This window comes from Stenotrophomonas sp. CASM110 (assembly GCF_049384345.1).
GTDB classification, from domain to species: Bacteria; Pseudomonadota; Gammaproteobacteria; order Xanthomonadales; family Xanthomonadaceae; genus Stenotrophomonas; species Stenotrophomonas muris.
In genome coordinates this window covers 1-100046 of the sequence record NZ_JBMRGI010000017.1, presented here as the reverse complement: position 1 = coordinate 100046, position 100046 = coordinate 1, and the positions used below count along the sequence as shown (strand labels likewise).

General features: G+C 65.5%; 122 protein-coding genes and 1 other RNA gene. 40 read left to right on the top strand and 83 right to left on the bottom strand.

All coding sequences use genetic code 11. The annotated features are described in order from the left end of the window. Window positions 1-165: 165 nt before the first annotated feature. Window positions 166-1365 (bottom strand): MFS transporter, encoded by a 1200-nt coding sequence (locus tag VG561_RS15425; protein WP_041863321.1) that lies wholly within the window; start codon window positions 1363-1365, stop codon window positions 166-168. Between the two features lie 72 nt (window positions 1366-1437). Here VG561_RS15425 and VG561_RS15420 point away from each other — a divergent pair, with 72 nt between their 5' ends. Continuing rightward, window positions 1438-2235: an AraC family transcriptional regulator gene (locus VG561_RS15420; RefSeq protein ID WP_423179788.1), complete on the top strand. Its 798-nt coding sequence runs from the start codon at window positions 1438-1440 to the stop codon at window positions 2233-2235. A gap of 60 nt (window positions 2236-2295) precedes the next feature. On the opposite strand, the gene dnaJ is transcribed toward VG561_RS15420, so the two are convergent. The 4 genes from dnaJ to hrcA form a co-directional block, all read right to left on the bottom strand. After that, a complete protein-coding gene (dnaJ, locus tag VG561_RS15415) occupies window positions 2296-3420 on the bottom strand; it encodes a molecular chaperone DnaJ (protein WP_014036853.1) in 1125 nt (374 codons plus the stop codon). A 154-nt stretch (window positions 3421-3574) separates the two neighbouring features. Beyond that, window positions 3575-5497, bottom strand: coding sequence for a molecular chaperone DnaK (dnaK, locus tag VG561_RS15410; protein ID WP_014646813.1), 1923 nt, complete (start codon window positions 5495-5497; stop codon window positions 3575-3577). 182 nt (window positions 5498-5679) lie between these two features. After that, window positions 5680-6195, bottom strand: a complete 516-nt coding sequence (grpE, locus tag VG561_RS15405; protein WP_014646812.1) for a nucleotide exchange factor GrpE — start codon at window positions 6193-6195, stop codon at window positions 5680-5682. Between the two features lie 63 nt (window positions 6196-6258). After that, window positions 6259-7323 (bottom strand): heat-inducible transcriptional repressor HrcA, encoded by a 1065-nt coding sequence (gene hrcA / locus VG561_RS15400; RefSeq protein WP_014646811.1) that lies wholly within the window; start codon window positions 7321-7323, stop codon window positions 6259-6261. Window positions 7324-7438: 115 nt separating this feature from the next. On the opposite strand from hrcA, the gene recN reads away from it, so the two are divergent. Then, window positions 7439-9100, top strand: a complete 1662-nt coding sequence (recN, locus tag VG561_RS15395; protein WP_111206254.1) for a DNA repair protein RecN — start codon at window positions 7439-7441, stop codon at window positions 9098-9100. A 110-nt stretch (window positions 9101-9210) separates the two neighbouring features. Here the strand turns inward: recN and VG561_RS15390 are convergent, their stop codons facing one another. Beyond that, the gene (locus VG561_RS15390; RefSeq protein ID WP_032959114.1) at window positions 9211-10128 is read right to left on the bottom strand and encodes a LysR family transcriptional regulator; all 918 of its coding nucleotides are present in this window, start codon (window positions 10126-10128) and stop codon (window positions 9211-9213) included. Between the two features lie 97 nt (window positions 10129-10225). Here VG561_RS15390 and VG561_RS15385 point away from each other — a divergent pair, with 97 nt between their 5' ends. After that, on the top strand, window positions 10226-11533 hold the full coding sequence (locus VG561_RS15385) for an SGNH/GDSL hydrolase family protein (RefSeq protein WP_049407705.1): 1308 nt from the start codon (window positions 10226-10228) through the stop codon (window positions 11531-11533). A gap of 63 nt (window positions 11534-11596) precedes the next feature. Here the strand turns inward: VG561_RS15385 and fur are convergent, their stop codons facing one another. Further along, the gene (gene fur, locus VG561_RS15380) at window positions 11597-12013 is read right to left on the bottom strand and encodes a ferric iron uptake transcriptional regulator (protein ID WP_014646807.1); all 417 of its coding nucleotides are present in this window, start codon (window positions 12011-12013) and stop codon (window positions 11597-11599) included. Between the two features lie 103 nt (window positions 12014-12116). Here fur and VG561_RS15375 point away from each other — a divergent pair, with 103 nt between their 5' ends. Continuing rightward, on the top strand, window positions 12117-12509 hold the full coding sequence (locus tag VG561_RS15375) for an outer membrane protein assembly factor BamE (protein WP_014036847.1): 393 nt from the start codon (window positions 12117-12119) through the stop codon (window positions 12507-12509). A gap of 33 nt (window positions 12510-12542) precedes the next feature. On the opposite strand, the gene VG561_RS15370 is transcribed toward VG561_RS15375, so the two are convergent. After that, window positions 12543-12800 (bottom strand): RnfH family protein, encoded by a 258-nt coding sequence (locus tag VG561_RS15370; RefSeq protein WP_197575328.1) that lies wholly within the window; start codon window positions 12798-12800, stop codon window positions 12543-12545. A 3-nt stretch (window positions 12801-12803) separates the two neighbouring features. Further along, on the bottom strand, window positions 12804-13229 hold the full coding sequence (locus tag VG561_RS15365; protein ID WP_032959119.1) for a type II toxin-antitoxin system RatA family toxin: 426 nt from the start codon (window positions 13227-13229) through the stop codon (window positions 12804-12806). Between the two features lie 57 nt (window positions 13230-13286). On the opposite strand from VG561_RS15365, the gene smpB reads away from it, so the two are divergent. Together smpB and VG561_RS15355 are read left to right on the top strand one after the other, a co-directional pair. Further along, complete coding sequence (gene smpB / locus VG561_RS15360) at window positions 13287-13790, top strand: SsrA-binding protein SmpB (RefSeq protein WP_005409231.1); 504 nt, start codon at window positions 13287-13289, stop codon at window positions 13788-13790. Continuing rightward, window positions 13787-14218 (top strand): GNAT family N-acetyltransferase, encoded by a 432-nt coding sequence (locus VG561_RS15355; protein ID WP_014646804.1) that lies wholly within the window; start codon window positions 13787-13789, stop codon window positions 14216-14218. Before smpB ends, VG561_RS15355 begins: the two co-directional genes overlap by 4 nt. A gap of 26 nt (window positions 14219-14244) precedes the next feature. Here VG561_RS15355 and VG561_RS15350 read toward each other — a convergent pair whose 3' ends face one another. Then, entirely contained in the window at window positions 14245-14817 is a 573-nt protein-coding gene (locus tag VG561_RS15350; protein ID WP_180835871.1) for a hypothetical protein, read from the bottom strand. Between the two features lie 220 nt (window positions 14818-15037). Here VG561_RS15350 and ssrA point away from each other — a divergent pair. Both ssrA and VG561_RS15340 read left to right on the top strand, forming a co-directional pair. Then, window positions 15038-15391, top strand: a transfer-messenger RNA (tmRNA) gene (gene ssrA / locus VG561_RS15345). Between the two features lie 165 nt (window positions 15392-15556). Then, on the top strand, window positions 15557-16762 hold the full coding sequence (locus VG561_RS15340; RefSeq protein ID WP_423179787.1) for a tyrosine-type recombinase/integrase: 1206 nt from the start codon (window positions 15557-15559) through the stop codon (window positions 16760-16762). 845 nt (window positions 16763-17607) lie between these two features. On the opposite strand, the gene VG561_RS15335 is transcribed toward VG561_RS15340, so the two are convergent. Then, window positions 17608-18108, bottom strand: coding sequence for a hypothetical protein (locus VG561_RS15335; RefSeq protein ID WP_423179786.1), 501 nt, complete (start codon window positions 18106-18108; stop codon window positions 17608-17610). 270 nt (window positions 18109-18378) lie between these two features. On the opposite strand from VG561_RS15335, the gene VG561_RS15330 reads away from it, so the two are divergent. After that, window positions 18379-18864: a hypothetical protein gene (locus tag VG561_RS15330; RefSeq protein ID WP_258391567.1), complete on the top strand. Its 486-nt coding sequence runs from the start codon at window positions 18379-18381 to the stop codon at window positions 18862-18864. A 45-nt stretch (window positions 18865-18909) separates the two neighbouring features. Here the strand turns inward: VG561_RS15330 and VG561_RS15325 are convergent, their stop codons facing one another. Continuing rightward, window positions 18910-19524, bottom strand: a complete 615-nt coding sequence (locus VG561_RS15325) for a hypothetical protein (protein WP_423179785.1) — start codon at window positions 19522-19524, stop codon at window positions 18910-18912. A 62-nt stretch (window positions 19525-19586) separates the two neighbouring features. On the opposite strand from VG561_RS15325, the gene VG561_RS15320 reads away from it, so the two are divergent. Further along, a complete protein-coding gene (locus tag VG561_RS15320; protein WP_423179784.1) occupies window positions 19587-19856 on the top strand; it encodes a hypothetical protein in 270 nt (89 codons plus the stop codon). A gap of 161 nt (window positions 19857-20017) precedes the next feature. Here VG561_RS15320 and VG561_RS15315 read toward each other — a convergent pair whose 3' ends face one another. Continuing rightward, window positions 20018-20443 (bottom strand): BLUF domain-containing protein, encoded by a 426-nt coding sequence (locus tag VG561_RS15315; protein ID WP_423179783.1) that lies wholly within the window; start codon window positions 20441-20443, stop codon window positions 20018-20020. A 206-nt stretch (window positions 20444-20649) separates the two neighbouring features. On the opposite strand from VG561_RS15315, the gene VG561_RS15310 reads away from it, so the two are divergent. After that, window positions 20650-21315: an SOS response-associated peptidase gene (locus VG561_RS15310; RefSeq protein ID WP_423179782.1), complete on the top strand. Its 666-nt coding sequence runs from the start codon at window positions 20650-20652 to the stop codon at window positions 21313-21315. 32 nt (window positions 21316-21347) lie between these two features. Here VG561_RS15310 and VG561_RS15305 read toward each other — a convergent pair whose 3' ends face one another. The 40 genes from VG561_RS15305 to VG561_RS15110 form a co-directional block, all read right to left on the bottom strand. Beyond that, on the bottom strand, window positions 21348-21590 hold the full coding sequence (locus VG561_RS15305) for a hypothetical protein (RefSeq protein WP_423179781.1): 243 nt from the start codon (window positions 21588-21590) through the stop codon (window positions 21348-21350). Beyond that, window positions 21587-21922: a hypothetical protein gene (locus tag VG561_RS15300; RefSeq protein ID WP_423179780.1), complete on the bottom strand. Its 336-nt coding sequence runs from the start codon at window positions 21920-21922 to the stop codon at window positions 21587-21589. The genes VG561_RS15305 and VG561_RS15300 overlap by 4 nt, the downstream gene beginning before the upstream one ends. 123 nt (window positions 21923-22045) lie before the next feature. After that, window positions 22046-22765: a hypothetical protein gene (locus VG561_RS15295; RefSeq protein ID WP_423179779.1), complete on the bottom strand. Its 720-nt coding sequence runs from the start codon at window positions 22763-22765 to the stop codon at window positions 22046-22048. 17 nt (window positions 22766-22782) lie between these two features. Beyond that, window positions 22783-23172, bottom strand: coding sequence for a hypothetical protein (locus tag VG561_RS15290; protein WP_423179778.1), 390 nt, complete (start codon window positions 23170-23172; stop codon window positions 22783-22785). Beyond that, entirely contained in the window at window positions 23172-26684 is a 3513-nt protein-coding gene (locus tag VG561_RS15285) for a host specificity protein J (RefSeq protein ID WP_423179777.1), read from the bottom strand. Before VG561_RS15285 ends, VG561_RS15290 begins: the two co-directional genes overlap by 1 nt. Further along, window positions 26681-27298 carry a tail assembly protein gene (locus VG561_RS15280; protein ID WP_111206226.1) on the bottom strand — a complete coding sequence of 206 codons (618 nt, stop codon included), beginning with the start codon at window positions 27296-27298 and terminating at the stop codon, window positions 26681-26683. Before VG561_RS15280 ends, VG561_RS15285 begins: the two co-directional genes overlap by 4 nt. Then, on the bottom strand, window positions 27291-28031 hold the full coding sequence (locus tag VG561_RS15275; protein ID WP_423179776.1) for a C40 family peptidase: 741 nt from the start codon (window positions 28029-28031) through the stop codon (window positions 27291-27293). Before VG561_RS15275 ends, VG561_RS15280 begins: the two co-directional genes overlap by 8 nt. Before the next feature lie 90 nt (window positions 28032-28121). Beyond that, complete coding sequence (locus tag VG561_RS15270; protein ID WP_423179775.1) at window positions 28122-28814, bottom strand: phage minor tail protein L; 693 nt, start codon at window positions 28812-28814, stop codon at window positions 28122-28124. Then, window positions 28811-29194, bottom strand: a complete 384-nt coding sequence (locus VG561_RS15265; protein ID WP_423179774.1) for a hypothetical protein — start codon at window positions 29192-29194, stop codon at window positions 28811-28813. Before VG561_RS15265 ends, VG561_RS15270 begins: the two co-directional genes overlap by 4 nt. 2 nt (window positions 29195-29196) lie before the next feature. Then, window positions 29197-29748, bottom strand: coding sequence for a hypothetical protein (locus VG561_RS15260; RefSeq protein ID WP_423179773.1), 552 nt, complete (start codon window positions 29746-29748; stop codon window positions 29197-29199). Window positions 29749-29757: 9 nt separating this feature from the next. After that, entirely contained in the window at window positions 29758-30087 is a 330-nt protein-coding gene (locus VG561_RS15255) for a phage tail protein (RefSeq protein WP_111206221.1), read from the bottom strand. Next, the gene (locus tag VG561_RS15250) at window positions 30084-32951 is read right to left on the bottom strand and encodes a phage tail tape measure protein (protein ID WP_423179772.1); all 2868 of its coding nucleotides are present in this window, start codon (window positions 32949-32951) and stop codon (window positions 30084-30086) included. Before VG561_RS15250 ends, VG561_RS15255 begins: the two co-directional genes overlap by 4 nt. Further along, complete coding sequence (locus tag VG561_RS15245) at window positions 32951-33265, bottom strand: phage tail assembly chaperone (protein WP_414934956.1); 315 nt, start codon at window positions 33263-33265, stop codon at window positions 32951-32953. Before VG561_RS15245 ends, VG561_RS15250 begins: the two co-directional genes overlap by 1 nt. A gap of 28 nt (window positions 33266-33293) precedes the next feature. Beyond that, entirely contained in the window at window positions 33294-33686 is a 393-nt protein-coding gene (locus VG561_RS15240) for a hypothetical protein (protein ID WP_423179771.1), read from the bottom strand. A 102-nt stretch (window positions 33687-33788) separates the two neighbouring features. Beyond that, complete coding sequence (locus VG561_RS15235) at window positions 33789-34259, bottom strand: hypothetical protein (protein ID WP_423179770.1); 471 nt, start codon at window positions 34257-34259, stop codon at window positions 33789-33791. Window positions 34260-34798: 539 nt separating this feature from the next. Continuing rightward, on the bottom strand, window positions 34799-35041 hold the full coding sequence (locus tag VG561_RS15230) for a hypothetical protein (RefSeq protein ID WP_329768958.1): 243 nt from the start codon (window positions 35039-35041) through the stop codon (window positions 34799-34801). 5 nt (window positions 35042-35046) lie between these two features. Then, on the bottom strand, window positions 35047-35415 hold the full coding sequence (locus VG561_RS15225; protein WP_423179769.1) for a hypothetical protein: 369 nt from the start codon (window positions 35413-35415) through the stop codon (window positions 35047-35049). A 35-nt stretch (window positions 35416-35450) separates the two neighbouring features. Beyond that, window positions 35451-35855 (bottom strand): phage tail terminator-like protein, encoded by a 405-nt coding sequence (locus VG561_RS15220; RefSeq protein WP_423179768.1) that lies wholly within the window; start codon window positions 35853-35855, stop codon window positions 35451-35453. Further along, window positions 35852-36277, bottom strand: a complete 426-nt coding sequence (locus VG561_RS15215) for a hypothetical protein (protein ID WP_423179767.1) — start codon at window positions 36275-36277, stop codon at window positions 35852-35854. The genes VG561_RS15220 and VG561_RS15215 overlap by 4 nt, the downstream gene beginning before the upstream one ends. Further along, window positions 36267-37343, bottom strand: a complete 1077-nt coding sequence (locus VG561_RS15210) for a phage minor head protein (RefSeq protein WP_423179766.1) — start codon at window positions 37341-37343, stop codon at window positions 36267-36269. The genes VG561_RS15215 and VG561_RS15210 overlap by 11 nt, the downstream gene beginning before the upstream one ends. Beyond that, complete coding sequence (locus VG561_RS15205; RefSeq protein ID WP_423179765.1) at window positions 37343-37699, bottom strand: hypothetical protein; 357 nt, start codon at window positions 37697-37699, stop codon at window positions 37343-37345. The genes VG561_RS15210 and VG561_RS15205 overlap by 1 nt, the downstream gene beginning before the upstream one ends. After that, window positions 37696-38208 (bottom strand): DnaT-like ssDNA-binding protein, encoded by a 513-nt coding sequence (locus VG561_RS15200; protein WP_423179764.1) that lies wholly within the window; start codon window positions 38206-38208, stop codon window positions 37696-37698. Before VG561_RS15200 ends, VG561_RS15205 begins: the two co-directional genes overlap by 4 nt. Before the next feature lie 2 nt (window positions 38209-38210). After that, the gene (locus VG561_RS15195; protein WP_111206209.1) at window positions 38211-38561 is read right to left on the bottom strand and encodes a hypothetical protein; all 351 of its coding nucleotides are present in this window, start codon (window positions 38559-38561) and stop codon (window positions 38211-38213) included. Window positions 38562-38606: 45 nt separating this feature from the next. Continuing rightward, entirely contained in the window at window positions 38607-39545 is a 939-nt protein-coding gene (locus tag VG561_RS15190) for a DUF2184 domain-containing protein (protein ID WP_169410801.1), read from the bottom strand. 12 nt (window positions 39546-39557) lie between these two features. Next, the gene (locus VG561_RS15185; protein WP_423179763.1) at window positions 39558-40010 is read right to left on the bottom strand and encodes a structural cement protein Gp24; all 453 of its coding nucleotides are present in this window, start codon (window positions 40008-40010) and stop codon (window positions 39558-39560) included. Window positions 40011-40013: 3 nt separating this feature from the next. Further along, on the bottom strand, window positions 40014-41147 hold the full coding sequence (locus VG561_RS15180; protein ID WP_423179762.1) for a DUF2213 domain-containing protein: 1134 nt from the start codon (window positions 41145-41147) through the stop codon (window positions 40014-40016). A gap of 2 nt (window positions 41148-41149) precedes the next feature. Further along, window positions 41150-42934 carry an anti-CBASS protein Acb1 family protein gene (locus VG561_RS15175; protein WP_423179761.1) on the bottom strand — a complete coding sequence of 595 codons (1785 nt, stop codon included), beginning with the start codon at window positions 42932-42934 and terminating at the stop codon, window positions 41150-41152. Beyond that, window positions 42934-44463, bottom strand: coding sequence for a phage terminase large subunit (gene terL, locus VG561_RS15170; RefSeq protein ID WP_423179760.1), 1530 nt, complete (start codon window positions 44461-44463; stop codon window positions 42934-42936). Before terL ends, VG561_RS15175 begins: the two co-directional genes overlap by 1 nt. Then, window positions 44378-44839: a terminase small subunit gene (locus VG561_RS15165; RefSeq protein WP_169410790.1), complete on the bottom strand. Its 462-nt coding sequence runs from the start codon at window positions 44837-44839 to the stop codon at window positions 44378-44380. Before VG561_RS15165 ends, terL begins: the two co-directional genes overlap by 86 nt. A 66-nt stretch (window positions 44840-44905) precedes the next feature. Beyond that, window positions 44906-45937: a hypothetical protein gene (locus tag VG561_RS15160; RefSeq protein WP_283241187.1), complete on the bottom strand. Its 1032-nt coding sequence runs from the start codon at window positions 45935-45937 to the stop codon at window positions 44906-44908. A gap of 83 nt (window positions 45938-46020) precedes the next feature. Beyond that, window positions 46021-46494: a hypothetical protein gene (locus VG561_RS15155; protein WP_169410786.1), complete on the bottom strand. Its 474-nt coding sequence runs from the start codon at window positions 46492-46494 to the stop codon at window positions 46021-46023. Next, window positions 46491-46742, bottom strand: coding sequence for a hypothetical protein (locus VG561_RS15150; protein WP_169410784.1), 252 nt, complete (start codon window positions 46740-46742; stop codon window positions 46491-46493). The genes VG561_RS15155 and VG561_RS15150 overlap by 4 nt, the downstream gene beginning before the upstream one ends. Window position 46743: 1 nt before the next feature. Continuing rightward, window positions 46744-46956: a hypothetical protein gene (locus VG561_RS15145; RefSeq protein ID WP_099497968.1), complete on the bottom strand. Its 213-nt coding sequence runs from the start codon at window positions 46954-46956 to the stop codon at window positions 46744-46746. Continuing rightward, window positions 46953-47282 (bottom strand): hypothetical protein, encoded by a 330-nt coding sequence (locus VG561_RS15140; protein ID WP_169410782.1) that lies wholly within the window; start codon window positions 47280-47282, stop codon window positions 46953-46955. Before VG561_RS15140 ends, VG561_RS15145 begins: the two co-directional genes overlap by 4 nt. Next, entirely contained in the window at window positions 47279-47791 is a 513-nt protein-coding gene (locus tag VG561_RS15135) for a glycoside hydrolase family 19 protein (protein ID WP_423179759.1), read from the bottom strand. Before VG561_RS15135 ends, VG561_RS15140 begins: the two co-directional genes overlap by 4 nt. A gap of 323 nt (window positions 47792-48114) precedes the next feature. After that, on the bottom strand, window positions 48115-48276 hold the full coding sequence (locus VG561_RS15130) for a hypothetical protein (RefSeq protein ID WP_423179758.1): 162 nt from the start codon (window positions 48274-48276) through the stop codon (window positions 48115-48117). A gap of 15 nt (window positions 48277-48291) precedes the next feature. Further along, the gene (locus tag VG561_RS15125) at window positions 48292-48825 is read right to left on the bottom strand and encodes a hypothetical protein (RefSeq protein WP_423179757.1); all 534 of its coding nucleotides are present in this window, start codon (window positions 48823-48825) and stop codon (window positions 48292-48294) included. After that, window positions 48812-49027 carry a hypothetical protein gene (locus VG561_RS15120; protein WP_423179756.1) on the bottom strand — a complete coding sequence of 72 codons (216 nt, stop codon included), beginning with the start codon at window positions 49025-49027 and terminating at the stop codon, window positions 48812-48814. The genes VG561_RS15125 and VG561_RS15120 overlap by 14 nt, the downstream gene beginning before the upstream one ends. After that, complete coding sequence (locus tag VG561_RS15115; RefSeq protein ID WP_423179755.1) at window positions 49024-49485, bottom strand: RusA family crossover junction endodeoxyribonuclease; 462 nt, start codon at window positions 49483-49485, stop codon at window positions 49024-49026. Before VG561_RS15115 ends, VG561_RS15120 begins: the two co-directional genes overlap by 4 nt. After that, entirely contained in the window at window positions 49482-49718 is a 237-nt protein-coding gene (locus VG561_RS15110; protein ID WP_423179754.1) for a hypothetical protein, read from the bottom strand. Before VG561_RS15110 ends, VG561_RS15115 begins: the two co-directional genes overlap by 4 nt. A gap of 95 nt (window positions 49719-49813) precedes the next feature. Here VG561_RS15110 and VG561_RS15105 point away from each other — a divergent pair, with 95 nt between their 5' ends. Continuing rightward, the gene (locus tag VG561_RS15105; RefSeq protein WP_423179753.1) at window positions 49814-50419 is read left to right on the top strand and encodes a hypothetical protein; all 606 of its coding nucleotides are present in this window, start codon (window positions 49814-49816) and stop codon (window positions 50417-50419) included. Between the two features lie 8 nt (window positions 50420-50427). Here the strand turns inward: VG561_RS15105 and VG561_RS15100 are convergent, their stop codons facing one another. The 4 genes from VG561_RS15100 to VG561_RS15085 form a co-directional block, all read right to left on the bottom strand. After that, window positions 50428-50970, bottom strand: a complete 543-nt coding sequence (locus VG561_RS15100) for a hypothetical protein (RefSeq protein ID WP_423179752.1) — start codon at window positions 50968-50970, stop codon at window positions 50428-50430. Then, window positions 50967-52451: a replicative DNA helicase gene (dnaB, locus tag VG561_RS15095; protein ID WP_423179751.1), complete on the bottom strand. Its 1485-nt coding sequence runs from the start codon at window positions 52449-52451 to the stop codon at window positions 50967-50969. Before dnaB ends, VG561_RS15100 begins: the two co-directional genes overlap by 4 nt. Beyond that, window positions 52448-53293 carry a hypothetical protein gene (locus tag VG561_RS15090; RefSeq protein WP_423179750.1) on the bottom strand — a complete coding sequence of 282 codons (846 nt, stop codon included), beginning with the start codon at window positions 53291-53293 and terminating at the stop codon, window positions 52448-52450. The genes dnaB and VG561_RS15090 overlap by 4 nt, the downstream gene beginning before the upstream one ends. Window positions 53294-53564: 271 nt before the next feature. Next, the gene (locus VG561_RS15085; RefSeq protein WP_289213959.1) at window positions 53565-54008 is read right to left on the bottom strand and encodes a phage regulatory CII family protein; all 444 of its coding nucleotides are present in this window, start codon (window positions 54006-54008) and stop codon (window positions 53565-53567) included. Between the two features lie 147 nt (window positions 54009-54155). On the opposite strand from VG561_RS15085, the gene VG561_RS15080 reads away from it, so the two are divergent. Next, the gene (locus VG561_RS15080; RefSeq protein WP_401728058.1) at window positions 54156-54635 is read left to right on the top strand and encodes a hypothetical protein; all 480 of its coding nucleotides are present in this window, start codon (window positions 54156-54158) and stop codon (window positions 54633-54635) included. A gap of 149 nt (window positions 54636-54784) precedes the next feature. Here VG561_RS15080 and VG561_RS15075 read toward each other — a convergent pair whose 3' ends face one another. Then, window positions 54785-55093, bottom strand: a complete 309-nt coding sequence (locus tag VG561_RS15075; protein ID WP_423179749.1) for a YdaS family helix-turn-helix protein — start codon at window positions 55091-55093, stop codon at window positions 54785-54787. Here VG561_RS15075 and VG561_RS15070 point away from each other — a divergent pair. From VG561_RS15070 to VG561_RS15000, 15 genes are all read left to right on the top strand, one after another. Continuing rightward, complete coding sequence (locus VG561_RS15070; protein ID WP_414934575.1) at window positions 55092-55577, top strand: helix-turn-helix domain-containing protein; 486 nt, start codon at window positions 55092-55094, stop codon at window positions 55575-55577. The genes VG561_RS15075 and VG561_RS15070 overlap by 2 nt on opposite strands. A gap of 133 nt (window positions 55578-55710) precedes the next feature. Next, entirely contained in the window at window positions 55711-55875 is a 165-nt protein-coding gene (locus tag VG561_RS15065) for a hypothetical protein (protein ID WP_249327206.1), read from the top strand. Window positions 55876-56109: 234 nt separating this feature from the next. After that, the gene (locus VG561_RS15060; RefSeq protein ID WP_414934576.1) at window positions 56110-56487 is read left to right on the top strand and encodes a hypothetical protein; all 378 of its coding nucleotides are present in this window, start codon (window positions 56110-56112) and stop codon (window positions 56485-56487) included. A gap of 158 nt (window positions 56488-56645) precedes the next feature. Further along, window positions 56646-56987, top strand: coding sequence for a hypothetical protein (locus tag VG561_RS15055; RefSeq protein ID WP_423179748.1), 342 nt, complete (start codon window positions 56646-56648; stop codon window positions 56985-56987). After that, window positions 56984-57220, top strand: coding sequence for a hypothetical protein (locus VG561_RS15050; protein WP_099497979.1), 237 nt, complete (start codon window positions 56984-56986; stop codon window positions 57218-57220). The genes VG561_RS15055 and VG561_RS15050 overlap by 4 nt, the downstream gene beginning before the upstream one ends. Continuing rightward, a complete protein-coding gene (locus VG561_RS15045) occupies window positions 57217-57426 on the top strand; it encodes a hypothetical protein (RefSeq protein WP_099497980.1) in 210 nt (69 codons plus the stop codon). The genes VG561_RS15050 and VG561_RS15045 overlap by 4 nt, the downstream gene beginning before the upstream one ends. After that, window positions 57423-57563 carry a hypothetical protein gene (locus tag VG561_RS15040; protein ID WP_289213953.1) on the top strand — a complete coding sequence of 47 codons (141 nt, stop codon included), beginning with the start codon at window positions 57423-57425 and terminating at the stop codon, window positions 57561-57563. The genes VG561_RS15045 and VG561_RS15040 overlap by 4 nt, the downstream gene beginning before the upstream one ends. Further along, window positions 57560-57817, top strand: coding sequence for a hypothetical protein (locus VG561_RS15035; protein WP_423179747.1), 258 nt, complete (start codon window positions 57560-57562; stop codon window positions 57815-57817). The genes VG561_RS15040 and VG561_RS15035 overlap by 4 nt, the downstream gene beginning before the upstream one ends. A gap of 39 nt (window positions 57818-57856) precedes the next feature. Further along, entirely contained in the window at window positions 57857-58378 is a 522-nt protein-coding gene (locus VG561_RS15030) for a hypothetical protein (RefSeq protein ID WP_423179746.1), read from the top strand. 84 nt (window positions 58379-58462) lie between these two features. Next, window positions 58463-58756, top strand: coding sequence for a KTSC domain-containing protein (locus VG561_RS15025; RefSeq protein ID WP_423179745.1), 294 nt, complete (start codon window positions 58463-58465; stop codon window positions 58754-58756). A 206-nt stretch (window positions 58757-58962) separates the two neighbouring features. Then, window positions 58963-59814: a hypothetical protein gene (locus VG561_RS15020; RefSeq protein WP_423179744.1), complete on the top strand. Its 852-nt coding sequence runs from the start codon at window positions 58963-58965 to the stop codon at window positions 59812-59814. Between the two features lie 2 nt (window positions 59815-59816). Then, window positions 59817-61523, top strand: a complete 1707-nt coding sequence (locus VG561_RS15015) for a YqaJ viral recombinase family protein (RefSeq protein ID WP_423179743.1) — start codon at window positions 59817-59819, stop codon at window positions 61521-61523. Beyond that, window positions 61520-61813, top strand: a complete 294-nt coding sequence (locus VG561_RS15010) for a hypothetical protein (protein ID WP_414491378.1) — start codon at window positions 61520-61522, stop codon at window positions 61811-61813. The genes VG561_RS15015 and VG561_RS15010 overlap by 4 nt, the downstream gene beginning before the upstream one ends. Further along, window positions 61810-62031: a hypothetical protein gene (locus VG561_RS15005; RefSeq protein ID WP_423179742.1), complete on the top strand. Its 222-nt coding sequence runs from the start codon at window positions 61810-61812 to the stop codon at window positions 62029-62031. The genes VG561_RS15010 and VG561_RS15005 overlap by 4 nt, the downstream gene beginning before the upstream one ends. Continuing rightward, window positions 62028-62285: a hypothetical protein gene (locus tag VG561_RS15000; protein ID WP_423179741.1), complete on the top strand. Its 258-nt coding sequence runs from the start codon at window positions 62028-62030 to the stop codon at window positions 62283-62285. The genes VG561_RS15005 and VG561_RS15000 overlap by 4 nt, the downstream gene beginning before the upstream one ends. A gap of 17 nt (window positions 62286-62302) precedes the next feature. Here VG561_RS15000 and VG561_RS14995 read toward each other — a convergent pair whose 3' ends face one another. Beyond that, the gene (locus VG561_RS14995; protein WP_423179740.1) at window positions 62303-62905 is read right to left on the bottom strand and encodes a hypothetical protein; all 603 of its coding nucleotides are present in this window, start codon (window positions 62903-62905) and stop codon (window positions 62303-62305) included. Between the two features lie 64 nt (window positions 62906-62969). Here VG561_RS14995 and VG561_RS14990 point away from each other — a divergent pair, with 64 nt between their 5' ends. The 4 genes from VG561_RS14990 (at window position 62970) to VG561_RS14975 (ending at window position 66030) form a co-directional block, all read left to right on the top strand. Further along, window positions 62970-64040, top strand: coding sequence for a hypothetical protein (locus VG561_RS14990; RefSeq protein ID WP_423179739.1), 1071 nt, complete (start codon window positions 62970-62972; stop codon window positions 64038-64040). A gap of 35 nt (window positions 64041-64075) precedes the next feature. Further along, on the top strand, window positions 64076-65008 hold the full coding sequence (locus VG561_RS14985; RefSeq protein ID WP_423179738.1) for a DNA-methyltransferase: 933 nt from the start codon (window positions 64076-64078) through the stop codon (window positions 65006-65008). Between the two features lie 55 nt (window positions 65009-65063). After that, entirely contained in the window at window positions 65064-65282 is a 219-nt protein-coding gene (locus VG561_RS14980; RefSeq protein WP_065183319.1) for a helix-turn-helix transcriptional regulator, read from the top strand. Window positions 65283-65544: 262 nt separating this feature from the next. After that, entirely contained in the window at window positions 65545-66030 is a 486-nt protein-coding gene (locus VG561_RS14975) for a hypothetical protein (protein ID WP_423179737.1), read from the top strand. A gap of 14 nt (window positions 66031-66044) precedes the next feature. Here VG561_RS14975 and VG561_RS14970 read toward each other — a convergent pair whose 3' ends face one another. Further along, window positions 66045-66506, bottom strand: coding sequence for a methyltransferase family protein (locus VG561_RS14970; protein WP_049420521.1), 462 nt, complete (start codon window positions 66504-66506; stop codon window positions 66045-66047). A 146-nt stretch (window positions 66507-66652) separates the two neighbouring features. Here VG561_RS14970 and VG561_RS14965 point away from each other — a divergent pair, with 146 nt between their 5' ends. Beyond that, window positions 66653-68674 carry an esterase/lipase family protein gene (locus VG561_RS14965; RefSeq protein WP_046430027.1) on the top strand — a complete coding sequence of 674 codons (2022 nt, stop codon included), beginning with the start codon at window positions 66653-66655 and terminating at the stop codon, window positions 68672-68674. Between the two features lie 18 nt (window positions 68675-68692). Here VG561_RS14965 and VG561_RS14960 read toward each other — a convergent pair whose 3' ends face one another. Further along, window positions 68693-69916, bottom strand: coding sequence for a cytochrome P450 (locus VG561_RS14960; RefSeq protein ID WP_423179736.1), 1224 nt, complete (start codon window positions 69914-69916; stop codon window positions 68693-68695). A gap of 379 nt (window positions 69917-70295) precedes the next feature. Between VG561_RS14960 and hchA the strand changes: the two genes are divergently transcribed. Both hchA and VG561_RS14950 read left to right on the top strand, forming a co-directional pair. Further along, window positions 70296-71168 carry a glyoxalase III HchA gene (gene hchA / locus VG561_RS14955; RefSeq protein ID WP_049404683.1) on the top strand — a complete coding sequence of 291 codons (873 nt, stop codon included), beginning with the start codon at window positions 70296-70298 and terminating at the stop codon, window positions 71166-71168. Between the two features lie 4 nt (window positions 71169-71172). Then, window positions 71173-71877 (top strand): PA1136 family autoinducer-binding transcriptional regulator, encoded by a 705-nt coding sequence (locus VG561_RS14950; protein WP_053495142.1) that lies wholly within the window; start codon window positions 71173-71175, stop codon window positions 71875-71877. Between the two features lie 20 nt (window positions 71878-71897). Here VG561_RS14950 and VG561_RS14945 read toward each other — a convergent pair whose 3' ends face one another. Further along, the gene (locus VG561_RS14945) at window positions 71898-73124 is read right to left on the bottom strand and encodes a cytochrome P450 (RefSeq protein WP_423179735.1); all 1227 of its coding nucleotides are present in this window, start codon (window positions 73122-73124) and stop codon (window positions 71898-71900) included. Between the two features lie 399 nt (window positions 73125-73523). On the opposite strand from VG561_RS14945, the gene VG561_RS14940 reads away from it, so the two are divergent. Beyond that, window positions 73524-74381 carry an endonuclease/exonuclease/phosphatase family protein gene (locus VG561_RS14940; protein ID WP_197561310.1) on the top strand — a complete coding sequence of 286 codons (858 nt, stop codon included), beginning with the start codon at window positions 73524-73526 and terminating at the stop codon, window positions 74379-74381. Between the two features lie 19 nt (window positions 74382-74400). On the opposite strand, the gene VG561_RS14935 is transcribed toward VG561_RS14940, so the two are convergent. Beyond that, a complete protein-coding gene (locus tag VG561_RS14935; protein ID WP_032959134.1) occupies window positions 74401-74664 on the bottom strand; it encodes a hypothetical protein in 264 nt (87 codons plus the stop codon). A 140-nt stretch (window positions 74665-74804) separates the two neighbouring features. Here VG561_RS14935 and VG561_RS14930 point away from each other — a divergent pair, with 140 nt between their 5' ends. Continuing rightward, window positions 74805-75182 carry a VOC family protein gene (locus VG561_RS14930; RefSeq protein ID WP_423179734.1) on the top strand — a complete coding sequence of 126 codons (378 nt, stop codon included), beginning with the start codon at window positions 74805-74807 and terminating at the stop codon, window positions 75180-75182. A gap of 41 nt (window positions 75183-75223) precedes the next feature. Here VG561_RS14930 and VG561_RS14925 read toward each other — a convergent pair whose 3' ends face one another. The 6 genes from VG561_RS14925 to VG561_RS14900 form a co-directional block, all read right to left on the bottom strand. Further along, complete coding sequence (locus tag VG561_RS14925; protein ID WP_134808748.1) at window positions 75224-76645, bottom strand: efflux transporter outer membrane subunit; 1422 nt, start codon at window positions 76643-76645, stop codon at window positions 75224-75226. Next, entirely contained in the window at window positions 76639-77376 is a 738-nt protein-coding gene (locus VG561_RS14920) for an SDR family oxidoreductase (RefSeq protein WP_423179733.1), read from the bottom strand. The genes VG561_RS14925 and VG561_RS14920 overlap by 7 nt, the downstream gene beginning before the upstream one ends. A 64-nt stretch (window positions 77377-77440) precedes the next feature. Beyond that, on the bottom strand, window positions 77441-80611 hold the full coding sequence (locus VG561_RS14915; protein WP_014646788.1) for an efflux RND transporter permease subunit: 3171 nt from the start codon (window positions 80609-80611) through the stop codon (window positions 77441-77443). A gap of 127 nt (window positions 80612-80738) precedes the next feature. Beyond that, window positions 80739-81962 carry an efflux RND transporter periplasmic adaptor subunit gene (locus VG561_RS14910; protein ID WP_014646787.1) on the bottom strand — a complete coding sequence of 408 codons (1224 nt, stop codon included), beginning with the start codon at window positions 81960-81962 and terminating at the stop codon, window positions 80739-80741. 91 nt (window positions 81963-82053) lie between these two features. Beyond that, on the bottom strand, window positions 82054-82824 hold the full coding sequence (locus VG561_RS14905) for an SDR family NAD(P)-dependent oxidoreductase (protein ID WP_014646786.1): 771 nt from the start codon (window positions 82822-82824) through the stop codon (window positions 82054-82056). Then, on the bottom strand, window positions 82821-83048 hold the full coding sequence (locus VG561_RS14900; protein WP_041863314.1) for a hypothetical protein: 228 nt from the start codon (window positions 83046-83048) through the stop codon (window positions 82821-82823). The genes VG561_RS14905 and VG561_RS14900 overlap by 4 nt, the downstream gene beginning before the upstream one ends. A gap of 147 nt (window positions 83049-83195) precedes the next feature. On the opposite strand from VG561_RS14900, the gene VG561_RS14895 reads away from it, so the two are divergent. Continuing rightward, window positions 83196-84227, top strand: coding sequence for a LysR family transcriptional regulator (locus tag VG561_RS14895; protein ID WP_032959145.1), 1032 nt, complete (start codon window positions 83196-83198; stop codon window positions 84225-84227). Window positions 84228-84490: 263 nt separating this feature from the next. Here VG561_RS14895 and VG561_RS14890 read toward each other — a convergent pair whose 3' ends face one another. The 6 genes from VG561_RS14890 to VG561_RS14865 all read right to left on the bottom strand — a co-directional run bounded on the left by VG561_RS14890 (window position 84491) and on the right by VG561_RS14865 (window position 92449). Continuing rightward, window positions 84491-85186, bottom strand: a complete 696-nt coding sequence (locus tag VG561_RS14890) for an OmpA family protein (protein ID WP_014646784.1) — start codon at window positions 85184-85186, stop codon at window positions 84491-84493. Between the two features lie 140 nt (window positions 85187-85326). Then, a complete protein-coding gene (locus tag VG561_RS14885) occupies window positions 85327-86742 on the bottom strand; it encodes a cryptochrome/photolyase family protein (protein WP_423179732.1) in 1416 nt (471 codons plus the stop codon). Window positions 86743-86831: 89 nt separating this feature from the next. Beyond that, the gene (locus VG561_RS14880) at window positions 86832-87446 is read right to left on the bottom strand and encodes an inorganic diphosphatase (protein WP_134808745.1); all 615 of its coding nucleotides are present in this window, start codon (window positions 87444-87446) and stop codon (window positions 86832-86834) included. 10 nt (window positions 87447-87456) lie between these two features. Continuing rightward, window positions 87457-88824, bottom strand: coding sequence for a metallophosphoesterase (locus tag VG561_RS14875; RefSeq protein ID WP_423179731.1), 1368 nt, complete (start codon window positions 88822-88824; stop codon window positions 87457-87459). Continuing rightward, the gene (locus VG561_RS14870; RefSeq protein ID WP_423179730.1) at window positions 88821-89936 is read right to left on the bottom strand and encodes a phytase; all 1116 of its coding nucleotides are present in this window, start codon (window positions 89934-89936) and stop codon (window positions 88821-88823) included. The genes VG561_RS14875 and VG561_RS14870 overlap by 4 nt, the downstream gene beginning before the upstream one ends. After that, window positions 89936-92449 (bottom strand): TonB-dependent receptor, encoded by a 2514-nt coding sequence (locus VG561_RS14865; protein WP_414615654.1) that lies wholly within the window; start codon window positions 92447-92449, stop codon window positions 89936-89938. Before VG561_RS14865 ends, VG561_RS14870 begins: the two co-directional genes overlap by 1 nt. A 218-nt stretch (window positions 92450-92667) precedes the next feature. On the opposite strand from VG561_RS14865, the gene upp reads away from it, so the two are divergent. After that, the gene (gene upp, locus VG561_RS14860) at window positions 92668-93300 is read left to right on the top strand and encodes a uracil phosphoribosyltransferase (protein ID WP_005409099.1); all 633 of its coding nucleotides are present in this window, start codon (window positions 92668-92670) and stop codon (window positions 93298-93300) included. Window positions 93301-93414: 114 nt separating this feature from the next. Here upp and VG561_RS14855 read toward each other — a convergent pair whose 3' ends face one another. Together VG561_RS14855 and VG561_RS14850 are read right to left on the bottom strand one after the other, a co-directional pair. Beyond that, window positions 93415-93894 carry an SRPBCC domain-containing protein gene (locus VG561_RS14855; protein ID WP_197606404.1) on the bottom strand — a complete coding sequence of 160 codons (480 nt, stop codon included), beginning with the start codon at window positions 93892-93894 and terminating at the stop codon, window positions 93415-93417. Next, window positions 93875-94300: an ArsR/SmtB family transcription factor gene (locus tag VG561_RS14850; RefSeq protein ID WP_229653747.1), complete on the bottom strand. Its 426-nt coding sequence runs from the start codon at window positions 94298-94300 to the stop codon at window positions 93875-93877. Before VG561_RS14850 ends, VG561_RS14855 begins: the two co-directional genes overlap by 20 nt. Before the next feature lie 57 nt (window positions 94301-94357). Here VG561_RS14850 and VG561_RS14845 point away from each other — a divergent pair, with 57 nt between their 5' ends. Beyond that, window positions 94358-94651, top strand: a complete 294-nt coding sequence (locus tag VG561_RS14845; protein ID WP_046430010.1) for a PsiF family protein — start codon at window positions 94358-94360, stop codon at window positions 94649-94651. 85 nt (window positions 94652-94736) lie between these two features. On the opposite strand, the gene VG561_RS14840 is transcribed toward VG561_RS14845, so the two are convergent. The 6 genes from VG561_RS14840 to rsmD form a co-directional block, all read right to left on the bottom strand. Next, entirely contained in the window at window positions 94737-95624 is an 888-nt protein-coding gene (locus tag VG561_RS14840) for an MBL fold metallo-hydrolase (RefSeq protein WP_019338337.1), read from the bottom strand. A gap of 120 nt (window positions 95625-95744) precedes the next feature. Next, on the bottom strand, window positions 95745-97475 hold the full coding sequence (gene ggt / locus VG561_RS14835) for a gamma-glutamyltransferase (protein ID WP_423179729.1): 1731 nt from the start codon (window positions 97473-97475) through the stop codon (window positions 95745-95747). After that, on the bottom strand, window positions 97472-97753 hold the full coding sequence (locus VG561_RS14830; protein WP_004153175.1) for a YfhL family 4Fe-4S dicluster ferredoxin: 282 nt from the start codon (window positions 97751-97753) through the stop codon (window positions 97472-97474). The genes ggt and VG561_RS14830 overlap by 4 nt, the downstream gene beginning before the upstream one ends. A gap of 132 nt (window positions 97754-97885) precedes the next feature. Then, window positions 97886-98377, bottom strand: coding sequence for a hypothetical protein (locus VG561_RS14825; protein ID WP_005409092.1), 492 nt, complete (start codon window positions 98375-98377; stop codon window positions 97886-97888). A 60-nt stretch (window positions 98378-98437) separates the two neighbouring features. Continuing rightward, complete coding sequence (coaD, locus tag VG561_RS14820; RefSeq protein WP_262094222.1) at window positions 98438-98947, bottom strand: pantetheine-phosphate adenylyltransferase; 510 nt, start codon at window positions 98945-98947, stop codon at window positions 98438-98440. Window positions 98948-98973: 26 nt separating this feature from the next. Continuing rightward, a complete protein-coding gene (gene rsmD, locus VG561_RS14815; RefSeq protein WP_014646773.1) occupies window positions 98974-99552 on the bottom strand; it encodes a 16S rRNA (guanine(966)-N(2))-methyltransferase RsmD in 579 nt (192 codons plus the stop codon). Window positions 99553-100046 lie beyond the last annotated feature (494 nt).

Below are 100046 nucleotides of genomic sequence, written 5' to 3'. Positions count from 1 at the left end.
GTTGCAGGGGTGTCCGCGGCATGGATGCCGCGGCCAAGCCCCCAGGGATGGGTTTACGGCGTCCCCTGCAACCGGACCCACCCCGCCAACCCACGGATAGCCCGCTTCTGCTGTTGACGTTGCCTCTGCAGGTGCAGGGCTGCAAGCCCTGCAAACCCAAACCCCTCAGTGAGCAGCAGGCCGCGACGGTGGCAGCCACGCTGCGACGATACCGAGCAGCGGCAGGAACGCGGTCAGCTGATAGACGAATTCAATGCTGGTCCTGTCTGCCAGCATGCCCAGCACGGCCGCGCCAAGCCCGCCCATGCCGAATGCAAAGCCGAAGAACAGGCCGGACACCATGCCGATGCGGTGCGGCATCATCTCCTGCGCGTACACCACGATGGCCGAGAACGCCGAGGAGAGCACGAAGCCGATCAGCACTGCCAGCACTGTGGTCCATAGCAGATCGGCGTGCGGCAGCATCAGCGCGAACGGGGCCACGCCGAGGATCGAGGTCCAGATGATCGGCTTGCGGCCGATGCGGTCACCCAGCGGGCCGCCGAGGAAACCACCGGCGGCAGACGCCACCAGGAACGCGAACAGATGCAGTTGCGCCTGTGCCACCGGAATGCCGAAGTGGTGGATCAGGTAGAAGGTGAAGTAGCTGCCGATGCTGGCCATGTAGAAGTACTTGCTGAAGATCAACACCAGCAGGATCGCCAGCACCTTGGCCACGGTGCGCGACGAATGCCGCGGGGCCATAGACGCGGTGCTGGCCGGACGCGGTGTGCCCAGGTGCAGTGCATACCAGCGGCCAACATAGGTCAGCAGCGCGATGCCGATCAGCGCGGCGCCGGCAAACCATGATGCGGCACGCTGGCCATACGGCACGATCACGGCCGCAGCGATCAACGGCCCCAGCGCGGTACCGAAGTTGCCACCCACCTGGAACACCGACTGCGCGAAGCCATGGCGACCGCCCGAGGCCAGCCGGGCGATGCGCGAGGCCTCCGGGTGGAAGATGGCCGAACCAATGCCGACCATCGCCGCAGCCATCAGCACCACCGCGTAGTTCGGCGCAAAGCCGAGCAGCAGCATGCCGCACAGGGTCGAGGCCATGCCGATCGGCAGCGAGTACGGTGCCGGGCGGCGGTCGGTGGCCATGCCGATCAACGGCTGGAAGATCGACGCGGTGAGCTGGTAGGTCAGCGTGATCAGGCCGATCTGGGTGAAGCTGAGGTTGAAGCCGCCCTTGATCACCGGATAGATGGCCAGGATCAGCGACTGCATCATGTCGTTGACGACATGCGAGGTGGAGATGGCGGCCAGCACGCCGGGAGCCACCGGGCGTGAGGTCGTTGCGGGAGAAGCCAGGGTCGACATGGACACAGTCAGGTTGGGGGCGAGCCACGCATGCTACGGTGGGCCCCCACTCCCTTCTGCCGCGTTCGGGTCATGACCTATCGCAAAAAGGACACTCCCTGCCCAATCCGCGAGACCGCGCCGTGGAACGAAGTGCCGGTACACCGCCCGGTGACCAGCCGCGCCCGGCACTACCCGCCCGGTACCCACATCGCGCCACACCGGCATCGCCGTCACCAACTGGTCTTCGCCATGTCCGGCCTGATGGTGGTGCGCGCGGACGGTGGCCGCTGGGTCGTGCCCTCCACCCGCGCGATCTGGGTTCCGGCCGGTATGGTGCATGCGGTGGACTGCATCGCCGAGGTGCACATGCGCAGCCTGTACGTGGAACCGGACTTCGCGCCGCAACTGCCGGATGGGGCGTTCGCAGTACAGGTGGCGCCGCTGCTGCGCGAACTACTGCTGGCGGCCAGCCTGATCGAGTCCGCGCACGTGGACGACAGCCGCGACGGTCGCGTGGTGCGCCTGCTGCTGGACGAGCTGCACCGCATGGACGTGCTGCCGCTGCACCTGCCCTCGCCCACCGACCCGCGCCTGCAGAGGATCTGCCAGCACATCCAGAAGCATCCCGCCGACGACGCCACGCTGCAGGACTGGGCCCAGGCGCTGCAGGTGGACGTGAAGACCATCCAGCGCCATTTCGCCGGCGAACTGGGCATGACCTTCGGGCAGTGGCGGCAGCAGGCGCGGCTCCTGGCCGCCCTGGAGCGATTGGCAGTCGGCGACAAGGTCATCGATGTGGCGCTGGCGATGGGCTACGACAGCCCCAGCGCGTTCACCAGCATGTTCAAACGCCAACTGGGGCAGACGCCCGCGGCGTTTTTCCGCTGATCGCAAACGAAAACGCCGGGCATGGCCCGGCGCTACCGCTCAACGCTTCGGTTGAAAAACTCAGGACGTCATCCGGTCCCAGAAGCCCTTCACGCCATCCATGAACGTCGCCGACTTCGGCGAATGCTTGCGTGCTTCCTCGCCGACAAAGGTGGCTTCGAACTGCTCCAGCAGCTTGCGCTGTTCGTTGGTGAGGTTGACCGGGGTCTCCACCACCACGCGGCAGTACAGGTCGCCCTCGCTGCGGCTGCGCACCGAACGCACGCCCTTGCCACGCAGGCGGAACAGCTTGCCGGTCTGGGTCTCGGCCGGGATGCGGATTTCCGCTTCGCCGCCGAGGGTCGCCACGCGTACGGTGTCGCCAAGCGCTGCCTGCGAGATGCGGATCGGCACTTCGCAGTGCAGGTCGTCGCCATCGCGCTGGAAGATCGCATGCTCGCGCACGCGCACTTCCACGTACAGGTCACCCGGCGGCGTACCGGCCGGACCCGCCTCACCTTCACCCTGCAAGCGGATGCGGTCGCCGGTATCGACGCCCGCCGGCACCTTCACCGACAGCACCTTGTCTTCCTCGACACGGCCGTTGCCGTGGCAGGTCTTGCAGGGCTTGGCGATGATCTGCCCACGGCCGCCGCAGTTGTGGCAGGCCTGCTGCATGGCGAAGATGCCGCGCTGGATGCGCACCTGGCCGCGGCCATGGCACACATTGCAGGTTTCGACCTTGCCGTCTTCGGAGCCACTGCCATCGCAGTCGCCGCACTCGGCCAGGGTCGGGATCTCGATGCGGCGCTCAACGCCGCGTACCGCTTCTTCCAGGTCCAGCTCCATCACGTAGCCGATGTCGGCGCCGCGACGGGCCTGGCGCGGCCCACCGCCGCCCCCGCCAAAAATGTTGCCGAAGATATCGCCGAAGATATCGTTCATGTCCGGGCCGCCCGGACCACCCCCGCCCATGCCGTGCTCGAACGCGGCGTGGCCGTGGCTGTCGTACATGCGGCGCTTGTTGCCATCGGACAGCACTTCGTAGGCTTCCTTGCACTCCTTGAAGGAGGCTTCGGCCGCCGCATCACCCGGGTTGCGGTCCGGGTGGAACTTCATCGCACAGCGACGGTAGGCCTTCTTCAGCTCGTCGTCGGTGGCGGTGCGGGCAACGCCCAGCACTTCGTAGTAATCGCGCTTGCTCATATGGTGAATCTGGTTCCGGAAAGTCGGGATTCGTCAAAGCGGAAGAGCGGAACCAGGTCCGCTCTTGCGTCGGGCGCCCCGACACGCCGGTGGGCGGTCAGGACCCTGATGCGACAACGGGACGCTGATGGCCAGCGTCCCGTGTCGGTCCGGATCAGGACTTCTTGTCGTCCTTGACTTCGGTGAACTCGGCGTCGACCACGTCGTCCTGCGCCTTGCCGGCGTTGCCGGCGTCGGCACCCGGGGCACCGCCCTGGTCGGCCGAAGCAGCGGCGAACAGCGACTGGCCGGCTTCCTCCAGCACCTTCGACTTGGCTTCGATCTGTGCCTTGTCGTCACCCTTCATCGCGGTTTCCAGGTCGGCCAGGGCCGCCTCGACCTTGCCGATGACATCGCCGCCGACCTTGCTGCCGTGCTCGGTGATGGCACTGCGGGTGCCGTGGATCAGGGCATCGGCCTGATTGCGGGCCTGCACCAGCTCCTGGAACTTCTTGTCTTCTTCGCGGTTGGCTTCCGCGTCGGCGACCATGCGTGCGATCTCTTCCTCGGACAGGCCCGAACCGGCCTTGATCTCGACCTTCTGTTCCTTGTTGGTCTTCTTGTCCTTGGCCGACACGTGCAGGATGCCGTTGGCGTCGATGTCGAAGGACACTTCCACCTGCGGCAGGCCACGCGGGGCCGGCTCGATGCCGGACAGGTCGAACTTGGCCAGCGACTTGTTGAAGCGGGCCTGCTCGCGCTCACCCTGCAGCACGTGCACGGTCACGGCCGACTGGTTGTCCTCGGCGGTGGAGAACACCTGCGAGGCCTTGGTCGGGATGGTGGTGTTCTTCTCGATGATCTTGGTGAACACGCCGCCCATGGTTTCGATACCCAGCGACAGCGGGGTCACGTCCAGCAGCAGCACGTCCTTGACGTCGCCGCCCAGCACGCCGCCCTGGATCGCAGCGCCCAGTGCCACGGCTTCGTCCGGGTTGACGTCCTTGCGCGGTTCCTTGCCGAAGAATTCGGTCACCGCCTGCTGCACCTTCGGCATGCGGGTCTGGCCACCGACCAGGATCACTTCGCTGATGTCGCTCGAACGCAGGCCGGCATCGTTCAGGGCGACGCGGCACGGCTCGATCGACTTCTTGATCAGGTCTTCCACCAGTGCTTCCAGCTTGGCGCGGGTCAGCTTGATGTTCAGGTGCTTCGGACCCGAGGCGTCAGCGGTGACGTACGGCAGGTTCACTTCGGTCTGCTGGGCGCTGGACAGCTCGATCTTGGCGCGCTCGGCAGCGTCCTTCAGGCGCTGCAGGGCCAGCGGATCCTTGCGCAGGTCGATGCCCTGGTCCTTGTTGAATTCTTCAACCAGGTACTCGATGACGCGGTTGTCGAAGTCTTCGCCGCCCAGGAAGGTGTCGCCGTTGGTGGCCAGCACTTCGAACTGCTTCTCGCCGTCGACGTTGGCGATCTCGATCACCGAGACGTCGAAGGTGCCGCCGCCCAGGTCGTACACCACGATCTTGCGATCCTTGTTGTCGCCCTTGTCCAGGCCATAGGCCAGCGCGGCCGCGGTCGGCTCGTTGATGATGCGCTTGACGTCCAGGCCGGCGATGCGGCCGGCATCCTTGGTCGCCTGGCGCTGGCTGTCGTTGAAGTAGGCCGGCACGGTGATGACCGCTTCGGTGACCTTCTCACCGAGGAAGTCCTCGGCGGTCTTCTTCATCTTCTCCAGCACCTTGGCCGAGATTTCCTGCGGGGCCATCTTCTTGCCATCGCTGGTCGACACCCAGGCATCGCCATTGTCATGGGCCAGGATGCTGTACGGGACGTGGGCGATGTCCTTCTGCACTTCGGCGTCGGTGAACTTGCGGCCGATCAGGCGCTTCACCGCATAGAAGGTGTTCTTCGGGTTGGTGACGGCCTGGCGCTTGGCCGAGGCGCCCACCAGGACTTCGCCGTCCTTGGTGTAGGCGACGATCGACGGGGTGGTGCGATCGCCTTCCGAATTCTCGATGACGCGGGCCTTGCCGCCGTCCATGATCGCCACGCACGAGTTGGTGGTGCCGAGGTCGATACCAATGATCTTGCCCATGGGGGAGACTCCTGAGGATGCTTGTTGGGGTCAGTCCGGCCGTTCGGCCGGTGGATGAATACGATGTGGGGGAGGCTCGTGGAACATTCAAGCCATCTCCCGAACGCTGTGTTTCCGGTCGCCCGGCGCGTTCAGCGTCGGGCCGGGTGACGGGACATTCCCGCCTTCCGGCCCTGGAGGGGTCAGTCGGCGGCCACCACCACCAGCGCCGGCCGCAGCAGGCGCTCGTTGAGCAGGTAACCCTTCTGGAACACGGTCACCACGCTGCCCGGGGCGGCGTCTGGGGCCGGCACCTGGCTGATGGCCTGGTGGTGTTCCGGGTTGAACGGCTGGCCGATCGGGTCCAGCAGGACCAGCCCGTTGTCGGCGGCAACCTTCAGCAGCTGCTTGTAGGTCAGCTCCAGGCCCTCGCGCAGCGGATGCGGGTCATCGCCGGCCGCCTTCAAGCCGGCATCCAGGCTGTCGAACACCGGCAGCAGCTCGCCCAGCAGCTTCTCGTTGGCGAACTTGCGGGCCTGCTCGATGTCACGGGCAACGCGCTTGCGCTGGTTCTCGAGGTCGGCGCGCTCACGCAGCGCATCGGCCTTGATCTGCTCGACCTCGGCGCGCAGGCGCTCCACTTCGTCGTTGACGCCGGCGGCGGCGGCCGCATCGGCGGCAGTCTGCTGGGATTCGATATCTGGATGTTCGTGGTTCATGTCTGGGTCCCTGGCGGTCAGTCTCCGCCTCCACCCACCCTAGTGTGGGCGGGATGCTGCGTTTCAAGCGTCGGATGTTCCAGGAGTGCGCCCGGCTGGCGAAAACGCCGCGCCGAGTACATCGGCAGTAGCCTGGACCAGCGGGATCATCCGGTCGTAGGCCATCCGCTTGGGGCCGATCACGCCCAGCACGCCCAGCACCTGGCCATTGGCGGCATAGGGGGCGGTGACCAGCGAGACCCCCTGCAACGGCATCATCCCGGTCTCTTCGCCAATGAAGATGCGCACCCCCGGGGCCTGGATGGTGCGCTCCAGCAGCTGCAGGATCTCCCGCTTGCTGGAGAACAGCTCGAACAGCTCGCGCAGCCGCTCCAGGTCGGACAGGTCCTGCACCCCCATCAGACGGGTCTGCCCGGCCACCAGCATGTCATCGGCCGCCGGCTGCAGGGCCTGCTCGGCCAGCTCGATGCTGTGCGCCAGCAGCTGCTCCAGCTCCGAACGGGCATCACGCAGTTCCAGCAGCAGGCGGGTGCGGATCTCGGCCATCGGCAGGCCGGCGAAATGCGCGTTGAGGTAGTTGGCGACCTGTTCCAGCTGGCCCGGCGCGAACTCCTGGCGGGTCTCGATGACCCGGTTCTGCACCTCGTTGTCGGCGAACACCAGGATCGCCAGCACCCGGCGCCCGTCCAGCGCCACGAAATCGATCTGGCGGAACGCGAACTGCTCGCGCCGCGGCGCGCTGACCACGCCGACGAAGTGGCTCATCGCCGACAGCAGCTCCGAGGCGCTGCCAAGCAGGGCCTGGGTGCTGCCGCCGCTGGCCAGTTCCTGCCGTAGCCGGGCCAGCTCGCCTTCGCCCGGCGGCTGCATCTGCAGCAGGCTGTCGACGAACACCCGGTAGCCATGTGCGGTCGGGACGCGCCCGGCCGAGGTGTGCGGCGAAGCCAGCAGCCCCAGGTCTTCCAGGTCACCCAGGATGTTGCGGATGGTGGCCGGACTGACCTCCAGCCCGGCCACGCGCGCCAGCGTCTGCGAGCCGACCGGCTCACCGTCCTGGATGTAACGCGCGATCAGCGTGCGCAGCAGATGGCGCGCACGCGGGGCAAGCTGGTCGGGAGAACCGTGCATGGAATCAACCTGTGAGACACGGACACTAGATAATGGCGGCGGATCACCTTGGCAAGTCATTGGACCTCCCGCGCCCGCGTGCTAGCGTTGCGCGGCTGCTGACACCCCCTTACCCATGCTCAGACATCTTTCGATCAAGGATTTCGCCGTCGTCCGCGCCACCGAACTGGAGTTCGGGCCAGGCATGACCGTGGTTTCAGGCGAGACCGGCGCCGGCAAGTCACTGATGGTCGACGCGCTGGGCTTCCTGTCCGGCCTGCGCGCCGACAGCGGCGTGGTCCGCCACGGCGCCGCGCGCGCCGAGCTGTCGGCCGAGTTCGCGCTGGACCAGCTGCAGGCCGCGCGCCAGTGGCTGGCCGACAACGAGCTGGACGACGAGGAGCAGTGCCAGCTGCGCCGCGTGATCCGTGCCGATGGCGGCTCGCGGGCCTGGATCAACGGCCGCCCGGTGACCCTGGCGCAGCTGGCCGACCTGGCCTCGCTGCTGGTGGAGATCCACGGCCAGCACGAGCAGCAGGCCCTGCTGGCACGCCCATCACAGCTGGCCCTGCTGGATGCCTATGCCGGCAACGAGGACGAGCGCCGCCAGGTGCGCCGCGCCGCTGCGGCCTGGCAGGCGCTGGTCGATGAATCACTGGCGCTGTCGCAGCAGGGCGACGTCAGTGACCGGATCGGCTTCCTGGAGCACCAGCTGCGCGAACTGGACCGCGAGGATCTGGAACCGGAGTCGATTGCCGCGCTGGGCGCCAGCCACCGCCGCCAGGCCCATGCCAGTGCCCTTCTGAGTGCCTGCCAGGCGGCCAGCAACCAGCTCAACGGCGACGACGGCAGTTCCGCGCTGGACCTGCTGCAGCAGGTGCGCCACGAGCTGTCGCGCCTGATCGAGCACGACCCGCGCCTGGGCGAGGTGGACGGGCTGATCGAGAACGCCTCGATCCAGCTGCACGAAGCCCTGTCGCTGCTGGACCGCGTGCATGACGACCTCGACGCCGACCCGGAACAGTTCGAGGAGAACGAGCGTCGCCTCGGCCGCCTGCACGACCTGGCCCGCAAACACCGCGTGCCGATGGACGAACTGGGCGCGCAGCGCGAGCGCATGCACGCCGAAGTGGAACAGCTGCGTGGGGCTGACGAACGCCTGCAGCGCCTCGCCGGCGAGATCGACAAGGCCGCTGCGGCCTGGCGCGTGCAGGCCGGGCTGCTGACCGCCAGCCGCCGCGCCGCCGCTGCCGAGCTGTCGGCCACCACCACCGGCATCATCGCCGAGCTGGGCATGGGCGGCGGCCAGTTCCTGATCGAGCTGGAACCGCAGGACGCCGGCAAGCCCGACCCGCAGGGTGCCGAGCGCGTGGAATTCCTGGTGGCGGCCAATGCCGGGCAGCCACCGCGTGCCCTGCGCAAGGTGGCCTCGGGTGGCGAACTGTCGCGCATCTCGCTGGCCATCGAAGTGGCCGCGCTGGACCTGGATGCAGTGCCGACCATGGTGTTCGACGAAGTCGACTCCGGCATCGGTGGCGCGGTGGCGGACATCGTCGGCCAGAAGCTGCGCGCCCTTGGCGAGAAGCGCCAGGTGCTGTGCGTGACCCACCTGCCGCAGGTCGCCTCCAAGGGCCATGCCCATTACCGGGTCAGCAAAGCCCCGGTGGAAGGCATGACCCAGAGCGCAGTGGAAAAGCTGGACAGCAAGGCGCGCGAGGAAGAACTGGCGCGCATGCTCGGCGGCGTGGAAGTGAGCAAGGAAGCGCGCGCCGCCGCACGCAAGCTGCTCCAGGTGTAACGCCGGCCGAGCCGAGCATTGGCTCGGCTTCCGCACGGTAGTGCCGGCCGCTGGCCGGCACCCCGATGCGGGTGGATGAAGATCATGAGGTTGCCGGCCAGCGGCCGGCACTACCCCTGTGGCTGCGTCAGATCGACGTTCTCCACCAGGAAATCAAGAAACGCGCGCACCCGCAGCGGCAGGTAGCCGCCCTGCCCCAGGAACACCGCGTGCACCTCTTCCAGGTCACCGGGATTGGCGTCCTCCAGCACCGGCAGCAAGCGCCCGGCGGCAATGTCCTGCTGCACCTGGAATGCTGCCAGCCGCGCCATGCCCAGCCCACCCAGCACCAGCTGGCGCAGCGCATCGCCGTTGCTGGCGCGCGCGTTGCCACTGGGCAGCAGCATGCGTTCGCGCCCGTCCTGCAACAATGGCCAGCCCTGCATCGCGCGCGCATGGCCGATATCCAGCCGGTTGTGCGACTGCAGCTCCTCGGCAGTGCGTGGCAGCCCGTGCCGCTGCGCGTAGGCCGGTGCAGCCACGATCATCATCCGCGTCGCACCCAGCCGCCGCGCCACCAGGCTGGAGCTCTTCAGTGGACCGGCCCGCACCGCCACGTCGGTGCGCTGCTCAAGCAGGTCGATCACCTCGTCATTGAGGGTCAGGTCCACGCCTACCTGCGGGTTGCGTTCGAGGAATGCCGGCAGCAGCGGCAGCAGGAAATGCTGGCCGAACGGCACGTTGGAGTTTACCCGCAGCCGTCCGCGCGGCTCGGCATGGGCACTGGCACAGCGCTCGGCCTCCTCCAGGTCGGCCAGCACGCGCAGGCCGCGCTCGTAGAACGCGCAGCCTTCCGGGGTCAGCTGCAGCTGGCGGGTGGAGCGTTGCAGCAGGCGCGTACCCAGCCGCTGCTCCAGCCGGGCCACCAGCTTGCTCACTGCTGACGGCGTCATGTCCAGGGTGCGTGCGGCGGCGGAGAAGCCACCGGTCTCGATCACCCGCACGAACACTTCCAGTTCGCCGGATCGGTTGATGTCGGGTCGCGCCATGGCGATGAATCCAGTTCACAGATGATTGTCCATACGCAGTCTAGTTCACAGATGACCCCGGAATCACCATGGCGTTCCCTCCCACCTGGATTGCCCGATGAACCGCTTGAGCCAGCTCACCGCCACCGCCCTGCTCGCCCTGTCCGGCGTCGCCAGTGCCGCATCCGCCCCGCACTGGGTCGCCAGCTGGCAGGCCAGCCCGCAACCGGTCTGGGACGCGGATTTCCTGTTCCCGACCCTGGTTCCGGCCACGCTGCAGGACCAGACCTTCCGCCAGACCGCGCGCATCAGCCTGGGCGGGTCCCGGCTGCGGGTGCGGCTGAGCAATGCCTACGGCACCCAGCCGCTGCGGATCGGGGCGGCCAGCGTGGCCGCGGGCGCGGGCGCCACCCCGCAACCGCTCAGCTTCGACGGCCAGCCCGGGGTGTTGATCGGTGCCGGTCAGGAACGGCTGAGCGATCCGCTGGCGGTGGCCACGGAAGACCACCAGGCGCTGCAGGTCAGCGTCTTCGTGCCGGGGCCGACGCCGGTGCAGGCGTTCCATTGGGACGGCCGCCAGACCAGCTGGATCGCCGGCGGCAATCAGGCCCGGGCGCGCGACCTGCAGGGTGCCAGTTCCACTACCGCACGCCTGTTCCTCACCGGGATCGAGGTCGAGGCCGCCGCCAGTGCGCGTAGCGTGGTGGTGATTGGCGACTCGATCACCGACGGCGCCACCGCCAGCCTCGACCAGGACCAGCGCTGGACCGACCATCTGGCCGCGCGTCTGGCACCGCGCGGCGTCGCGGTGGTCAACGCGGGCATTTCCGGCAATCGGCTGCTGAGCGACGGCATGGGCGAGTCGGTTCTGGCCCGCCTGCGGCGTGACGCACTGGATCAGCCCGGCGTCGCCAGCGTCATCGTGCTGATCGGCATCAACGACATCAGCTGGCCCGGTACTGCCTTCGCCCGCGCGCAGCCCCGGCCCAGCCTGCCCGAGCTGCAGGCCGGCTATCGTGCCCTGGCCGAACAGGCCCACCGGCGGGGTCTACGCATATTCGGCGCCACCCTGATGCCGTTCGCGGGCGCCCTGCCCGGCACGCCGCTGGACGACTACTACCACCCGGACAAGGAGGCCCTGCGCCAACAGCTCAATGCATGGCTGCGCAGCAACAGCCCGTTCGACGCGGTGATCGACCTGGACGCGGCGCTGCGCGACCCGGCCGATCCGTCACGGATGGCCGCCGCCTACGACTCCGGCGACCACCTCCACCCGGGGGATGCCGGCAACCGGGCGATGGCCGAGGCGGTGGACCTGGAGATCCTGCTCGGTTGCAAGGGGTCAGAGCCCTTTGCTGGCGCAAAGGGATCCGACCCCGCAGAGCGCCCGGGGCCGGCCCCCTTTCCTGGAGGGAAAGGGCCCTGACCCCGGCAACGAAAAACCCCGGGCAAGCCCGGGGTTTCGTCGCTAGCGGCTGGCCGGAACGGCCTACTTGCGCTTCTTGCGCACGTAGAGCACCAGCGAGTGTTCTTCCAGCTCATAGCCGTGATCGGCCGCGATCTTGCGCTGCAGCTCCTCGATCTCATGGCTTTCGAATTCGATGATCTTGCCGCTGTCCACGTCGACCATATGGTCGTGGTGGCCACCACGGTCCAGCTCGTAAACGGCCTGGCCACCCTCGAAATTGTGCTTGAGCACGAGGCCGGCGGCCTCGAACTGGGTCAGCACCCGGTAGACCGTCGCCAGGCCGATCTCGTCGCCATGCTCGAGCAGCTGGCGGTAGATGTCCTCGGCGGTCATGTGGTGCTGGTGGTGCTGGGCATTGCGCTGTTCGAGCAGCGCCAGGATCCGCATCCGCGGATGGGTCACCTTCAGGCCGACTTTACGCAGGTCGTGGGTTTCCATAGGTCTCCGTTCATTGGCGATTTAGCGCCAGCTGCCTCGGATTGGGTCGCGGTGGCACGCCGGGAGTGTATCATCGGTTTGATTTCCCCAACCGCCAGTCCCGATGCGCAATCTCCTGTTGGTCGCCGCCGTCGCCCTGTCCACCACCGGGTGCGGCATCATCTACAAGCAACCCATCTATCAGGGCAACCTGATCCGGGAAGATGCCGTGGCCAAGCTGCAGGTCGGGCAGAGCAAGCAGCAGGTCACCGCGCTGCTGGGCACCCCGTCCATCCCCGACCCGTTCCACGCCCAGCGCTGGGACTATACCTCCAGCCAGCGCGTGAACCGCCTCGGCCGCACCGAAGTGAAGAACTTCGTGGTGTTCTTCGAGAATGACGCCGTTACCCGCTGGGAAGGCGACTACTTCCCGGGCAACGACAAGGCCCTGGCCCAGCAGACGGTGCGCCAGTTCGGCCGCAACCTGCCGAAGGACAAGAAGAAGAAGGGCCGCTGAGGCCTGCCCGTCCGCAGGGACGGGTTGCCGGGATCAACCGCCGAGCGCGCGACGCCGGCGGTTGTCCTTGGGGTCGGCCAGCAGCGGGCGCAGCAGCTCGATGCGGTCCCCGTCCAGCAGCGCCTGCTGTGGACGGGCCAGCACGCCATGCACCGCGGCGGCAGGACAGTCGACACTACCTTCCAGCGCAGCGGCGGCGATGGCGTCGGCCACGGTCGCTCCCTCTTCCAGCTGCAGGTGGCGCGACAGCACGCGCTCCGGCCAGGCCAGCACCACCTCGACCTCGATCATCGCTCAGCCCTCGTCGGCGACGCGGACGAAATCATTGACCATGCGATCGGCCAGTCCCTGGAAGCCGATCGCCAGGGCCGGACCGAGCAGGCGCGAGCTGGGTTCGAACTCCAGGGTCAGGGTGACCTTGCACGCATCCTCGGCCAGCGCATGGAATTCCCAGCGGCCGTGCAGCTGCTTGAACGGGCCATCGCGCAGCTGCATGTCGATGCTGTGCGGGCGCTGCAGGGTGTTTTCAGTCTGGAACCAGGTACTGAACGACCCCAGGCCCAGGTCCAGGCGCGCCACCAGGCGGTCCTCGCCCTGCTCCAGGATCTGGGCAGCCGAGCACCAGCGGAAACGGCGCGGATAGGCCTGGACGTCGTTGACCAGGTCGAACATGCGCGCGGCCGAATGTTCGACCAGGGCGCTGCGGCGGATAGTAGGCATGAATACAGGACGTTTCGGCAATCGACCGGGCGGGCCCGAATCGGAGACAATACGGAAATGAGCAAGAACAGCGGCAAGGATAAAGCAAAGAGCGCGACGGCCAACAAAACCATCGCGTTGAACAAGCGTGCCCGCCACGAGTACCACATCGAAGAGCGCTTCGAGGCCGGCCTGGCCCTGCAGGGCTGGGAGGTGAAGTCGATCCGCGCTGGCCGCGGCAACATCATCGACGCCTACGCCTATGTGAAGCACGGCGAGATCTTCCTGATCGGCGCGCAGATCACCCCGTTGATCCAGGCCTCCACCCACGTGGTGGCCAATGACCGGCGCGAGCGCAAGCTGCTGCTGCACCGGAGCGAGATCGACAAGCTGGTCGGCAAGGTCGAGCGCGATGGCTACACGATCGTGCCCACTGCGATGTACTGGAGCAAGAACAAGATCAAGCTCGAAGTCGCGCTGGCCAAGGGCAAGCAGACCCACGACAAGCGCGATGCCGCCAAGGACCGCGACTGGGCGATCGAGAAGCAGCGTGTGATGCGTCGCGGCAACCGCGACGCATGACCGCCCCCATCGGCGCCATGGTGACTGCCAGCGCCGATGAAACGCGCACGTTGTGCGCGCGCCTGCTGGCCTTCAACCAGGCCCACGGCGGCGATTCACTCGATGAGACTCCAGTCCGCCTGGCCTGGCATGACGAGCACGGCGCGCTGCGCGGTGGTGTGCTGGCCGACGTCTGTGCTGGCTGGCTGCAGGTACATGTGCTGTGGGTGGATCCGGAACTGCGCGGGCAAGGCATCGGCCAGCGCCTGCTGGCGGAAGCAGAAGCCGCCGCGCGCCAGCTTGGCGCCCGCAACGTGATGCTGGATACCTTCGACTGGCAGGCCGAAGCTTTCTACCTGCGGCAGGGCTACACCGTCTATGGGCGGCTGCCCGATTGCCCGCCCGGGCACGAGCGGATCTACCTGCGCAAGCCATTGTCAGGTTCCTGACCGCGGCCGCGGAAACCGCCGACCGGTCACCCTGCCAGCACGCCCTGCCCGCGCATGCGCGGTGCCAGCGCTGCGTGCATCACGGCCAGCTGCATCACCACTGCCAGTTCCGGCGCATGCCGGTCATCGCCGGCGCGCCACCGCTGCGCCAGCTGGGCCGCGTCGGCCGGCAGCAGGGCCAGCAGCTGGGCGTCATCCAGCGAATCGGCCGCGCCCTGGAGCTGCCGCGCCATCTGTCGCGCCTGCCATACATGCACGCCGATGCTGAGGCTGGCCAGCGACATCAGGACCACGGCCAGCCCGTGCTCGAACCATTGCGACAGCACTTCCGGCCCCCACAGCAGGGCCGCCAACACGGCCAGGCCCGGCAGGCGCCAGCCCAGCCAATGGATGCGACCGCGCTGCGACCAGTGCACAACCACCGCACTGGCCACCAATGCCGCGGCCGCAGTCGCCGGCAGCTCGGTCAGTGCGGTGGCCGCAAGCAACACCGCCAGCACCACCCAGACCCAGCCGGGCGGCAGGGCGCGCCGCTGGTAGTCGGCACCGACCGGCCCGATCAGCTGCCGCAGGCTGCGTTGTTGGCTTGCATCGGTCACCCACAGTCTCCGTGTCTGTCCTGGCCCGGATGGTCGCCGCCAGTGTGTCGCAAATTCGTGCCAGTGACGTTACCAATCCGCTATGCCGCTGGCTCTACAACATGTTGTGGATTGCCACGGTGACTGTTCAGCTGTTTTGGCGTAGCATTGGCAGCGTTGGGCAGGCACTGGCCGTGGCGACACGAAACAGGCCTTGTACCTTGCAGAACTTGAAGAAACCGGGGGTGCATTGGTTTCGACGGGGGTTGTGAAGTCGCCTGGCGCATGCCGAGGGGGTAGCTTTCCTCGTAAATCCAGCTGCAAAACTCTAGTTGCCAACGACGACAACTACGCTCTGGCCGCTTAAGGCCTAAGCCTCGAAACCGCTTGTGTCCATGCTCGCGGTGTAGAGTCACTATCATGGAATCGCGCTGGATGGCTGCCTGTCAGTCCGGCACTAGAACACAACAGGCTGGTTCCCGGATGCGCTTTGCGCACCGTGCTGTTCGGGGACGAGATCCAACGGTGAGCTAAGCATGTAGTGCTGGGGATGGAGTGCCTTCGGACGGCGGTTCAATTCCGCCCACCTCCACCAACGAACGGTCCGTAAAGGACCGGAGAAGCCCGGAAACCCCCGCATCACAAGGGTTTCCGGGCTTTTTTACTGTCCGCGGTAGACCGGGGCAATCCGTTTCAATCCATGAGACGGTGGGGGTATATCAAGGGGTATCCGACCGCACCCACTGAAGCGATACCCCCAATGCCTCTGACCGACGCAGCCATCAGGCGTGCCAAGCCCAGCGACAAGCCGCAGAAGATCACCGACGGCGGCGGCCTGTACCTCTACCTCACCCCGACCGGCGCGCGCAGCTGGCGCTGGAAGTACCGCATCGCCGGCAAGGAGAAGCTGCTATCGATCGGCCTGTACCCGGATGTCTCCTTGGCGCGCGCGCGCGAGGCCCGCGAGGAAGCCCGCCGTCTGCTGGCCAGAGGCGTCGACCCGGGCGCGCAGAAGAAGGCTGCCGCCCTCGCCCACTCCGCCCTCGGCTCTGACAGCTTCGAGACCATCGCCAATGAGTGGCTGGCCACACGCCCATGGGTGCCCAGCTATGCGGAGAAGGTCGAAGCCTGGATGAAGAACGACGTAGTCCCGTGGCTCGGGTCGCGCTCTGTAGCTGACCTCACCGCGCCGGACTTCCTCCGGGTGGCCCGGCGCATCGAGGAACGCGGCGCGATCGAATCCGCGCATCGGATCATGCAGAACTGCGGCCAGATCATGCGGTACGCCGTGGCTACTGGGCGGGCCGAGCGGAACCCGGTTGCCGACCTGAAGGGAGCGCTCGCGCCGCCGAAGGAGGCCCACCATGCGGCGATTACCGACCCCGTGCAGCTGGGTGGCCTGCTGCGCTCGATCGAGGCATACAGCGGATCTGCCATCACCCGCGCGGCTCTGCGGCTGGCGCCGCTGGTGTTTCTGCGTCCTGGCGAACTGCGACATGCGGAATGGGAGGAATTCGACCTCGACGCGGCCGTGTGGACCATCCCTGCCAGCAAGATGAAGATGCGTGCTGCGCACCTAGTGCCGCTGTCCAGGCAGGCGCTGCAGATTCTGGAGGACATCAAGCCGATCACCGGCCGGCACAAGTGGGTGTTCTCTGGCGCCCGCGATTCCAAACGCCCGATGTCGGAGAACGCCGTTACCGCAGCGCTGCGCAACATGGGTTACGACCGAACGATGATGACCGGCCACGGCTTCCGCGCGACGGCTCGCACCATTCTGGACGAGGTCCTGCACTTCCGCCCGGACATCATCGAGCACCAGCTTGCTCACGCGGTGAAGGATCCCAACGGCCGGGCCTACAACCGCACATCGCATCTGCAGGAGCGCGTGCGGATGATGCAGGTCTGGGCGGATTACCTCGGTGGCCTGCGCGATGCCAACGTGGTGAAGCTGCGGGCTGGATGATGCCTACACGCCGCGCTGCATCTGCTGCAGCCCTGCCCTGGCCCAGGCCATGCGGGCGCCTTTCGGACAGGGACTGACGCCGGCGGCGGCGGGTAGCACTACAATCGGCGTCCGCACGAAAGGGTGATCGTCCGATGCTGCTTTACAAATTTAAGTCGGCCCAAGACGCGTTGTATGCGCTGGATATCGCTATCCACGAGCGGATCTTCTGCGCCCCTTATGCCAGCTTGAACGATCCGTTCGAAGGTCAGTTCCGCACACTAATTGGGGACCCCAGTCTCGGGTTCCCATCGCTCTTCACGCACGGATTCGGTCAACAAAACACGCGAATTGCATACAGCGGCCTGGACACCATAGCCCTGGAAGGCCCCTCAAGAGTCTGCAGCCTGTCAGCGGACTGGCGTGACGTAAGAATGTGGGCTCTGTACGCAGATAGCTTTCGGGGACTAGCTTTTGAATTCGACGTCAATCCTGATGAACCCGAGCTCCACCAAGTCGTCTACGGGGCGCAGCTGCCAAAGCTGGATGTAGGTCTGCTCATGCCGTCAGACACAATAGATGCACTGACCCACAAAACGGACCACTGGAGCTACGAAACTGAGTGGCGCTATATTTCAGAGCGACAGTACATCGACCTACCTGGGCGCTTACGAAAGATCTATCTCGGGAGCCGCGTCGCGCCAGCAGTCAGGGACGCCGTGCTGAAGGTCGCTCCCAGCCATACGAAGGTGCACCTGGTTGGCCTCGACCCGGTAAACGTTCGAATGACATTGGGACCTGAGCTACCCCGATCGTCATAGGCGGCAACAGGCATCAGCGACTTGTTCCCCTAAAGATGACATGCGCTAAGGAATATGGCCGAGCTGGCGTCTCCCGGCCTTCAGCCATAACTTGATTGGATCCCTTGCTCTTGGCCTGGTCTCCTTCGGCGGTCGGCGCGGTTCCAGCGCTTCCTTGATCCGCGCCAGTTCCAACCGCCCGGCCTCGGCTAGGCGCCGGGCCTGTTGCTGCTGCTCACGAGTCGGAGGCAGCCCGGGCAATGGCGGCGGCGGCTGGGTCGGGGTGCTGTCGGTCAGCCGGGCGACTGCCTGGCGCAGGGGCAGATCGGGATAGAGCCTGGCCGCACACCAGCGCTCGGCGTACCGCTTCGCCTGCCGGACGTTGGCCGCGCGCACTTCCTTCACCTGCCACATCTTCTGGCCTTCCATCCATAGCCGGACCCCGAGACCGCCATCAGGCGTGACGCTGGCCGTCTCGCGGCCGTTGTACCAGAGCGCCCAGCGCTCGCCGGTCTGGACCCAGCCAGAGGAGATCGGGGCGGTGCGGAAGCCGTGGGAGTACTGCATGGCCGGAAGGATACGGCTGGCCGTCGCAGATCCTGCGAAGCAGGCGGGCACATGTCTGAACCGGTCACATTCGGATCCCTGTCACATCCCTCGCCTCGGTGGGGCTTTACCTACACCGAACTGGCCGGTTTTCCGATTGCACCTCAGGCGAGGGGTTGCGACCGTGCCCGGGCAGTGCAGCACTACCCTACTCATGGAGAGATGGAAGTGAACTCAATGCAAAGCGATTGCAGGACTGCCCGCTCGACCCCTCGCCGCCTGATGCTGGGCATGTCACTTGCTCTGTTGTCAGCCGGCTTTGCCCAGAGCGCCTTCGCCGGCCAATGGGTGCCGACGGGCCGCGTACTCTGGGTGGATTCGGAAACTATCCAGCCTTACCCAGTGGCCTATACCAACTTCTGCCAGGGCGGCGTGGATGGGCCGAGCGGCGTCTACCTGTACGGCGACTGGGGTTCGGAAGGGTTCGGCTCGTGCCCAACCGACCCATACACCGGTTTTCAGGAGATGAAGGGCTCCGGCGGCACATGCAGACCGGATCCCCAAGGCGTTGGTGGCGGCTACTCCTGCGAAGAGAATCACCACACCTTCGGCGGTCAGACCTACCAAGGCCCGATGCCGGCGACCTGTAGCTCGCCTGGGATCTATGGCGTAAGCCACCTCTACCGTAGGGAACTCGTCTACTTCGGCTCCGGCCATATGCCCGATGACTTCTACGACAGGTTCTACGATAGCTCCGAAGAGTATGTCTGCCAGTAGTTCGCACGTTGCTCTATACGTCCCCGCGCGAGCGGGGACGTTGCGTTACATGAGCCCGAGGTCCTTCAGCACCGTCTGGCCCTTCTGCAGGAACCCGGCCAGCAACCGCCCGCCCGCTACCTCACGACCCATCTGCTCATTGAGGTAGCCGGCCTGGAGACGCGCATGGGCCATGAGATCGGCTTGGGCCATGCTCGGCGTCAAAGCCTGGAGCGGCTCCCCGGGCGACGCAAGCTGGCCTTCGATCGCCTGGACCAGGCAGGGCCGCTGGCTGTCGCTCTTGGCATATCCAGTGGCCATCATCCGGCCGTTCCTGGGCGACCAGCCTCCCAGCACTAATTCGGTCCCCAGTTGGGCGAGCGGCAGGCCGGCCTCGGCTGCTGCCTTCTCGTAGTTCGGCCATAGCTGATCCACTACCAGCCCGAGCTCGGCGGACAACTGCTCCATCGTGAAATCTGCGCGGAAGCTGGCCTGCAGCGCCAGCTCATAGATGCGAAGGAAGAACTGAGTGGAACCGCGAGTGGCCAGTACCAGGTTGTGCTGAGGGATCAGCAGCAGCTTCGCCCCCGCGGAATGCGCCCCTGTCCGGGCATCCTCTGCCAGAGTGTCTACTGCGACGACCAGGTGGTCGCGAGTGAGCAGAACGTTGAGGATGCTCATAGCGGACTCGTCCAGAGGTCCGCAGACTATCGCCTTCCCCGCCCCAGCCTGTCGAGATCGCCATGACCGCCGAAATCACCGAGATACTCGAGCGCCTCCAAGCCTGTGAGGCCGGACTCGAGATGCACCGCGGCTACCTCAAGGCGATGGAGTACGCATTGCGGGTCTGCGTATTGACCCACCCAGCACCCAACGATCTCGCCAACGCGTGGCATCAGCTTCTGCCGAACATTGCGGCCAAACACAGGCCTGACAGCAGCGATCTCTTCGCTGCCGCCTTCGAGCAGTCACTGAGGCTTCTCACCGAGCAAATCGGCGACGCTCGCCCCTAATCGTCACTTGGCTAGTGCCGGCGCGGCGCAGCTCACGCGCCCCCGGGTTGAGCGGCCATTGGCCCCGGATCCGGCATGGTCAGCTTACCCATCTGGCGACACCGGCGCCATCCCAAGAACGGCCGCTGCCCTACCAGATTACAGCCCTGCGCCCAGGGGCATCAGCCATTCACCTGCGGAGTGACGATGTCCGCAAGCTGGACCATAGCGCTTCCGAGGGCGCCTGCATTTGCCTCGTAGCGGCGCAGCCCGTCCCAGTCCTGACGTATGAGATCCCGGAGGTCATCAGACACAACAGGGACAAGTCGCATTGCCCAATAAGGGAAGCGCCGAATGGACGCACGACCACGCCCAAGCTCAACAATCTCTCTATGACTGGCTGCCGCGAGAATTCGACCGTAGACGGCTTCTACTCCATCTTCAGGGCCTTCAAAGTACTGCACGAAGCGCTGGCCATCGAAAAGAAGAACACCCGTCACCCCCGCCTCGACATTGAAGCGTGCCGCATCACGCGTCAGCCTTTCGACTTGCTCCGCAGTTACACCACTGCTCGCCTCGCTGGCGTAGGCGATAGATTGAAGCGGCACTGAAGTTCCCCCTGTCGCAGGAGTATCCCTGCACGTCAGGATGACAGATTTACGGCAGAAGGGACGATCTGGCTTTGACGAAAGTTCCTAGACAGCTCATACCGCAAACCCAGGCGCCGCTGGCTGGCTCGCGTGGGTGACTTCGCTACACCAGCCGCGCTGTCCCTACACACGCCGGCCACAGCCGGCAGGGCTACCCTCCGACCATGTGCGGCCGGTTCGTCCAGCTCCCCGTGATCGACTTCGGCCAGCCGGGGCTGGCTGACCTTGCCCCCGGCCTGGCCGAGATCCAGCCCAGCTACAACCTCGCGCCGACACAGCGCGCATCGGTGATCCTGGACCGGGGCGAAGGCCGTCAGGTGACCCGGCTGGCGTGGGGCCTGCTGCCGTTCTGGGCCAAGGCCAGAGGCCTGCAGGGCTCGACCATCAACGCCCGCATCGAGACGGTGGCCACCAAGCCAGCATTCCGGTCGGCGTTCAAGAAGCGCCGCTGCGTCATCCCCATGGCCGGCTACTACGAGTGGTCGGTGAGTCCGATCGACGAGAAGAAAGATCCCTGGTTCATCCACGCCAAAGGGCCGCTGCTGGCCGCTGGCCTGTGGGAGGACACTAGTCCGCTACTGCCCGAAGGCAACCTGGGCACCTTCACCATCATCACCGGCGACAGCAGCGGCGTGTCGGCCGACATCCACGACCGCATGCCGGTGTGGCTACAGGCCGGGCAGATCGATGAGTGGATGGCCGCCAGCCCTGACGACGCCATGGCCATGCTGCTGGCCAGCGAGCCTCCGGCGATGGAGGCGTACCGCGTCAGCCGCGCGGTGAACATGCCGCAGAACAACCGCGAGGAATTGCTTCTCGCTGTAGGGTGAGCCGCCCAGCCAACAGCTAGGCGGCCACTCAATCACATGAAGACGTAGCCTTGCGGCCCGTCGTTGTGGGCGCCCGAGATCCCTTCGCAGCCGATATCACGGGTGTCGAAATGACGCAGTTTTCCCTTCCAGGCGTAAGCGCATCGATACAGTGGCGCGGTGCCTGGCAGCTGGACCGTCGAAAGGTAGCCGATAATCCCTCGATAGGGAGGAATAACTTGCCCCTCGCAGTTCATGTCAGTTGAGGTGAAATCGTCATAGGGCGTGTGGCTCAAACACGCCCTGATCGCATGCCCCCCTCAAATGGAGTCGAGGACACAAATCCAATGACACCTTCGTCGACATACCCCGATCGCAACCACGACGCAATGTCGTAGTGAATGATCATGTGCGTGTTGTTCCTGGGGTGATACAGGCGATGCAGTTCCGCCAGCGTGACGCCTGCTGGCACAGCGAGACTGGGATCCATCTGCACCGCCGCATTCGCCACGGATGCAAGGTCAGTCCCGCTTGCATGGGCGACGGATGCGCCGCCAACTGCGAGAAGCAAAGAAATACTCAGAAGACTCGATTTCACGAAATGCTCCATTTCTTCGAACGCGAACATCTTGCTCGCCGCTCGATCCTATCCAGTCTTGCGAGGCCACAAAGTGACAACGCTCACATCGATTGCCTTCAATCAGACTTTAGGCAGATAGCACTGAATTAAGATTGGGCCCTGGCTGACTCTTCAACCGAACCCCAGCGGAACCTCTGTCAGGTCCACAATGAAGATCGTGGCGTTCTGCGGCCCCATCGTCACACCGCCCACCGGGAAGGTGTTGGTGATCAAGGTCTGTTGAGTTACCTGCAACCGCGAGAGGAAGATCCGGTTGTCGCTGGTCATGTGGAAATGGTCGGCATTCATGGTGCACCGATCCTGTGACTGCGAGAAGTAGTAGAAGCGCGGCGACGGGATGGCAATGCCGATCTTCGTCCCTGGGAAGAACTGGCCGATCTCTACGGGAGGCCCTGGGACTGTTGGCAGCGCCACCACCTGGAGTACCCGCAGACCCTTGCGTCGGGAGTCGTAGAAGACCGTTCCGTCTTCGCCACGCATGCGCAGACCAACCGGGCCACTGGCCGCACGCTCGGTGGCATTGAACGTGTAGTACTCCAGCGTCTTGTTCGGCGCTTGGTTGGAAGCGTAGACGAAACACGTCACACCGGTCTGAACCAGAGTGAATCCCGTCGTAGTTGCCACGCTGTCATTGATGTAGCGGCAGACATGGAGGTTCGTTGTCCCGTTCGTTGAAGCCAAGACCCCGCTCGGCGACCACGAGGCAAACGGAGGTGAGCCGCCGGTCCCGCCGCCGGAGAAGGATCCAGTATTCAACGTCCCCGACTTGGCCAGCTGCAGATTCCGATAGCCAGCCCCAATCTGGATCTGCCCGGTTCCTTGGTTTCGCACGCGTAGTCCGGCGGCCATCAGCTGTATACCCCGTAATGAAGGGTGATGCCGCCGACGGTGTCCGTCGTGGGCTTGCTCGGAAACATCTCCATCCTGACGTGGTAGTTCACCACGTCAGGATCCCAGTTCCAGTTGATGCTGTTCCCCGATATGGTCACCGAAGGGACCAGCATTCCGTACACCGATCGTTGGCCTTCGCAGGTGAAGTAGTAGTAAGGCTCGCCGCCAAGGAAGTCGTTGACGACGAGCCCTCCATTTGCCTCGGGTGGCGCGACCCACTTGTTGTTGGAATTGACAGGGTTGTAGAGCGGGAACGTGTAGGACCCGATCCTCTTCGACAGCTTGGTGGTAACCGAAGTCTCCACGTACCCGCTCTCGGTCCGAACCCTCAGCCCAATGTCGACCATTACTGCAGCACTCCAAGCTCCACGGCGAGATTGCCGTTCGGGTAGCGGATGTAAATACCTTGGTTCGTGATGTTCAACTGATATCCGCCGGCGACGGCGCCATTGAACTCGAATCCACCACCAGGCGCCTTGTTGATTCTCCAGCCGCTTTGCCCCGGCACGTAATCATCGGATTGGATGGCGCCACTGATCTTCGCGTTGGTGATCGCGGCATCGGCAATATTGGCGCTGGTAATCCACGCAGTGCCGATCAGAGCCTGGTTGATGAAGGTCTGGCCGCCCTGGATCACGAACGGCGAGGTCAGCTGCCCGTTGACCAGGTTGACGAACGCGAAACGGTCGGCGGTAAACAGCACCTGGCTCTGGTAGCTGCCGTCCGGCTGGTTCTCGATGCCGATGCCCATGCCAGCTGCGTAGTACTGGCCGTTGGCTGCAATCTGCAGCTTCAGGCTGTACGAGGCGCTGATCTGTCCGTCCAAGTCGACCAGAGCTTGCGAGGTGGCCTGCACCATCGCCTGGGTCTTGCCTACCGCTGCTTCGGTGGTATCCACACGCCGGCCCAGCGCGTAGTCTCCGCTGGCGATGACCGTAAGCGTGGTGATCGTGCCGGCAAACGCGTCCTCATCGCCCGCGTTCCAGTCCCCATCGCCGGCGTGCTCCGCGCTGTATTGCGCCACCAAGCCATCTACGCGGCTGCCCACCGCCGTGACCTTGCCGTCCACCTCCGTAACATCCAGCTCCAGCTGATCGATCCGCCCGGCCAACGCACCGGCCTCGGCCACCGCATCGCCGACGCTCTTCCACTTCGTGCCCGGGGGCTCCTCGTTGCCGGGGGCGGCGTCGGTCCACAACCAGATCTTGCCGTTGTGCACCACCGTCTGGTCCGATTCATACGTGGCATCTGCGGCCCAGATCAACGGCGCGATACTGCTGATGCTCTCGATCTCCGACAGCAGCTCCCGCCCCAGCGCGCTCTTGTTGATGAGGCCGGAGAAGTAGGCGTCATACTCGGTCACGTCGGTGCTCGCCTCGCCCACGACACCAGCGCCAGCGGGATACCACGGCCCGATGTTGCCACTGCGGTCCACCAACCGACCCCAGAAGTAGAACTTCGCGCCGGCGGCCAGGCCATCGAGCCGGTGCCGGTTCTGCGGATAGGCGAAATCGCCCAGCTTCGTCGCGTTCTCCAGGTTCGGGCCAGCGCTGCGCCAGATCTCGGTGCGTTGCGTGTCGGTTGCCCCGGGCGGGAACGCCCAGGCCAGCTGGATGCCGAACACCACTGACGCTGCCGTCAGGGAGGTCAGCGCCGGCGGCGGCTCCGTCTTCCCCTGAATGTCGGTGAGGACACTGAGGGCCGGCTGCGACACCGCATTGAGCGCATTCACCGCACGCACCCGGGCCAGGTACTTGCCCGCATAGACCCCGCGCACCTCCGCGCTGGCCGTGCCCACGCGCCCCACACGCACCCAGTTCAGATCGTCCCGGCGCCATTCCACGTCGTAGGCAATCGCCTTGTCGGCCGCATCCCATTCAATAGTCAGCACCGGCGTGGCAATGCCCTGGTCGATCACCACATGCGAGGACAGGCGCACGTTCGCCGGCGGCGGCTGCACGCTGGGCGGTACGATGCTGATGGGCGGCGGCTCCAGCCGGGTGCCGTCATCGATGGCCGCGAACTTGTCCGGGCGGTGCTGCAGCGCGGTGACGCGATAGGTCAGCCCCTCTTCCTCGGTGATGCTGATCACTCGGAACTGCTGCATCACCAGGTCGGTCGACTCCGTCGCCCAGATCGACTGCACCACCGGGATCGCGCTCCAAGGCGCAGAGACGGTCACCACGCGCGTCTCCGGGTTGACCGCGCTGATGGTGCGGGCCTCGGTCTTCCCGCCCGGCAGCGTCGCCCGCAAGAGGTCCCCGGCCTGCATCGAGGGCGGCACCACATCCAGGGTAAGGCTGCTCGCCGCGGCCGCGCTGATGCGACCGGAGTTGCGCCGCCCCGCGCGCTTGGCATCGGCGACCTGGATCACGTCACCGGGCATGCAGTTCAGGGCATCGAGACCCACGGCGAAGTTGACGGTCTCCGTCTCCAGATTCTCACTGTAGAGGATGTGCAGCCCCACGCGCTGGGCCTGCGACTTGGAGTGGCAGCCGAAGGCCGTCACCTCGATCTGGTTCACGCCGTAGCGGGCAATCCCTTCCTGCAGCTGGACCGGCTCGACCTTCTGCCGGCCGAAGTCGTCCGGGTCGGACCAGGACACCAACGCCACCGTGTGCCGTGCCTTGCTGCCGCTGCCGGTGTACGTGAACTTCCCGTCGACCACGTTGGCCTGGCTGTAGGTATAGACCGGGTCCTTAGGCATGTCCGCGGAGGCCATGATCTGCCCCGCCGCGTAGAAGCTGATGCCGCGGAACATGCTGGCCAGGTCCTGTAGCACCTTGTGGGCCGACTCCCGGGTCTGCAGGTACAGGCTGCAGGTGAAGCGCGGCTCCAAGCCGCCCATGCCATCGCTGACCAGCTGATCGCAGTACTGCGCGATCTCATACAGGCGATACCGGTTCACCCAGTCCAGCGGGATGCGATCACCAAGGCCGAAACGATCGTTGGTGACCATGTCGAAGAAGACCCAGGCCGGGTTGTTCGTCCAGGCCGACTTGAACGTCCCATCCCACACCCCGGTGTAAGTGCGCGCGATCGGGTCGTAGTTGCTGGGCACGCGGATGATCCGGCCCCAGATGCGGTAGGCCGTGGTCGGCTTGCCCTGGAACTGGCTGCCGTCGATCTGGATCGCGGCCAGTGCGCAGTTCGGGTAGCGCAGCTTCACGTCGATGATCTCCGTCATGGAGATCACGTTCACGGTGTCGGCGACGGTGGAGCTGTTCGCGTTCGGCGTAAGGCGGCGGATCCGCGCCTGCCACTGATTGCCCGGCGGCAGGTCGATGCGATGGCTGCGCTGGTACTCGGTGGTGGTCTTGCCGCGGAAGGCGTTGCTCAGCACCGTGCTGAAGGCGCCGCCGTCAGTGGACAGATCGATGGCGTACTCGACGGCATAGCCCTCGGTGTCACCGTTCTCGGTGTTCTGCCTTTGCAGGGCGGGAACACCAAACCGGATCCGAACCGCAGACAGATCCTGCCCGGAGGCTGCTCGCACCACCGGTGTGTCGCGCAGCTCGACGCCGACGCCGATCTCGTTCTCGACCGACGGGAAGCCCGGGATGTACTCCTGGTCCTGCGTGCCCGAGCGCGTCTCGACCTTCACGCCGTTGAAGTTGAAGCTGCCGTCGCTGTTCTGGATCGGCACCTCATTGAGGTAGATGGACTGGTTGCCGGCCACCAGACCCCGGATCTCGCCCTCGCTGACCAGGTCCAGCACCTTGGCATAGGAGATCGAGTGCAGGCTGTCCGGGGTCTCCACCGGCGTGCGGGCGTTGGTGCTGCTCTTGCCGCCTGCGCCGATCACATCAACGCACGCCAGGGCCAGCGGATCGTGTTGATAGCTGACGGCTCGGTTCACTGCTGGTCCTCCGCGTAGATGCCGCCGCTGATCACCACGGATCCGACGACCATCCCCTTTGTGTCGTGGCCGCCGTAGGCGACGGGCACGGGGTTGCCTTGGGCCTGCACGTTCACAGGCCCGTTCATGCTGTAGTTCGGCGTGTTCTCGGCGGCCTCCTTCGTCCCTAGGCCACGGGGCTGGGGCGACAGCATCTGCACCACGCCGCCGATCGCCAGACTCCAGCCGGCCGCGCCGACAGCGCCCCAGAACTTGGCCGCTGCGGCGCCGGCGCCCGGACCGCCGTAGATGGAGGCCACCACGATCAGGGCCACACCGACGATGGTCTGCAGGGCACCCCCACGTTTGGAGCCGACCAGCACCGGTGCAATGCGGATATCATCGGCACCCGGCGGATCGTGCAGCTGCGCCTTGCTCAGGTTCTCCCGCCCGATGAACACGGCAAACTCGATGCCCTGATCCTTGCAGCCTGTCAGGAACTGCCGGAAGCCGGGCAGCAGGATGCCGAGCGCGAAAATGGCCTCGGCCGGGCTGTTCACCGCCAGCTGGAACTTGCGGCCAAAGCGAGCGCCGAGGCGGCCGTACAGCCGGACAGTACGCAGGCGATCAGTCATGGCCGGCCTCCTTGTGACGGACGATGTAGCGGGTGCGCTCGGCCCACATGCCGCCGTAGACCACCGTTTCAGACAGGCGCCCGTGCATGTGGTGCAGCATCTTCCCGTCGCTCAGGTAGACGCCGGCATGATTCGGTACAGGTGAGCGGATCTGCATCAGGATCATGTCGCCGCGGCGCGGCTCGCCCTGGATGACCGCGAAGCCCTCCGCCTGCAGCCGGTCCAGGCTGTAGAGGTCCTGCCCCTTCTCCCACCAGTCGTCCTCCCGCTCGTACTGGCTGAGCTGGATGCCCAGCTCGCGGGCGTAGAAATCACGCACCAGGCTGTAGCAATCCAGCACGCCGTGGGCGAACTGCCGGCCCACCAGCGGCGCCTCGTAGCCGCAGGGCACTATGGTCTGCAGGTCGCCACATTCGGGATCAGCCCCAACGCACTGCCCCACGCTCACGATGTGCCACGGCAGGCCGCTGGCCTCGCACATGACGCGGTCGGCATCAGAGGCAGCCGCGGACGCGTTCGGGTGGCTGTGCACGACGGCCAGCACTTCGCCGTTGTCCTCGGCGTCGGCAAAGTCCTCTGCCGGCAGCCGGAAGTGCTCGCTGGGAGTTGTGGCCAGGTTGCGGCACGGGACGTATATCTCCCCATCGCAGCCGGCCACGATGAGGCCGCAGCACTCGCGCGGGTAGTCGGCCACGGCATGCGCCTGGATGGCCTGCAGGGTGCTCTGTTGCATGGATCTCGCCCATAGAAAAGGCCCGTGCCTGGCGAGCCCTGTGGTGCTGCTGGTGCAGCGCGAATGGTCTGGAGCTTGGGTATGGGGGCGTCAGGTCCGCAGCAGGCCGGCGGCGGGGAATCCACCGTGCGGAATCGGCTTGTCCTGGCCGAACCGCAGCTGGCAGCTCCGGACCAGGCCGGCGCACACGTCCCTGGCCGGGTCGTCGACCGGCTGGTCGTTGATATCGAAGTAGGCCGAGCCGGTGTAGCCGCAGTAGGGACCGCGATAGCCCCCGTGCAGCAGGGCGCTGCAGATCCTCGTGCATTGCCGCGCGGGCAGCTCCCGCCCGTTGAAGTCGGCCACCGTGGTCAGCTCGAACTCAACCGTTTCGTCGTCCTCGCCCACCTTGCGCTCGATGTACCAGATCTCATCCGGGAAGTGTTCGCCCGGATCAGCCAACGGGTTCCCCGCGGGGAAGTTGGCCGCGTCCAGGTACTTCACCAGCGTCTGCCGGCGGATCAGCTTGGCGCCAGCCAGATCCTGGAACATGCGGCACAGAGCGCCGATCCGGCCATCGATGTTGCTTACCCTAAGCCGTGGGTTGGGCTGCTGCTCGCTGGTGCGCTCGAAGCCGGTAGCGTTGATCGGCCAAGGTCCATATTCCTGGCCCTGCCACCAGATCACCCCCGACTGCAGGTGCTGGTGGAACCAGAGCTGATCAGCACCGAAGCTGGTGCAGTCCAGTTCATAAACGGTGACGCGGCCGCCCGGCTCGAGCTGCTGGGCATCGGCGGTGATCATGGCGCATCGACCTCCGCGTCCTCGGCTTGTTCGAGCTCCGGAGCGTCAACGACGACACGTACCGTCAGCAAGTAGACAATGTCCCTTCCCTCTCCGGTCGCCGGATCGGTACACGTGTAGAGCACCGCACCCGCCTCCTGCTGGATGGCCAGGCGGATGGTCTGCTCGTCGTTCTCGTCACGGTATACGCTCGCGCGCCACCCGGTAGCCGGTTTGATCCCCGGACCAGCTACCCGATACACACCAGTCGCAACCCGAGCGCACGCGATGCCCAGAGCATCAAACGAGCAACCGATGCTTGTACCAGGAGCATGGTCTCCATCGAGCACGATCCCGCCATCAGGCTGGATGTTGAACGCTGCGGTGCAGGTGGGCTCCATGTTCAGGCTCTCTTGATGAAGTTGTTGGCATCCACCGTCGTGTTCCCCGCGTGCCATAGGGCATTGCCCCGGAAAGAGACAGCTGTTCGGGTGACCGTGAGCGCTTGGATATAGGCCGAGTTGAAGAAATCGCCATCCTTCAACCAGACTTGGAGCTGAGATTCGAATCCGTTGGCTCCCGTAGGGACCAAGAACATGCCGGCCAGATCGCTGTTGCTGGCGTTGTAGGACAGGGTGAGCTTGGCTCCGAAATCGTTCGTAGCATTCGCGTTGTGGAAAAAGTTCGCGCGACGAACTGCCGTTCCGCCGCCTCGCATAACGAGCGTCCCCGTCATGGCGCCGGCTTCACCGCCAGACTTCGGAACAGCCGCCGCAGCTGCGGAACCAGCATTGGTCGCCTTCGTGTCCGCGGTGGCCGCAGCTGTGGCGACGGTACTGATCCGACCATCGAGGTACGCGTCGTTATCGTTGACCTTCCCGAAGGCGATCCTGGCTGGATCGCCCTTCTTGCCGTTCGGCTGGACTGTATCGATATTGATTGGCTGAAGTGCCATGTTCTCTCCTTACGGCTGGAACGTCTGTTCGAAGGTGGCCGTGACGCTGTAGGTAAGACCACTGGGGAATGGCTCACCCTGCGCTGTGCACTCGAACAGCAGCAGGCCGCGTGGGCTCTGCCACAGGAACGAGCGGCCGACGTGCGTATCGAGGAAGGCGATGATCTGCTCGATCGTCGCCAACGTGCCGGTGAAGGTGAGCTGATAATTGCGGCTGCGCGGGTTGATTCCGTCCGGCGCCACCTGGCGGTAGCCATCGCCGAACTGCACGCGGTGCACCACGTCCTTGATGGTGCTCCCGCCCGTGCTGGTCGGCTTCCAGATGAAGGTGTCGGTCATCGCCCTGCTCCCATGACCCGCATCGCACCACCGTCCTTCATGGACCTGACCTGCGCATCGTTGATCTTCATGTCGATCAACTGCCCAATTTCCTTGCCGAACCGCTGCCACACCGGGGTATCTGCAGACACGTCGGTAGAGCCGTCGCTGTTGACGACCACGCGCACGTTCACCACGGATCCGCTGCCGGTGGACGTGTTGCCACCGCCGCCAGTCGGGGCCGCAGGGATCACCGCTCCGTTGTCGCCAGGGATGAGGTACGTCCTGCCGTTCTGTCGGAACAGCTCAGGCTTGCCGCCCTCACCCACCTGGTAGAACGCCTCCGCCGCCACAGGGCCACCGGTCGCCCGGCCGCCTCCGTAGTTGGAGAGCATCCCCGCATTGATGTTCTGAGTCCCGCTGGTGGCGGCCGCATTGCCAGCTGCAGTGACCCCGCTGGTACCGGTCCATGCGCCGGCCACCGCATTGATGATGCCCACCGCCGCCTGCTTTGCAGCGATGCGTGCGAGGTCGGCAACGATGGCGTTGGCCATGTCTCGGAACGACAGCTTTCCGGTCTGGGCGAACCGCACCCAGGCATCCTCCCAGCCACCGAGCGCACTGTTCATCAGACCGTTTGCCTGCTCCAGCGCATTGCTGGCGGCGAAGGCATAGTCTTCCCATGCCCGGCGCGCGCCTGCCCGCCAGTCGCCCAGCATCGCCAGGCGCTGCTCCTGATAGCCCCGCTCGATCTCCAAAGAGCGGTCAAGGCTGGCCCGCAGAAGTGCCACTTCTGCCTGGTACTCGCCGCCGCTTAGGGTGCCTCGCAGCTTTTCCTTGTCGAGTGCCTTTTGCTCATCCAGGTACTTCCCCTGGATGTCCAGCTGCCTCTGCAACATCGCGGTGGCATCTCCACCTCGGCTTAGGCCAATCAGGTCGATTTCTGCCTGCTGCCGTCGCTGCTTCTCCAGCTGTGTCAGTCGTTCGATCAGGGCCGCCTGCGCAGCCATATCCCGTTCGTTCTGCTGGGCCACAGTGGCGATGTCATGCGACATGGCCAGGCGCTCCCGCTCCGTCTCCAGCAGGCGGCGCTCGGCGTGTGTGAGCGTGCCCTTTCCGTCGGCCAGACGGATATCGATCTCTTCGATCAACCGCTGCGACTGCGAAACCTTTTGCCCACTGCGGGCCAGCTCATCGTTGGCCGAGATCTGTTGCTGCACCCTCGCCAGCAGCTGTTCCACGCCCGAGCGCGCCGTCTTGCCGGTGCCGGTTGTGCGCTTCGCCGACTCGTCCTGTGACTTCATGTAGTTGGCGATGGTCGCCTCGATCTCAGCGCGGGTCCTGCCGGCTGCGATGCCCTCAGCCTCGATGCGCTCGACCTCGGCACCCATCTTCAACTGCTTGTCGTACATCTCCAGCCGGCGGTTCCACTGATCCGAGGCCTTCTTGGCGTCGTTTGGGTCTGCAACGTCGCCATTCGGCGCGCCGATCCCCTCAATGTTCGTTGGCAGCCCATTGGGGTTCCGAAGCCTGGATGCCGCCCGATTCATCAGGTCTGCGAAGGACGGGGGCCTGAACTGCTCCGGCAGGTTCTTGGCAACGACGCCGCCGACCAGGCCGAACCCCAGAATGTCGGACAGGCTCGGGAGGCGAGCCAGCACGCCGTACTCCCGTCCCAGGTCGGCAATGGCGTTCGTCACGTTGACGATGGCACTCCACGTGCCCGACACGTCGCCCTTCATGTCGCGCCAGTACTCGGTGAGAGCCGGCAGATTGGCCTCGGCCGTATTCGCCAGGTTCTTAGTTGCATCGTCAGCGAGGCGAAGCGCTTCAGTGACCGCCCCAACCTCATCGCCCTGCTGCTGGAGTTGGTAGACGTAATCGATCTGGGCCTGGGTCAGGAACCGATACTGCTTGTTCAGCTCCAGGAGACCCTGCACTGGATCGTCGACAATCTTCGCGAACGAAGCGACCGTCTTGTCTGCAGACACCCCCAGCGAGGCTTCCATGCGCGCTGCTGATGCAGAAACCAGGTCGAACTGCTGCCCGACGAACTGGCCCGACTTCGCAACCGCGTTGAGCGAGTCCAAGGCCCCGCCACGGCTCACGCCAGGGATTCGATCCAGCTGGTCAACCATCCGCTGAAGCTGTCCGAACGTGATGTCGGCAGAGCGCCCGGTCAGGATCAGATTCCTCTGAAACCCGAACAGCTCGTCGTTGCCCTGCTTCCAGGCGGCGATTCCGGCCACGACCACCGCAGTGAAGCCGGCCACTGCCAGCCCGGCTCCGCTGAAGACCGTGGACAACACGCCCGTCCTGGCCGTCAGCGATGCGATGGAGGACTGCGCCTGTGCGAAGTTGCCGGTCGCCAGCGCACGCATCAGCATTGCCAGGGACTGCTGGGTCTCCACGGCCTGCAGGTTGAGCTTCCCGAAGGTGTTGGACGTGGCCAGGATGCCCGCGCGCGTGCCCTCCAGCTGGCTCTGGTACTGCTGCCACACCTGCGGCTTTAGTAGACCGAGATCACGCGCGCGGGCCAGGCGATCCTCCTGCTCCGCCAGCTTGTTCAGTGCAGCGACCGTCGGATTGATCTGCCCCAGTAGCTTCTGCAGGTTCAGTTCGTGCGCCTCCGTGGCGGTGGCAGCCTGGCGCGTGGCCACCGCAGCCCTCTGCTCAATCCGCTCCATCTCCTGCACGCGGGCGTTGATCTTGGCCTGCTCGTTGGCCCAGTACGACGCAGACTTGCCGGTGCCCTTCTGAGACTTCTCCAGGCGGTCGGCAGCAGCGCCGGCCTTGTCAGCAGCGGCGGCATTCTCGTCCAGGGCCTTGGTGCCTTCGACCAGGCCGCTGCTGTCGACCTTGTAGCCAAGCTCGGCGATATCCATCAGGGGCTCCCGTTGTTCTGCATTGCCCGCTCACGCGCGGCTTTCTGGTCTTCGCGCACCGCGCGCAGGTACTGGTCATCCATCGCCATCAGCATCACGACCTCCTCCGGGAGCAGGTCGACCTGCAGCAGGCGGGCCCATTCGCCGATGTCAGCAAACGTCAACGCCTCCGGGCCGCTGTGCCTGCGCCCGGATAGCTCCCAGAACCAGCCCCAGACGTGGGCAGCCGCGTCCGGGACCTCCAGCTCTGGTGATTCGCCGATACCGAAGCGCGCATTGCGCTGGCGCCGTGTCTCGCCGTTCTCATCCGCCATGTCGTAGCGGACGGCGGTGTAGACGGCCTCAGCCGTCCGTTTCGTCAGGTCGGCGAAAGAACTCCGCCCGGTCGGTCAGGGCGACGTCGACCTGTTCCCCCACCCACGGCAGTTCCTTCAGGAGATCACGCAGGACCTGCTCCTGGAAGGCGGGCTTCTCGCCGTGGAAGGTCAGCTCCCCCTGCCACTCCCACCCACCGATCGATGCACAGAGCATGCTGATGCGGCTGGCCTCGATCTGCTCGGCACCCACCTTGCCGCGGTAGTTGATGCGATCGTTGATCGACTTGCGGGCTGCGGTCTTCACCTGCGGGTGGCTGTCGGGCAGGAGGATCAGCACCAGGCCTACCGGCTCCTGGGTGGCCGGGTGGAGGATGTCCAGGCGGCGTTCTGCCGCCACGATGTTGGTCAGTTCGGTCATGTTCGGGATCCTTGATGTCGATCCGGTAGAGAGCCCCGGGGGAAGCCGGCCGGATCAGTTCCGGCTTGTCAGGCGGCCGCGCTATCCCCCGGGGTGTTCGGGTTACGGGGTGGCCGGCGCCGCGACGGTGATCGGCGCCTGGTTCAGCGCCAGGGTGAAGGTGTTGAGGATGAAGTCCTCATTGCGGCCACCGGGCACGTTGGGACCGGTCACCAGACCGCGCAGGTACTCGATGGAGCCGTCAGCGCGTTCCACCTTGAACGCATAGACGTCCGGCACGTTGGGAGCACCTGCAGCGCGCAGGGCCACCTGCCCCGGGTCGGTCAGATCCTCGGCCACCTCCACCTGCGGGTCGCCGGCGTTGGTGATGCCCTTGCCCTTCAGGGCAACCAACGTGTCCAGCGTGTCGTACTGCACGATGTTGGTGTTGATGCCGCGCTCGCCGATGCTGCCGACCTTCTTCACCTGGACGAAGGTCAGGGCCGCGAACTCGGTTTCGGTCAGGTCGGCATTCTTGGGGGTGGCGCAGATGTAGAGCTTGGAACCTGCATTGGTTTTTGCTTCAGCGGCCATAGCCGTATCTCCTCGCGATGGGCGTAAAAAAACCCGCCACGGGGCGGGGTCGTCGAAAAACGCAAAAGGCCCGCTGATGGGCGGGCCTATAGACCTAAAAGCTGTTTAGCTAGTTCGAGTCTTTCTGAAACTGGACCACAGCGAGCTTCTGCTGCAACAGAACATTACCCGTTGAAACAGGATCACAGAGCACCTCATTGCCAACTGCGAGGGGTGTGTCGGCCGTTAACGTGCACAGGGCAATCTCCACGTTAGGCTGATATGGAACATAGCCAACAACCGTTATGGAATTCTGAGACCGGCGACGAATTCGCACGGGCCAAGATGGAATACCAATCGCAGCGTTGCTCAGACCTGAGAACAGTCCTTGCGCACCATCAAAATCGCCAATCCACGCTGGATCACAATCCGACTTCAGTAGCAAGTTGATTGTAACGAGCACCGGCTTCTCATCATGAAGAAGCGAAACCTCAGTTTCCCTCAACAACAATCCGTAGTTACTCAAAACAGGACCTCCAAATGGAACGCAAGGAACTCTTCTACCTTCTTGGAATAGTAAGCTTTGCCGCCACCAACTGCATGGCCTGCGGCCGGGTGAATCCGGCCTCCACGTAGGCCAAGTACTCCGCGCGGACGAATCGCGCCTGCTCGGCACAGAACTCGTCCAGCAGCTGCCGGTTCCGCTTCATGCGGGTGATGGCGTCCCGCATGGCCTGCAACTCACCCTCGTTCGGGATCTCGTTGCTGCTGACTAGGTGCAGGTTGGGCGGCTTGGGGCTCATGGTGACTAGTAGACCCCCGGAAGTGCGTTGTTCTTTGGCGGCTTGGCAATTGGGTATTTGGAGATATGTTCCTTGCGCATGTCAGCAGCACTCAAAGCACTATCGAAATTGCCATATGCCTGCGGATCAGCTTCAGCGCCTTGGTCATCAAACTGCTGTACCAGCTCTGCGCTGAGGACAAGGGCCTCGTACTCCTGCATGGCTTGCATCAGCCTTTGAATTAGTTCTGCCGGGGGAACCAGATAGAGCTTCAACCTGCCAAAGTCTTTCGCTATGGCGTTATACAGCGCTATCGCCACCTCCGCTCCGCGCAGTGGCAACCTCATCTTGGAGATCTGATCGAATTTGATTTGCAGATCCTGAATAGTGGGCATCCCGTCCTCAATCGGTTGAAAGTCGAGGCATCCTATCAAGCAAATCCGCGCCACGGAATCGTAACTGGATGCATTGCCCGCTCCGGGTCCTGGATGATGCTGGAAGTCCAGGGCTTCCTCTCCACCCGCATGCCAGCGAAGGTCGTGCCCTTGGCGAAGGCATCGATGATCTGGTCCGTAATCGCGGTACCGACCATGATCCCCTGCCCGGGCCGGTAGCACGCCGACAGCTGGCCGAACCCCTGCATCAGGAACGGGCCATCGTCCTCGATGCCGTAGTTCTCGGTCCGATTCGGGAACCACTGCAGCTCCAGCCAGCGGGCGTTGTTGCCGGTTGGCGGCGTGAATCCCTGCCCCGGGTACGAGCAGGCCAGGCCCTGCGCTGCAGCGAACTGCCCCACCAGCGTGGCGAATGCGTCATAGATCGCGGTGTCGCTCATGCCATCCGTCCTTTCACGTCGGCGGTGACATCGGCCACGATGAAGTCCCAGCGCTGTGCTGCTGCGCGCGCGAAGCCCTTGCCGGCCTGGGCATACTTTCGGCCCACGGCGTCTTCTCCATAGAACCCGTGCTCCATGCGCATGGCGTACTTCGCGGTCCAGCCAGCCCACACGGTCTGCCCCAGCTCCATGGTGGCAAACACCAACTCCGGTGGCTCCGCCCCATCAGAGGGCATGCCTTCCACCGACGCAGCCACCGAGTTGCGCAGCGTGCCAGTGACGACCGGCATCTTCCCGCCCTGCCCCTCGGGCGTGCCGGCTTCCTCCATCAGCTTGGTGGCCGACTCGCGGAAGATCACGCCCTGCATGGCCTTGGCCTTCTGCGCGAAGGCCCGGACCTGGCTGCCGAACTTATTGGCCACGCTTCACCTCCGCCGCCATGTTCACCCGGTACTTCTTCATGCAGCGGCAGCCGATGGTTTCCTCCGGGCCGGCGCCGAGCGAGGTGTCGCCAGGGAAGCGCATCAGCGCGCCGCTGGGCGTCTGGAATGGCTCACCGAACCGACGCACCTGGCCGTTCATCGCCTGGTGGCTGTGGCGGGTCCTGTCGTCACCGGTGGCTGACCACGTGCCTTCGACATTCTCCCGCGCCAGACGACCGCTTTCGATCTGCTGCCGGAACGCCTCCTCCCGGCCCGCGGCCATGGCTGTCAGCGACTCGGTGCGGGCGATCATCTCGCCCCGTAGTGCCAAGAGCCTGTCTGCGTAGCGCGCAGCGATCTTCTCCACGTCTGCCGGTGCCACCGGCTGGCCAGCCTTGATGGCCCGGTTGACGATTCCGTCCAAGCGCTTGTCGCGCCGCTTGCGGCCGAAGTACTCCGCCATCTGTGCCGGATCACCGCTGGCCAGCTGCTGCCGGACATTGGCCACGAACTGCGCCTGCTGCGCGGTGAGGCCAACGACACCCCCACTGCGGCGCCCGGTCTCGCCCACGCGGCCGACCAGCTCCAGCGCCGTCTGGCGCGGGTTGAGGCCAGCGGCCATGCCGCGGACCAGATGCTGGCGCACCAGCACGCGCTGATCCTCCACCAGGCCGGTGATCAGGCGCGAGGAGTTCGACTGCAGCCAGCTCTCCACGCCACGGTTGCGCATGTCGAACCCGAACCGCAGCAGCGGCGTGCCGTTGGCCGGGTTATACCGCCCGCGCACCTGCTGCCGCAGCGACAGGGTGGGCAGCTCCTTCATGCCAACCTCGGCACCAGTTGCGAAGGCCTGGCGCACTTGCTCCGCCAGCGGCGAGAAGCGCTCGCCGTCGAAGCCCAGCGCCTCCAGCACGGCGTCTACCTGTCCGGCCTGCAACAGGCTGGCCAGCAGCTCGAGCTGCACCTGCGATCGCACGCCATCAATGGCCTGCTCGAACGCGCGGCGCACGGCCGGCTCCAGGCGTCGTGCCAGCAGTTCCAGCTCGCGGGGTGTGTAGTCGGCCATCAGCGTCGGGCGTGGAACTCGTAGAGCAGCACCTGCCCGCCAGGGGACAGCGGCTGCAGGTCGATGAGGTGGTACAGGTGCCCACCCAGCTGCAGGCGGTCATCCTTGCCGGGCTCGACGTCCACCGCGGTGGAGATCAGACCCAGCTTGTCTCCCTTCAGCACCAGGGTCGTGTCGCGGTCCGTGAGGCTGTATTCCAGCTCCACCACCTTGCAGTCGTGCCGGGTGACTGGTCCGGGCTGCGGGTTATGCGGCGGCCCGGTCGGCGGGCCATCGCGCTCCAGCTGCGTGCCGTAGCCATAGCGCTCGATCAGCTTCTCGGCCGTCGCCTGCATGCGGTCATAGAAACGGCTCATACGACACGCACCGCAGGCAGAACCGCCGGCGTCCGCAGCAGCGGCGCCAGGATCTCATCGATCGCAGGGACCACCGGCCGGTTCGGCACCTGGCCAGCGGCCGTGGCATCGGCGTAGGTGATCTCGATGGGGCCGACCTTCTCCTTTGTGACCGCCTCGCTTGCCACGTAGTCCGGCGACAGGCTACCGGGGCTCACTAGCTCGCGCAGCGCCGCCTCGTAGGTTGCGCGCTCGACCTCGTCGGGTACCTCATCCGGCTGGATGGGATCGCCGTCGTAGTCGATCGCACCGGTGCGGGGCCACTCGTTCGGCTGGCCCCGCCCGGCCGTCCGCACGCCAGGGAACATTGACGCCCAGCAGCCGGATGCGAGCAGCACCCGGTACCGGCCGTCGATGTAATCCGTGGCGCGGACCAGCGCACCCTCGCGGGCCTGTTCCGTGCCTGCGGCCCAGGCGGCGTTGCCGCGCGCCAGGTGGTAGCTGTTCGCGCCTTCCAGCGTGCCGTACATGGTCAGCCCTCGCCACCCGAATTGCCGCCGGCGGCCTTTTCAGCATCGGCGATTGCCGCCTGCAGCTTCGGCACACCCCAGTTGCCCTTCGCGTCGATGCCCAGCTCCTTGGCGCGCGCGATCAGGGCGTCCTTGTCGGCGCCGCCCTCGCCGCCCGAATTGCCGCCGGCGGCCTGCCCGCTGCCGCCGGCGTCGCCACCGGTGATGCTCAGGATCTCGGCCTTGATCCAGCCCTGCACCACCGAGTTCTTCTTCAGCTCCTCCCAGTTCGCGACCGGGGTCTGTTCGCCCGGCGGCAGAATCGTGCCGTCGGGCAGGCCCAGCGGACCATTGTGGTTGTTCTTGATCTTCATGCTTCGCTCCGATGTGGCCCCGGCGCGTGGCCGGGGCCGTGGGGATCAGATGCCGTCCAGGTAGACGACTTCCTTGGGCAGGCGCACGTCCAGGCCACCGAGGCGCATCACGCCCGGAATGTCCCAGCGCAGCGGGCCGCTTTGCCAGGCCGGCAGGAAGCGGTGCGGCATCGGCATGTGCAGCTTCAGAACCTCCGGATCCTTGCGATAGGCGATCAGGCGCGTGGTGCCGCCGACACCGGCCGTGTCCAGACCGCGCACGCCGCGCAGGGTCAGCTGCTGGCCGGTCTGCACGGTGTACAGGTTGTTTTCCAGGTACCACTGGATGATGGTCTTGTCGCTGTTCTCGCTCATCTTGCGAGTGGCCAGCAGGTTGAACTTGGTCCACGGCAGCAGCAGGGTGTCCGCCATCGACGCGGTATTGGTGCCGTTGAAAACATTCAGCAGCGCCTGGTTCAACACGCCGACAATCAGGTTGGAATCCGTGTCCACGGTCCAGTTGCCAGTTGCCGCCGCCACCGGGGTCACATTCGCAGCGTTGTAGAGGCCGGTGAACCCCTTGTCCGCATCGCCCAGCAGCGCCACCCGGTCGACCATCTCTTCGGAAGCGCGGCGGGCAGCGGAGGCATCGTCGGACTGGAGGTTGATGCCCAGCAGCTGTGCCCGGCCGATTTCCTCCCAGCCGAAGCCGTAGCCGATACCGGCGGTGTGCACGCCGGTCTGGTGCTGTGCACGCGTGGTGCCGGCCTTCGGCAAGTCGTCCGCGTTGCCGTTGATCCAGTCGGCCTTGCCGAACTGGTCGGACGAGTAGTAAGTAACCGAGGTGGCGAACTCACTGCCGGTGGTGTCGACCGGGATCAGGTCGCGGTACTGCACCGACGGGTAGCGCGTGCGGTAGACGCCCGGTTCGATGATGGATGCCTGGGCAACGACGAAGCCGAGCGCGGCCTGTGCGTCGAACAGGTGCAGGGAATTTCCATTCATGGGCTTGGCTCCTTAGCCGAGACGGACGACGGCCAGCTGGCCGGCGGCGGTGGTGCTGGTGTCCCAGCGGGCGCCGGTAAAGGCGGTGTTGTCGGTGGCGACGTTGGTGAAGGTGCCGGTCGCGGTCACGTAGACCGGATCGCCAGCCTTCACCGCGACGGCCGCGGCCACCCAGATGTCGCCCTTGGTGATGACGCGGGCCGAGGTGCGCTGCGCGAAGCTGTCTGGCACGCCGGCACTGCCGACGGCGGAGCGGTCCAGCAGGGTGATCCCCACCAGCTTCGTGGCGCCGGTACCGGCCAGAACGATGCCCTTGTCGGCGGCGCCCTGTGCGACGGCGCGGCCGAAGCCGATGCCGGGCGCGGTCTCCACGTTCCGGCTGATGATCGTGGCCGGCAGCATGGTCGCCTGCGCACCTTCGATGGCCGCCGGCTGGATGTCCGGATAGTTGGTCTGCAGTGCCATGGCTTAGGCCCCCTTCTGGTTGGCGGTGCGGTAATCGAGACCCTTCACGGACTCGGCATAGCCGTTGTCCTGCACGGTCTGCCGGTGGATGGAGCGGTCGCCGAGGACCAGGGCCACCGGGTCGCGCGGCTTTGCCTGGCCATACAGGCCATCGAACAGCGCTTCGACGTAGGCCTCGTGCTTGCCGGCCACGGCTGCATCGCCAAGCTTGGCCACCACAGCAGCCTTGCGGACATCGGCGTCGCTCTTGCCGCTGTAGTCGGCGTCGTGCACTGCCTTCGCCTTGGCGATCAGGTCGCCGCGCTGCTGTACGCGCTGGTCCAGGTCAGCATCGCTGAGGACCTGGCTCTTGAGCGCGTCGCGCTCGCCCTCGGCCTTGGCGATGGCGGCATCCTTGGCGTTGATGGTCGCCTGGTGGGCAGCTGCGGCGGTTCCGGCGGCGGTGTGTGCGTCCTGGAGCTGCTGCTGCAGTTTGGCGATGGCTGCGGCCGATGCGTCGGTGCACTCGACGGGCAGGCCGTCGACCACGACGATGCGAGTCTGCTGGTTGCTCATGTGGTTCTCCTGCGGTTGGGGATGGGCGCTCGGATCCGGTGCACCGGGGGTGCGCCCATCCCCGATGCGAAACTGGGAGCCGGCCCGGCCACGACGACACATGGCCAGGTGGTTGTTGCGGATGTTGATTTGCTTGGCCTGGTAGGCCTCGCCGTCGGGGGTTACGCCGTCCTCCCATACGATCTCGGCCGAGTAGCCTTGGGAGAGCTCACGCTTGCCAGACTCCCAGTCGGCGATGGCCGCCTGGTCCATCAGAACCAGTGGGACGCGTACGCGGGTTTCATCGTGCGAAACCTCGTCGCCGGTCTGCCCTACCGCGTACTTCTTCCAGTTGTCGGCGGTGACCATCTCAGGAGGGTGGTCATTCGTCATGGGCCGGTGCGCAAAGCTGCGTAGCGTCGCGTCGGAGAAGACTTCTTCCGGGGGCCGGTAAACCTTGACCTTCAGCAGGTCAGGCCGGCCCAATTCCTCGCCCAGGTATTCCTGGATGCCGGTGCGGGCCACGTAGGCATCGGCCACGAGATAGCCGTCCGCGGTGCGGCGTGGAGCCGACACCGAGACACGATCAGTCAGGAACACCATGGTCAGTCCTCGCGGATCTCTTCGAAGATTTCCGGGCCCAGCACGATGCGGCCGCGGTAGGGCTCGACCTTTGACAGGTCGACAGTCGCCTTCGTCAGGCTGATGTGCGGGGTGTAGTCCGGGTAGTCATGCGAGCCGCCGGCACGAATGATGCTTTCGTGCCGCCAGCACAGCTGCGCCGACGCGAACAGGATCACCGCCGACATACCACCCAACGGCTCAACGGCGCGCGGGCCGCCCTCGGGGATGACCAGTTCATCCTTGCCGCCGTTGTTCCACTCGTTGGCGTTGCCGGCCTTGATCCAGTCGAACGCCTGGCGCGAGTAGGCAACGGTTACATGCAGGTCGTCTCGCGGCTCCCCGATGCCTTGCTCCTTGGCCCAGGCCGCGATCTCGTCGGCATTCACCACCTTGCGGCTGACATACAGCGAACGGGGCTGGGCGTCCTGCACCGGCGTTGCAGCGGCGCGCCGCTCGTCGTCGTCCTGCTCGTCGCTCTCCGTCGGGATGGCTTCGCCGTACTTCCGCATCTCGGCTTCCAGGCCCGGCGCGACGCCGGCCTCGGTGAGCATGTTGGCTGCCACCTGCACCAGCACAGGTTCCGGGATCAGCCTGGTGTCGGCGATGGTTTTGATCGTGTCGGCCGTGGTCTTGCCAATGGTCGCGCGCTCGGTGTCGGTGGTCTGCCACAGACTGCGCCAGTTGTAGAAAACCTCCGGCGGCCGGCTGCCCAGCGCCGAGCGAATCAGGCACTCGTCCAGAACCTGCAGCGCCGGCTGCAGCACCAGCTCCTGGTTGCTGCTGATCCGGTCGTAGTAGTTCCGCAGGTCACTCTCGCCGCTGGCGTTAAGGCCGCCCGGCGACTGGCCGAGAAGGCGGGTCATCGGGATGTCCGACGCGCCGGACACCAGCTGCATGAAGCCCATCAGCAGGTCCACGAGACCACCGAACTGAGCCTGTTTCTGTTCGTACTCCTCCTCCGCATCCAGCAGCAGCGCTCCGTTGACGCCCTTCGCCATCGCCGCAAGTGTGAGACGCTGCAGAACCTTCTGCTCATACTCCGGGTCAGCCAGGTTCGACATGAAGTTCGGGATCTTGATGACGTCGACCTTTGCCTCGAACACCAGGGAGGCGATGTTCGCAGCGCTGGCGTCGGCGTCCTTGATGGCCTTGCTGATGGCCATCAGCACCGAGTCGCCCCAGCCGTTGCCGGTGTCGAGCTCGGGGTCCGGCTTGACCGCGCCCTGCAGTATCACCAGCCGCGACGGATGGATCTGCAGCTGGCCAGCGGTGCCGCTGCTGAGGTTGTAGAACGCCGGACGCCCATAGCCAGGTGACTCGGGATCGCGATCCAATTCGCCGGCCTGCAGCACGCGCTTCGAAAGCACGTTCAGATGGCGGATACCGGCCTTGCCTAATGACTCAGGCTTCAGCGGCAGCATCGGATCGGACTGACCGGTACCGATGTAGAGCGCGGCTCCGCCGGTGAGGCGCGCACGGATCATTGCTTCCAGCAGCTTCTGCTGCAGGCCCAACCGCTTCTCCTCAGCCTCGATCGCGGTGATGTTCGCCTGATCGGCACTCCAACCGCGCCACTTCCGGCAGCTGTCCATCGCCGGGATGTCGATCACCTTCCGAGCCAACCACGTGCCGCGGTAGGCGTTCTCTGCCTCCTGGTCCGATAGGGTCGGCGGGCCGTAGAACGTCGACGCAGCCTTGTCGCGCGGCGTACCCAGGTTGGCCACCAGATTGACCAGCCCATCTTTGAATTGCGTGAGCTTGCCCATCAGAGCGCGTTCCCAAGGTTGTAGGTGCTGCCGGTGACCAGCTCGGCGAATGCGCCCGAGAGCGCGTCCACCTGGTCGTCGTGCTTTGCGTTGGGGAATTCGGCGATCTCGTCCAAGAACGCCGCCACCCACGGGCCATTCACAAGCTTGATGTTTCCGGCCTCGGCCTGAGCCTCGACCGGCGTTGCCCGGACCTCCTTGGATCCGGATTCCAGCGCCGCCTTCACGTCCCAGCCGGCCAGCAGCTTCACCTGGTGCGCGGCGTTGCTCTTGCCAGCCGCGCCAGGGTCTTGTGGGATGCGGACCTTGATGGTTCGGCCGTCCTGCAGCGCGGTGTTCTTCAGCATCGTCTCCACACCTGCCGGCGACTTGCGATCACGGACGATGTCCAGGACGTAGTAGACGCCGCCGACCTCGCCCAACAGCAGCCCCACGGTGTAGTCGGGATCGCCTTTCGTTTTCTGCTGCTTCGGATCCGTCGCGGCGAAGTCCCATCGCCGGACCTTCCGCGCCGCCAGGATGGCCGGCGCGGTGTCCACCACTTCGAACCATTCCCGCTTGAACTTGCCACCGTCGCGCGGGGTTGGCCGTTGCTGCTGCTGGCCGGCCACCGCGTAGCTGCCCAGGATCTTCTTGTCGCGCTCGACCACCGCGCGGGGGAACCGCTCAGGAAACAGCAGCTCGCCATCCTCAGTGCGCGGATCCTCGAACCCGATAGACGTCCGGCAGCGGCGCTCTGGCTCGAACTCCATCGGCAGCATCAGGTGCTCATACCCGAGCCCGAGGTCCAGGATCTGCCCCGACACGTCCTTTTCGTGCAGGCGCTGCATGATCACCACGATTGCAGACGTGGCCGGGTTGTTCAGTCGGGTCGGCACCGACTCGCGGAAGATGCGGGTTGTCGTCGCGCGCTCAGCCGGGCTTTCTGCCGTCTCGGTGGAGTGCGGGTCATCGATGATCACCCGGTCGCCACGGCCACCGGTCAGGCTGGCAAACGCCATGCCCTCGCGGTTGCCCATCTTCGAATTGGCGAAGGACATCTCGCCCGACCGGTTCAGCTCGATCTCCGGCCAGAGACTGCTGAACCACTCCGACTGCACAAGGTCGCGCATACGCCGGCTGTCGCGCTTGACGAACTTCTCCGCATAGGAGGTCGTCAGGTAGCGCATCGACGGCAGGCCCCGCGGCCCCCATTCCCATGCCGGCCAGAACACGCTAGCCACCAGCGATTTCATGGTGCCCGGCGGGATGTTGATAAGCAGCCGGGTGATCTGCCCTTCGGTGATGGCCTCTAGGTGCTGGCACAGGACGTCGATGTGCCAGCCGTGCACGTAGGGCTGCGCCGGCTCCAGAACCGACCAGGCCTCACGGATGAAGCCCGCCAGAGTGGTGCAGCGCTGCCGGATCGCCTCGCCGTCGCGGGCAAGGCGCTCGCGCTCGGCGTCAGCCGCCCTCCTCGCCCGCTCCGCTCGGATCTCCGCCATCGTCGGCAAGCGGACCGAGGATCTGTTCAAGGCGGTCGAGTTCATTGTCGGAAAGCTTGCTCAGGTCGTAGTTGCCGATCGCGCCGCTGTGCTTGTGCTTCTCCACCAGGAGGCCGGCCAGCTTCCCCTTGCCCATTGTGGCGGTGACCGCCGCGCTGGCCTGACCCTCTTTAAGCGCCAGCTTTCGTGCCTGCTCGAGTTCAGCCATCAGGCTGTCGACGGTCACCTCGGCCTTCTTGGCCACTTTCCGCTGGCCGGCGCGCACCGCAGCCTGGATGCGCGTCTCGGTCAGAAGCCGCGAGCCCTGCTGCTTGGCTGTCTTGTCGCTATACCCGGCGCGGATGGCCGCCTGGGTGCCGTTGTGGTCCAGCAGGTACTCCTGGACGAAACGCTGCTGCTTGGGGGTCAGTGATAACTTCATTCGCATTGGATCTCTGGACGCAAATAAAAAGGGCCCCGCAGGGCCCTTTTCAAGTCAACATCCTGCTCAACCCAAGTGGAATCTTGGCTCAAGCGCGGGCCGCAGCATATCGACGAAATCCGCAGCATTCTTGAAGTAGTTGCGGAACGCGTTTTGGATCGCCGCTGGGTTCTCACCACTAACAAAGACAACATCATCCTCAGGGTACTGCTTTTCGATCCTGTCTCGATGAGCGAGTGCAGCGCGACTTTTGCTGAAACCTTGGACCCGCAGCTCATCGCCCGTAAAGTGCAGCACGATATTCGCCTTCCTCGGTATTTCAGCGTTACTTCTGCGAGCGAGCGCAAGATTCGAGATGGTATGCAGATTAGCTTCTAGCTCCTGCATTTCTGCAACCAGCTCGTCATCGCTCAGGTTTGGACAGTAACCCGAACGCCCCTCCCGAGTTCGAGCAATATACTCGCTAGCCAGAACAAAAAGACGTTCTCGCTGCACGTTCACACCCTTATCGAACTTGATTCGGTGTCCATCGAGAAGGTCGCTAATCTCGACAGCAGTCGCCCACGCATGCTGGGCTTTGGTCCGGTACTGAATCTCGATCCTGAGACCGTTGTACGCGCTGCCGGTGCTGCTTTCGTCCACCAAATAGGAAAAAACATCGTGCACACCACGATATCCAGTGTCCTTAGGGGTAGCGATGTAGTCGTACTTCTCAGGGTGCAACCTGACATGCCTCGCGCGGCTCTGGTGAAACTTCTCTCTAAAGGCCTCCAAATCTTCGATTCGATCAAAGATCAGCCTGCATCCAGCGAGATCGTGCATCGTCGACAGGTCGCGAGCACGACCAGTCTTAAGCTTGTCAATGATCGTATTCAATCGCTTCAATCGTTGAGCAAAAATTACCGGAAAATCATCCTGACTATAGATGTATCTAGTCAGAGTATTTCTGAAAGTAGTCAAGACGAACGCATGTGAATTTCGCCAGTTCCTGACAATCTCCTCATCATCCGGACTTCCGATGTCTTGAGCGACTCGCTCTCCTGCCCGCCTAACCGCTGAGCGCGTGTGCAAGGAGGGGTCACCGTAGGAATAAGGCATTGCTTTGCGTCCTAGCCCAATGTCTGGCCGGATCATACACCTACTCTTCATTCAGGAGGACAGAGAGACTTCTCATCACGCCGCTATCTGCCGCTGCTACCCATGGCCAATATTACTGCTTGACAGGCACGGACGTGGTCGTCCGCGTCTCGTCCGATTTGAACAAGAGCTCCCGCGACCTCTGCTCGTAGTTGGGCTGCCTGGTCACGTTCGACGGCGCCGGCGGCGGCTTGGGACAGGCGAGCGGTATTGCAGGTGGCGAGGTCGTCGCGCAGCTGGAGGCTGCCATCGCGCACGCCAGCAGCAACATCAGCAGGGACGGCCGTGGCCGCGGTGCGGTCTTCTTCATGCTTGGCTCCGATGGTGGCCAGCGCCTCGGCCTGGCTGTGCTCGACGGCACGGGTCTCGGTGAGCTGCTGAACCTGGCCAGCGCTGGTGCTGGCCTCCTGCCGGGCTTCGCCGGTCTCGGCGCGGTCGCCGCGCCAGGCCCAGCCGGCACCGAACATGCCAGCGGACCAGGCGACGAACACCAGCAGGTAGAGGGCAAGCCGGTTCACGGCTCGATCTCCCCACCGACTGTGATGGGCGAGACCAGCTCGCAGTCCTGCGGCAGCAGGCAGCAGGTCAGCTCCAGCAGCTGGTCGATCACCCAGCACCAGAGGTGCAGCGCTGGGATCTTCGGCGTGCCGGTGACCTGCTCCTCGCTGTCCACGCAGCGCCACGCCGGAACACCGAACAGGGTTCCCTCATGAGTCATGCCATTCGCCAGCGCATCTGCCTTCGTGACGTAGATCAGCTCGCGCATATCAGCCTCCCGGCCTACGGGTCATCCCGAAGAAGTAGCCGATCACCATGCCGGTGGCATTGTTCAGGCCGCCGATCAGCATGCCGAACGAGTCCTTGTTGGCCTCGGGGATCGAGATGGATACCAGGGCGGCCATGGCCATGCCGACCAGGAACAGCACCAGCACGGCAATGCCGACGCGCGCAGCGCCAACATTTCGGGTCGCGAAGGTCATGCGGCACCTGCCAGTGAATGAATTTCCTCCAGCGCCCAGTGGTAGAGGGGCTGGTCGATGATGGTCACGCGGGTAAGGCGCTTACCGCGCACCTCCTTCACAGCCACCTGGGTGGACTGCTGGACCGCCAGCAGCACGAAGGCGATGCGCTGTTTGGTCGGGTCCGGCTCCTGCAGGACCGCCAATGCATCGCTGACCATCTCGCGGATGGCCAGCAGCAACTCCGCAGTCGGGTTCTTGGCCTTGCGGCTCTCCAGCACCACCAGCACGCCCTGCAGCTGGTTCACCGGCGAGAGCTTCGGGGCTTTCTTCTTCGCCGCCGTCATGCGAGGCCAAACAGCTTCTTGGCCTGCGCCAGGCGGTGCTTTCGATCTTCCAGCCCGTTGGTGCCGCCGTTAATGCGCCGGGTCACCGCCGCCACGTCGTCTCGGTCAGCCAGGGCGTTCAGACCTTTGCGCTTCCAGAACCAGCCAGCAGCTGCCACTGCCCACGGCAGCTGCGCAACCAGTTCGGGGGAGCGGACGAACAGGTCGCCCTGCCCCATTGCGTGGCTGAAGGTCGCGTAGTTCTCGCGCCCCGTCAGCTGGATCAGGCCGCGTCCCTTGAAGCGCACGCCGTCACCCGGCTGCAAGTTGCCCAGGTCGGCCCGGCCTTCGTAGGCGCGGCCCGAGGCGTACTCGGTGGCAGTGCGGAAGCCATCCGATTCATGCGCAACCTGAGCCAGGAAGTGCGCCTTCTGAAGCGCGGTCACAATACCGAACTGGATGCACGCATCCTCCAGCGGCTGCGCGTACTGGCCGGCGCCCATGGCGGCCGCTACGGTTTCGGTGCTCACCAAGGTCTCTCCTGCATAGGTGCCCGCCCCGCAACCGGCTGGTACGCGAGGATGTGGTTGGTCCGGGGGGCTGCGGGCGTAGAGGGCCGATCACCACCGCTGCCTAGGCGATGCCTGGCCTCCAAGGACCGTGCGCAGGCCGCCCGCCTGCGTTGTCGCCAGCCCCAATCGCCTCACGGCGAGCGGAGGGGGTTTCGGCGCGGTGGTTGATCGGTGTTCGGGTCCCGGAAACGCAGAAGCCCCAGCGCAGGGCTGGGGCTTCAGGTACAATTCTTGACAGTTGCAGAATTAGGGCATCTGACTGTGCAACTTGTCAAGCTCTATCAGTAGCCATCCTTCTCTGCCTCGGCTCGAACCACCTCACCAACGGCCTCAAGAACGCCCTTATAGAGCTTTGCGGCCTCGGCGGCATCTACGTAGCCGTCGCGATGGGAAATAACGGCGACCACGATGTCGCGCGCAATCTCGGCGTTGCTTGCACTCATGTCCTACCCCTGTGATTAAGCGGCGATCCTGCCGCCCATGAAGTCTACCCCGCGCTGCAGCTCCCGGCGGTACTGCCACACTGACAACGTGCCGCCGTACTTCTCGGCCACCATGCGCGCCTTAACCGCCTGGCTGGCCGACACGGTGAACTCAGTCCGGACGATCAGGGCGCGCATCGGGTACTGCCGTTCCATCGATGCCAGCGCCCGGTCGATCCAACGCAATTCATCCGGAACGCCGACATCGACAGCGATCTCGGGGTTGTCGTGGGGATGGTCTGCGTCGTTGGAGGCGCGAATCGGATCTGCAGCCCACAGGGGAACGATGCGCAGGCCTTTCACGCCGGCGCCAGCCGCCATCAGGCGGCGTCGGTCGGTGCCGTCGCGGCCAACCAGATCCTGGATAGCCCGCTCCCGCGTCAGCGGGGCATGATCGCGAACCTTGTCCAGGACATGCACGCTCCTGTCGGCGCGGCTAAGTGCAAACCGATTCACCTGGGCGTGGCCCCAGCGTCGCAGTTCTTCGGTCAGCGGATCAGTGTTGCGCATCGCGCATTCCCTCCAGTACGGCGTCATCGAATCGGAATACCGGCAGCTTGCTGTCGGTGTCGCAGGTACCGGCCCTGTCGGGCCAACCTTTGCAGTGGAACCCTGCAGCGCCAGTGGCGCGGAACAGGCAGACCGAGCAACGGCCATGCTTCTGCAGGTAGGACCGGTAGCGCTTCTGCAATCGCAGCTCGGCGCCGGTCATGCGGCCAGACCATCCAGAAGTGAAGGCGCCGCGGCGAGATACTCGATGGAAACCTCCAGCCGCGCGCCCTTTCCGTCTGGCTCCATGCGTTCCAGGAGGGTCCGCCGGATCTGCTTGTCGTCCACCCAGGCGATGCCGTTCAAGGCATCCGACAGCACCTTCTCGCAGTTTCCGAGGTCGATGCACTGGACGGTGTCATCCCAGGTGTGCGGATCCTTCCGTGCGCGCTTCGCCCAGTCCTGCGGCCGGTGCGGGAACAGCTTGATGTGCAACCCCACGCGGCCGGTCGCCGGCGCGCGAATGCCTGCCGCCCTGGCGAGGTGGCCGACCGCCGCCTTGTAGTTCTTCGCGTCCTCAGTCACGTAGGTGATCGCCAGCGGCTTCGGCTTCCTCGGAATAACGCGCACGGCCCAGTAGCGGTTCGAGCTGATCGGATACGGGAGGGTGAGGTGGATCATCGTGCGGTCTCCAGCAGCTGCAGCCGGGAAAGGGTGACGTTCAGGGCGGCAAGCTCGTCCATCTTCATGACGAGCCACATGCGCTTCTGCCCGTGGATTCCGTTGAAGCTGCCCTGATGGCAGTCCTTGCACAGGGCCACGGTCGTGAAGTGCTGCCCCTGGTTGATGTGATGGGCGTCGCTGGGTCCTGGCGCGTCGCAGACGCTGCACTTCAAGAGTTTCACCGCGTTCACGTGCCGCTTCTCAGCCGGGGTGAAAGCCTTGGAATTCTTGCTCCTCACGCGCCCCCCCCGAGCGGTAGAATCCGCTCCACCAACAGGGGAAATTCATGAAGCAAGGACGTACAGACAGGGATTGGGCGGTGGTTGCGTTGATGGCCTTTTTTGCGGGCGCATTCCTTGTATGGGCGCTTCTGAGCAAGCACCCACCACAGCCCCGCCCGCCGCTCGACGTCGATTGGCCGGCATGGGTTCAAGCGATTGGCAGCGTAGTGGGCATAGCAGTAGCGATCTACGTCCCGTGGCGCCAACGTCGACTTGCAAGAATCGACGAAGAGCAGGTACGGAAAGACAAAGTGAAGATTATGCGGATGGCACTTTCCGCTGCTGCCGGACAGTATCGAGGAAGCCTTGCCGCTGCATTCCAATACTTGGAAGAAGCGCATGAGGTCCGCAAACGCTTGCCGAAGAACGGGATTCGAAGACCGCTCGAGTTCGACCAGTTCAGGAGTGAGCTCTATTTGCTCGGGGAGCAGGGTGAGCGAGTGAACAGACTCATTGCATCCCACACCACGATGAGCGGGTCGGTAATGGCAATGCAAACGTCCAAGGGTCTCAGCCCGAGCTTCATGAAGATCGCCAGGCGAAATTTCCCCGCGATGATCAAGCTTGCAACAGAAGTAAGCGACGAATTGGCCAGAACGACCGAAGGCTAAGGGGAAAATCACGCAACCCTCCTGTTCTGCCCTGCCATGTTCCAGAAGTCGGCGCGAACGTCGTCGAGCATCACGTGGGTGTAGTGGCAGCCGATGTGCTCGGTGATTCCATCGAACAGGACCTGAAAACGGTCCTGTTCCATCTCGTCGAAGGACAGGCTTTCCGCCTGCTTGACCATCAGGCGGCCGACGCCGGGTACGTCGATCTCCATTTCCTCGCAGCAGGTGCCGGACTCGCGCTGTAGGCGCTTCACCGCGTCGTGGCTGCCGAGCTGCTCCCAGCCCTCCACGTTGTCGACCATGAGCTGGCCGATCTTGTGAACCAGGCGATGCTGCCAACCCTCGCGTGGCTGCTTTAGTTCTGCGCGGACCTCGCGGCCCACTTTGAACTTGCGCTCGCGTAGCAGGCGCTGGTCCACATCATGGGCCGGCACCAGGGCGCCAATCAGCTCCCCGGTGCTCGGGTCGATCAGCTTCGCCACCACCAGGTAGATCGGCCGGCGCGCTCGCTTCGCCCGGATCTTCCGCGCAGCTGCTGTCATTGCGGTCATGCGTCGTCTCCCGCGGCAAGGTCGCGGCGGCTGCGACGGCGGCGGCCAGATGCCGGCACGTCGAAGTCGTCATCGCCACCACCGACGGTGGCTGTGCCCTTCAGCGAGTAGTTCGGCCGTGGGCCGGTGTAGTCATCGAAGGCACTGCACTGCAGCCGATGCTGCAAATAGCAGGTGCCGGTCTCGCCCTGGCGGTTCTTCGCCACGATCAGTTCGGAGATCCCCGGCGCGCCGCAGGACTCCTTGCTGTAGTAGTCGTCGCGATACAGGAACGCGATCACGTCGGCGTCCTGCTCGATCGCGCCGGACTCGCGCAGGTCGGCCATGCCCGGGCGCTTGTCGGTCTTCGTCTCGACCCCGCGGTTGAGCTGCGACAGGGCCATGACCGGGCAGTTCAGTTCCTTCGCCAAGCCTTTCAAGCGGCGCGAGATGTACGAAACCTCATCGTTCCGGTTCTCCGACTTCGCCTTGCCGGTCAGCAGCTGCAGATAGTCCACCACGATCAGGCCCAGGCCGCCGGGCACCTTGGCGTGCATGCGGGAGGCACGCGCTGCCAGAGCGTCTACCGATAGCGCGCCGCAGTCATCGATCGCCAGCGGCAGCGACTGGATGTAGTTCCGAGCCTGCGAGAGGCGCGCCCACTCGTCGTTGTTCAGAGCGCCCTTCTCGCGCATGCGATTCAGGTCGACGCCGGCATGGGCCGCCATCAGCCGCAGGCTCCACTGCGAGGCGGACATCTCCAGGCTGAAGGCCGCGACGTTTCGGCCGCCGGCAGCCGCGTCCTCGGCCCAGTTCAGGGCATGCGCGGTCTTGCCCATGGCCGGGCGCGCGCCCAGCACCATCAGGTCGGTCGGCTCCAGGTAGGGGATCTTGCGGCGCACGCTGCTCCACTTCGGGACCAGGCCCTGCGTGCCCTCTCCGTGGAACCGGGCTTCCATTTCGTCCCAGGCCTTCTGCACGCCGCTGCGTACCATCACCAGGCCGCCGCTCCCGCTCGACTTCACGGTCAGGCTGGCCAGCTTCGTCGCCGAGGCAGACACGACCTCCTCCGCTTCGTCGTCGCTGGCGCCGTAGGCGCTGTCTGCGATGTCGGTAGTGGTCTCGATCAGCTGCCGCAGCAGCGCCTTGTTGCGCACGATCTCCGCATAGGCGCGAACGTTGGCCGCCGAGGGCGTGCTGCCGGCCAGGTCGTAGACGGTGGCCACCAGCTCCTGCGCGCCGATCTCGACGTTGGCCGTGATCCAGTCGCCCACGGTCACCACGTCGACCTCCCGTTTCAGGTCGGCCACGCCGCAGATGCCCTGGTAGATCAGCTGGTGCTCGCGGCGGTAGAAGTCTTCCGCCGCCAGCTGGTCGCGGATCTGAGCCAGCGATTCGCCCACCAGCAGCAGCGCGCCGAGGACCGACTGTTCGGCCGGCACGGAATGCGGCGGCACGCGCAGCTGTGCGACGTTGTCCAAGTAATCGGGCACCGCGCTCACGCAGCCTGCTCCTGCTGCGCCTGCTGATCCTGGCGGTCACGTTCCCGCTCAGCGTCGCGCTCGCGCTTGACCTGGACGCCACTGGTCGTCAGCTCGCAGCCGCCTGCAGGCGGGCACCACCAGAGCTTGAACCAGTTCCGGCGCACGGCATCGCGGAAGTGAGCACGCCAATCCTTCTGCTGCTTGCCGCTGTCGCGGTGCTTGATGGCGAACTCGCGCCAGGCCAGCGCCACAAATTCGCGCGGAATGCCGGCGTCCTCGGCGAAGTCGAAGATCGGGTCATCGGTGCGGATCGGGCGCTCACCGGCAGCCCGGCAGGTCTCGATGAAGGCGTTGAAGGTGACCTTCTCCCGCTTGGGCCGGCCGCCCTTGCCCTGGCCAGATTTGCCACCGACTGCCCCACCGGCGGCAGCCGGGGGGGTATGGGGGGGCTTTTCTCCCTTTCCCTTCCCTTCCTCTCCACTCCCCTCCACTCCGGGGGGGGAGGACTCTTCGAGCCCTCGACGATCATCGTTCGAGAATGAGGGATGCTTGTAGGTGGGACGGTCGATTTTCTGATGCTTCTTCCACCCTGTGACGTGCAGATACTGCTTGTCGCCGTTGTTATAGAAGGCGATCAGGGAATTCGACGACAGCTCGTCGAGCATTCCCTGAACATCCGTCGAGGAGATATCGTCACCGGGGAAGATTTCAGCCTTCACGGTCTTGGCGCTGGCGACGTGATTGCCGCCGTCGTCGCAGAAATTCCAGAGACCGATGAAGAGCAGCCGAGCCATCGGCGAGCATTCCATGACCTGCTCGCTGGACCAGAACTCAGGTTTGATGGAGCGAATGCGGGCCATTACTTTTCCCCCAGAAGATCAGGGGCCGTGTCTCCGGCGCGCCGCGCTTCAGCCCTGGCCTGCTCCTCGGCACACCTCCGGCGGTGGTCCGCACGTTCGGTGTCGGTCATCGGCTCGCTGCTGGCGATGACGTCTAGACAGCGCTGCAGCTGCCGGAGCGTATCGGGTAGTATTTTCACGGGGTGTCCCCCTCGTTGGGCGGACACCCATGCTGTAGCACGGGCACGCCGATTGCGTGCCGTAACTGGCGCGAATACGCGGGCAGTTACGCTCATACCCCACCCCGCTCCGCCGCTGCCTCAGCGTGCTGGCTGACCTGCACAAGCGCGGCCATGACCTGCTGGCAGGCGCGCGCGATGGCATCAGCCTCATTCGGGGTGATGCGGTTATCGGCCATCGCTTCCGAGACCAGCTCGGCCAGGTCGCCCTTTGCGGCGGCAGCCGACAGCAGTGCGGTGATCAGGGTGCCCGACTCAGGCGCGTCGACCCGCTGGGCGATGAAGCCGTGTTCTGCGCACAGCGCATGCAGGATCCGGTAGTCCCCGGTCCGTGCCATAAGCGTGTCCGCCTCCTGCAGGCTGAGCAGGTTGCGGTCCGTGTTCGGGTTTACCTTGCCGCGCAGGGTCGCGGCGGACATGCCCATCCTGGGCGCCAGGGCCTCGCTGCCGCCCCGGTACTGGTGGACGGTGTCGTAGGCGGCATCTGTGACATTCATGGGCGGGGTACTCGATTGGAGACTGGGCGACAGCGGCGGCGCAGGATGGCGCCATGGACAACGTCACATCAGGGATGAAGGGAGTCGCCCTCCTTGAGGAAGGCTGCGGTCACCACACGCACAGCCGATGCCCGCAAGGAGGGCGACATGGAACTGTTGGACAGGGGCTTTCAGGAAACGCTTCTGCAGGAGCTGGCGACGCTGTACCCAGAGGACGCCGACGTCGCCTCCTTGCCCGCGCATGGGGAAGGAAACCGGCTGCTGGTCAATGCAACTTATTTGGCCGAGCACGGCTTGATGGAAGTCCGCCTGAGGAGGCTGGATGGCCGATTGACACTTTCCTTTGCCAAGATCACTGCGAAGGGAATGGACTTCCTCGCCGGCGACGGCGGGCTCGGGGCCATTCTTGGCGTGGTCACGATCAAGCTCCACGAAGAGACGCTCCGTCATCTGATCGAAGCGAAAGTCCTGGAGTCAGACCTGCCCCAGACTCAAAAGCAGCGATTGCTCGATCAGCTGCGACAGCTGCCCGCCGAGACCACAAAACACCTTGCCATGCAGCTTGTGGACGCGGGCTTGAAGAACTGGCCACTCGCACTCCCGCTACTGCAAAGGTTCTTGAGTTGACCTGCGGCCGCGCCATGACAAGCCAGCTGTCTTCGGTGAGTGGAATCAGGAACTCATCGAGTTCGATGAGCCCCTGCTCGTCTTCGACAAACAGGCCCCTGGCCGTGACCACCAACGCGTGGATCTTCACAACAGGAGTGCCGGCCATCTCAGGCCGCCTCCTGCTGGTCGTCGTTGGCCGCCGGGGGACCGAACACGTCAGGCCGCAGCAGATGGCGGGAAACGCCGGTGGTTGCCTCGATGGCGAGGACGTGCTCAGCAGGAACCTTGCCGCGCTTTCGCCAGTTGCTGACCACGTTCTGGGCAACGCCAATGGCGGCAGCGAGCTTTCCGACGCCGCCAGCTGCTTCGACTGCTTGGGTTAGAGTGCTCATGCCCCAAACAATCACATATCGTGATCTCCCGGTCAACACATATCGTGTTAGACGGCCATCACGCTCCGTGAAGAATGGCCGCATGGCCTTCTCCGACAACCTCAAACGGCTGCGTCTGGCGCGTGGAATGACGCAAGAGCAGCTTGCGCTCGCCTGCGGCTGGTCAGGCCAAAGCCGTATCGCCAACTACGAATCATCAGCTGCCAGCGCCAGGGAACCAAAGGTGTCCGAGGTTCCTCTTATCGCCTCGGCTCTGGGAGTTGCGGTCGCCGAGCTGTTCGGCGACTTGCCTGTGCCGTCTCAGGTTCAGCGACTGGACTTTGCAAGGATCTCCGCCGCGGTCACTGTGCTTCGGACCTACCTTGAATTGATGGGAAAGCCCATCGAGATGGTCGAGGACCCGGTGCTATTGGAAATCGCGTACGAGGTGGTTCAGGAGTTCGGCGGGGAGGCCCCAGCCGACAACGTTCTGGACCTGACCAAGGTGCTTGCTGACAGGATGAGAGGGGGCAACGTTGAGCGATCGATTCGGGGAACTGGCAAAGCGGTTGGCGGCTCGCACGGCTGAGCTTGAATCGAAGGCACCCATCAGGCCAGCACTGCAGCTTGTGCCCTGCGTGCCCCGTCCTGGGATGGACGATCTGACACGAGAATCGCACTGCAAGATGATTCGGCACCTAAGGCGCCGATGGGGATTCCCCATGCAAATCATCATCGACCAGACCATCTTCGGCTTGGCGGGCATCGAGCAGTTGAGCGATGAAGCGCTAGTGCAACTGCACAGCGACCTTGAACGAGCCCAGGATTGCATGCGCGAAGGCATTAGTTTCGAGGACGCCGGGTTGCTCCGCTCGCGGTTTGGATGAATTTCACATTTGGGCTTCCGAAGCGCGAACAACTTTTATGGAGACGTTATGAATAGATGGATACTTCTCGCCGCAATGGTTTCGGTCCCGGCTGCGGCACAGAGCCCTAGCAGCTTGAATTCACTATCTTCTGTGGTCAACGACGCAAGAAGTACCTGCAGCGCAATGGCTTCAAGCCACCACGACAGCGAACGCCTAGACGCGCTAAAGCGTCGCTTGGAAGCAGAGGAGGCAATGCAGCGGCTGCGAAATGACGTCGATCTGTACGGCATCGGCCACGGCCGTGAGAACACCAGGCGATACATGCTGGAGGCGATGGAGCGGCAGGCTAAGCTGGATAGCGAAGCCATCGATCGCGGCATTCTCACTACCAAGGAACGGGACGCTGAGGTTGTCGCCTGTGTGGCGGACGCGGTGCCGAAGGGGAAGGCCGCCTATTCGGCGTTCAAGAAGGGGAAACGCGCGCCAGCAGATCTCAACCTCGCGAATGATCTGATGACCTCTTGGCTGGTCAACATTGAGACCATCTCGATCAACCAGCCCGAGGGCACTAGCGACTCGGTGGAAGCTTGGAAGCGTGCCAAGGCGGCCGTCGAGCTCAGCTCTCCGTAGAGCTACGTCCGTCTCCGCGAATGCCGCGCAAAGCCCCGCCAGGCGGGGCTTTTTGCTGAGCCAAGAAAAATAATCACGCATCGTGTTGACACCGTGCATCACGTTATGTGATTCTCCGTTCCGTCGACCAGCACCGTGCTGGACCGCCGGAGCCCGAGATGGACCAAACCGCCCTCAATTCAGCTTCCCACCGCGCCCAGGCAAGCTGGGAGAACCGCGAAGACCCGCGCATCGCCGCTGAGGCGGCCATCGACAGCACTGCACTGGAGGCCCTGCGCGCCGCGCCGGCCATGCTCGAACAGACGTTCGGGTTCCAGTCGCCTGCCTTCTGGGCCAAGGCCGCCCGCCTGCTGGATGCCCAGCAGGACACCGCCTTCGCGACCCTGATCCGCGAGGCCCGCGACGCCTACGTCAACGAGGAAATCGAGGACGCAGCCGACGACAGGGGCCTGTCCGCCAACGGCGCCATCGACCATCTGCTTGCGGAGCGCGCGGCATGAGCGCCACCGCCCTCCAGGTCCTCGACGACGAGATCGAGGTCATCAGCCAATCCCTCTCCCGACACCGCGCCCGTGCAGACCGCACCGCCGCACGTAAGGGCGAGCGCGATATCCACGCCGACCGGGTCTGCGATTGGGCGGAGTACCGCCGCGACCGGTTGCGCGCCGCAAGGGCCGAGATTGCCCGCCTCATCGCCAGCAACCAGCACGCAACCGAAGGAGCCACCGCATGAACACCAACGTTCGCCAGATCCGCGAGTTCCAAGCCGTGCGCGACGCGATCGCCTGCACCGGCCTGAGCCCGGCGCCGCTGTTCCAGCGCCTCAATGCCGAGCAGCGCCGGGGCTATCGCGGCCTGTCGGTGGTCGACAACGCGCTGCGGCTGCGCCGCCAGTTCCGCGACGAGTTCAGCAACCAGCCTGGCCCGGAGGCCGCATGAGCTTCGAACACGCAATCCGGAAGGAAACCGTGCGCATGTCGATCGAGTTCATCGCCTACGGCGCGCTAATCGGCTTCATCGTCGGCGCGGCCGCCGTGCTGATCTTCCAAGACATGTTGAAGGCGGTGATGTCGTGAACCGCCGCCTCGCTTACATCGTCGCGCCGGTGCTGATGTGGGGGTTGATCTGCGGCTTCGCTGCCGCTGGCGCACTGCTGGCCATCGTCCACGGCAATTACCTGTCACTGCTGATGGCCCGCGCGGTGCTGGCCGGCGCTGCCTATCAGACCGCCCTGGAATGGTTCCGCGCCGAAAAGGCGCTGACCGAGCGCCGCAGCGGCATCCAGTCCCTGACCTCCGCCATGCCGCTACCGGCGGAAGACCTGCAGTAGCCCACTGCCGGCCCGGCCGGCTCAATCGACGAGGTCCACATGTTCCACCTGAAGAGCAACCCGGCGGCCGTCTCCAACGTGAACTTGCGCATCGAGAAGCACGGCGATGAGCGGCACTTGGCGGTCGACCTTTCCATCACCACCAGCACCAGCAACCTGGTGCTGGACCACTTCGACAAGGAACTGCGCAAGGCGTTGTTCCGCAAGCCGGGCAAGGGTGAGCAGCAGTCGCTGCCGACCATCGGCGACCACCTGACCGAGATCAAGATCCCGAGCCTGGAACCGATCAAGGTGGGCCACGAGTTCAAGGGTTTCGAGCTGCAGATCGACGGTGAGCTGGACAGCACCCAGCCGATCTTCCTGGTGGACGTGAAGCTCAAGAAGTTCGTGATCGCCCCGAAGGAAGGCGGCAGCGTCGAGCTGACGTTCAAGGCCTCCGCCAGCGTCACCCCCGACGAAGTTGCCGAACTGACCGAAGCGCTGATCCGCGAAAACGTCGTCCTCACTCTTCAGCCCGGCCAGGCCGGCGAAACCACGCAGCAGGAAGACCTTGCTGCCTGATCCCCCGTCCCTGCGCCTCCCCCTGCGGCGCAGGGCTGACAGCCCGGAAAGACGGGCAACCCTCTACCCGCCCTGGAGCACAACATGATCAGCACCACTCCGGCCACCGGCCGCATCCAGCTGTTCGACGTCGACAGCTCGCAGATCCACAGCATCGGCCACGATGCCGCCACCAACACCCTCGCAATGCGCTTCTACCGCGGCTACGGCGACAACAAGGTGCCTGCGGCGGTCTACCACTACGCCAACTTCAGCGCCGAGGAGTTCCAGGCGTTCAAGGACGCCGACTCCCTCGGCAAGCACTTCGGCGCGTACATCAAGCCGTTCCCGGAAAAGTACCCGTACCACAAGGTCGCCGAGCAGCAGCAGGCCGCCTGATTGACTACGGAGCGGAATGCGCAGGCTGATGCGCGCGGTGAAGCACGTGCCGGTTCGACTCCGGTGATGGGGCGGTCCCCTGACTGCTAGGCCAGCAGATCGAGCGAAGGCGGTTCAAGTCCGCAGTAGGCCATGCCGGGGATCAGCGCCGGCCCTCTCCCCCCTATTCCATGTACGCCGGCCCTGCCGGCCGGAGATACATCGACATGAACGTTCCCGCCACCCAGCAGCAGACCGCGCTCGCCCCGCAGCAACGCCAGCAGTTCGACCTCAGCCCGCAGACCTTCGAACAGGCGATTCAGTTCTGCGACTACCTCGCCGAAAGCGACCTGGTCCCGAAGGACTTCAAGGGCAAGCCCGCCAATTGCCTCATCGCCATCCAGTGGGGTGCCGAGCTCGGCCTAAAGCCGCTGCAGGCGCTGCAGAACCTGGCCATCATCAACGGCCGCCCCGCCCTCTGGGGTGATGCGGTCATCGCTCTGGTACGCAGCTCGCCGCTGTGCGAGTACATCACCGAGGCGGACGACGGCGGCACCGCCGTGTGCCGCGTGAAGCGCCGCGGCGAGTCCGAGGAGGTCCGCACCTTCAGCATGGACGATGCCAAGGTGGCCGGCCTGCTGGGCAAGAGCGGCCCGTGGACGCAGTACCCGAAGCGCATGCGTCAGATGCGCGCCCGTGCCTTCGCCCTGCGCGACGTCTTCCCCGACGTCCTGCGCGGTATGCCCATCGCCGAAGAGATCATGGACATCTCGCAGGCACCCGCTGCCAGCGGCGAGCAGCAGCGCGCGCTCCATGAGGTCCAGGCCGACAAGCAGCTGCCGCTGTACTCGGAAGCCGACTTCGCGGCCAACCTGCCGAAGTGGTGGGACATCATCGCCAGCGGCAGGAAGTCGGCTGAGGACCTGATCGCCACGCTGCAGACGAAGGCTCGCTTCACCGCCGACCAGCTGCAGGAGATCCGCAACCCACCCAAGGACGAGACTGAGGGCGAAGGCGAGGCGCACAACCACATCGCTACCGATGCCGGCTCCGCGACTGCGACTGCGGTGGAGGGCTGAGCATGCGCACTGTGAGCCTGATCCAGGGCACCCCGGAATGGCATGCCCACCGCGCGCAGCACCTCAACGCCAGCGACGCGCCCGCGATGCTCGGTGCGTCCACGAACCACTCCCGCACTGATCTGATCCGCGAACTTGCCGCAGGTGTGCCGCGCGAGTTCAGCGACTTCGTCCAGGAGTGCGTCATCGATCCGGGCCATGAGTTTGAGGCGCAGGCCCGTGCCATTGCCGAGCAGCTGGTCGGCGAGGATCTCTACCCGGTCACTGGCGTGGCCGGGAAGTACTCGGCCAGCTTTGACGGTCTGACGCTGCTGGAGGACATCGCTTGGGAGCACAAGCGCCTGAACCAGACGCTCCGCGATGCCATGTTCGATGGTTGCACCGGTACCGACCTGCCGCTGATGTACCAGATCCAGATGGAGCACCAGGCGATGGTCTCCCAATGCGAGCGCGTGTTCTTCATGGCTTCCGAGTGGCGCCAGACCTCCGGCGGCTGGGAACTGATCGAAGAGCGGCACTGCTGGTACACGCCCAACCCGGAACTGCGTGCGCGCATCGTTGCGGGTTGGGCTCAGCTCGAGGCAGACGTCGCAGCATTCGAGCCGGGTCCTGCCAGCGAGCCTGCGCCAGTCGGTCGCGCGCCGGAGACCCTACCCGCACTGAGCATCCAGGTGACGGGCATGGTCACCGCGTCTAACCTAGCCGAGTTCAAGGACAACGCGCTGGCGGTCCTGGGTTCGATCAACCGTGAGCTGCAGTCCGATGAGGACTTTGCCAATGCGGAGAAGACCGTCAGCTGGTGCAAGGGCGTCGAAGAACGGATCGAGGCGACGAAGCAGCAGGTACTCGGCCAGACGGCGGACATCGATGCGGTGTTCCGCACGATGGATGACGTGGCGGCAGAGACGCGCAAGATTCGCCTCGAGCTGGATAAGCTGGTGGCGAAGCGGAAGGAGGAGCGCCGCACCGAGATTTGCAACTTCGCCCGCCGGGCAGTGATCGACCACATCCACAGGATCAACGAAACGCTGGGCGACCACGCGGTCCCGATGCCTACGACGCTGGTGGCTGACATCGCCGCCGCCATCAAGGGCAAGCGTTCCTTCTCCAGCATGCAGGATGCCGTCGATGCGGTGGCTACCAACGCCAAGATCACCGCCAGCCAGGCCGCAGACCGCATCCGCGCCAACATCGCCATCCTCGCCGAGCACCCGGATTACGCCACCCTGTTCGCCGACCGCGTGCAGCTGTGCGCCAGCAAGGCGCCGGAGGATCTGCGCAACCTGGTGGCGGCGCGCATCTCCGAGCACCAGCAGGCGGAGCAGGTCCGCCTGGACGCCCAACGCGAGCAGATCCGCAAGGAGGAAGAAGCCCGTTCGCAGAAGGCGGTAGCCACCGTGCAGCCGCCCGAACCTGTGGCAGCGGCACCGGCAGCCGCACCCGTGCGCACCGCGCCGACGGCAGTGGTCAGCGCCCCGGCACCGAACGCCGCGCCGCGCGAGGTCGTCAAGATCAAGCTGGGCCAGATCGTCGACCTGATCGCACCGCTGAAGATCGACGCCGAGGGACTGCGCCGGCTGGGTTTCGAGCCGGTATCCACCGAGCGCGGTTCGAAGCTGTACGACGCCAGCCAGATCGATGCCATGCGTGGCGCAATGATCCGCCACCTGCAGCAGCCGCTGCCCGACACCTACGCGCAGGCCGCGTGATGGAGTTCTGGCGCACCAGCGAACTGCGGGCCCTGCGCCAGATGGAGGGCCGCGACGCGATGACCGTTGCGGCTGCCCTCGGGCGCTCTCCCCGCGCGGTCCAGGACATGGCCCGCTGCCAAGGGATGCCGGTACCGCGCCAGCCTCACGCCCGGTACTGGCCGGCCACCACCAAACGCCGCGCCCGGCAGCTCCGGGCCAGCGGCAACACCGTCAACCAGATCAGCGCCGCGCTGGGCGTCCCGTTTGGGACCGTGCGCCGCTGGGTCTACGAAGGAGCAGCAGCATGACCAGCATCCACGTGAAGCCCGTCTTCAGCGGCGCCACCGATCGCGAAAAGGAGCAGGACCGGCAGAGGCTGGCCAGCGACATCGCGCGCTTCGAGGCCGGCGGGGGAAAGGTCCAGATCCTGGCCAACAGCGGTATCGACAAGAGCACGATCAGCCGCCGGCAGGTGGTTGAGGGTGGACACGGCCGCCGCGGTGGCAAGAAGGCAGCTCAGCCATGAGCCGCAACATCGAACGCCGCGCGCCCAAGGAAACGCTGGGCTTCGCCTGGGGCCGGTTCCCGACCATGGACGGCAGCGCCGTCACTTGGCGACTGTACCGCCGCGACCACCGCCGTGCAGTGCATATGCACGCGCTGACCTTCTTTGCCCATGACGATCGAGCTGCGATCGCCGGTTACCTGCGCCGCGCGCGCCGCTACCTTCGCGACAAGGTGGACGACATCGACCTGCAGGCGATGGGGGTGGCGGCGTGATCCTGAGACTCGGACCGTCAAGGTCCCAGCTGTGCGTCCCCCAGGATCGGCTTCACAGCCCGACTTACCGCCGAATTGGCATCGGAAAGGTGCTTGTCAGCAAGCTCGCTGACGTGTTTCGCAACGTAAAAATAGTTTCCTGCATCCCCGTCCCGACCAGACACCACCAAATTGACGTAAAGCTTGTGCAGGTGCCTGGTGGTCTCAATGGCGAGAGCAACCTTGGCGGCGAGGGAAATATCGACACCTTGCCATCTTGTGAGATCGACATCTCGAGAGATGAATACCTCAAGCGCACTTGCGTCTGCCGTCAGCGCGGCACGAAAGGCCTCATCAGCCAGCAACATTCCCTCAGCGGCATAGGCTGCGCCGTTCCCCATTCCGAAAGGATACATCCGGCGAAGAGCCTGGGCGTTTGTGTAGGCGGTAAAGAGATCCGTCCTGTAGGCCAACGCAAACAAGGCGTTCGCTCTCTTACGAACAAGCATTCGCTGAAAACTCGGCGCAAAAACAGCGGTGAACACCGCAGCGACAGTGCCAATCGCGGCCCATGCGTCCCAGTTCACCACACACGTTTCGCTGAGCCACCAGCACTGACTGACGCCATCCAGCATGCTCATTCCCTGATCCCCCTGTGGACTCGCCGGCATTCTGCCATGCCGTCGCGGCGGGCGGAGAACTACCATGGCTGACCAGCTGCTCACCACAGGTTCTACGAGCGCGCCTTCAGCGCTTGGGGGCGAGACCCGCCACGTGGCGCTCAACCGCAGCCATGCCGAGCTGCATAGCGTCGCCCTTGCTCCTGATCACGCCCTCGGATCGCAACTCGACAGCGATGCCGTCGACTTCGGCTGTGTACGAGAAAACGTGATCCACGCTGCTCGTGATGGTCAGCACGAAATGGTAGCCATCGTGGAAACCGCGCAGGGTTCGATGAAAGCCACTAGTGGTCATGGGCCGGGCGCGGTAGGGGACTTGCAGCACTGTACCGCTGAATGCGGCCAGGCGACAGCATCCAGTCTGGCGGCTGAGCAGCTGCTCACCGCTGCACCATGGAAAGGCAAAGGCGTCATCGATCAAGATCTGGCTTTCAAGATCGCCGACGGCGTCGTTTCGCGGAGACTGGTCAAGGGGTGGTCGCGTCAAGCCATCCTATCCAGCATCGAGGGAGGTCCGTCGCCATGCGGGCGTGCGTTCTATCTGATGCGCGGTGGCGTCATCGTCGTTGCCCTCTTCCCGATGACGCAGCTGAGCGATATGAACGGTCGCGGGTACTGGTACTCAATCCGCGACCTGTTCCCGCCGCTTCCAGATCGCACCCATGCAGGTACTGAAGATCTGCAGCCGTTCCAGGTCGGTGACAAGGTCTGGGCTTGGTACAAGGACGAGCCCAGGGCTGATTATGGCCAACCCGATCAGCCGGGCGACGACACACGCTGGAGTCGGTGCTTTCCGCTGTTCACCGTCAAGAGCGTGACGGGTCCACACCTCGAACCGGCAAAGTTCGCCGGTCGATCGCACTACCAGGTGCAGCTCAGGTATCGCGAAGGGCCGCCCGCCACCCATTACGACGCGGGCTACCACGACGTTTGCCCGATCAAGGGGCGTCCCTGGCAGATGCGCGGAGACGGCGACTACCTGCAGTTGGTGCACCGTGCACCGCCTGCGGCAAAGCCACGCCGTGCTGCTGCAGTGCCACCGCCCACCCCCACCCTGCCGCCGCCGTTGCCCGCCCAACTGGACCTGTTCGCATGATTCACATCGGAGACTGCCTGGAAGTGATGCGCGGAATGGCCGCTGGCTCGGTACAGACCTGCGTCACCAGTCCGCCGTACTACGGGCTGCGCGACTACGGCGTGGCTGGTCAGATCGGCTTGGAAGACACGCCACCCGAGTATGTCGCGCGCCTGGTCGCTGTCTTCCGCGAGGTCCGCCGCCTGCTGCGCGATGACGGCACGCTGTGGCTCAACCTGGGCGACAGCTATGCCACCGACAGCAAATGGGGCGGATCGACTGGCGGCAAGGCTGCGGCCGCCTTGCATGGGCTCGGCGGCGGCGGCCGCAACAAGACGGCTACAGGTCTGCCTGACAAGAACCTGATCGGCATCCCATGGCGCGTGGCATTTGCGCTGCAGGAAGACGGTTGGTTCCTGCGCCAAGACATTATCTGGGCAAAGCCGAATCCGATGCCGGAGAGCGTGACCGATCGCTGCACGAAGGCCCACGAATACCTGTTCCTGCTGTCCAAGTCGCCGCGCTACTTCTTCGACATGGAGGCCATCAAGGAACCGGCCGCGGGTGTCAACAACTACCCGCCGCAGGGAGGTCCTGTACCTGGCGCTCCTGCGCAGTCTCGGTTGCGCCCTGCAGTGCCGCGCGGCGGATTCGATGGCAAAACCAACGCCCTGCCCGGGCGCGAGGCTTTCCGGGCGACGTCGGAAAAGCGCCACAAGCGCAGCGTCTGGAACGTGGCCACGACGCCGTTCAAGGAAGCGCACTTCGCCACCTTCCCCGAGCAGCTGATCGAGCCGTGCATTCTGGCCGGCTCGCCCGCCGGCGGCCTGGTGCTGGACCCGTTCATCGGTGCCGGCACAACCGCGGTGGTCGCCGAGCGCCTGGGCCGGCAGTGGCTGGGCTGCGAGTTGAACCCCGAATACGCGGCGATCGCGCAGACCCGCATCCAACAACAGCAGCCCGGCCTACCGCTGGGGCTGATCGCATGAACACCGCCACCGAGCAGCTGCGCGCTGCGCTGGCCACGAACTGAAGGAGGACAACATGGCTACCGAGCCGCTCGTTTTCATCAAGATGCCCGAGGTCAAGCGCCGCACGGGCCTGGGCAAGACCACGATCTATGACCGGATCAGCGCCGGCACCTTCCCGGCGCCTGTGCCGCTGGGCGGTAACGCGGTAGGCTGGATCGAGGCTGAGGTGGACGCCTGGCAGGCCGCCCGGGTTGCCGAGCGGGATGGAATTGAACCCGCAAAGGCTGCATAGAGTGGGGGTATTGCTGGGGGTATCAGTTTCTGACACCAGCACCAACCGCCTTCACCATCAACAACTTACGTTCACATTGCGGTAGGGCCCACCTCCACCATCTGTATGGCCTGTCGAGGCCGCAAGAAGCCGGATCTCCCGTCGAGGGGGTTCCGGCTTTTTTGTGCCTGCTCGTCGTGCGGGAAGCGTGGGGCATAATCGGGATGGAGCGTTCGCTCCATCGCTGCATTGCCCCGGCCTGCTGCCGCCAGAAGGATCTGCAATGAAAACCGCCACAACCACGCTCGTCCTGCTCCTCACCACCCTCGCCTCAGCCTCAGCCTCGCTCGCTGCGGCGCCGGCCATCGCGCCCCCCGGCACCGCCACGCTGGAAGCGCTGCTGGCCTGCAAGGCCGGCTCGAGCTTCAGTGCGGCCGACGCCATCGATGCGCTGCAGGCCGCCGGCCTGGCCAAGAAACCGGGCGGCACCTTCGAGCCGGAGGACAAGCCGGTCGCGCTGTTTGGCGGCACGGTCACCAGTGCCGATGTAAACGTGGCCGAAGGCGAGAAGAGCCTCTTCGTGTACTTGAACGGCGTCGATTCCAAGCGCCTGGCCAAGGCCTGGTCGGTGACCGAGGTCAACGAGCATGCCAACACCGAAGAGCCGTCGTACGTGAAGCGCATCGACAAGCGCCACACCCTGCACGTGATCGCGGGCGACGACTACGAGGGCTATTCGGCTGCGGTGAAGTGCCAGATCAGCCGCTGATGGCGTAGGCGACGCTACAGCCAGCGCGGCACGCGATGACGGTATTGCGCGTACGCCTCGGGAAAGCGGGCCATCAGTGCCCGCTCCTCCGGCAGGATCTGCAGCCGGGTGATGTACACCAGGAACAGCGGCACCACCAGCAGCGCGATCAGGTTCTGCAGGTACACCATGGCGCCAAGCAGGACCAACGCCTGGCCCAGATACATCGGATTGCGCGTGCGGCGGTAGATTCCGCTGGTAACCAGCGCGCTCGACGCCGAAGGTCGCAGAGGATTGACGGTGGTACCGGCGCGCTGGAAAGACAGCTTGGGCAGCAGATTGAGCACGACACCCAGCGTCACCGTCACGCCTGCGAGCAGAACCGGCACCGGCACCCGAAGGTGGAAACCCGGCCACAGCCAGCGTGCTGCAAAGCCCGCAGCGGCGCACAGCAGCATCACCACGGGCGGGGGAATGCGGGTTTCCAGCCAGGCCATCGCGATCACCGTGTCCCTTCCATTCGCCGCAGTGTCACACGGGAATGGCTGAATCGCCCACGGCGGCCAGGCCCAAACCGACCGTTCGGTCTATTCCGCTTTGACAGGCCGGCCGCTAGAGTGACGCCACCGCGCAGGAGCATCGTATGGCTACCACGGGCATGGGCTTCATCGGCCGCACGACCCTCATCATCACCGTGCTGCTCACCCTGGGGGGCTGCGCGACGCTGCGCCAGTTCGGACCGTCGGTGCAGGTCGCCTCGGTCACGCCCGGCCAGTACATCGCGCTCAAGCGCGGTGACATCCTCACCTCCGGCAAGCTCAGCGCGGCGACCACCGAGACCCTGCGCGTGGCCGGGCTCGATGAGGGCGTCTGTGCCAAGCCCGGCCTGCCCTGCATCGAGGCCATGGAAAGCAGCATCGTGGTGCGCGAGGAAGACAAGCGCTCCAGCCTGGCCGAGTTGTGGCTGCAGCATGCGATGACCCTGCCGGCACCGAAGCGCGAGTACTCGGCATCCGGCCGCGCCAAGACCGCGATCACCGAACTGGATGCCGACTTCCAGCCGCGCCTCGATGCGTGGATGCAGGTCGCGCGCCAGGCCTATGCCTATCTGTTCTTCACCGAGCGCACCGCCAATCAGCGTGGTTTCGAGGACCGCCAGACCCAGGTGCGCGACTACTACAACCTGGCTGTGCAGGAAGCCTCGGTGCAGCTGTACAACGCGTACGCCACCGGGCGCGTGCACAGCCAGGCCAGCCATTTCCAGCTGGGCCGCTGGACCTTCGTGCTGGCCCCTTCAGGCGAAGCATCGCCGCTGGACACGCGCACCCCCACCGAGCTGGTACCGGCGGCCTCGCTGTCGTTCACCGGTACGCTGCGCAGCGTGCATCGCCGCGATGGCTTCGGTGCCGAGCTGGTGGCGGTGATGGACGATCCGGCTGGCAGCACGGCCACCCCGCCTTCGGCAGCGACGCCCGCCGCGCAGGCAAGCACCCCGGCCGCGCAGAGCTGGAGCGAGATGCCCTCGCCTTCGATGACGGTGCTGCTGCGCTTCTCGGGAAAGAACCTGTGGGAAGTGCTGCACGACGACGAGCCGGAACTGGAGATCCACGATCCCTACCAGGTCTCGGAAGTAACCCTGCACGGCCAGCAGGTGCCGTTGGCGGCCAACTTCACTGCGGGCTACGCACTGTGGCTGGCGCGCTCCAACTTCAGCCAGCAGTCGCTGCGCTCGTTGTTTGGTGGCAAGGGCGGCATCGACGCGCCGCATCTGTACATGATGCAGCCCTACGACCCGAACCGCCGCGTGCTGTTGATGATCCATGGCCTGGCCAGCAGTCCCGAGGCCTGGGTGAACGTGGCCAACGAACTGATGCGCGACGACGAGATCCGCCAGGACTTCCAGGTCTGGCAGTTCTACTACCCGACCAACATGCCCATCGCGATGAGCCACGATGCGATGCGCCACACGCTGGCCGAAGTGCTCAAGCACTTCGACCCCAGCGGCAAGGCGCAGGCCTCGCATGACATGGTGCTGGTCGGGCACAGCATGGGCGGGGTGATCGCGCGGTTGATGGTCTCTTCCTCCGGCGACCACCTGGTCGACACTCTGCTGGCCACCGCGCAGATGACGCCCGCCCAGCGCGAGCTGCTGCGCACCAAGGGCGCGCCGGTACTGACCTTCCTGCCGGAACCGGAAGTATCGCGGGTGGTGTTCATCGCCACACCGCATCGCGGCACCGACGTGGCCGGTACCCGCCTCGGCCGCTGGATCGGCCGCCTGGTACGGCTGCCGCTGACCGTGCTGGAGGACGTGGCGACGCTGGCCAACGACGGCCAGATCGATCGCAACGATGGCAAGCACGGCTACCAGATGAACAGCATCCAGAACCTGGACAAGGACGACCCGTTCGTCCGCGCCGTGGCCGACCTGCCGATGTCACCGAAGGTGCACTACCACTCGATCATCGCCCGCGCCAAGGCCGATGGCCCACTGGAAAAAACCGATGACGGGCTGGTGCCCTACTGGAGCTCGCACCTGCCACACGCCGTTTCGGAGAAGGTGATCGTGTCCGGTCACAGCGTGCAGGAAGCCACGCCGGCCATCGTCGAGCTGCGGCGGATCCTGCATGAGGACATGCAGGAACACGGGCGTACGGCAAAGTAAGCCGCCCGCCCCTGCAGATCAGGCACCGGCCTCATGGCGCGAGAACGTGCCGTGCAGCGCCGCGGGAATCGCGAAGCCTTCCATGCGCACCTCGGGCCGGTAGTCGGCGCTGGGGGTGAAACGGAATTCGCGCGCCAGCAGCGCACACAGCAGTACCAGTTGCGCGTTGCCCACCGCCGATCCCACGCACGAGCGCGTGGGGAAGCCATAAGGCACATAGATGCCGGCCGTGCGCTTGCGCCGCTCAGGCAGCCAGCGATCGGGATCGAACAGCAGCGGGTCATCCCAGTATTTCGCCGAGCGATGCTGGATGAACGAGCTCAGCTCGAACACCGTGCCCTCGGCGATGGCCTGCCCTTCCACCTGCAGATCGCAGGCGGCCACCCGACGGTTGTTGAAGGGGGTGGAATACAGCCGCATCACTTCCTTCAGGAAGCGCATCGTGCAGGGAATCCTGGCCATCGGCAGCGCATGGATCTCCGCATCCGAGAGCGGCGCGAATTCCTCCTCGATGCGCTGGCGCCAGTGTGGATGCATCTGCATCGCCAGCAGCAGGCAGGCGGCCATCATGCCGGGCACCCCGGAAATGGCGATCAGCTGCACGGTGACCAGGTAGGTGACCTTGTCCAGGCCGATGCGCTCGCGAAGGGTCAACAATGACTGCGCGTAGTCCAGCGGCGAACGTCCGCTGCGGACCCGGCGCCTGAGTTCGGCGGCGATCGCCCGCGATTCGCCACGACCGATGAGGAAGTTGCGCAGCAGATGACGCCGATGGATGACCTGCTCGACCTGGGTGGTGTAGCGCAGATGCAGGGCGCGTTCGATGGCCTCGGTACCGCGCGCGTCGAGCCCGTCGATCACCAGTGGCACCAGCGGATGCGCCATCACCTTCCACACGGCTGGCGTGGCATCCAGCTCGCGCCCGCACAGTGCGTCCAACGCCTGCCGCATGCGCGACTGCAGCGCCTCCAGGGTCTGCGCTCCGGTAAGCTCAGCACTGCGCGTGGCGATCAGGCTGCGCACTTCGGTCCAGCGCACGCGTTCGTGCCGGCGGAACAGGTCGGCCAGCGACTCGACCACGAACAGGTGCTCGGAATTCTCCTTGTCGACCTTGCCGGCCAGTTCTGGGCAGAACACCCCGATACCGCCGGTTTCCAGTTTCAGCACCGGTCCTTCGCGCTCCACCCGCGCAGCCAGGCGCTCGGCAGCAATGGCGCTGCCTTCATTCGACATCCCTTGCATGCAGTGCGTCTCCGGCAGGAAGGGACTCGAAAGACGAGTCCCTTCGTCTTGCTACCGCTCAATCACGGGGTTGCCCCGCGGGATCAGAACTCGACCCAGAGCGGCCAGGTATTCCACACACTGCTCTTCTCGTTCGGATGGATATTCAGAGTGACGCGCAATGCTCGGGCGAATCTTTTCATTTTCATTCCTTTGCTTGCTGTGTGGTTATGCCGGGATTATCCCGGCACCGGCTAGATAACACGACATAATCCCGCTGTCCAACCGGGCCGGTGGCGCGATGCAGCATCCGGGTGGTGGTCCATTGAGGGGAATCCCTCATCGCGCCTGCGTACGCGGCCTCCTATGCTGGGCTCACTTTCCCCCAACGGAGGTCCGCATGAACACGCAAGAGCCCAGCCGCCAGCCCAGCCCCGATCCGGCCGAGCGCGATGCCTTCTTCCCGTCGCCGTACTCGCTGTCGCAGTTCACCTCGCCCCAGAGCGACCTGTCCGGGGCCGACTATCCGGATGCGCGCCGCGACGGCCGCTGGAAGGTGCTGATGATCGCCGCCGACGAGCGTTATCTACCGACCGCCAATGGCCATCTGTTCTCCACCGGCAACCATCCGGTGGAAACCCTGCTGCCGATGTACCACCTGGACAAGGCCGGCTTCGACATCGACGTGGCGACGCTGTCCGGCAACGCCGTCAAGTTCGAATGGTGGGCCTTCCCGCGCGAGGACCGCGAGATCGGCGCCCTGTACGAACGCTATGAGGCGCGCTTCCGCCAGCCGTTGCAGCTGGATGAGGTGGTGGCCGGCCTGGGAGCCGATTCGGACTATGCCGCCATCTTCATTCCCGGTGGCCACGGCGCACTGATCGGCCTGCCGGAGAGCGCGGCGGTGAAGGCCACGCTGCAGTGGGCCATGGCCGGGCAGCGCCACATCATCACGCTCTGCCATGGCCCGGCGGCGCTGCTGGCGGCGGGCGTCGACGAAGCCGACGGTGGCTCGCTGTTCCGTGGTTATCGCATCTGCGCCTTCCCCGACGCAATGGACCGGCAGACACCGGAGATCGGCTACATGCCGGGGCAGCTGCGTTGGTTCTTCGGTGAACGCCTGGCGCAGCAGGGCGTGCAGATCGTCAATGAGGGCATCGATGGCAGCGTGCTGCAGGATCGCCTGCTGCTGACCGGCGACAGTCCGCTGGCCGGCAACGCGTTGGGCAAGCTGGCCGCGCGTACGCTGCTCGATGCACTGGCGGGGCGCTGAGCACATGCCTGCGCTGGTGCCCGCGCTGCTGGAACTGGAACAGGCGCGGTCACTGCCCGCGGTGGGCGGCGTGCTGCGCGCCGCCGCCTCACCCCTGGGCTACGATCGACTGCTGGTGTTTGCCACCGGGACCGGGCTGGAACGCGACGCGCAGCGCGTGTACTGGATCGAGGGTGACTGGTTCGGCGACGGCAGCGATACCGGACTTGCCCGCTACCTGCATGCCTGCCCGGTCAACCGCCATGTACTGGACAGCAATGCGCCGTTCTTCTGGAGCAAGCGCCAGGGCGTGCGCGGCGAACGCTATCAGGTGGTGAAGCAGCCGCGCGGCGATGGCCTGCATGGGTTGCAGGTGCCGGTGTTCGGCCCGACCGGCCTGGAGGGTGCGGTCAGTTTCGCCGGCACCTCGATTGATGCATCCGCCAGCGCGCGCCTGCTGCTGGAAATGGTCGGAACGTCAGCCTTCCGTGCGGCGCGCCAGTTCGCCGAGGCGCCCGCGGATGTTCGCGCAGGCGCGTTGAGCGCACGCGAACGCGAGGTGCTGCGCTGGGTCGCTGCTGGACGGCGCCAGGCGGAGATCGCGGCCACGCTGGGGCTGTCTGCACGCACGGTGGAGAACCACCTGCGGCGAGCGCGACAACGGCTCGGCGTGGCCACCACCGCGCAGGCGGTGCGCGCGGCAGGCCGCCGTGGCGAGATTGAAGACTGAGCCAGGCAGTACAGATGCTGTCAGGCGTGCCACGGCGTCAGCGTACCGATGAAATCGACCGGAATGGCAAAGCCTTCCAGCTGCATCCACGGCGTGGGCTCATCCTGTACCGTCAACTCGAAATCGCGGGTCACCAATGCGCAGAACAGCAGCAGCTGCGCGTGGCCGACCGCACTGCCGATGCAGGCCCGCGAGGAAAATCCGAAGGGCACGTAGGCGCCCTTGTTGGCCTGGCGTCGCTCCGGCAACCAGCGATCAGGATCGAAGCTGTCCGGGTTCTGCCAGTACTCCGGCGAATGATGCTGGAAGTAGGACGACAACTCGTATGCCCCGCCCTTGCGGATGCACACGCCCTCGATGTCGATATCGTGCGAGGCCGGACGATGCAGGGCGAACAGTCCCGGCCACAGCCGCAGGGTTTCCTTGACGAAACGCGACGTGCACGGCAGCGACTTGATCGGCAGCGCATACAACTGCTCCAGGCTCAGCGCCGAGGTTTCCTCGCGGATGCGCGCCTGCCAGTGCGGAAATCGATGCATCGCGTACAGCAGGCTGGCCGCCGTGATGCCCGGCAGGCCCGACATGCCGGCCAGCACCATCGACACCAGATAGGCCACGCGGTCCACCCCGACCCGCTGCACCAGCGGCAGCAGGGATTGCAGGAAGTCCTGGCGCGGCACGGTCTGGCGCGCACGACGCCGGATGTGCCGCGACACCGTGCGCGCCGCGCGGCGGGAAAGATGGAAGTCGATGATCCGCCGCCAGAACGAGAAGTTCTGCAGCACGATGGCGTTGTATCGGGTCTTCTGCTCACCGATGAGCGCATCGACGTCGGATCGACTGAGGCCGTCGATCAGCATCGGCAACAGCGACTGCGAGATCGTCCACCAGCTCAGTTCGCTGAGGTCATGCGGCCTGTCCGCGCGCTGGGCAAGGAAGCCGTGCATGCGCGTGTAGAGGTCGCGCATGTGGCCGGGACTGGCCAGCCGCCCGGCCTGCTCGCTCAGCAACGCCCGCACCTCGCGCCACGCAACAGGGTCCCTGCCACTGCGCAGCCCGAGAAAATCAATCAGTGAATCCGGTACGGTGTGCTGGTCGGTGTTGGCCTTGTCGATCCTGACCGCCAGGGCCGGATCAAAGATGCCGACGACATCATTGTTGAAGCGCAGTACCGGCCCTTCGCGACGCACGCGTTCGAGCAGGTCGTCGATGGAAACCACTTCCGCATCCGCTGCACGCTCATCCATGCCCTGCCTCCAATGCCAGGGAAGATCATCGACCCTCCCTGGCGATGTCATCGAATACGTGGAGTCCTTCCGGTCAGAAGATATTCCAGTAGCGATACTTGGAACGGATGCACTGCGTGGAATTGTCCGAACGCAGGTTCAGCGACACCTGCAGGGCGCGAATCAATCGTGTCATGGCACAGCTCCTTGTGGTTCCGTGGATGGTTGCTGCGGTGCCGGGTTCAGTGGCCGGCAGCGCCGTTCTAGCACGCGGCCCGCGCGGGCGGGTCAATGCGCTGTCAAGGCCCTGCTGAATACGCCGCGGCGACCGGCGGATACCGCCAGCGCGCGCACAGCCATGAACAGGCAATCCGTGCGATGCTCTATGAAACCGCTTTCATGGAATGGAGGGATTCCACGATGTTGTCGCGTTTCCGTCGCCCTGTACTGTCTGCGCTGCTGGCGCTTGCCCTGCCTGCGACCAGCGCCTGGGCCGCAGCCCCCGCGCCGTTGAAGGTGATGTCGTTCAATGTGCGCACCCCGGCCGATACCGAGCCGGGCAAGCGCTGGCCCGACCGTCGCGACGCGATGGTGAAGGTCATCCTCGATGCGCACCCGGCGGTGATCGGCACCCAGGAACTGGTGCAGGAGCAGGCCGAGTACCTGGCAGGACACCTCCCCGGCTACCGTTGGTTCGGCGAGGGCCGCCGCGGCGGCAGCGGCGACGAGCACATGGGCGTGTTCTACGACAGCAAGGTGCTGGCGATCGAGGAATCAGGCAACTTCTGGTTGTCCGATACGCCCGATGTGCCCGGCAGCATCACCTGGGGCAACCTGTATCCACGCATGGTCACCTGGGCGCTGTTCCGCCGCATCGACGACGGCCGCCGCTTCTACTTCATGAACACCCACCTGCCCTACCGCGACGAAGACGAGCCGCGGCGGGTCAAGGGTGCCGAACTGATCGGCAAGCGCGTGGCCAACCTGCCGACCGATCTGCCCGTCGTGCTGACCGGCGACTTCAACAGCGAACCCGGCGGCGACACCTACAAGGCATTCACCCGCGTGCTGCAGGACACCCGTACCCAGGTGAAGGCTCCGCAGGGCCCGCGGCTGACCTTCCACGATTTCACCGGCAAGGCCACCGTGCAGCTGGACTGGGTCCTGGTGCGCGGCTTCCATGCGCGCAGCTTCCTGACCGATGACCGCCGCATCGGTGGCGTGCTGCCATCGGATCATTTCCCGCTGGTGGTCGAACTGGACTGGCCCAGGCACTGAGCAGCCACGGCAGCCGCCGCTACGGCGGTGGCTGCCGCGACAGCAGGCGATACAGCGCCTGATGCTGGTCGCGCGCCTGGCAGATGCGGGCCCCGATCGCCAGGAACACGGCCACGCCAATCAGGCCCAGCCCCAACATCGAATCCTGCAGGCGCAGGAAACCGACCGCCGCCGCCATCGTCGCCAGCACCAGCAGCACCACGACCGCCACTGACAGACCCGCACCGGGTGGACCCGGATCGCCGAACAACATCCGTTGGGTATCCCGCCTTCCATCCGCCATCGCCTGTCCTCCCGAGTGCCTGACCCACTTGTTACACGTCGGGCCGGCATTCCGGCAGAGTCAGAAACGTCACGAAGGTGAAGATGTACGCGGAACGCATCGCGTTACCCTGCCTCCTCCCCCGAACTGCGGAGCAGGACATGGCCCACCAGAGCCGGCTGGCTGGATTCATCATCGACTGCCAGGACCTTCCCGCCGACGCAGGTGCCGGCTTCTGGGCCGCCGCGCTCGGCCTGCAGGCACAGGCGGCGCGTGTCGAAGGGGGCGCCGAGTATGCCGACCTGCTGGGTGCACCGGCGGGCTTGAACGTGGAAGTCCAGCGGGTCGATCACCCGTCACGGGTGCACCTGGACATCGAGAGCGACGACATCGATGCCGAGGCCGACCGCCTGGAGAAGCTCGGCGCGCGCCGGATAGGCTTCGTCAAACGCTGGTGGGTGATGGAAGCACCGACCGGCCATCGCTTATGCATCGTGCGCATGCGCGAGCGCGAGGTGCCGGCCAATCAGTGGCCCTGAAAGCAGGAGGGGACGGAAGCCACTGCCTCCGTCCCCTGCGGTTACTGCACCTGCGCCACGCTCGGTTGCTGCGGTGATTGCCCCCAGCCGCCCAGCGCCTTGTACACGCCCACCACGCTGACATTGACTTCGGACTCGGCCGCCGCCAGGGCTTCATCGGCCGCCAACTGCGTGCGCTGCGCATCCAGCAGGGTCAGGAAGTCTTCCGAGCCTTCGCGATAGCGGATCTGTGCCAGTGATTCGGCACGCCGTGCGGCCTGTGCCTGCTCGACCACGATCGCCAGCCGTGCCTGCTGCTTGGAATAGCGGGTCAGCGCGTTCTCGGTATCTTCCAGCGCCAGCAGCACGGCCTGCTCGTACTGCGCGGCCACGCCTTCGGCTTCAGCCTTGCTGGCACGCAGGCGTGCACGCACGGTACCGAAGTCGAATGCTGCCCAGCTCAGCGACGGGGTCAGCGACCAGGCCTTGTTGTTGCCATTGACCAGGCCACTGGCATCGCCGCCGAGGAACCCGACGAAGCCGGACAGCGACAACCGCGGGAACAGGTCCGCGGTGGCCACGCCCACGCGTGCGGTCGCAGCCGCCAGGCGACGCTCGGCCGCGCGCACGTCGGCGCGCTGGCGCAGCAGTTCGCGGGTATCGCCCAGCGGCAGCGCCTTGGCGAAGGCCGGCACGTCGTGCGGCGCGAGCATGTCGGTCAGCACTTCCGGGCGCTGGCCGAGCAGCACGGCCAGCCGGTTGCGCGATTGCGCCTCGGCCACTTCCAGCAACGGGATGTCGGCCTCGATCGCCTTCAGGCGGGCGCGGCTGCTCTGCACATCCAGCTCGCTTCCCGCGCCCAGTTCCCAGCGCGCCTCGGTCAGCTTCTGCGTATCGCGCAGGTTTTCCAGCGTGTGCTGGGCGACCGCGATGCGCTTCTGCGTTCCGCGCAGCTCGAAGTAATTGCGTGCCACTTCGGCGGCGACCAGTACCTGCGCATCGGCCAGGTTGGCCTGCTCGGCACCGAGGTCGGCGCGGGCGGCCTCAGCGGCACGGCGCTTGCGGCCGAACAGATCCAGCTCCCAGCCGGCGTCGAAGCCGAGCTGGTAGCTTTCACTGAACACCCGCTGCCCACCCAGCTGCGGATCGGGTTGCTTGCGGCGGTCGTAGCTGCCGCCAGCGGTGATGTGCGGCGCCTGGTCGAAACGGCTTTCGACGAACACTGCGCGGGCCTGGCTGACGCGGGCCACGGCTACGCGGAGGTCCAGGTTGTCCGACAGGGCGCCATGCACCAGCTGTTCCAGCACCGGATCATCGAACTGCGCCCACCAGCTGGCCACCGGCGAAACGCTGCTGAAGACCGGCTGCTGTGCGCTCTGCAGGACCACCGGTTCCTGCACCGGTGCCTTGTAGTTCGGGCCGACGCTGACACAGCCTGCCAGCACCAGGCTGGAGACGGCCATCGCCAACGTGCGGATCACCATGGCAGCACCTCGCCCAGGTAGGTGAAGCTGCCGCTGGCACCGGATTCGCCGATCAGCGCCATCTGCACGCTGGAGCGCGCGCCTTCGGCGATTTCGATTTCGCCGTTGCCGCCGTTCATGTCGGTCTTCACGTAACCCGGATGCACGGTATTGACCTTGATCGGGGTGTTGCGCAGCTCGTAGGCCAGGCTCAGGGTCCAACTGTTCACCGCGGCCTTGGACGCGTTGTAGGCGGGAATCTTGAAGTGGTAGATGCCCGATGAGGGATCCGCGTGCAGGGTCTGCGAGCCGAGCATGCTCGACACGTTGACGATGCGCCCGGACTTGGCCTGCTTGACCAGCGGCAGGAATGCCTGGGTTACTGCGACCAGCGCATACACGTTGGTGTCGAAGGTGCGCTTCCAGGTGTCGAGCGACTGCTCCGACGGCGCCTGCGCCGGGTTCTCCATCATGATGCCGGCATTGTTGACCAGGATGTCGAGGCGGCCGTGACGCTGGCGCACCTGCTCGACCGCTTCGGCGATGCTGGCCGCGTCGGTCACGTCCAGTTGCAGGGCTTCGACCGGCAGGCCTTCAGCCTGCAGCTTCAGTGCCAGTTCCACCGCCGTATCGCGCTTGCGACCGGCCAGCAGCGTATGCACACCTGCCTGGGCCAGCTGGCGCACGGTTTCCAGGCCGATGCCACGGGTGGCGCCGGTGACCAGCGCGATCTTGTTCTGATGGGTATTCATGGATGCATGCCTTGTGAGGGGAAAGCCGCCGCCGGCCAGTGACCGGCGGCGACGGGGTTCCATGTCAGTGGTGGATGGTCGGCTCGCCGTGTTGCACCAGCTGGCCACCGCCGTTGCGGGTGACGAACTTGCGCAGGGCCACGTAGAACACCGGGGTGAGGAACAGGCCGAACAGGGTCACGCCCAGCATGCCGGCGAACACGGTGATACCGGTCACCGAGCGCACCTCGGCACCCGCGCCGTGCGACAGCACCAGCGGCACGGTACCGGCGATGAAGGCGATGGAGGTCATCACGATCGGGCGCAGACGCAGGCGGCAGGCTTCCAGCGCGGCTTCAACGATGCCCTTGCCGCCCATCTCCAGCTCTCTGGCGAATTCGACGATCAGGATCGCGTTCTTGCACGCCAGGCCCATCAGCACCACCAGGCCGACCTGCACGAACACGTTGTTGTCGCCACCGGTCAGCCACACGCCGAACAGCGCGGACAGCAGGGTCATCGGCACGATCAGGATCACCGCCAGCGGCAGCGACCAGCTCTCGTACAGCGCGGCCAGCACCAGGAAGGCCAGCATGATCGCCACCGGGAACACGATGAAGGCCGCCTTGCCCTGGGTCGCCTGCTGGTAGCTCAGGTCGGTCCATTCGGTGGTCATGCCCACCGGCAGCACCTTGCCGGCGATCTCGGTCAGCTTGTTCATCGCCTCGGCCGAGGACAGCAGGCGCGGGTCGGCCTCACCGGCCAGGTCTGCTGCCGGATAGCCATTGAAGCGCAGCACCGGGTCCGGGCCGAAGGTCTGCTTGATGGTGACCATCGAACCGATCGGCACCATCTCGCCGCGGTCGTTGCGGGTACGCAGCTTGCCGATGTCCTCGACCGTCTCGCGGAACGGACCGTCGGCCTGGGCGATCACCTGCCAGGTACGGCCGAACTGGTTGAAGTCGTTGACGTAGGCCGAACCGAGGTAGGTCTGCAGGGTGTCGAACAGCTCGGTGAGCTGCACGCCCTGCGCCTTGGCCTTGACGCGGTCCACTTCGGCATCCAGCTGCGGCACGTTGGCCTGGTAGCTGCTGATCGGGAAGGCCATGCCCGGCGTCTGCGCAACGGTGCCCTGCATTGCCTGCACCGCGTTCTGCAGCGCGCCGTAACCCAGATTGCCACGGTCCTCGATGAACATCTGGTAGCCGTTGCCGTTGCCCAGGCCGAGGATCGGCGGCGGCATCATCGCGAACGCGAAGCCTTCCTGCAGGCCGGCGATCTTCTGGTTGATCTCGGCATTGATCTGTGCGGCGGTGCGGCCATGGCGCTCGGCGAACGGCTTGAGCGGGATGAACGCCACACCGGTGTTCGGCGTGTTGGTGAACTGCAGCGCGTTCAGACCCGGGAACGAGATGGTGTGGGCCACGCCATCGGTTTCCTGGGCGATCTTGGCGACCTTGCGCAGCATTTCATCGGTGCGCGCGATCGACGAACCTTCCGGCAGCTTCACACCGGCGATCAGGTACAGCTTGTCCTGGGTCGGGATGAAGCCCGGCGGCACCAGCTTGAAGATCACGCCGGTACCGACCAGCAGGATCGCGTAGACCACGAACACCGCGCCACGACGGCCGAGGATGCGGGCTACGCCACGCTCGTACTTCTCCGAGCTGGACTTGAAGAAGCGGTTGAACGGACGGAACACCCAGCCGAACAGGCGGTCGATCAGGCGGCTCGGCGCATCCTTCGGAGCACCATGGGCTTTCAGCAGACGCGCGGCCAGGGCCGGCGACAGGGTCAGCGAGTTGATCGCCGAGATCACCGTGGAGATGGCGATGGTGACTGCGAACTGCTTGTAGAACTGGCCGGTGACGCCGGACAGGAAGGCCATCGGCACAAACACGGCACACAGCACCAGCGCGATCGCCACGATCGGGCCGGACACTTCACGCATGGCCTGGTGGGCCGCAGCGGTGGGTGACAGGCCTTCCTCGATGTTGCGCTCGACGTTCTCCACCACCACGATCGCGTCGTCGACCACGATGCCGATCGCCAGCACCAGGCCGAACAGGCTCAGCGTGTTGATCGAGAAGCCCAGCAGGTACAGCGCGGCGAAGGTACCCACCACCGACACCGGCACCGCGATCAACGGGATGATCGAGGCACGCCAGGTCTGCAGGAACAGGATCACCACCAGCACCACCAGGGCGATGGCTTCCAGCAGCGTGGAGACCACGGCCTTGATCGAGTCGCGCACGAAGATGGTGGTGTCATACACCGCTTCGTACTTCACGTCGGCCGGCATGGTCTTCTGCATCTCGTCCATCGTCGAGATGACCTGGTCACGAATCTCCAGCGCATTCGCACCGGGCGACTGGAAGATACCGATACCGACCGCGTTCTTGCCATCCAGCTGCGAGCGCAGGGTGTAGTCACCGGCACCCAGTTCAAGGCGGGCCACGTCGGCCAGGCGCACGATCTCGCCATCGGTGCCGCTCTTGAGCACGATGTCGCCGAATTCCTTTTCGCTCTTCAGGCGGCCCTGGGCGTTGATCAGGGTCAGGAACTGGCTGTTCGGCAACGGTTCGGCGCCGAGCTGGCCCGCCGAAACTTGCACGTTCTGCTCGCGCATGGCACGCACCACGTCGCTGGCGGTCAGGCCACGCGAAGCCACCTTGTCCGGGTCCAGCCAGGCACGCATGGCGTAGTCGCCGCCACCGAAGATCTGCGCGTCACCCACGCCCGGAATACGCGCCAGCGCATCCTTGACGTGCAGGCGGGCGTAGTTGCGCAGGTACAGGGTGTCGTACTTGCCTTGCGGCGAGGTCAGGTGCACCACCATCAGGAAGGTTGGCGACTGCTTCTGCGTAGTCACGCCCTGCCGGCGCACGTCCTCGGGCAGGCGCGCCTGCGCCTGCGCCACGCGGTTCTGCACCTTCACCGCCGCCGCGTCCGGATCGGTACCGGGGCGGAAGGTGACGGTCATCTGCAGCACGCCGTCCGAGCCGGCAACCGACTTCAGGTACATCATGCCTTCGACGCCGTTGATCGCTTCTTCAAGCGGCGTGGCGACGGTCTCGGCAATGACCTTGGGGTTGGCGCCCGGATACACCGTGCGCACGACCACCGACGGCGGCACCACTTCGGGGTACTCGCTGATCGGCAGGATTGGAATCGTGATCAGGCCTGCGGCGAAGATCACGATCGACAGCACCGCCGCGAAGATCGGCCTGTCGATGAAGAAACGGGAAAAGTCCATGGAGGAATTCCTGGGAAAGGCGTCCGGCGGGCAACAGCCACCCTGCCCCTCGCCGGGATGACGAAGGCAGGGAAGGCTGCCGCTGGCGCCGGCAGCTAAGCGGGGACGCGGATCAGGAGCCGGCGGATCAGTGGTTCAGGGCGGCGGTGGCATCGCGGCCCGGTGCCGGCGCAGCCTGCGGCTGCATCGCCACGGCCTTGGCCTGCACCGGCATGCCCGGCATGAAGACCTTCTGCACGCCGTCGATGATCACCTTGTCGCCGGCGGCAAGGCCGTGCTCGACAATGCGCAGGCCGTCGGCGGTGCGGCCGAGCTGGATGTCGCGGCGCTGGGCCTTGCCATCCTTGTCTACCACGTAGACGTACTTGCGGTCCTGGTCGGTCAGCACGGCCTTGTCATCGATCAGCATGGCCTGGAACTGGCCGCTGCCAAGCAGCTGCACGCGGGCGAACAGGCCCGGCGTGAACTGGCGGTCGGCGTTGTCCAGCAGCGCACGGACGCGGATGGTGCCGGTGCTGCGGGCCACCTGGTTGTCGAGGAAGTCGACCTTGCCCGCATGCGGGTAGCCCTCTTCGCCGGACAGGCCGACCTTCACCGGCAGCGCGCTGTCACGCTCGCTGGGGCGCTCGCCCTTGCGTGCCATCTGTGCATAGCGCAGGAAGGTGCTTTCGTCGGCATCGAAGTAGACGAACACGGTATCCAGCGAGACCAGCGTGGTCAGCACGCTGGCGCTGTCGCCGGCGGTGACCAGGTTGCCGGCGGTGACCATCGCGCGGCCGGCACGGCCATCGATCGGTGCACGCACCTTGGTGAACTCCAGGTTGAGGCGGGCTGCATCCAGCGCCGCCTGCGCGGCCTGCACGGCGGCGCCGGACTGGTCGGCAGCCGCGCGGCGCTGCTCGGCGGTCTCGGTGGAGATCGCCTGCTGCTCGGACAGCCGCTTGGCACGCTCGGACTCGCTGCGGGCCAGCGTGGCCTGGGTGCGGGCGCGGGCCAGCTCGGCGGCCGCGCGATCGTACTCGGCCTGGTAGCTGCGCGCGTCGATGGTGAAGAGCACTTCGCCCTTCTTCACTTCCTGGCCTTCGACGTAGTTGACCTTGTCGATGTAGCCGGACACGCGCGGGCGCAGTTCAACGCTCTGCACCGCTTCGACGCGGCCGCTGAACTCGTCCCACTGGCTGACCTGCTTGACCAGCACCGGCGCGGCGCTGACCTGCGGCGGCGGCGGAGCACCGGCCTCTTCGGCATGGCCGCCGCTGCAGGCCGCAAGCACGGCCGCGGCGAGGATCGACACGCCGACCATCGCGATGCGATGGCCGAAACGATGTGGGGTGGTATTGGGGGAAGTCATGGCATGCATCCGTACGGAGGGGTGGTACAGCTATATGAGAACGTGTTGCAAAAATCGGCGGCGCATACTGCGACCTCAACCATGGTCGAGGTCAAGCGATGCCCGCGGTATCGCGCCACAGTGGAGGGACATCCAGGTGCAGCAGGCCGCGCGGCAGTTCGGCATCGCTGCTGTCGCAGCGGACGATGGCGCGGTTGTCGCGGCAGCCGTCCAGCAGGGAGACCACACGACGACCGACCAGCAACGAACTTGGCCACTCGATGCACGCATTGGCCGCGTTGGCCGGGGTGCACACCGGACTGCAGACTTCCAGCATCTGCGCGCGCACACCCAGTGCCTGCGCTTCCTGGTGCACCACCTGCGCGTACATGCGCAGCGCGGCGGTGGTGATCGAGGTCTCGCCGTAGCCCGCCCAGGGCTTGGCGTTGGCGGGGCTGCCGATCATCACGTAGCGGCGTGCATGCACGTTGTCCTGCAGCAGTGGCAGCAGGTGACGCACCGCGTGCACGTGCGGCATCAGGTCGGCCTGCATCGCCCCCAACAGCTCATCGCCATTGCGGTCGGTCACCCGGCCGCGACGGTAGGGGCCACCCATTGCGGCGATGACCGCCGCCAGCGGACGCGGGCGCTGCGCGATGCGTTCGGCCAAGGCACGTGCCGAGCCGTCATCGCTGAGCGAGCCCAGCAGCGTCTCCAGGCCAGGCTCGTCGGCGAACTGCTCATGCAGCGCCGCCAGCCGACCCGGGTCGCGGCCAACCACCAGCACAGGGCTGCCGGCTTCCAGCAATGCGCCGACCACGCCCTGGCCGACGGCACCGGTGCCGCCGAGGACCAGGACTTCGGGCGTCAGTATCCCATTCACGGGACATTTCCTCCCAAATCCGGGATAGTCCCGATCCGGCGCAGCCGGTCACCCTTGTGCGGGGCCAGGCGGATGGCACCGCCACGCTGCTGACGCATGGGCGCGGTAAACTCACGAAAGTCCTTGTGTACCAAGGAACTCGGACGGGCTTCGACGGTCATCGCCAGGTCCAGGGTGTTCTGGCCGACATGCCGGAAGCGGGCAAGAATGTTGCGCAGGCTCATGGCGAGGGGGCTCCATTTCACGAATGGCGCCACGATAGACCTCAAACCTTTACTTGATTAGTCCTGATTAAGGGGAATAATCATCCCGCTCCCGGTCCAATCGTTCTGTCACGATTGTCCCATCCCCGACGTCCAGGATCCCCGACCATGTCCCACGATCTCAACGAGACGCTGATCTTCGTCAAGGTGGTCGAGCAAGGCAGTTTCATTGCCGCTGCCAAATCGCTCGGCCTGCCCAAGACCACGGTCAGCCGCAAAGTGCAGGAGCTGGAAACGCGCCTGGGCGCGCGGCTGCTGCACCGGACCACCCGCCGCCTCGGCCTGACCGAAGCCGGCTCGATCTACCACGAGCATTGCCAGCGCATCGCGCGCGAGCTGGAAGAAGCCGAAAGCGCGGTGAGCCAGTTGCAGTCCGGCCCGCGCGGCTGGCTGCGCTTCACCGTGCCCTATTCGATCGGCATCACCTGGATCGCCCCGCTGCTGGGCCAGTTCCATGCGCAGTATCCGGAAATCCGCCTGGACATGCACATGGGCAACGAGAAGCTGGACCTGATTGCCGGCGAAGCGGATCTGGCGCTGCGTGTGGGCGCCCTGCCCGATTCCAACCTGGTCGCGCGCAAGCTGGGCAGCCTGCGCACGCAGGTGTTCGCCAGCCCGGCCTACATCGAGCGCTATGGTGAGCCGCTGCATCCGGAAGAACTGCAGTTCCATCGCATCCTGGCGATGCGCAAGCCGTATCACACTGGCAATTCACCGCGCTTCACCTGGCAGCTGGGCGAGAACGGCGGCGAACTGCGTGACTTCCCGGTCACCCCGCTGATGACCGCCAACGACATGTCTGCGCTTAATGGTGCACTGGTGTGTGGCGAAGGCCTGCTGCTGACCGGTGATGTGATGGCCAAGCCGTTCGTCGAGTCCGGCATGGTACGGCGCGTGCTGGCCGGCTGGACCGGCCCGGAAGTGGACTTCAACGCCGTGTTCGCCGGTGGCCGCCTGGTCTCGCCGAAGGTGCGGGCGTTCGTCGATTTCCTGGTGGAAAAGCTCAACTTCGACGCCAACTACATGCTGGCGCAGTGCCCGGGTGCGAAGCTGGCACAGCAGCAGAAGGCCCAGGAAGACGCGGCGTTGGAGAGCAGCGGCAAGCGCATCCTGGAGAAGGTCGCCGCCTCGGCGGTGTAACCGGCTTCTGTAGAGTCGAGCCATGCTCGACTGCGGTTGGAACGGCGCCGACCAAGGTCGGCATCTACCAGGAGATGAGTTGCGGCATTTCCTTCCGACTGCGCCGGGCGTCCGGTAGATGCCGACCTTGGTCGGCGCCGTTCGGAGAAGCCGCGAACGGGAATGCTGTCGGCGTGCCGAGCAAGCTCGGCACCCACAAAAATGCCGCCTGCAAGGGCGGCATTTTCGTTCCGGCCAGGCCGGAACAGCAACAACGCTACGCGTTATTGCTTGAGCGGAATCACGCGGATTTCAACGCGACGGTTTTTGGCACGGCCGGCATCGGTGCTGTTGTCGGCAATCGGATACGACTTGCCGGCCCCCAGCGTTTCGATGCGCACGCTCTGCACGCCTTGGCCGATCAGGTACTGCGCCACCGAATCGGCGCGTTCCTTCGACAGGCGGTTGTTGACCGCGTCGCTGCCGATGCTGTCGGTGTGGCCCACCACTTCGATCATGGTCTGGTTGTACTCGCGCAGCGTACCGGCCACACCGTTGAGCGAGCCGTAGAACTGCGGCTTCAGGGTGGCCTTGCCGAAGTCGAAGGTGATGCCGTCCGGCAGGTTCAGCATGATGTTGTCGCCCTGGCGCTGCACATCGATGCCGGTGTTGGCAGTGCGCTCGCGCAGCGCGCGTTCCTGGCGATCCTGGTACTGGCCGACGGCGGCGCCGCTGAGCGCACCGATACCGGCACCGATCAGTGCGTGCTGACGACGCTCGGTGGCGCTGTCGCCGGTCAGCAGGCCGGCAGCCACACCGATGGCGGTACCGATCAGCGCGTTGCGGCCGGTACGGTTCTGCTGTTCGGTCGGGTTGCCGTACTGGTCGCTCTGCACATAGGAGCCGCCGGTGGCGCAGGCCGACAGGACGGCCGCACTCATCAGGGCCAGTGCGACGTTGCGGGTGGTGTTGCGGATCATGTGGTTCTCCTTGTTTTCCGGTCGGGTCGGCGGCTTACGGGCGCAGAGAGAATAAACAGCCCGATGCGATGTCGGGATGATGATCGGTCGCGGCAACAGGGCCGCGTTCAGCTAACTGACTGGAACGCTCAGCCCGCGCTTTACCCAGCCCCCGTCTGCCGGTAGGCGGCCAGCGCAGCATCGCGGCCGGCGGCCAGATCCACCAGCGGCGTACGCGGGTAGCCCGGGGCATGCGCCGCCAGCAGCAGCGGATGCTGCCACGGCGCGAAGCGCGCCTTCACCGGCAGCGCCGCCAGTTCGGGCACCCAGCGGCTGATGTAGCGCGCCTGCGGGTCGAACTTCTCCGCCTGGGTAACCGGGTTGAACACCCGGAAGTACGGGGCCGCGTCGGCGCCGGTGCCTGCCACCCACTGCCAGCCCATCGTGTTGTTGGCCAGGTCGGCATCGACCAGGGTGTCCCAGAACCAGCGCGCGCCCTGCAGCCAGTGCGCACGCAGGTGCTTGCACAGGTAGCTGGCAACAATCATCCGTACCCGGTTGTGCATGTAACCGGTGTGCCACAGCTCGCGCAGGCCCGCATCGACGATCGGCACGCCGGTGTTGCCGCGCTGCCAGTCATGCAGTTGCGCTGCAGTGGGCGTGGCCCAAGGGAAGCGGTCGAAACGCGGATTGAGGTTGTCGGTCGGCGTCTTCGGGGAGTGATGCAACAGGTGGTAGGCGAAATCGCGCCAGCCCAGTTGCCGCAGATAGCCGTCGATGTCGGCGTCAGTGCCGGCACTGCGCAATCTCTCCAGCGCATGCGCGATGCGCCACGGTGCGATCTCGCCGAAATGCAGATGCGGCGACAGCCGCGAGGTGCCGACCCGGTCCGGCAGGTCACGCTGCTCGCGGTAACCGCGCAACGCGCCGTCCTCGAACACGGACAACGCCTCCAGCGCGCCGGCCTCGCCCGGCTGCCAGTGCTCCCAGAAGCCGGAATCCCAGTCCAGCGTGGGCGCCAGCCGCAGCTCGTCCAATGCGAGGCCGTCGACCGAGTGCGCGGTCAGTGCCTTCGGCGCGGCACTCAGCGTCGGCAGGCGCCAATGACTGAGTACGTTGCGCCAGTACGGAGTGAACACCTTGTACGGCTGACCCTGCTGTGTCGCGATGTCCCAGGGCTCGAACAACAGGCTGCCATTGCAGCTCTGTGCGTCGATGCCCTGCTCGCGCAGCGTGCGTTTGATGGTGGCGTCGCGTGCCTGCGTAGCCGGCTCGTACTTGCGGTTCCAGTACACCGCCTCGGCGCCGGTCTGCCCGATCAGCAACTGCAGGGCCGGCAGGCTGTCACCACTACGCAGCACCAGCGACGAACCGCGCGTGCGCAGGTCGGCGTCCAAGGCACCCAGTGAACGGTGGCGCCACGCATCGGAGGCCGCGCCAGGCACCCACTCGCCTTCCTCGTGCGGCGCGTGGAGATAGACCGGCACCACGTCGTGACCCGCATCCAGCGCGGCCTGCAGGGCCGGATTGTCCTGCAGCCGCAGATCACGGCGGAACCATACCAACGCTACCGACACATGCACCGCCTTCGATGTGGAAGGCGGACATGATAGCCAGGGGCGGTGAAGGTGATGCGCGCGTCCGGCCACCCACCCACGGCGGGGTTCTAGCGCTTGAACCGCTGTATGGCCTCGCGGATCACTGACCGTGCCTCGGCGGCGTTGCCCCAGCCATTTAGCTGCACCGGGTTGCGCCCGGCCGGCAGGTCCTTGTAGACGCGGAAGAACGCTTCGATCCGCTGCCGTTCGGCCTCCGGCAGGTCCGCCAGGTCGCGGATGTTGGCGTAGGTCGGGTCGACCTTGTCGGTCGGCACCCCGATGATCTTCTCGTCGTGCTCGCCGCCATCGATCATCTTCAGGTAACCGATCGGCCGGAAACGCACGATCACGCCCGGATGCAGCGGTTCGCGGGTCAACACCAGCGCATCCAGCGGATCGTTGTCGCCGGCCAGGGTGCGCGGCATCGAGCCGTAGTTGGCCGGATAGGCGACCGGCATCGACTGGAAGCGGTCCACGTGCACCAGGCCGTCTTCCTTGATCTCGTACTTGGTGAAGCTGCCGGCCGGGATCTCCACCGCCAGGTTCACTTCCTGCGGGGCCTGCGCCGGCTGGGCGACCAGGAAGGGATGCAGCACGGTATCGGCGGCGGTTACCGCACTGGCCAGCAACAGCAGGGACGCGCCGATGGCAGCCAATGGAATGATGCGGCGGGGTGTGGTCATCGGCGTCTCCTCATTCCCAGCAGCGGTCGGCGCGACCCTTGGCGGTCTGCGCACGCGGGCAGTCGCGTGGCGTGATGCGGCCTTCGGTCAACTCCGTGCGCTGCTTTCCACCCTTGGCATCACGACGCAGTTCGAAGGCATCGTAAAGACGGCCGGTCACGGTGCGTGCTTCATAGCGCAGGTGCTGCGGGTCGATGTTCAGCACCTGGAACAGCTGGGTGTCCTCGGCCACCGGGTCCATCGTCCTGCGCGCTTCGTCGGAAAGGCGGTACTGCTTCGGTCCGGCCACGGTCACCACATACTGCGGTGTCGCGGCTTGCCCTTCGCCACGGCGGCCATAGGTGTGGTCATGGCCCTGCAGCACCAGATCGACGTTGTGGCGGCGTACCACCGGCAGCAGCACGTCACGCAACGCGGCGTTCTCGCGCCCTTCGCGCGGCGAGTAGAACGGCTGGTGCAGCAGCACGATGGTCCACGCCTGCCGATTGCCGGTCAGCACCTTGTCCAGCCACTGTGCCTGTGCCTTGGCGGTGCCGAGGTCGAGTGCCGATGTGCCATCGACCACGGCCACGCGCACGCCCTGCGCATCGAACCAGTAGCTGGTCTGCTGCGCGGCGGTGGCACCATTGCCCGGCAGCGCGAACGTCACCGGCCAGTGGCGGCCCAGCACGCGGCGCTCCTGCGGGGTGTCCTCGAATTCCTCGAAGTACTCGTGGTTGCCGATGGCCGGCACCACCAGCGTTTCCTGCGCCAGCCAACTGGTCGCAGCGAACCACTCACCCCACTCGCTGTCATCCATGTTGTCGCCACCGCTGACCAGGTCGCCGGCAAACAGACTCATGCGCGCCTGCGGCGCGGCCTTCTGCGCGGCGCGCACCACGCGGCTGACATGGCTGACGTTCTTGTTCTGGGTATCGCCGAAGTACAGCAGGGTCAGCGGCTGATCGGCGCTGGCCAGCGTGCGCAGCTGGTTCCAGGCGCTCCAGCTGCCATTGCCCTGCACACGGTAGACGTACTGGGTATCCGGCTGCAGGCCATCGATATCTGCCCGATGGTGGTGCGACAGACCGTTCTCGGTCTGCAGCGCGCGGGTCGTCGCACGCACCTGGCGGATGCCTTCAATGGCCGGCGAATCTGCGGCCAGCGCGATTTCCAGCAGCGGCGCCTGCACGCTGTCGTCGGTACGCCAGGCCACGGCGAACCCATGGCTGGAATCAACCGCCGGCGAGGCGACGATGCGGTCCGGCACCGTCGTCGCCGCGTAGTGGCGGCTACCTGCCGGCACCTGGGTATTCGGTTCGGCCGCCGCGAACGACAGCGACGGCAGCGCCAGCAGCAGGCCCAGCGCCAGCGCGCGCATTATGCACTGCCCGCTCATGCGCCACACTCCAGCGGCAACGCCAGCTGCTTGGCGATGCTCTCCCAATCGAAGGCCACCACGCCCTGGTCGTCATGTACTGCATACAGCGCACCGTGTGGGAAGCGCGCGCTGGGCTGCTGCATCATCCAGATGCCATCGGTGTTGGCCACGGTATTGCCCTGGAACGCGCCGACCGGCTTCAGCGTGTGCCGGTCGAACAGGTGGAACACGCTGCGCTGCTTGCCCTGTTCGGTGGTGATCCACCAGCCGTCCTTGCCGCAGGTGCGCAGGGTCACGCCTTCGGCCTGGGCCTTGAACACGTCGCGGCCAAAGGTGGTGCCAGTGAAGCGGCCCGCCAGGGTGTAGACCTTGAACTCGCTGGCGTAGCGCTCGTCCTCTTCGGCAATCAGCAGCCGGTCGTTCTCGGGGTCGCCCCAGATCGACTCGACCACGCGCAGTGCACCGGCCTCGGTGGTATCGCCGATGCTGGCCACCAGCTTCGCCTCGACCTTCGCGCCGTCGCGGGTCACATGGTACTGGCGCACGCGCTTGTCCAGCTCGGCCAGCGGCGGCAGGATGTCACGCCCCTGCGCATCCTCGCCGTTGTCCCAGGAATCGGTGACGTAGACGCTGTAGCCATCGGCACGGCGGTCGACCCACAGACCGTACGGCTTGCGCAGGTCGTCCGAAGCGAAGGTCGCCAGCGGCGCGAAGTCCGGCAGGCTCAGCACCTGCACGCGGTGATTGTCGCGCTCGACGATCCACAGCAGGTCGTCGGTCACCGCGATGCCGTTTGGGCGGTCGAACTGCCCCGGTGCGGTGCCGCTGCTGCCGACGTCACGCAGGTGCTGGCCGGTGCTGCCGTCGTAGACCACCAGCTTGTCGGTGGCCTTGGCGGTGGCGATCAGCCACAGCGCGCCGTCCGGCGCGCGCCAGGCCGCCGGCGAGTCGATGTTGTCGGCCGGGGTCATCGGTGACAGGAATGCTTCGGCGATGGTGCTCACCACGCGCTCGCCATTGGCGGCCGGCGCGGCCGCTCCCGCAACCGGATCGTTGCCGGTGGCCGGCGTGCAGCCGGCGACCAGCGTAGCCGCCAGCGCGGCGGCCAGGACAGTGACGCCACGCCCCATCACAGCGCCACCTTCAGGCCCAGCGCATAGGTGCGGCCGTACTCTTCCATCTGCAGGGTGCGCGAGCGGGTGCCCTGGTACAGCTCCAGCGGCTTGTCCAGCAGGTTCTGCGCTTCGAAGTACATGCTCACGCGCGGGGTGAACTTGTAGTCCAGCGAGAAATCGAGCTGGGTGTTGGGTGCCACGTAGATGTCGAATGCACGCCCCTTGCCGATGCTGTCCAAATACTCGCTGCGGTACACGGCCGCCAGACGCGTGCTTACACCGTACTTTTCATAGCCGATGTGTGCGCTGTAGACATGCTTGGAAGCGCGCGGCAGGGTGAAGTCCTCGCCCTCACGTCCCTTGATGCCGGCATCGAACGTGGTGTCCAGCCAGGTGCCACTGGCACCGATCAGCAGGCCATCCAGGCCCTCCGGCAGGAAGGCCAGCTGCTGCTGCCAGTTGAACTCCGCGCCACGCACGGTGGCCTTGCGACCATTGATCGGCTGGGTCACGTCGAATCCGCCGTAGGCCGGATCATTGGTCCGCACGGTCTCCACGATGTAGCCATCGATCGACTTGTGGAACAGGCCCAGCGAAACGATGCCGCTGCTGCCGATGTACTTCTCCACCGACAGGTCGATGTTCTTCGACTCGTACGGATCCAGTTCCGGGTTGCCCAGGCGCACTTCCTCGTCACCGCGGCTGTAACCCACGCGCGGCGAGACGTCGCCGAAGGACGGGCGCGATACGGTCTTGTTGGCCGAGGCGCGCAGCACCCAGTCATCGGCCGCGTCATAGCGCAGATGCAGGCCCGGCAGCACGTTGGTGTAGCTGCTGTTGGCCACGCGCGGGGTGACGGTGAAGCTGCGGCCGTTGGCGGCCACGTCCACCTGGTTGCCGACCGCCTTGAAGCGGGTGTTCTCCACGCGCACGCCGCCGATGATGCGCAGCGCGCCCACATCCCAGGTACCCATGGCATAGCTGGCGAAGATGTCCTCGCTGGCCACGTAATCCTCTTCCAGCGACGTCATCGCATTGCCGCCGACATCCTGCGGGCGGGCGCTGTACTGGCCACCATTGGCGGCCCAGAACGCGCGCATCGCAGCCGAGTCCATGCCATCCCCCATGTTGCCGTGGCGATGCTCCGGCGAAGAGGTGGTCCAGCTCGACAGCACCACCTTCGGGCCGACGCGCAGTTCGCGCTCATCGACATTCACGTCGCGGTCGCGCCAGCGGCCGAGCAGGCCGAACTTGATGCTGCTGCTGTCGCCGTCGAAGCGCACGTTGACCTGCGCGCTGTGTTCCTTGTCGTTCACCTGCTTGGGCGAAAGCACGACGCGGTCGAACGCGTAGTTGCCGTTGTCCAGCCACTGCGGATTGTCGAAGCTGTAGCTGGGCAGGCGGCTGCTCTGGTCCAGGGTGCCATTGAAGGCCTTGCCGTTGAGCTTGAAGCGCGCCTCCATCTCGTCGTTCACGCGCTCTTCGGTACGGGTGTAGCCGATCCGGTAATCGACCACGGCGTTGGTCAGCTTGTTCTCGCCACCAAGACTGGCCGCAAAGGTGTTCTCCTTCTTGGTGCGGTAGCGCATGCGCTTGTCGATCGAGTCCTTCGGCATGCCATCGAGCCGGTACTGGTCGGTGCCGGTCTTGACCATCTTCGCGTCGTCGAAGTTGAAGATCACGCGCTGGCGGGTCTCCGCATCGTCGAACTGGCTGTACAGCGTGCGCAGGTAGTACGTGCTGTCTTCGTTGGGGCGCCAGTCGAGGTTGAGGTTGGCACCGATGCGCTTGCGCTCGATCTCGTACTTGCGGTGCTGCAGGTTGATCGCGGTCACGTCACCGGGGGCGGCATCGTCCTCGCCGTCATATTCCACTTCGGTGTTGTCCGACTCGAACTTCCGCTTCTGGTAATTCACGCCCAGCGCCACGCCGAACGTGTCGTTGAACACTTCGCTGTAGTTGAAGGCGGCCTTGGGGCTGGTCTCGCCGGACAGCTGCTGGTGGCTGCCCTCGATCTTGCCGCGCAGGCTGCGGCCGTCGCGGTCGAAGGCCGACGCCGATTCCACCAGCACGGCGCCGCCGATGGCATCACCGGGCATGTCCGGGGTCGGCGACTTGACCACGCGCAGGCGCTCGGTGGAGTCCGATGGGATCACGTCCAGCGGCGCGGCGCGGCTGGAATCTTCCGGCGTACCGATGGCGATGCCATCCACGCTGACGCTGTTGAGATTGGCATCCAGGCCGCGAATGACCACGAAGCGGCCTTCGCCCTGGTCGCGGGTCACGCTGACGCCCGGCAGGCGCTGCAGTGATTCGGCCACGTTCTTGTCCGGATACTGGCCCAGGGCATCGGAGGACACCGCGTCCTCGATGGCGTCGCTGCTGCGCTTGAGGTCGACCGCGCGGATCTGCGATTCGAGCTGGGCGCGCACTTCGATACGGTCCAGGTCTACCGCGTCGGCCGCCACGGCGCCGGTAGCGGCTACCGCCTGTTGCCCGGCAGCCTGCAGCGGTGCCGCGGCCCCCATCGCCAGGGTCAGGGTGATGGCAACGGCCAACGGAGTCTTGATATGCACTGGGAATCCCCATTCCTGTTAAGAATGGGTCTGCACGGTATGTCCGCAAGGTTGCATGGCCGTGACATGCGCCTGCACATTTCATGTAGATCAGATCCAGGCCCGGTTTGGGGTTCGACACGCCAATCCGGCAAAATGGCCTCCTCTCTCCTTATTCCCCCTTCCCGACCATGAAGATCGTCGAAGTGCGCCACCCGCTGGTGCAGCACAAGATCGGCCTGATGCGCAACGCTGCGCTCAGCACCAAGGATTTCCGCGAACTGGCCAACGAGCTGGGTACGCTGCTGGCCTACGAGGCCACCGCCGACCTGGACACCGAGCCGCACACCCTGCCCGGCTGGGCCGGCCCGGTGACGGTGCAGCGTATTGCCGGCGCCAAGATCACCGTGGTGCCGATCCTGCGTGCCGGCCTGGGCATGCTCAGCGGCGTGCTGTCGCTGATCCCGGCGGCCCGTGTCAGCGTGGTCGGCCTGCAGCGCGACGAGGAAACCCTGCAGCCGGTGCCCTACTTCGAGCGCCTGACCGGCCGCCTGGAAGAGCGCGACGCGCTGATCCTGGACCCGATGCTGGCCACCGGCGGCACCCTGATCGCCACCATCGACATGCTCAAGCGTGCCGGTGCCCGCCGCATCAAGGGCATCTTCCTGGTGGCCGCGCCGGAAGGCATCGAAGCGGTCAAGGCCGTGCACCCGGACGTGGAGATCTACACCGCAGCCATCGATGCCCAGCTCAACGACAAGGGCTACATCCTGCCGGGCCTGGGCGACGCCGGCGACCGCATCTTCGGTACCCGCGTCGGTTGATCCGGTGAACCGGGGTCAGAGCCCTTTCACAGCGAAAGGGATCCGACCCCAACATCGCGGGGGTCGGACCCCTTTCGCAGAAAGGGCCCTGACCCCACCACCCCGCATTCCGGCCTACAGCCCGGCGGCGAAGGCTTCCAGCTGGTCGATGGCGGTGGTCCAGCCGTTGAAGAAGCCCAGCTGCTCATGCTGGTCACGCAGGGCCTTGTCCGGGTGCATCACCCGCGCGGTGTAGCGGCAGCCCTGCCCCTCGTCCTCCATCGTGATCACGGCGGTAAAGCCCAGCCAGGGTGACTGCGGTCGCCAGCCCGCACCCAGCATCGAGGTGAACACCAGGCGCTGCTGCGGCACGATCTCCAGGAAACTGCCCGGATTGTCACTGCTGCCGCCATCGGGGCCCTGCATGAAGGTGTGGAAGGCCCCGCCGGGGCGCAGGTCGAATGCCCGCACCTCGGTGGTCCACGGCTTCGGGCACCACCACTGGCGCAGCAGTTCCGGGTCGGTCCACGCCCGCCACAAGGCGGCGCGCGGTGCGTTCAGCACACGGCAGATCACCAGATCGGTGTCGGGGTTGTTACCTGCGTCTACGGCCATGGGCCTGCTCCTGTCGGTGAAGGGTTTCGACGAAATCGACCATGCGGTCGGAACGCGCTTCCCAAGCCGCACGCTGTTCTGCGAGCCATTGTTCGGCCTGGCCCAGCCGCGCCGGCACCAGTTCGCAGGTGCGTGTGCGCCCCTGCTTGTGGCTGCGCACCACGCCGCTGCGCTCCAGCACGGCCAGGTGTTTCATCAGCGAGGGCAAGGCCATCTCGAAGGGTTCGGCCAGCATCGACACCGTGCGCGGTCCCTGCCCAAGCGCCGCTACGATCGCGCAACGGGTCGGGTCGGCCAGTGCCTGGAAGACGTCTTCAATGGCAGGATAATACTTACCCATATAGCTAAGTAATACGCCGGTCTGAACGTTGCCGCAAGCAGGCGCGGCACTGGCGTGATTCTTCACGTGGCCTTGCCGGCCTGAAGCGAATGCTCCGCGCACCCGCCACCCTTGGAGCTCCCGATGAAAGCCTCTTTCCTGCTGGCCGCCGTCCTGCTGGTCGGCCTGCCCCTGGCTGCCAACGCCACAACCCCGCAGCAGCAGCGCATGGCCGAATGCTCGGCCAAGAACAAGGGCTTGAAGGGTGATGCCTACAAGACCGCGCAGAGCTCCTGCCTCAGCGGCCACGCTGCCGAGACCAAGGCGGTCAATCCGCAGCAGGAACGGATGCGCAAGTGCAACGCTGACGCGGGCGCGAAGAAGCTGGCCGGTGATGCGCGCAAGACCTTCATGAGCAGCTGCCTGAAGTCGTCATAATCGTCGCGTCCGGATCGAACGCCATCCACGCATGGCGTGGATCTACCACCGTCAGTGAAAGGCCGGGCATTGCCCGGCCTTTTCATTACCCCAGGGCGCGCGCCTTCAGCTCGCCCTGTTCGTGCAGGGTCACGAAACGTCCCTTGTCATCACGGCCCAGCTGCGCCAGCGCCACCTGCGGGTCGTGGGTGAAGAACAGCCGCACGTTGCGCGCCAGCTTGTCTTCAAGGAACTGCCGCTTCTCGTCGATCAGCAGCTCGGCGTTGCGGTCGTAGCCCATGGTGATCGGCACGTGTACCCATGAGCGCCCCGGGATCAGGTCGGCACAGAACACCACGCCACCATGCGCACTTTCGCCGGCATGCGCGTGACCGACGATCTCGGCCAGCATCAGTCCCGGCGTATGCCCGTCGCTGTAGCTGAAGCGCACGCTGCGGCCAAGTGCCTTCGAGTACTCCCCGTCCACCACTTCCAGCCGGCCACTGGCCTGCAGCAGGCCCGGCAGTTCCGGAATGAAGCTGGCACGGTCGCGCGGATGCGGCTGCACAGCGCGCTGCCAATGCTGCGCACCGACCACATAAGTCGCATTGGGGAACAGCAGTTCCGGCTCTCGCCCTTCGCTCCATGCCGCCAGCAGGCCACCGGCATGATCGAAGTGCAGGTGGCTGAGCACCACCACGTCGATATCCTCGTGCTCGAAGCCGGCTTCGCGCAACGAATCGATCAGTACGTGCTGGCTTTCCTGCACGCCGTAGCGCTCGCGCATGCGCGGATCGAAGAACGCCCCGATACCCGTTTCAAACAGCACGGTCTTGCCTTCCAGCGGACTGGCAAGCAGTGCGCGGCAGGCCAGCTCGATGCGATTGAGCTCGTCCGGCGCCGCCCATTTTTCCCACAACGCACGCGGTGCGTTGCCGAACATCGCGCCGCCATCGAGGCGCTGCGAGTTTCCACGAATAGACCAGAGTTTCATGCGTCGATTATCGGCGCCGGCCCGTTAAATAATCGCTAGAAAGGAAACAGAAAACCCCGCCGGCAAAGGCGGGGTTTCGGTAATCTGCCGGATTGCCGGCCAGCAGCCGGCGCTACCGGATCAGCGTGCCGGCACGACCTGGGCGCTGCCCACCGGGTTGCGGGGGTCGCTGCCGCCGAACAGCTTGTTCGCCTTGCGGTCCCATTCCACGGTCTGCAGGTTGCCCCACACGTGACTGGAACCGCGGCCGCCTGCGGCGACGTCACCCGGCAGGTCGATCTTGTGGCCCATCGCCTGCAACTGCTTCACCGTCGCCGCGTCGAACGCATCGTCCTCGGCTTCGACCAGGTCCGGCAGCCACTGGTGGTGGTAGCGCGGCAGCGCGGCAACCTGCTGTGCATCCAGGCCGTCGTCGTAGCCGAGGATGCCCAGCAGCACCATGGTGATGATGCGGCTGCCACCCGGGGTGCCCAGCACCACGACCTTGTCGGCGTTCTCCATGAAGGTCGGCGTCATCGAGCTGAGCATGCGCTTGCCGGCCTTCGGCGCATTGGCCTCATAGCCCATCACGCCGAACGCATTGGGCGTGCCCGGCTTCAGCGCGAAGTCGTCCATCTCGTTGTTCAGCAGCACGCCGGTGCCCTTGGGAATCAGCCCCGAGCCATACAGCAGGTTGACGGTCTGGGTGGCGCCGACGCGGTTGCCGTCGCGGTCGATGATCGAGAAGTGCGTGGTCTCGTCATCTTCCAGCGGCGTCGGGTTGCCCGACAGCAGGTCGCTGGGCGTGGCCTTCTCCGGATGGATGGTCGCCCGCAGGCCCTGTGCGTAGTCCTTGCTGGTCAGCACTTTCTGCGGGATCTGCACGAAGTCCGGATCGCCGAGGAAGAAGGTGCGGTCGCGGTAGGCGCGGCGCATCGACTCCACCACCAGGTGGGTGCGGTGGGCCGGGTCCATCTTCCTGATGTCCCAGCCTTCCAGGATCTGCAGCATGCTGGCCAGCGCGATGCCACCGGACGACGGCGGCGGCGCGGTGGTGATCTTCCAGCCGTTGTAGTTGAACACGATCGGCTCGCGCTGCTTGACGCGGTAACCGGCCAGTTCTTCAGCGGTCCACTTGCCGCCAGCCTGCTTCACGCCCGCCAGCAACAGCTTTCCGGTCTGGCCCTTGTAGAAGCCATCAAAGCCACCCGCGGCCAGGCGCTCCAGCGTCTGCGCCAGTTCCGGCTGCTTGAACAGGTCACCGCTGGCGATCGGCTTGCCATTGCGCAGGTAGACCTCGCGCGTGCCGGGATAGCGCTCCATCACTTCACGCCGCGACGCGTAGCCCTTGGCCATGCGGTCGTACACCGGGAAACCTTCGCGCGCGATGCGGATCGCCGGCTGCAGCGAGGCCGACAACGGCAGCTTGCCATGCTTGGCCGACAGCTCGACCAGCGCTGCGGGCAGGCCGGGAATACCCGCCGACCAGGCACCGTTGACCGAACGATCACGGTCCAGGTTGCCCTGCTTGTCGAGGAAGGCCTGCGGGGTCGCCGCAGCCGGGGCGGTCTCGCGCGCATCCAGCATCACATCCTTGCCGGTGGCCGCGTCGTGCAGCAGGAAGAAGCCGCCGCCGCCCAACCCGGAACTGATCGGCTCGACCACCGCCAGCGTGGACGACACCGCCACTGCAGCGTCGAAGGCGTTGCCGCCCTGCGCCAGGATGTCGATGCCGGCCTGGGTGGCCAGTGCGTGGCCGCTGGCAATGGCCGCGCCATCAGGGCGATCGGCACGGGCCGGGCTGTCAGCCCAGGCCATGGGGCTCAGCAGCAGGCCGAGCAGCAACAGGGGGCGGACGATCAGCGTCTTCATTCGGATGGGGGCTCCGCGTAGAGTTCGGGGTGATCGTGCTGCAGCTGGCGCAGCTTGGCCAGCAGCTGGTCTTCCGTTTCCACGATCTCCGGGTCCGGGTCGATGCACTCGACCGGGCAGACGACCACGCACTGTGGCTCGTCGAAATGACCCACGCATTCGGTGCAGCGCGCAGGGTCGATCACGTAGATGGTTTCACCCATCGCAATGGCCTGGTTGGGGCAGGCCGGCTCGCATACGTCGCAGTTGACGCAGAGCTCGTTGATTTTCAGCGACACGGCGATACTCCTCGCCCGCGCCCTGGGACAAAGGACCGGCCAGCGCGGGCGCGCGGGCCGGTCAGGTCATCAGCGGCGCCCTTGCAGGATGCCGCCCGGGCCATGCCGGAGCATGGCCGCCATGGCTCGGTATTACTTGGCTTCGACGAAAATGTACTCGGCACCGGTCGGCTGGATCGCAGCCTGCACGCGGGCGTTGTCGGCCGACTGGCCGATGAAGACGACGCGCACGCCCTTCATCGAATCCGGCGACACGTCCTTGAACACGGCCTGGATCATGTCAGCCATCTTGCCCGAGGCCGACGAACCGAAGGCCAGCATGTTGCCCGGCTGCACGCCACGGGCCACGGCCTGGGTCGCGCTCTCGGTCTGGCGCTCGTACTTGGCCTGGAAGTCCGGGTCCGATTCCGGCGAGAGGTAGTACAGGAACGGGCTGTTGGTGATGTTGCCCATGTTCTGGATCGCCACTTCCTGCAGGTACTTCTTCCAGCCTGCATCGTCGTCCTTGGCCGGGGCGACCAGGGCCTGCTTGGCCTCGTCGACCGGAGCGGCCTCTTCCTTCTTGCAGGCGGTGAAGGCCAGGGCCAACGAAGCGATCAGCATCGCGCGCATGGTGGTGTTCATGGGTTTCCTCCCGGAATGGTGCGTGGTGGTGTACGTAATGGGGTGCGGGTACAGCGGGGCTTACGACTGTGCCGACTTCGCTTCGCGGACCTTGCGCAGGGCTTCGAGCACCGCGGCCGGCACGAAACCGGACACGTCGCCGCCCAGGCGCGCGATCTCGCGGACCAGCGAGGACGAAATGAAGCTGTGCTGCTCGGCCGGGGTCAGGAACAGGGTCTCGACCTCGGGGATCAGGTGGCGGTTCATGCTGGCCATCTGGAATTCGTACTCGAAGTCGGACACCGCGCGCAGGCCGCGCAGCAGCACCCCGCCCTGCACCGAACGTACGAAATGGGCCAGCAGGGTATCGAAGCCGATGACCTCGACGTTGCCGTGGTGGGCCAGCGCGTCACGCGCCAGCTGCACGCGCTGCTCCAGCGGCAGCGCCGGGCCCTTGGACGGGCTCTGCGCCACGCCGACCACGACCTTTTCGAACAGCGGCGCGGCCCGGCTCACAAGGTCGATATGACCGTTGGTGATGGGGTCGAACGTGCCGGGATAGACGGCAATGCGGCGGTTGGCCACGGTCATGGGCGGATGCAGATGTTCAGATGAGGTCAAAGTGTAGCAGTGGCACGGCGGTACAGGGCAAAGCGCACCTCGCGGGTGCCACCCTCGCGGTGCAGCAGCCAGTCCGGCGGCAGCACCGGCACGTGGCCGGCCGGCGATTCCAGGTACAGCCAGGCGTCGGCGGCCAGGTGCCGCGGCAGCTGGGCCAGCACGTCCTGCCACAGGCCATCGGCAAACGGCGGGTCGATGAAGACCAGGTCGGCCTGCTGCGCCTGCGCCCCTTGCAGCCAGCGCAGGGCATCGGCCTGCACGACGGTGATCTGGTCGCTGGCCTGCAGCCTGGCGACGGCGGCGGTCAGGTTGCGTCCCAGCTGCGCATCGCGCTCGACCAGGGTGGCGTGGGCAGCGCCACGCGAGACCGCCTCCAGGCCCAGCGCGCCACTGCCGGCGAACAGGTCCAGCACGCGGGCGCCGCCGAGCTTGGGCATCAGCCAGTTGAACAGGGTCTCGCGCACGCGGTCGCTGCTGGGGCGAAGGCCCGGCAGGGTCGGCACCGGCAGCCGGGTATTGCGCCAGCGCCCGCCGATGATGCGGACCTGGCCGTCATTGCCACCGCGGCCGCTCATCGGCGCCCCCGGCGGGAGGAATTCGAGAAATTCAGCATGAGCGGGATTGTAGTTCGGCCGGGCGGCGCCCGGCACCCGCAGAAGCCGAAGCAACAGCAACAGCGGGCATCCCCGTGGGATGGCGGGGTGGGTCCGGTTGAGGGGGACGCTGCAAGTACGTCCATGTAAGCTCGGTCGCCGCATCCATGCGGCTCACGCCCCCTCAACCGGACCCACCCCGCCTTCGACAGTTTCCTGCGATCTGTCGGAACGGCTCTTGGGGTCAGATCCGTTTTCCTGCAGAAAACGGATCTGACCCCATTGGATGCACCCCGCCTTCGACAGTTCCCTGCGATCTGTCGGAACGGCTCTTGGGGTCAGATCCGTTTTCCTGCGGAAAACGGATCTGACCCCAGATTTATTTCGATGTCTGACAGATGTGTCGACCAAGGTCGACACCCACCAACAGCCGAGTGAACCTGTCAGAGGCGGGGCGGTGTGGGGTGGCAGGACCG

Coding starts and splice junctions, on each gene's coding strand:
- VG561_RS15425 (WP_041863321.1), bottom strand. CDS start 1,365: ATGTCGACCCTGGCTTCTCCCGCAACGACCTCACGCCCGGTGGCTCCC.
- VG561_RS15420 (WP_423179788.1), top strand. CDS start 1,438: ATGACCTATCGCAAAAAGGACACTCCCTGCCCAATCCGCGAGACCGCG.
- dnaJ (WP_014036853.1), bottom strand. CDS start 3,420: ATGAGCAAGCGCGATTACTACGAAGTGCTGGGCGTTGCCCGCACCGCC.
- dnaK (WP_014646813.1), bottom strand. CDS start 5,497: ATGGGCAAGATCATTGGTATCGACCTCGGCACCACCAACTCGTGCGTG.
- grpE (WP_014646812.1), bottom strand. CDS start 6,195: ATGAACCACGAACATCCAGATATCGAATCCCAGCAGACTGCCGCCGAT.
- hrcA (WP_014646811.1), bottom strand. CDS start 7,323: ATGCACGGTTCTCCCGACCAGCTTGCCCCGCGTGCGCGCCATCTGCTG.
- recN (WP_111206254.1), top strand. CDS start 7,439: ATGCTCAGACATCTTTCGATCAAGGATTTCGCCGTCGTCCGCGCCACC.
- VG561_RS15390 (WP_032959114.1), bottom strand. CDS start 10,128: ATGGCGCGACCCGACATCAACCGATCCGGCGAACTGGAAGTGTTCGTG.
- VG561_RS15385 (WP_049407705.1), top strand. CDS start 10,226: ATGAACCGCTTGAGCCAGCTCACCGCCACCGCCCTGCTCGCCCTGTCC.
- fur (WP_014646807.1), bottom strand. CDS start 12,013: ATGGAAACCCACGACCTGCGTAAAGTCGGCCTGAAGGTGACCCATCCG.
- VG561_RS15375 (WP_014036847.1), top strand. CDS start 12,117: ATGCGCAATCTCCTGTTGGTCGCCGCCGTCGCCCTGTCCACCACCGGG.
- VG561_RS15370 (WP_197575328.1), bottom strand. CDS start 12,800: ATGATCGAGGTCGAGGTGGTGCTGGCCTGGCCGGAGCGCGTGCTGTCG.
- VG561_RS15365 (WP_032959119.1), bottom strand. CDS start 13,229: ATGCCTACTATCCGCCGCAGCGCCCTGGTCGAACATTCGGCCGCGCGC.
- smpB (WP_005409231.1), top strand. CDS start 13,287: ATGAGCAAGAACAGCGGCAAGGATAAAGCAAAGAGCGCGACGGCCAAC.
- VG561_RS15355 (WP_014646804.1), top strand. CDS start 13,787: ATGACCGCCCCCATCGGCGCCATGGTGACTGCCAGCGCCGATGAAACG.
- VG561_RS15340 (WP_423179787.1), top strand. CDS start 15,557: ATGCCTCTGACCGACGCAGCCATCAGGCGTGCCAAGCCCAGCGACAAG.
- VG561_RS15335 (WP_423179786.1), bottom strand. CDS start 18,108: ATGCAGTACTCCCACGGCTTCCGCACCGCCCCGATCTCCTCTGGCTGG.
- VG561_RS15330 (WP_258391567.1), top strand. CDS start 18,379: ATGTCACTTGCTCTGTTGTCAGCCGGCTTTGCCCAGAGCGCCTTCGCC.
- VG561_RS15325 (WP_423179785.1), bottom strand. CDS start 19,524: ATGAGCATCCTCAACGTTCTGCTCACTCGCGACCACCTGGTCGTCGCA.
- VG561_RS15320 (WP_423179784.1), top strand. CDS start 19,587: ATGACCGCCGAAATCACCGAGATACTCGAGCGCCTCCAAGCCTGTGAG.
- VG561_RS15310 (WP_423179782.1), top strand. CDS start 20,650: ATGTGCGGCCGGTTCGTCCAGCTCCCCGTGATCGACTTCGGCCAGCCG.
- VG561_RS15300 (WP_423179780.1), bottom strand. CDS start 21,922: ATGTTCGCGTTCGAAGAAATGGAGCATTTCGTGAAATCGAGTCTTCTG.
- VG561_RS15290 (WP_423179778.1), bottom strand. CDS start 23,172: ATGGTCGACATTGGGCTGAGGGTTCGGACCGAGAGCGGGTACGTGGAG.
- VG561_RS15280 (WP_111206226.1), bottom strand. CDS start 27,298: ATGACTGATCGCCTGCGTACTGTCCGGCTGTACGGCCGCCTCGGCGCT.
- VG561_RS15275 (WP_423179776.1), bottom strand. CDS start 28,031: ATGCAACAGAGCACCCTGCAGGCCATCCAGGCGCATGCCGTGGCCGAC.
- VG561_RS15270 (WP_423179775.1), bottom strand. CDS start 28,814: ATGATCACCGCCGATGCCCAGCAGCTCGAGCCGGGCGGCCGCGTCACC.
- VG561_RS15265 (WP_423179774.1), bottom strand. CDS start 29,194: ATGGAGCCCACCTGCACCGCAGCGTTCAACATCCAGCCTGATGGCGGG.
- VG561_RS15260 (WP_423179773.1), bottom strand. CDS start 29,748: ATGGCACTTCAGCCAATCAATATCGATACAGTCCAGCCGAACGGCAAG.
- VG561_RS15255 (WP_111206221.1), bottom strand. CDS start 30,087: ATGACCGACACCTTCATCTGGAAGCCGACCAGCACGGGCGGGAGCACC.
- VG561_RS15250 (WP_423179772.1), bottom strand. CDS start 32,951: ATGGATATCGCCGAGCTTGGCTACAAGGTCGACAGCAGCGGCCTGGTC.
- VG561_RS15245 (WP_414934956.1), bottom strand. CDS start 33,265: ATGGCGGATGAGAACGGCGAGACACGGCGCCAGCGCAATGCGCGCTTC.
- VG561_RS15240 (WP_423179771.1), bottom strand. CDS start 33,686: ATGACCGAACTGACCAACATCGTGGCGGCAGAACGCCGCCTGGACATC.
- VG561_RS15235 (WP_423179770.1), bottom strand. CDS start 34,259: ATGGCCGCTGAAGCAAAAACCAATGCAGGTTCCAAGCTCTACATCTGC.
- VG561_RS15230 (WP_329768958.1), bottom strand. CDS start 35,041: ATGAGCCCCAAGCCGCCCAACCTGCACCTAGTCAGCAGCAACGAGATC.
- VG561_RS15225 (WP_423179769.1), bottom strand. CDS start 35,415: ATGCCCACTATTCAGGATCTGCAAATCAAATTCGATCAGATCTCCAAG.
- VG561_RS15220 (WP_423179768.1), bottom strand. CDS start 35,855: ATGAGCGACACCGCGATCTATGACGCATTCGCCACGCTGGTGGGGCAG.
- VG561_RS15210 (WP_423179766.1), bottom strand. CDS start 37,343: ATGGCCGACTACACACCCCGCGAGCTGGAACTGCTGGCACGACGCCTG.
- VG561_RS15205 (WP_423179765.1), bottom strand. CDS start 37,699: ATGAGCCGTTTCTATGACCGCATGCAGGCGACGGCCGAGAAGCTGATC.
- VG561_RS15200 (WP_423179764.1), bottom strand. CDS start 38,208: ATGTACGGCACGCTGGAAGGCGCGAACAGCTACCACCTGGCGCGCGGC.
- VG561_RS15195 (WP_111206209.1), bottom strand. CDS start 38,561: ATGAAGATCAAGAACAACCACAATGGTCCGCTGGGCCTGCCCGACGGC.
- VG561_RS15190 (WP_169410801.1), bottom strand. CDS start 39,545: ATGAATGGAAATTCCCTGCACCTGTTCGACGCACAGGCCGCGCTCGGC.
- VG561_RS15185 (WP_423179763.1), bottom strand. CDS start 40,010: ATGGCACTGCAGACCAACTATCCGGACATCCAGCCGGCGGCCATCGAA.
- VG561_RS15180 (WP_423179762.1), bottom strand. CDS start 41,147: ATGGTGTTCCTGACTGATCGTGTCTCGGTGTCGGCTCCACGCCGCACC.
- VG561_RS15175 (WP_423179761.1), bottom strand. CDS start 42,934: ATGGGCAAGCTCACGCAATTCAAAGATGGGCTGGTCAATCTGGTGGCC.
- terL (WP_423179760.1), bottom strand. CDS start 44,463: ATGAACTCGACCGCCTTGAACAGATCCTCGGTCCGCTTGCCGACGATG.
- VG561_RS15165 (WP_169410790.1), bottom strand. CDS start 44,839: ATGAAGTTATCACTGACCCCCAAGCAGCAGCGTTTCGTCCAGGAGTAC.
- VG561_RS15160 (WP_283241187.1), bottom strand. CDS start 45,937: ATGCCTTATTCCTACGGTGACCCCTCCTTGCACACGCGCTCAGCGGTT.
- VG561_RS15150 (WP_169410784.1), bottom strand. CDS start 46,742: ATGCGCGAGCTGATCTACGTCACGAAGGCAGATGCGCTGGCGAATGGC.
- VG561_RS15145 (WP_099497968.1), bottom strand. CDS start 46,956: ATGACCTTCGCGACCCGAAATGTTGGCGCTGCGCGCGTCGGCATTGCC.
- VG561_RS15140 (WP_169410782.1), bottom strand. CDS start 47,282: ATGACGGCGGCGAAGAAGAAAGCCCCGAAGCTCTCGCCGGTGAACCAG.
- VG561_RS15130 (WP_423179758.1), bottom strand. CDS start 48,276: ATGAGTGCAAGCAACGCCGAGATTGCGCGCGACATCGTGGTCGCCGTT.
- VG561_RS15125 (WP_423179757.1), bottom strand. CDS start 48,825: ATGCGCAACACTGATCCGCTGACCGAAGAACTGCGACGCTGGGGCCAC.
- VG561_RS15120 (WP_423179756.1), bottom strand. CDS start 49,027: ATGACCGGCGCCGAGCTGCGATTGCAGAAGCGCTACCGGTCCTACCTG.
- VG561_RS15115 (WP_423179755.1), bottom strand. CDS start 49,485: ATGATCCACCTCACCCTCCCGTATCCGATCAGCTCGAACCGCTACTGG.
- VG561_RS15105 (WP_423179753.1), top strand. CDS start 49,814: ATGAAGCAAGGACGTACAGACAGGGATTGGGCGGTGGTTGCGTTGATG.
- VG561_RS15100 (WP_423179752.1), bottom strand. CDS start 50,970: ATGACCGCAATGACAGCAGCTGCGCGGAAGATCCGGGCGAAGCGAGCG.
- VG561_RS15090 (WP_423179750.1), bottom strand. CDS start 53,293: ATGGCCCGCATTCGCTCCATCAAACCTGAGTTCTGGTCCAGCGAGCAG.
- VG561_RS15085 (WP_289213959.1), bottom strand. CDS start 54,008: ATGAATGTCACAGATGCCGCCTACGACACCGTCCACCAGTACCGGGGC.
- VG561_RS15080 (WP_401728058.1), top strand. CDS start 54,156: ATGGAACTGTTGGACAGGGGCTTTCAGGAAACGCTTCTGCAGGAGCTG.
- VG561_RS15070 (WP_414934575.1), top strand. CDS start 55,092: ATGGCCTTCTCCGACAACCTCAAACGGCTGCGTCTGGCGCGTGGAATG.
- VG561_RS15075 (WP_423179749.1), bottom strand. CDS start 55,093: ATGCGGCCATTCTTCACGGAGCGTGATGGCCGTCTAACACGATATGTG.
- VG561_RS15065 (WP_249327206.1), top strand. CDS start 55,711: ATGCAAATCATCATCGACCAGACCATCTTCGGCTTGGCGGGCATCGAG.
- VG561_RS15060 (WP_414934576.1), top strand. CDS start 56,110: ATGCAGCGGCTGCGAAATGACGTCGATCTGTACGGCATCGGCCACGGC.
- VG561_RS15055 (WP_423179748.1), top strand. CDS start 56,646: ATGGACCAAACCGCCCTCAATTCAGCTTCCCACCGCGCCCAGGCAAGC.
- VG561_RS15050 (WP_099497979.1), top strand. CDS start 56,984: ATGAGCGCCACCGCCCTCCAGGTCCTCGACGACGAGATCGAGGTCATC.
- VG561_RS15045 (WP_099497980.1), top strand. CDS start 57,217: ATGAACACCAACGTTCGCCAGATCCGCGAGTTCCAAGCCGTGCGCGAC.
- VG561_RS15040 (WP_289213953.1), top strand. CDS start 57,423: ATGAGCTTCGAACACGCAATCCGGAAGGAAACCGTGCGCATGTCGATC.
- VG561_RS15030 (WP_423179746.1), top strand. CDS start 57,857: ATGTTCCACCTGAAGAGCAACCCGGCGGCCGTCTCCAACGTGAACTTG.
- VG561_RS15025 (WP_423179745.1), top strand. CDS start 58,463: ATGATCAGCACCACTCCGGCCACCGGCCGCATCCAGCTGTTCGACGTC.
- VG561_RS15020 (WP_423179744.1), top strand. CDS start 58,963: ATGAACGTTCCCGCCACCCAGCAGCAGACCGCGCTCGCCCCGCAGCAA.
- VG561_RS15015 (WP_423179743.1), top strand. CDS start 59,817: ATGCGCACTGTGAGCCTGATCCAGGGCACCCCGGAATGGCATGCCCAC.
- VG561_RS15005 (WP_423179742.1), top strand. CDS start 61,810: ATGACCAGCATCCACGTGAAGCCCGTCTTCAGCGGCGCCACCGATCGC.
- VG561_RS15000 (WP_423179741.1), top strand. CDS start 62,028: ATGAGCCGCAACATCGAACGCCGCGCGCCCAAGGAAACGCTGGGCTTC.
- VG561_RS14995 (WP_423179740.1), bottom strand. CDS start 62,905: ATGAGCATGCTGGATGGCGTCAGTCAGTGCTGGTGGCTCAGCGAAACG.
- VG561_RS14990 (WP_423179739.1), top strand. CDS start 62,970: ATGGCTGACCAGCTGCTCACCACAGGTTCTACGAGCGCGCCTTCAGCG.
- VG561_RS14985 (WP_423179738.1), top strand. CDS start 64,076: ATGGCCGCTGGCTCGGTACAGACCTGCGTCACCAGTCCGCCGTACTAC.
- VG561_RS14980 (WP_065183319.1), top strand. CDS start 65,064: ATGGCTACCGAGCCGCTCGTTTTCATCAAGATGCCCGAGGTCAAGCGC.
- VG561_RS14975 (WP_423179737.1), top strand. CDS start 65,545: ATGAAAACCGCCACAACCACGCTCGTCCTGCTCCTCACCACCCTCGCC.
- VG561_RS14970 (WP_049420521.1), bottom strand. CDS start 66,506: ATGGCCTGGCTGGAAACCCGCATTCCCCCGCCCGTGGTGATGCTGCTG.
- VG561_RS14965 (WP_046430027.1), top strand. CDS start 66,653: ATGGCTACCACGGGCATGGGCTTCATCGGCCGCACGACCCTCATCATC.
- VG561_RS14960 (WP_423179736.1), bottom strand. CDS start 69,916: ATGCAAGGGATGTCGAATGAAGGCAGCGCCATTGCTGCCGAGCGCCTG.
- hchA (WP_049404683.1), top strand. CDS start 70,296: ATGAACACGCAAGAGCCCAGCCGCCAGCCCAGCCCCGATCCGGCCGAG.
- VG561_RS14950 (WP_053495142.1), top strand. CDS start 71,173: ATGCCTGCGCTGGTGCCCGCGCTGCTGGAACTGGAACAGGCGCGGTCA.
- VG561_RS14945 (WP_423179735.1), bottom strand. CDS start 73,124: ATGGATGAGCGTGCAGCGGATGCGGAAGTGGTTTCCATCGACGACCTG.
- VG561_RS14940 (WP_197561310.1), top strand. CDS start 73,524: ATGTTGTCGCGTTTCCGTCGCCCTGTACTGTCTGCGCTGCTGGCGCTT.
- VG561_RS14935 (WP_032959134.1), bottom strand. CDS start 74,664: ATGGCGGATGGAAGGCGGGATACCCAACGGATGTTGTTCGGCGATCCG.
- VG561_RS14930 (WP_423179734.1), top strand. CDS start 74,805: ATGGCCCACCAGAGCCGGCTGGCTGGATTCATCATCGACTGCCAGGAC.
- VG561_RS14925 (WP_134808748.1), bottom strand. CDS start 76,645: ATGGTGATCCGCACGTTGGCGATGGCCGTCTCCAGCCTGGTGCTGGCA.
- VG561_RS14920 (WP_423179733.1), bottom strand. CDS start 77,376: ATGAATACCCATCAGAACAAGATCGCGCTGGTCACCGGCGCCACCCGT.
- VG561_RS14915 (WP_014646788.1), bottom strand. CDS start 80,611: ATGGACTTTTCCCGTTTCTTCATCGACAGGCCGATCTTCGCGGCGGTG.
- VG561_RS14910 (WP_014646787.1), bottom strand. CDS start 81,962: ATGACTTCCCCCAATACCACCCCACATCGTTTCGGCCATCGCATCGCG.
- VG561_RS14900 (WP_041863314.1), bottom strand. CDS start 83,048: ATGAGCCTGCGCAACATTCTTGCCCGCTTCCGGCATGTCGGCCAGAAC.
- VG561_RS14895 (WP_032959145.1), top strand. CDS start 83,196: ATGTCCCACGATCTCAACGAGACGCTGATCTTCGTCAAGGTGGTCGAG.
- VG561_RS14890 (WP_014646784.1), bottom strand. CDS start 85,186: ATGATCCGCAACACCACCCGCAACGTCGCACTGGCCCTGATGAGTGCG.
- VG561_RS14880 (WP_134808745.1), bottom strand. CDS start 87,446: ATGACCACACCCCGCCGCATCATTCCATTGGCTGCCATCGGCGCGTCC.
- VG561_RS14875 (WP_423179731.1), bottom strand. CDS start 88,824: ATGAGCGGGCAGTGCATAATGCGCGCGCTGGCGCTGGGCCTGCTGCTG.
- VG561_RS14870 (WP_423179730.1), bottom strand. CDS start 89,936: ATGGGGCGTGGCGTCACTGTCCTGGCCGCCGCGCTGGCGGCTACGCTG.
- VG561_RS14865 (WP_414615654.1), bottom strand. CDS start 92,449: ATGGGGGCCGCGGCACCGCTGCAGGCTGCCGGGCAACAGGCGGTAGCC.
- upp (WP_005409099.1), top strand. CDS start 92,668: ATGAAGATCGTCGAAGTGCGCCACCCGCTGGTGCAGCACAAGATCGGC.
- VG561_RS14855 (WP_197606404.1), bottom strand. CDS start 93,894: ATGGCCGTAGACGCAGGTAACAACCCCGACACCGATCTGGTGATCTGC.
- VG561_RS14845 (WP_046430010.1), top strand. CDS start 94,358: ATGAAAGCCTCTTTCCTGCTGGCCGCCGTCCTGCTGGTCGGCCTGCCC.
- VG561_RS14840 (WP_019338337.1), bottom strand. CDS start 95,624: ATGAAACTCTGGTCTATTCGTGGAAACTCGCAGCGCCTCGATGGCGGC.
- ggt (WP_423179729.1), bottom strand. CDS start 97,475: ATGAAGACGCTGATCGTCCGCCCCCTGTTGCTGCTCGGCCTGCTGCTG.
- VG561_RS14825 (WP_005409092.1), bottom strand. CDS start 98,377: ATGAACACCACCATGCGCGCGATGCTGATCGCTTCGTTGGCCCTGGCC.
- coaD (WP_262094222.1), bottom strand. CDS start 98,947: ATGACCGTGGCCAACCGCCGCATTGCCGTCTATCCCGGCACGTTCGAC.
- rsmD (WP_014646773.1), bottom strand. CDS start 99,552: ATGAGCGGCCGCGGTGGCAATGACGGCCAGGTCCGCATCATCGGCGGG.